The organism is Colwellia sp. KS18-150 (assembly GCF_057551365.1).
Map to the genome: position 1 here is coordinate 1 of NZ_BAAJMC010000015.1, position 94,286 is coordinate 94,286.

General features: G+C 37.7%; 83 protein-coding genes and 1 tRNA gene. 41 read left to right on the top strand and 43 right to left on the bottom strand.

Going from position 1 to position 94,286, the window contains the following annotated elements; all coding sequences use genetic code 11:
- The 9 genes from fdx to trmJ all read right to left on the bottom strand — a co-directional run.
- Window positions 1-329 (bottom strand): ISC system 2Fe-2S type ferredoxin (gene fdx, locus AC27IF_RS14995; RefSeq protein WP_487055150.1); only part of this gene is annotated, 329 nt, incomplete at its 3' end.
- A gap of 20 nt (window positions 330-349) precedes the next feature.
- Window positions 350-2,212 carry a Fe-S protein assembly chaperone HscA gene (gene hscA / locus AC27IF_RS15000; RefSeq protein ID WP_487055151.1) on the bottom strand — a complete coding sequence of 621 codons (1,863 nt, stop codon included), beginning with the start codon at window positions 2,210-2,212 and terminating at the stop codon, window positions 350-352.
- Window positions 2,213-2,270: 58 nt separating this feature from the next.
- On the bottom strand, window positions 2,271-2,813 hold the full coding sequence (gene hscB / locus AC27IF_RS15005; protein ID WP_487055152.1) for a co-chaperone HscB: 543 nt from the start codon (window positions 2,811-2,813) through the stop codon (window positions 2,271-2,273).
- Window positions 2,814-2,980: 167 nt separating this feature from the next.
- Complete coding sequence (gene iscA / locus AC27IF_RS15010) at window positions 2,981-3,304, bottom strand: iron-sulfur cluster assembly protein IscA (RefSeq protein ID WP_487055153.1); 324 nt, start codon at window positions 3,302-3,304, stop codon at window positions 2,981-2,983.
- Between the two features lie 36 nt (window positions 3,305-3,340).
- The gene (gene iscU, locus AC27IF_RS15015) at window positions 3,341-3,721 is read right to left on the bottom strand and encodes a Fe-S cluster assembly scaffold IscU (protein ID WP_487055154.1); all 381 of its coding nucleotides are present in this window, start codon (window positions 3,719-3,721) and stop codon (window positions 3,341-3,343) included.
- Between the two features lie 34 nt (window positions 3,722-3,755).
- A complete protein-coding gene (locus tag AC27IF_RS15020; RefSeq protein WP_487055155.1) occupies window positions 3,756-4,970 on the bottom strand; it encodes an IscS subfamily cysteine desulfurase in 1,215 nt (404 codons plus the stop codon).
- A 57-nt stretch (window positions 4,971-5,027) separates the two neighbouring features.
- Entirely contained in the window at window positions 5,028-5,519 is a 492-nt protein-coding gene (gene iscR, locus AC27IF_RS15025; protein ID WP_487055156.1) for a Fe-S cluster assembly transcriptional regulator IscR, read from the bottom strand.
- Between the two features lie 253 nt (window positions 5,520-5,772).
- Window positions 5,773-6,624, bottom strand: a complete 852-nt coding sequence (cysE, locus tag AC27IF_RS15030; RefSeq protein ID WP_487055157.1) for a serine O-acetyltransferase — start codon at window positions 6,622-6,624, stop codon at window positions 5,773-5,775.
- 38 nt (window positions 6,625-6,662) lie between these two features.
- Window positions 6,663-7,478: a tRNA (cytosine(32)/uridine(32)-2'-O)-methyltransferase TrmJ gene (trmJ, locus tag AC27IF_RS15035; RefSeq protein ID WP_487055158.1), complete on the bottom strand. Its 816-nt coding sequence runs from the start codon at window positions 7,476-7,478 to the stop codon at window positions 6,663-6,665.
- A 339-nt stretch (window positions 7,479-7,817) separates the two neighbouring features.
- Here trmJ and suhB point away from each other — a divergent pair, with 339 nt between their 5' ends.
- From suhB to AC27IF_RS15050, 3 genes are all read left to right on the top strand, one after another.
- Window positions 7,818-8,621, top strand: a complete 804-nt coding sequence (gene suhB, locus AC27IF_RS15040) for an inositol-1-monophosphatase (RefSeq protein ID WP_487055159.1) — start codon at window positions 7,818-7,820, stop codon at window positions 8,619-8,621.
- Window positions 8,622-8,739: 118 nt separating this feature from the next.
- Window positions 8,740-9,573 carry a uroporphyrinogen-III C-methyltransferase gene (cobA, locus tag AC27IF_RS15045; RefSeq protein ID WP_487055160.1) on the top strand — a complete coding sequence of 278 codons (834 nt, stop codon included), beginning with the start codon at window positions 8,740-8,742 and terminating at the stop codon, window positions 9,571-9,573.
- A gap of 220 nt (window positions 9,574-9,793) precedes the next feature.
- Entirely contained in the window at window positions 9,794-12,322 is a 2,529-nt protein-coding gene (locus AC27IF_RS15050) for a PilZ domain-containing protein (protein ID WP_487055161.1), read from the top strand.
- A gap of 32 nt (window positions 12,323-12,354) precedes the next feature.
- On the opposite strand, the gene AC27IF_RS15055 is transcribed toward AC27IF_RS15050, so the two are convergent.
- The 6 genes from AC27IF_RS15055 to queA form a co-directional block, all read right to left on the bottom strand.
- A complete protein-coding gene (locus AC27IF_RS15055) occupies window positions 12,355-13,722 on the bottom strand; it encodes a DEAD/DEAH box helicase (protein ID WP_487055162.1) in 1,368 nt (455 codons plus the stop codon).
- 233 nt (window positions 13,723-13,955) lie between these two features.
- Window positions 13,956-14,906 carry a protein translocase subunit SecF gene (gene secF, locus AC27IF_RS15060; RefSeq protein ID WP_487055163.1) on the bottom strand — a complete coding sequence of 317 codons (951 nt, stop codon included), beginning with the start codon at window positions 14,904-14,906 and terminating at the stop codon, window positions 13,956-13,958.
- A 22-nt stretch (window positions 14,907-14,928) separates the two neighbouring features.
- Window positions 14,929-16,776: a protein translocase subunit SecD gene (secD, locus tag AC27IF_RS15065; protein WP_487055164.1), complete on the bottom strand. Its 1,848-nt coding sequence runs from the start codon at window positions 16,774-16,776 to the stop codon at window positions 14,929-14,931.
- Between the two features lie 168 nt (window positions 16,777-16,944).
- Complete coding sequence (gene yajC, locus AC27IF_RS15070) at window positions 16,945-17,280, bottom strand: preprotein translocase subunit YajC (RefSeq protein WP_487055165.1); 336 nt, start codon at window positions 17,278-17,280, stop codon at window positions 16,945-16,947.
- Window positions 17,281-17,332: 52 nt separating this feature from the next.
- Window positions 17,333-18,466 carry a tRNA guanosine(34) transglycosylase Tgt gene (tgt, locus tag AC27IF_RS15075; protein WP_487055231.1) on the bottom strand — a complete coding sequence of 378 codons (1,134 nt, stop codon included), beginning with the start codon at window positions 18,464-18,466 and terminating at the stop codon, window positions 17,333-17,335.
- Window positions 18,467-18,546: 80 nt separating this feature from the next.
- The gene (gene queA, locus AC27IF_RS15080; protein WP_487055166.1) at window positions 18,547-19,605 is read right to left on the bottom strand and encodes a tRNA preQ1(34) S-adenosylmethionine ribosyltransferase-isomerase QueA; all 1,059 of its coding nucleotides are present in this window, start codon (window positions 19,603-19,605) and stop codon (window positions 18,547-18,549) included.
- A 272-nt stretch (window positions 19,606-19,877) separates the two neighbouring features.
- Between queA and aceK the strand changes: the two genes are divergently transcribed.
- The 4 genes from aceK to rimI all read left to right on the top strand — a co-directional run bounded on the left by aceK (window position 19,878) and on the right by rimI (window position 22,865).
- Window positions 19,878-21,623, top strand: coding sequence for a bifunctional isocitrate dehydrogenase kinase/phosphatase (gene aceK, locus AC27IF_RS15085; RefSeq protein ID WP_487055167.1), 1,746 nt, complete (start codon window positions 19,878-19,880; stop codon window positions 21,621-21,623).
- Between the two features lie 169 nt (window positions 21,624-21,792).
- Window positions 21,793-21,869 (top strand) — tRNA-Trp (locus AC27IF_RS15090).
- Between the two features lie 124 nt (window positions 21,870-21,993).
- Window positions 21,994-22,398: a DNA polymerase III subunit psi gene (locus AC27IF_RS15095; RefSeq protein ID WP_487055168.1), complete on the top strand. Its 405-nt coding sequence runs from the start codon at window positions 21,994-21,996 to the stop codon at window positions 22,396-22,398.
- Window positions 22,395-22,865, top strand: a complete 471-nt coding sequence (gene rimI / locus AC27IF_RS15100) for a ribosomal protein S18-alanine N-acetyltransferase (protein WP_487055169.1) — start codon at window positions 22,395-22,397, stop codon at window positions 22,863-22,865. Before AC27IF_RS15095 ends, rimI begins: the two co-directional genes overlap by 4 nt.
- Before the next feature lie 108 nt (window positions 22,866-22,973).
- Here rimI and AC27IF_RS15105 read toward each other — a convergent pair whose 3' ends face one another.
- From AC27IF_RS15105 to AC27IF_RS15115, 3 genes are all read right to left on the bottom strand, one after another.
- Complete coding sequence (locus AC27IF_RS15105) at window positions 22,974-23,099, bottom strand: hypothetical protein (RefSeq protein ID WP_487055170.1); 126 nt, start codon at window positions 23,097-23,099, stop codon at window positions 22,974-22,976.
- Window positions 23,100-23,123: 24 nt separating this feature from the next.
- Complete coding sequence (locus AC27IF_RS15110; protein ID WP_487055171.1) at window positions 23,124-23,639, bottom strand: hypothetical protein; 516 nt, start codon at window positions 23,637-23,639, stop codon at window positions 23,124-23,126.
- Window positions 23,640-23,775: 136 nt separating this feature from the next.
- A complete protein-coding gene (locus tag AC27IF_RS15115) occupies window positions 23,776-24,648 on the bottom strand; it encodes a LysR family transcriptional regulator (protein WP_487055232.1) in 873 nt (290 codons plus the stop codon).
- Between the two features lie 418 nt (window positions 24,649-25,066).
- Between AC27IF_RS15115 and AC27IF_RS15120 the strand changes: the two genes are divergently transcribed.
- The 4 genes from AC27IF_RS15120 (at window position 25,067) to AC27IF_RS15135 (ending at window position 30,011) form a co-directional block, all read left to right on the top strand.
- Entirely contained in the window at window positions 25,067-25,312 is a 246-nt protein-coding gene (locus AC27IF_RS15120) for a hypothetical protein (protein ID WP_487055172.1), read from the top strand.
- A 127-nt stretch (window positions 25,313-25,439) separates the two neighbouring features.
- A complete protein-coding gene (gene prfC, locus AC27IF_RS15125; RefSeq protein ID WP_487055173.1) occupies window positions 25,440-27,020 on the top strand; it encodes a peptide chain release factor 3 in 1,581 nt (526 codons plus the stop codon).
- A 332-nt stretch (window positions 27,021-27,352) separates the two neighbouring features.
- Entirely contained in the window at window positions 27,353-29,116 is a 1,764-nt protein-coding gene (gene argS, locus AC27IF_RS15130) for an arginine--tRNA ligase (protein WP_487055174.1), read from the top strand.
- A gap of 22 nt (window positions 29,117-29,138) precedes the next feature.
- The gene (locus AC27IF_RS15135) at window positions 29,139-30,011 is read left to right on the top strand and encodes a TatD family hydrolase (protein ID WP_487055175.1); all 873 of its coding nucleotides are present in this window, start codon (window positions 29,139-29,141) and stop codon (window positions 30,009-30,011) included.
- 151 nt (window positions 30,012-30,162) lie between these two features.
- On the opposite strand, the gene AC27IF_RS15140 is transcribed toward AC27IF_RS15135, so the two are convergent.
- Together AC27IF_RS15140 and AC27IF_RS15145 are read right to left on the bottom strand one after the other, a co-directional pair.
- Window positions 30,163-30,837, bottom strand: a complete 675-nt coding sequence (locus AC27IF_RS15140; protein WP_487055176.1) for a PEP-CTERM sorting domain-containing protein — start codon at window positions 30,835-30,837, stop codon at window positions 30,163-30,165.
- A gap of 424 nt (window positions 30,838-31,261) precedes the next feature.
- On the bottom strand, window positions 31,262-31,924 hold the full coding sequence (locus AC27IF_RS15145) for an AhpA/YtjB family protein (protein ID WP_487055177.1): 663 nt from the start codon (window positions 31,922-31,924) through the stop codon (window positions 31,262-31,264).
- Between the two features lie 44 nt (window positions 31,925-31,968).
- Between AC27IF_RS15145 and serB the strand changes: the two genes are divergently transcribed.
- Complete coding sequence (gene serB / locus AC27IF_RS15150; protein WP_487055178.1) at window positions 31,969-32,970, top strand: phosphoserine phosphatase SerB; 1,002 nt, start codon at window positions 31,969-31,971, stop codon at window positions 32,968-32,970.
- Window positions 32,971-33,079: 109 nt separating this feature from the next.
- Here the strand turns inward: serB and AC27IF_RS15155 are convergent, their stop codons facing one another.
- Window positions 33,080-35,524 carry a PilZ domain-containing protein gene (locus AC27IF_RS15155; RefSeq protein ID WP_487055179.1) on the bottom strand — a complete coding sequence of 815 codons (2,445 nt, stop codon included), beginning with the start codon at window positions 35,522-35,524 and terminating at the stop codon, window positions 33,080-33,082.
- Window positions 35,525-35,672: 148 nt separating this feature from the next.
- Between AC27IF_RS15155 and radA the strand changes: the two genes are divergently transcribed.
- Window positions 35,673-37,043, top strand: a complete 1,371-nt coding sequence (radA, locus tag AC27IF_RS15160) for a DNA repair protein RadA (RefSeq protein WP_487055180.1) — start codon at window positions 35,673-35,675, stop codon at window positions 37,041-37,043.
- Window positions 37,044-37,108: 65 nt separating this feature from the next.
- Complete coding sequence (locus AC27IF_RS15165; protein WP_487055181.1) at window positions 37,109-39,367, top strand: S9 family peptidase; 2,259 nt, start codon at window positions 37,109-37,111, stop codon at window positions 39,365-39,367.
- 111 nt (window positions 39,368-39,478) lie between these two features.
- Here AC27IF_RS15165 and metH read toward each other — a convergent pair whose 3' ends face one another.
- The 4 genes from metH to AC27IF_RS15185 all read right to left on the bottom strand — a co-directional run bounded on the left by metH (window position 39,479) and on the right by AC27IF_RS15185 (window position 47,093).
- Complete coding sequence (gene metH / locus AC27IF_RS15170; RefSeq protein ID WP_487055182.1) at window positions 39,479-43,171, bottom strand: methionine synthase; 3,693 nt, start codon at window positions 43,169-43,171, stop codon at window positions 39,479-39,481.
- A gap of 56 nt (window positions 43,172-43,227) precedes the next feature.
- Window positions 43,228-44,175, bottom strand: coding sequence for a homoserine O-succinyltransferase MetA (metA, locus tag AC27IF_RS15175; RefSeq protein WP_487055183.1), 948 nt, complete (start codon window positions 44,173-44,175; stop codon window positions 43,228-43,230).
- Window positions 44,176-44,334: 159 nt separating this feature from the next.
- Entirely contained in the window at window positions 44,335-45,549 is a 1,215-nt protein-coding gene (locus AC27IF_RS15180; RefSeq protein WP_487055184.1) for a carbohydrate porin, read from the bottom strand.
- A 188-nt stretch (window positions 45,550-45,737) separates the two neighbouring features.
- The gene (locus AC27IF_RS15185) at window positions 45,738-47,093 is read right to left on the bottom strand and encodes a metal-dependent hydrolase family protein (RefSeq protein ID WP_487055185.1); all 1,356 of its coding nucleotides are present in this window, start codon (window positions 47,091-47,093) and stop codon (window positions 45,738-45,740) included.
- A gap of 312 nt (window positions 47,094-47,405) precedes the next feature.
- On the opposite strand from AC27IF_RS15185, the gene AC27IF_RS15190 reads away from it, so the two are divergent.
- From AC27IF_RS15190 to AC27IF_RS15210, 5 genes are all read left to right on the top strand, one after another.
- Window positions 47,406-48,974 (top strand): phospholipase D family protein, encoded by a 1,569-nt coding sequence (locus AC27IF_RS15190; protein WP_487055186.1) that lies wholly within the window; start codon window positions 47,406-47,408, stop codon window positions 48,972-48,974.
- Between the two features lie 14 nt (window positions 48,975-48,988).
- Entirely contained in the window at window positions 48,989-50,503 is a 1,515-nt protein-coding gene (locus AC27IF_RS15195; protein ID WP_487055187.1) for a YiiX/YebB-like N1pC/P60 family cysteine hydrolase, read from the top strand.
- 32 nt (window positions 50,504-50,535) lie between these two features.
- A complete protein-coding gene (locus tag AC27IF_RS15200; protein ID WP_487055188.1) occupies window positions 50,536-51,387 on the top strand; it encodes a hypothetical protein in 852 nt (283 codons plus the stop codon).
- A gap of 46 nt (window positions 51,388-51,433) precedes the next feature.
- Window positions 51,434-51,733, top strand: a complete 300-nt coding sequence (locus AC27IF_RS15205) for a Kazal-type serine protease inhibitor family protein (RefSeq protein WP_487055189.1) — start codon at window positions 51,434-51,436, stop codon at window positions 51,731-51,733.
- A gap of 80 nt (window positions 51,734-51,813) precedes the next feature.
- Window positions 51,814-52,980, top strand: a complete 1,167-nt coding sequence (locus tag AC27IF_RS15210) for a dipeptidase (RefSeq protein ID WP_487055190.1) — start codon at window positions 51,814-51,816, stop codon at window positions 52,978-52,980.
- A gap of 68 nt (window positions 52,981-53,048) precedes the next feature.
- On the opposite strand, the gene recA is transcribed toward AC27IF_RS15210, so the two are convergent.
- Complete coding sequence (recA, locus tag AC27IF_RS15215; RefSeq protein WP_487055191.1) at window positions 53,049-54,077, bottom strand: recombinase RecA; 1,029 nt, start codon at window positions 54,075-54,077, stop codon at window positions 53,049-53,051.
- Window positions 54,078-54,657: 580 nt separating this feature from the next.
- Here recA and AC27IF_RS15220 point away from each other — a divergent pair.
- From AC27IF_RS15220 to AC27IF_RS15235, 4 genes are all read left to right on the top strand, one after another.
- Window positions 54,658-56,157, top strand: coding sequence for a hypothetical protein (locus tag AC27IF_RS15220; RefSeq protein WP_487055192.1), 1,500 nt, complete (start codon window positions 54,658-54,660; stop codon window positions 56,155-56,157).
- Between the two features lie 97 nt (window positions 56,158-56,254).
- A complete protein-coding gene (locus tag AC27IF_RS15225) occupies window positions 56,255-57,745 on the top strand; it encodes an ATP-binding protein (RefSeq protein ID WP_487055193.1) in 1,491 nt (496 codons plus the stop codon).
- A gap of 11 nt (window positions 57,746-57,756) precedes the next feature.
- The gene (locus AC27IF_RS15230; RefSeq protein ID WP_487055194.1) at window positions 57,757-58,452 is read left to right on the top strand and encodes a response regulator; all 696 of its coding nucleotides are present in this window, start codon (window positions 57,757-57,759) and stop codon (window positions 58,450-58,452) included.
- A 388-nt stretch (window positions 58,453-58,840) separates the two neighbouring features.
- A complete protein-coding gene (locus tag AC27IF_RS15235; protein ID WP_487055195.1) occupies window positions 58,841-59,518 on the top strand; it encodes an EF-hand domain-containing protein in 678 nt (225 codons plus the stop codon).
- A gap of 92 nt (window positions 59,519-59,610) precedes the next feature.
- On the opposite strand, the gene AC27IF_RS15240 is transcribed toward AC27IF_RS15235, so the two are convergent.
- The 7 genes from AC27IF_RS15240 to AC27IF_RS15270 all read right to left on the bottom strand — a co-directional run bounded on the left by AC27IF_RS15240 (window position 59,611) and on the right by AC27IF_RS15270 (window position 65,538).
- Window positions 59,611-60,390: a substrate-binding periplasmic protein gene (locus AC27IF_RS15240; protein ID WP_487055196.1), complete on the bottom strand. Its 780-nt coding sequence runs from the start codon at window positions 60,388-60,390 to the stop codon at window positions 59,611-59,613.
- A 121-nt stretch (window positions 60,391-60,511) separates the two neighbouring features.
- A complete protein-coding gene (locus tag AC27IF_RS15245; RefSeq protein WP_487055197.1) occupies window positions 60,512-61,267 on the bottom strand; it encodes a substrate-binding periplasmic protein in 756 nt (251 codons plus the stop codon).
- A gap of 373 nt (window positions 61,268-61,640) precedes the next feature.
- Entirely contained in the window at window positions 61,641-62,348 is a 708-nt protein-coding gene (locus AC27IF_RS15250; RefSeq protein ID WP_487055198.1) for a substrate-binding periplasmic protein, read from the bottom strand.
- On the bottom strand, window positions 62,345-63,367 hold the full coding sequence (locus AC27IF_RS15255) for an ABC transporter substrate-binding protein (RefSeq protein ID WP_487055199.1): 1,023 nt from the start codon (window positions 63,365-63,367) through the stop codon (window positions 62,345-62,347). Before AC27IF_RS15255 ends, AC27IF_RS15250 begins: the two co-directional genes overlap by 4 nt.
- A gap of 297 nt (window positions 63,368-63,664) precedes the next feature.
- On the bottom strand, window positions 63,665-64,264 hold the full coding sequence (gene ribA / locus AC27IF_RS15260; RefSeq protein WP_487055200.1) for a GTP cyclohydrolase II: 600 nt from the start codon (window positions 64,262-64,264) through the stop codon (window positions 63,665-63,667).
- Between the two features lie 120 nt (window positions 64,265-64,384).
- The gene (locus AC27IF_RS15265) at window positions 64,385-64,933 is read right to left on the bottom strand and encodes a redoxin domain-containing protein (RefSeq protein WP_487055201.1); all 549 of its coding nucleotides are present in this window, start codon (window positions 64,931-64,933) and stop codon (window positions 64,385-64,387) included.
- 8 nt (window positions 64,934-64,941) lie between these two features.
- Window positions 64,942-65,538 (bottom strand): NAD(P)H-dependent oxidoreductase, encoded by a 597-nt coding sequence (locus AC27IF_RS15270; RefSeq protein WP_487055202.1) that lies wholly within the window; start codon window positions 65,536-65,538, stop codon window positions 64,942-64,944.
- Window positions 65,539-65,693: 155 nt separating this feature from the next.
- Between AC27IF_RS15270 and AC27IF_RS15275 the strand changes: the two genes are divergently transcribed.
- The 4 genes from AC27IF_RS15275 (at window position 65,694) to AC27IF_RS15290 (ending at window position 69,273) form a co-directional block, all read left to right on the top strand.
- A complete protein-coding gene (locus AC27IF_RS15275; protein ID WP_487055203.1) occupies window positions 65,694-66,053 on the top strand; it encodes a winged helix-turn-helix transcriptional regulator in 360 nt (119 codons plus the stop codon).
- A gap of 73 nt (window positions 66,054-66,126) precedes the next feature.
- Window positions 66,127-66,762 carry an NAD(P)H-dependent oxidoreductase gene (locus AC27IF_RS15280; RefSeq protein ID WP_487055204.1) on the top strand — a complete coding sequence of 212 codons (636 nt, stop codon included), beginning with the start codon at window positions 66,127-66,129 and terminating at the stop codon, window positions 66,760-66,762.
- A complete protein-coding gene (locus AC27IF_RS15285; RefSeq protein ID WP_487055205.1) occupies window positions 66,762-68,672 on the top strand; it encodes a monovalent cation:proton antiporter-2 (CPA2) family protein in 1,911 nt (636 codons plus the stop codon). Before AC27IF_RS15280 ends, AC27IF_RS15285 begins: the two co-directional genes overlap by 1 nt.
- A gap of 16 nt (window positions 68,673-68,688) precedes the next feature.
- A complete protein-coding gene (locus AC27IF_RS15290; RefSeq protein WP_487055206.1) occupies window positions 68,689-69,273 on the top strand; it encodes an acyl carrier protein phosphodiesterase in 585 nt (194 codons plus the stop codon).
- 142 nt (window positions 69,274-69,415) lie between these two features.
- Here the strand turns inward: AC27IF_RS15290 and AC27IF_RS15295 are convergent, their stop codons facing one another.
- Window positions 69,416-70,318, bottom strand: coding sequence for a LysR family transcriptional regulator (locus AC27IF_RS15295; RefSeq protein WP_487055207.1), 903 nt, complete (start codon window positions 70,316-70,318; stop codon window positions 69,416-69,418).
- Window positions 70,319-70,585: 267 nt separating this feature from the next.
- Between AC27IF_RS15295 and AC27IF_RS15300 the strand changes: the two genes are divergently transcribed.
- Window positions 70,586-71,245 (top strand): hypothetical protein, encoded by a 660-nt coding sequence (locus tag AC27IF_RS15300; protein ID WP_487055208.1) that lies wholly within the window; start codon window positions 70,586-70,588, stop codon window positions 71,243-71,245.
- Between the two features lie 3 nt (window positions 71,246-71,248).
- Window positions 71,249-72,175: an MBL fold metallo-hydrolase gene (locus AC27IF_RS15305; protein ID WP_487055209.1), complete on the top strand. Its 927-nt coding sequence runs from the start codon at window positions 71,249-71,251 to the stop codon at window positions 72,173-72,175.
- An 85-nt stretch (window positions 72,176-72,260) separates the two neighbouring features.
- Here AC27IF_RS15305 and AC27IF_RS15310 read toward each other — a convergent pair whose 3' ends face one another.
- Window positions 72,261-73,418: an iron-containing alcohol dehydrogenase gene (locus AC27IF_RS15310; RefSeq protein WP_487055210.1), complete on the bottom strand. Its 1,158-nt coding sequence runs from the start codon at window positions 73,416-73,418 to the stop codon at window positions 72,261-72,263.
- Between the two features lie 186 nt (window positions 73,419-73,604).
- On the opposite strand from AC27IF_RS15310, the gene AC27IF_RS15315 reads away from it, so the two are divergent.
- Together AC27IF_RS15315 and AC27IF_RS15320 are read left to right on the top strand one after the other, a co-directional pair.
- The gene (locus AC27IF_RS15315) at window positions 73,605-74,486 is read left to right on the top strand and encodes an AraC family transcriptional regulator (RefSeq protein ID WP_487055211.1); all 882 of its coding nucleotides are present in this window, start codon (window positions 73,605-73,607) and stop codon (window positions 74,484-74,486) included.
- A 222-nt stretch (window positions 74,487-74,708) separates the two neighbouring features.
- Window positions 74,709-74,951 (top strand): HP1242/YdcH family protein, encoded by a 243-nt coding sequence (locus tag AC27IF_RS15320; RefSeq protein WP_487055212.1) that lies wholly within the window; start codon window positions 74,709-74,711, stop codon window positions 74,949-74,951.
- 14 nt (window positions 74,952-74,965) lie between these two features.
- On the opposite strand, the gene AC27IF_RS15325 is transcribed toward AC27IF_RS15320, so the two are convergent.
- On the bottom strand, window positions 74,966-75,556 hold the full coding sequence (locus AC27IF_RS15325) for a LysE family translocator (protein ID WP_487055213.1): 591 nt from the start codon (window positions 75,554-75,556) through the stop codon (window positions 74,966-74,968).
- A gap of 101 nt (window positions 75,557-75,657) precedes the next feature.
- Here AC27IF_RS15325 and AC27IF_RS15330 point away from each other — a divergent pair, with 101 nt between their 5' ends.
- The gene (locus AC27IF_RS15330) at window positions 75,658-76,110 is read left to right on the top strand and encodes an Lrp/AsnC family transcriptional regulator (protein ID WP_487055214.1); all 453 of its coding nucleotides are present in this window, start codon (window positions 75,658-75,660) and stop codon (window positions 76,108-76,110) included.
- A 133-nt stretch (window positions 76,111-76,243) separates the two neighbouring features.
- Window positions 76,244-76,909, top strand: a complete 666-nt coding sequence (locus tag AC27IF_RS15335) for a winged helix-turn-helix transcriptional regulator (RefSeq protein WP_487055215.1) — start codon at window positions 76,244-76,246, stop codon at window positions 76,907-76,909.
- A gap of 7 nt (window positions 76,910-76,916) precedes the next feature.
- Here AC27IF_RS15335 and AC27IF_RS15340 read toward each other — a convergent pair whose 3' ends face one another.
- A complete protein-coding gene (locus AC27IF_RS15340; RefSeq protein ID WP_487055216.1) occupies window positions 76,917-77,135 on the bottom strand; it encodes a tautomerase family protein in 219 nt (72 codons plus the stop codon).
- Window positions 77,136-77,367: 232 nt separating this feature from the next.
- On the opposite strand from AC27IF_RS15340, the gene AC27IF_RS15345 reads away from it, so the two are divergent.
- Window positions 77,368-78,438: a Kelch repeat-containing protein gene (locus AC27IF_RS15345; RefSeq protein ID WP_487055217.1), complete on the top strand. Its 1,071-nt coding sequence runs from the start codon at window positions 77,368-77,370 to the stop codon at window positions 78,436-78,438.
- A 10-nt stretch (window positions 78,439-78,448) separates the two neighbouring features.
- Here the strand turns inward: AC27IF_RS15345 and AC27IF_RS15350 are convergent, their stop codons facing one another.
- On the bottom strand, window positions 78,449-80,101 hold the full coding sequence (locus AC27IF_RS15350) for an alpha/beta hydrolase (protein ID WP_487055218.1): 1,653 nt from the start codon (window positions 80,099-80,101) through the stop codon (window positions 78,449-78,451).
- Window positions 80,102-80,669: 568 nt separating this feature from the next.
- On the opposite strand from AC27IF_RS15350, the gene AC27IF_RS15355 reads away from it, so the two are divergent.
- From AC27IF_RS15355 to AC27IF_RS15365, 3 genes are all read left to right on the top strand, one after another.
- Window positions 80,670-81,497, top strand: coding sequence for a peptidyl-prolyl cis-trans isomerase (locus tag AC27IF_RS15355; RefSeq protein WP_487055219.1), 828 nt, complete (start codon window positions 80,670-80,672; stop codon window positions 81,495-81,497).
- Between the two features lie 8 nt (window positions 81,498-81,505).
- Window positions 81,506-82,516, top strand: a complete 1,011-nt coding sequence (locus tag AC27IF_RS15360; RefSeq protein WP_487055220.1) for a HupE/UreJ family protein — start codon at window positions 81,506-81,508, stop codon at window positions 82,514-82,516.
- A gap of 138 nt (window positions 82,517-82,654) precedes the next feature.
- Entirely contained in the window at window positions 82,655-84,493 is a 1,839-nt protein-coding gene (locus AC27IF_RS15365; RefSeq protein WP_487055221.1) for a DUF3604 domain-containing protein, read from the top strand.
- Between the two features lie 383 nt (window positions 84,494-84,876).
- Here the strand turns inward: AC27IF_RS15365 and AC27IF_RS15370 are convergent, their stop codons facing one another.
- Window positions 84,877-86,565: an amidohydrolase family protein gene (locus tag AC27IF_RS15370; protein ID WP_487055222.1), complete on the bottom strand. Its 1,689-nt coding sequence runs from the start codon at window positions 86,563-86,565 to the stop codon at window positions 84,877-84,879.
- A gap of 154 nt (window positions 86,566-86,719) precedes the next feature.
- On the bottom strand, window positions 86,720-87,301 hold the full coding sequence (locus tag AC27IF_RS15375) for a TetR/AcrR family transcriptional regulator (protein WP_487055223.1): 582 nt from the start codon (window positions 87,299-87,301) through the stop codon (window positions 86,720-86,722).
- Window positions 87,302-87,426: 125 nt separating this feature from the next.
- Between AC27IF_RS15375 and AC27IF_RS15380 the strand changes: the two genes are divergently transcribed.
- A complete protein-coding gene (locus tag AC27IF_RS15380; protein ID WP_487055224.1) occupies window positions 87,427-88,470 on the top strand; it encodes an alkene reductase in 1,044 nt (347 codons plus the stop codon).
- A gap of 115 nt (window positions 88,471-88,585) precedes the next feature.
- On the opposite strand, the gene AC27IF_RS15385 is transcribed toward AC27IF_RS15380, so the two are convergent.
- On the bottom strand, window positions 88,586-89,692 hold the full coding sequence (locus AC27IF_RS15385; protein ID WP_487055225.1) for a serine hydrolase domain-containing protein: 1,107 nt from the start codon (window positions 89,690-89,692) through the stop codon (window positions 88,586-88,588).
- 137 nt (window positions 89,693-89,829) lie between these two features.
- Entirely contained in the window at window positions 89,830-90,495 is a 666-nt protein-coding gene (locus AC27IF_RS15390) for a Crp/Fnr family transcriptional regulator (protein ID WP_487055226.1), read from the bottom strand.
- Window positions 90,496-90,588: 93 nt separating this feature from the next.
- On the opposite strand from AC27IF_RS15390, the gene AC27IF_RS15395 reads away from it, so the two are divergent.
- The 3 genes from AC27IF_RS15395 to AC27IF_RS15405 all read left to right on the top strand — a co-directional run bounded on the left by AC27IF_RS15395 (window position 90,589) and on the right by AC27IF_RS15405 (window position 92,506).
- Window positions 90,589-91,368, top strand: coding sequence for a class II aldolase/adducin family protein (locus tag AC27IF_RS15395; protein ID WP_487055227.1), 780 nt, complete (start codon window positions 90,589-90,591; stop codon window positions 91,366-91,368).
- 13 nt (window positions 91,369-91,381) lie between these two features.
- A complete protein-coding gene (locus tag AC27IF_RS15400; RefSeq protein ID WP_487055228.1) occupies window positions 91,382-91,684 on the top strand; it encodes an Mpo1-like protein in 303 nt (100 codons plus the stop codon).
- 144 nt (window positions 91,685-91,828) lie between these two features.
- On the top strand, window positions 91,829-92,506 hold the full coding sequence (locus AC27IF_RS15405; protein ID WP_487055229.1) for an alpha/beta hydrolase: 678 nt from the start codon (window positions 91,829-91,831) through the stop codon (window positions 92,504-92,506).
- A gap of 99 nt (window positions 92,507-92,605) precedes the next feature.
- Here AC27IF_RS15405 and AC27IF_RS15410 read toward each other — a convergent pair whose 3' ends face one another.
- A complete protein-coding gene (locus AC27IF_RS15410; RefSeq protein WP_487055230.1) occupies window positions 92,606-93,970 on the bottom strand; it encodes a polysaccharide lyase family 7 protein in 1,365 nt (454 codons plus the stop codon).
- Window positions 93,971-94,286 lie beyond the last annotated feature (316 nt).

Consider the following 94,286-nt stretch of genomic DNA (forward strand, 5'->3'; position numbering starts at 1 on the left):
TCAGAGACCATATTAACCGTGTATTTCGGTATCTCAACAACCAAGTCTTCTTCTTCAACAATAGCTTGGCAACTTAGACGTGATTCAGGCTCTAACCCCCAAGCTTTATCTAGCATATCATCTTCTAATTCATCAGACTCTTCAATTGAATCAAATCCTTCACGGATGATGACATGACATGTGGTACATGCGCATACTTTTTCACAGGCATGCTCTAAGTCAATATCATTTTTTAGAATAGTATTTAAGACAGTATCGCCTTTATCCGCTTCTAACACTGCACCTTCTGGGCATAACTCTTCATGAGGTAATACAATAATTTTTGGCATTTTTAGTTCTCTGTTAACTTTTACAATTTTTCAACTGACTGGCCGCTTAAGGCCTTATTAATTGAGCTATCCATTCGACGCTCAGCAAAAACAGCACTAGCTTGATCTAATTTTTCTATTGTCGCTTCAATAGCATCAGCATCGTCACCTTGGCTAATATCTGCCAATAGCTTTATAACATCTTCAATAGCTGTAGTTTCGTCTACTGAAAGTAAATGGTTATCTTGTTTAATAGCCGCTTGAATCGATTCAATGACTCTTGCAGCTTCAACTTGCTGCTCTTTAAGCATACGCGCATCTATATCTGCTTTAGCATGACTCATAGAGTCTTTTAGCATTTGGGTGATCTTGCTATCGTCTAAACCAAATGAAGGTTTAACCTCGATACTCGACTCTACACCTGATGATTTTTCCATCGCTGTCACTGATAACAGACCATCGGCATCAACTTTAAAAGTAACACGAATATGTGCCGCTCCTGCGGTCATTGCAGGAATACCACGCAGCTCAAAGCGTGCTAAAGAACGACAATCATCTACTAATTCTCGCTCACCTTGCAACACATGAACCGCCATCGCCGTTTGTCCGTCTTTAAAGGTGGTGAACTCTTGTGCTTTCGCAACAGGGATTGTGGTATTACGAGGAATAACTTTCTCCACCAAACCACCCATGGTTTCTAAACCTAATGACAAAGGAATAACGTCAAGAAGTAACATGTCGCTATCAGGTTTATTGCCGGCAAGAATATCAGCTTGAATTGCAGCGCCAATGGCAACGACTTTATCTGGATCGATGGAAGTTAATGGCGTTTTATTAAAATACTTTTCTACTTCACTGCGCACTAGAGGAACACGAGTAGAGCCACCAACCATTACAACTTCAATTACTTCATCAACGCTAATACAGGCATCTTTTAGACTACGGCGACAAGCACGTAAGGTCTTTTTCACCAGTGATGAAATAATACCCTCAAACATTGATTTAGTCAGTGTATAAGTCCAAGTACTTTCACTTGAAACACTGACATTTATTTCTACGCTATCTTGTGTGGTTAACTGCTCTTTTGCCGAGCAAGCCTGTTGCATAAGCTGTCTTTCAAGCGAAGGGGAAAGTGGTCTTGTTAACCCCGACTGTTCAACAAAATAATCGGCTAATGCAACATCAAAATCATCACCACCTAAGGCCGAGTCGCCTCCTGTTGCAAGGACTTCAAACACACCTTTATTAAGGCGTAAAATTGAAATATCAAAAGTACCACCACCTAAATCATAGATAGCAATAACACCTTCTTGACCTGAATCCAAACCGTACGCTACAGCGGCAGCCGTTGGTTCATTTAATAAACGTAGTACATTAACACCAGCCAATTTAGCCGCATCTTTTGTACTTTGACGCTGAGCATCATCAAAGTGTGCCGGTACAGTAACCACGACACCTGTTAACTCACCACCGAGTGCTTGTTCAGCACGTTGACTCAAAGACTTTAAAATTTCTGCCGAAACTTGTACAGGGTTAATATTACCCTGGCGAGTGACAATTTCTGGATGGTTCTCATCGCCACAAAACTGGTAAGGTAAAGAAGGATATTTACTTTGTATATCACTTAACGAGCGACCAATTAAACGTTTTGCTGAAACAATGGTATTTTGTGCATCACTAACACTTAATGCTTTCGCATCATCACCCACTAATATGGAATTTTCTTGATATGTCACTATTGACGGGAGAATATCGCGACCTTGGTGATCAACAAGCGTTGTAGCTTCACCACTTTGCACACTAGCGATTAATGAATTTGTTGTACCTAAATCGATACCCGCAGCTAATCTATGCTCATGAGGTACTGTACTTTGACCGGGTTCTGCTATTTGTAATAAAGCCATGGGTTCTTAATTTTATAAGTTAGTTTGTTAGGCTAAGGCCTAACTTACACAATGAAAGTTACTCATCATCAAAGAGGCTATCTTCTAAACGCTCTACTTCGATATTAAGTTTTTGATAAAATTTTAATTTACGTAAATTATCACAGGCAAGTAAGTTAGCCGCATCCGTATTTTCATTCACTTGCGTTTGCAATAAAGCAAAATGCTGTTGGTATTCTTGCGCTAATTCTTGTTGAGCAGACTCTAGCGCAGAATCAATATCATCAGAAAATTTAACTTCCGCTAACATCTCTCTCAATTCCATTTGCCGCATCAAAAAGCTAGTATCGCCAAAAGTATGTTGCTCATTGGGCAACTCAACACCACGAAGCGTAAGAAGGTATTCAGCTCGCTTTAGCGGTTGTTTCAACGTTTGATAGGCATCATTAATTTCAGATGATTTTTGCACTGCGATTAACTGCTCTTGAGAAGAGGCATGAGCAAAGCGATCTGGATGAACGGCCTTTTGCAACGATTGATACGTTTGAGATAATTGTGCTAAATCGATATCAAAAGATATTTCGATATCAAATAATTGAAAGTAATTCAAAATAATACTCACGGATATTTATATAAACTGTGACTAGATAATTTTTAAATTATAACAAATTTAGCTTGAAGATAGTTTGTTCTGCTGCAAGGCAAAAGCACGGAGTTGACGTTAGTCAATGAGTACTTTCAACGATGCAACAGAGCAAAATAGCAATAAGATTAATTTGTTATTACTTGTTAGACGTTGAAAGACTCTCCACACCCACACTCACCTTTGGCGTTAGGGTTAGTGAATTTAAAACCTTCATTCAAGCCTTCTTTAACAAAATCTAGCTCAATGCCTTCAAGATAAACCAGACTTTTAGTATCGATGATAATTTTAACATCTTCGATATCAAAAACATTATCGTCTTCATTAAGGTCATCAACGAACTCAAGTACATAAGCCAAACCTGAACAGCCTGTTGTTTTAATACCTAAACGCAAACCAAGGCCTTTACCTCGATTTGTCATAAAAGATTTAACACGCTCTGTTGCCGCTGGCGTCATGATAACTGACATACTTCTTATCCTGTTTTCTTATTGACTAATGAGTCATTAACCATTTTTACTTTTATAGTCTTCAATAGCCGCTTTAATTGCATCTTCAGCTAAAATTGAACAGTGAATTTTTACTGGTGGTAACGCTAATTCTTCAGCGATAGCAGTATTTTTGATTTCACCAGCTTCATCAATTGATTTACCCTTCACCCATTCAGTCACTAATGAACTAGAAGCGATGGCAGAGCCACAACCGTAGGTTTTAAATTTAGCATCTTCAATAATGCCTTCATCTGAAATTTTTAACTGTAATTTCATAACGTCACCACAAGCGGGTGCGCCAACCATACCAGTTGCTACTGATGGATCACTTTTGTCCATAGAGCCCACGTTACGCGGATTTTCATAATGGTCGATTACTTTTTCACTATAAGCCATTTTTCTTTCTCCTCACTGTGACAATAGGCAGAGCCTAGTGTCCAGCCCATTCAATTGAGTCTAAGTCGATACCGTCTTTAAACATTTCCCAAAGCGGTGACATGTCACGTAAGTGACCGATAGATTTTTGTATGATATTGATTGCGTGATCTATTTCTTCAGTAGTCGTGAAACGACCGAAACTAAATCGAATAGAACTGTGCGCCATTTCATCATTTAATCCTAATGCACGAAGTACATAAGAAGGCTCTAAACTAGCAGAAGTACAAGCGCTGCCTGATGATACTGCTAAATCTTTCAATGCCATAATCAATGATTCACCTTCAACGAAGTTGAAGCTTACATTTAAATTACCTGAATAACGCTTATCAGCATCACCATTAATGAAGACTTGCTCCATGCTATTTAAACCTGCCCATAGGCGGTCGCGCATAGCTGTTACATGCTCAAGATCTTGTTGCATTTCTTCTTTAGCGATACGGCAAGCTTCACCCATACCAACAATTTGATGCGTTGCTAGTGTGCCAGAGCGCATACCACGTTCATGGCCACCACCGTGCATTTGTGCTTCTAAGCGAATACGTGGTTTACGACGTACGTATAGAGCACCAATCCCTTTAGGGCCATACATTTTATGTGCAGATATTGATAATAAATCTACTTTTAAATGCTGAAGATCAATGTTGATTTTACCGGCACTTTGCGCAGCATCAACATGGAATATAATTTTACGAGCACGACACATCTCGCCAATTTCGCTAATGTCTTGTATAACACCAATTTCGTTATTTACGTGCATGATACTTACTAAAATAGTGTCATCACGCATTGCTGCTTCAAGCTTATTAAGGTCAATCAAGCCATTTTCTTCAGGATCAAGGTAAGTAACTTCAAAACCTTGCCTTTCAAGTTCACGACACGTATCAAGAACCGCTTTATGCTCGGTTTTACAAGTAATGATATGCTTGCCTTTTTTGTCGTAAAAATTGGCAGCACCTTTAATAGCAAGGTTATCAGATTCAGTGGCACCAGAGGTGAACACAATTTCACGAGGGTCGGCATTAATCAATTCTGCGATTTGATTACGTGCTATATCTACAGCTTCTTCGGCTTGCCAGCCAAACTTATGCGAACGTGACGCAGGGTTACCAAAATGACCATCGGTGGTCATGTATTGCACCATTTTTTCTGCTACACGTTTATCAACAGGGGTAGTAGCTGAGTAATCAAAATAAATAGGTAGCTTCATTTGCTCTCTTTCTCCACTTGTACGGATTTTCTAAAATCGATCTAAAAAATTAATACATTACATATTAATAGGAATAATGGTTTCAAACGAAGGTTCTTTCTTCGTAGAAATATGTATCTCATCTTGTCGTTTAGAAACAGTTTTCACGTCACTTTTAGCCACTAATTCTGCTAGGGTAATATTTTGTAAAAACTCTTCTATTCGGTTGCTTAACCCTTCCCATAATGAATGAGTTAAACATTGTTCTCCGCCTTGGCAATTGCCTTTACCTTGGCATTTTGTTGCGTCAACGCTTTCATTTACAGCACTAATAACATCAGCAACAGCAATTTGAGCAGAGCATTTTCCTAAACGATAACCACCGCCAGGACCTCGAATGCTAATGACCAAACCATTTTTACGCAGTTTTGAAAATAACTGCTCTAAATACGAGAGTGATATTTCTTGTCGCTCTGAAATGTCAGCTAATGACACCGGACCATTGGCAGCGTGTATAGTTACATCTAACATTGCTGTAACAGCATAGCGACCTTTAGAGGTTAGTTTCATAATGTACTCTTTCGTGCATAGAAATTTTATACGTTGCCAAATAAAAACTTTCGGCTTAGCAAAACTACTTGTTCATAGCCTATTGGCGCGCAATTTTACATAACCTTAAAATTTAATCAAGTATATACCTGACTAATATACTCAAGTATTTTACACCAACTTCTTTGCAGCGAAAAGGAATAGTTGACTATTTTAGTCAACTATTATTTCAATTGTTCGATAAAGACATGAAAAACAATGATTTTTAGATAAATTAAATTTCAGGATCAAAGCTAGCAACTTTAAGCTCACGACGTTTAGCGGCAGCTTTTTCATCTTCAACAAATTCACCTACTCTTAATTCAGGTAAGCTTTCGGAGCAAACATCGCCTCCTAGGTTATTGACTTCTTTACACAGATTAGCGACTTTATCGTCCATTAAGTGCATATGATCTAACAATCGACCTATTGCTTTTGCGACCGGGTCAGGATTGTCGGTAGAAACGGCATAAGCATCAAAACCAAATTTCTTCGCGGCTTTATTTCGAGATTCTTTACCATCGTGACCATTTAACTTTTCTTCAGAATCTAGTAATGAATTACCATTACTATTCTTGCTGCTTACAATACGGGCAGGAATACCTACTGCGGTTGCATTTTCAGGCAGATCTTTTACCACAACGGAATTAGAGCCTACTTTACCACTCTTCCCTATAGTAATAGGACCCAGTACTTGAGCACCTGCACCGATAACAACATTATCTTCTAAAGTAGGATGACGCTTACCAGAGTTCCAACTTGTTCCCCCTAGTGTTACACCATGATATAAAGTGACATCATCACCAATTTCAGCCGTTTCACCAATAACAACGCCCATGCCATGATCGATAAAAAATCGGCGACCGAGTGTTGCACCGGGATGAATCTCTATACCTGTTAACCATCGAGAAAAGGTCGATAAACTTCGTGCTAACAATTTCCAATTTGCACGCCATAATCGGTGACTTAAACGGTGTAACCAAATAGCATGCAATCCTGGGTAATTCAGCAATACTTCAAAGGTAGTGCGTGCTGCGGGATCTCTGTCAAAAACACTGTTAATGTCTTCTTTCATGCGGGTGAACATACTTTTTCCTTACATACTTCTCTAGTTGAGATTTAGACTTACTTATTAGCGGCTCTTTCGATTGAAGCTAAGATACCACGCATCATTTTAATTTCTTTTACATCTGGACGAGCACGATTATATAAACGTCTTAATTTCGTCATTACCAAACCTGGGTGTTTATCACCAATAAAGCCAGTTGCTTTAAGTGCATCCTCAAAATGTTGATAAAAGCGTTCAGTTTCTTCCGATACTGGATATGCTTCATCATCTTCATTATTTGCGCTAGAAGAACCCTTGCCGACATAACTGCCGTTACCTGTACTTTGTTCCTCACTTGCATCCGCTAGTGATAATAAGTAGCTAGTACGAACTTCATAACTTAATGTTTGTACAGCCATCGCAAGGTTTAAAGAACTGTAGTCTGGGTTAGCTGGAATTTGCACATGAAAATGACAAAGCTGTAACTCTTCATTAGTTAAACCACTGCTCTCTCTACCAAAAACTAAAGCGACAGGATAATCGTTTGCTTCAGCCACCATCTTTTCACCACAGTTTCTAGGCTCAAGCATAGGCCATGGAAGTGTACGCGAGCGAGCACTTGTGCCAACGACTAAACCACAATCACTTATCGCTTCACTCAATGTACTAACCACTTTTGCATTAGCCAATACATCAGTAGCACCTGCTGCTAAAGCTTGTGCTTGCCCATTCGGCATTTCGATAGGATCAACTAATATAAGTTGGCTTAATCCCATTGTTTTCATCGCTCGGGCAGCGCTACCAATATTTCGACAGTCTGATGTGTTTACTAACACAATACGAACTTGCTCTAATAAATTACTTTTCTTTGCTGGTGAATTCGAATCTGACATTTTACTCTACGCTCATATTTAGCTTTTATTTAGGGATAAACTACCCTGCTTCATGCCTAAGATTCTACCATAGAAGATTACTGCTGTGCTTGTTAAAAAGCACGTATTATCAATAAACCAAGTTTGTTTAAGCTAGTTTATTTTTCTATATGAAATTATATTTAAACAATAATATTTTATTACTTAAAGTATCGCCGTCTATTTATTGAACGTTTTATGAATAACTTTATCGCCAAAGGTTTAAAATTTTGCTATACTTCGCGCGCTTGAATTTTGAGGATGTTTTTCTTCAATTCAGCATCGTTCTTTTAAAAGCCATTTACAAATAGGTACTCTATTATGCATCCCATGCTAAATATTGCCGTGCGCGCTGCGCGCAATGCAGGAAAAGTTATTATCCGCTCTTTTGAGCAACTAGATAAAGTTGAAGTTGAATCGAAAGGCACTAACGACTTTGTTACCAGTGTTGACACAGCAGCTGAACAAGCAATTATTGAAACTATTCGTAAATCATACCCAGAGCACACTATTGTTGGTGAAGAGTCTGGCGTATTAACAGGCTCTGATGATGACTATCAATGGATTATTGATCCTCTTGATGGCACCACAAACTTTATTAAAGGTATTCCTCATTTTGCCGTTTCAATCGCATTGAAAGTAAAAGGCAAACTTGATCAAGCTGTTGTGTTTGACCCTATTCGCGGTGAACTTTTTACTGCAAGTAGAGGTAAAGGAGCACAATTAAATGGCATGCGTATTCGTGTTAAAGCTCATAAAGACTTATCTGCAACAGTTTTAGCTACTGGCTTTCCTTTTAAACACAAGCAACATACTAATGCTTACATGGCAATGTTCGCTTCATTATTTCAAAAAACTTCAGATATGCGTAGAGCTGGCTCTGCGGCTCTTGATTTGGCATACGTTGCTTCTGGTCGAGTAGATGGTTATTTTGAAATAGGTTTAAAGCCTTGGGATACCGCGGCAGGTGAATTATTAGTTATTGAAGCTGGTGGTTTAGTGACAGATTTTACTGGCGGCCATAACCACGTGAAATCAGGTAATATTGTAGCTAGTAGTACTCGATTACAAAAAGAAATATTAAAAAGCATCCGCCCACATTTGGGGGAAGCACTAAGTAAGTGATATAACCAGAACTTACTTATGTGCTAAGTTGATATAATTTTTTTTTATTAAAAAGCGCCTTATGGCGCTTTTTTTGCTTTACTTACTTTATGAGCAAAGATTAATAGTAGTAACCACAATGATAATTCCACCTTCAAATAAACAAGCATTTCTTTCTGGCGAAGTCGCATTAGTCGGCGCAGGACCAGGCGATCCTGACTTATTAACTTTACAGGCCTATCGTTTTATTCAGCAGGCTGAAGTCGTCATTTACGACCGATTAGTTAGCGCCGAGATAATGGCCTTACTCCCTGAAAACTGTAAAAAAATTTATGTTGGTAAAAAGCAAGCAGACCATCGTGTCCCTCAGGAAGGTATTAATCAATTACTAGTCGATCATGCCAAGCTAAATAAAAGAGTTTTGCGATTAAAAGGTGGTGACCCCTTTGTTTTTGGTCGCGGTGGCGAAGAAGCCCAATTTATACTTGCTAACGATATTCCTTGTCATATTGTGCCAGGAATGACTGCTGCTTCAGCCTGCTCTAGCTATGCAGGTATCCCGCTAACTCATCGACAAGTTGCCCAATCTTGCACCTTAATAACCGGTAATGTGCAAGATAATGGTGCATTAGATTTACCATGGCAGACCTTAAGTGATACAAAACAAACTGTCGTCTTTTACATGGGTATAAAAAGTTTACCGATTATCACTGAACAATTAATTAATGCTGGACGTAATGAAAACACTCCTGCGGCATTAATTCGAAAAGGAACACATTCAGATCAACAAGTGGTAAAAGGCTCTTTAAAGAACTTAGCTGAATTAGTAACGCGTCATAATATTAAGCCACCGAGCTTAATCATTATTGGTGATGTTGTTAATACATTTGATGCCGGACAATTACAAAACTTAGGCTATTTATCGCCGAATTATAATAGTACAAACAAAAATGAAATCACTAGCAAATCGTAACAAAAATGTAACAATCCTTAATAAAAACTAGTAAAACTAGTCCGTTTTTCGTACAGTACATTATTCAATTAGACTTTAGTCTATAAAGTTCGCTAGATAGATGGATTTGTAACGCTTTCTTGCCATTGGTAAGCCTGCAAAATAACGACTTTAAAAGATCTAATTAAGTTGTAACAACTCTGCCAAAGAGCAGATAAATATAATAAATAAGACTATTACAATGGCTGCGCAATTAAGCGAAGATTTATCACAATTTAAAACAATTATATTAAGTCTGATTTCATACGCTGTTCATCCTAAATTAGACACCTTAATTGAAAAACTAACTCCTGAGCTTCCAGGCTCTAAGCGCTTCCTAATCAAAATGGAAATAAAGCGCTTATCCAAACCATGTAATTTAGTGATGGATTTTCGTCCATATTTTGATCATTGTCAGCCAGTACAACATGAAAACGTTTGTCATTATTTGGATGAAATATCTAAAACGCTTTTCGTTGACAGCGTCAAAAACAATCGAGGCTTGTTTAGTATTCATATTTACAATGAGCTAAATGAAAAAGCTAAATTACGTCATCGAGCTATGGTTAATGCTGAAAATGAAGCTAAAGCTCATAGCAAAATTGCCATTGAAGAAGTACAACAAGTCAGCCTAGTCAATGACGACTTTTTTGATGAACCACAAGTGAATGCGAAATCAAAATGTCGGTTGTTCAGTTATGATCCTCTCGGAATGTCAAAAAAAGGCAAACTGGAAGTGGGAATTGAAGTATCTCCCCTAGATGTAAATGCGAGTGGCTGCGTAATTAAAACCCCATTACAAGCAATAGTTGATACCAGTGAGGTCGTCTATTTATGGTTTTACGATCATGATAGTGTTTTAGACTTTCAAGATGAAATTGTCCTTGAGTACACAGTTGAAGATCATAAGAGACCACAATCAGGGAAATCTAGCCATTATTTACTTAAGTTAAGTCAAGTTTCTGATAATAAGATGCTTGGCGCACTTAATGACTTATTAACTAAGCGCGTTCAATTACTTAATAAATCCCAAAGTAAACAAATACAGCCATTAATCGCTTCTATCAATGCTAAATGTCATGAGCAATTCTTATTAAGTAATACACTAGATATCCCAATGCTGTGCGCACGGTATCAGACGGGTTGGCGACCGTCTATCAGTTTACAAACTCCGAGTAACCTCGGTTTGTGGAACTTCTTTGCTGAAGAAGATGGTTATGAACCCCTAACGCGCTTATTTGGTAATAAAGAAATTCAAGCAGCTTTAAATAGTCAACAAGAGTTCGATGATTACGCTTATATACTTAAGCATCAATACCTTGAAAATGATCAAAATAAACAGCAATTTGTTATTATTTGGCAAAGCCAGTTAGCAAACGACTATGCTGCAAGTAGCCTTTTAAGTAAGCAAATCCTTACGGGTGATTATCGTTACATTCGCTTAAGAGTGTTGAAAGTTAATGCCCAACAAGACGCTCATGTCCCTAGTGCATTACCTGATTATATTAGCCCTGCAATGGCGGTTTTAAATCGCCCTCATAATAAGCAAACGTCGACATTACTTAAAGCAAGTAGCCAACTCGCTATATTAACAGATGTTACTGAGCTTAATGATGTTTTAGCGCTACATGATGCACTTGCAGTTACAGATGTACAGCAGTCCAGTGAAACTGCACTTAAGTTTCCAGCAAAATTTTCACTGCCCAAATTAGCTAGAAAGTCCACTATGGAAGTGGTTGCTATAAATAATAATGACTTACGTACTGAAGATAGGTTTGAGTGCGAATTAGCATTAACCTTAAGTTATAGTGATAAGCTGCCAATCAATATTAAAGGTAAAACCAAAAATATATCTACCAAAGGTATGTTAATTGAACTAGAAAAACCTGTTAAGTTAAAGCCTGGCTCAGACCTTCGTCTTAAAATAGAAGTTCCGTATCGTGGTAAATTGTTAGCCATGCCAAACCAGTCATATCAATTGCTTAGTAGTCAAGATGATCGTCTGTTACGTGTCGTCATCAATGGTCATGACAATAAGCATGCTGCTTGCCAAGCATTTCGTGAATATATTTATCAAAACATGGATAATCTACCTCATTGCGGCTTCGAGCAAGATAGTATTTATGGCCTTCAAAAAGCAATGCGTAATATATACGCCAATAATCATTTATCTGTGCCCTTCTTCATACACCAAGATAAACGTCAGTGGCATATTAGCTCTGTTGCAATGAATCAACACACGCAAATTAAACCTTTTGATGACGAAGAAGCGTGTCCAAAAGCATTACTGCTAAAAATGGTTGAACAAGAAAAGTTTAGAAATTATTGTTTATCATTACTCAATAGAATAAATGCTGAAAAACCCATCGAAGTTTTTTATATTTTAACTATACCGAGGAAATCACAATCGAGTGAACAATTCACCTTTTGGTTTAGCGATATAAAACAACTACAAACTAGCGGCAAGCTTAACAATGTACTCGATAAAATACGCAGTATTAAAAAGCCTAGTATTCTTAGAGTACAACTGTCTAAACCGAGTAAAATAATCGATAAGTATTTTCGTGACGAGTTAAGTTATCTTGAACAAATTTCTGCATCACATGCGCATGATCTTACTAATGCGATGTCCTTGATGACTGGAATTGGTGAGATCACCGATCATACAGAGCAAGTGCTACAACTGTTTGACAATTTTATTGTCAAACAGGAATTAGCGAATGCAGGCTAGTCACTTCAATAAAATTAACTGTTAAGGCTACTTTATTTTGGTTGGTTAGCTTGTGATCTGGCACGGCGAGGTTTATGACGCTTACCAGCAGGCTTAGTATTAGCATTGTTGTTTTTAGACTGCGCCTGATGCCCCTTAGATAAATGCTGCCCATCTTTATGCTCAACTTTGGTCGTATTAGGCTTTTTAATTTTTTTTGGTTTTTTGGCTTTTAAAGGCCTTAGTTGACGAGACTCTCCTAGCTCATTCACTGGTGTGAATTTATCTAACGGTTTACGCTCGATATGCTGTTGAATAACATGCTCGATATCCCATAATAATTTTAATTCATCAGCGCAAACTAAAGACACAGCTTGACCTGTGTTACCTGCTCGGGCTGTTCGCCCAATACGGTGAACATAATCTTCTGGCACATTAGGTAAGTCAAAATTTACCACGTTAGGTAATAGATCTATATCGATTCCACGAGCCGCAATATCTGTTGCCACTAAAATTTGTACTCGGCCATCTTTAAAAGAAGCGAGCGCTTTTGTACGTGCTCCTTGGCTTTTATTACCATGGATAGCTGCTGCAGTTAATCCTTCAGCCTCTAGATGGCGAGTCAGCTTATTAGCGCCATGTTTAGTTTTAGTAAACACCAGAACTTGTCGCCAATTATTCTCTTTAATTAAATGGGTCAGTACAGCTGGTTTGCGCTTTTTATCTACCGCGGTTAACCATTGAGTCACTTTTTCTGCGGTAGAGTTTTCTGGATTCACCGAAATTTCTAATGGTTTATGTACTAAGCCTTTCGCCAAAGCACGAATATCAGGTGAAAACGTTGCCGAAAAGAGTAAGTTCTGTCTTTTAGCCGGCAGAACGGCAATTATTTTTTTGATGTCGCGAATAAAGCCCATATCCAACATGCGATCGGCTTCATCCAAGATAAGTACTTCAAGTTGTGAGAACTTCACTGCATTTTGATTATATAAATCAAGCAATCTACCTGGCGTCGCGACTAATACATCAACCCCTTGTCTTAAGCGCATCATTTGTGGGTTAATTTTAACGCCGCCAAATACAACGGTAGAGTGTAAATTTAAATACTTACCATAGCCGGTGATACTGTCACTCACCTGCGCAGCTAATTCACGCGTTGGTGTTAATACTAAAGCACGAACATTGTTTGCTGCTACCTTAACGCCTTTTTGACTACTTAAGCGTTGTAATAAAGGCAGGGTGAAACCAGCTGTTTTTCCGGTACCCGTTTGGGCAGCCGCCATAACATCTTTACCTAAGATAACCGCAGGAATCGCCTGTGCTTGGATAGGTGATGGAGTATCATAACCTTGATCACGTACCGCTTTTAACAGTGGCTCTGATAGGCCTAATTCGGTAAATTTTTGCACAGTTGAACTCATAAATAATCTCTTGATGTAAAGTTGCGATAGAAGGACAGCGAGTTATACCAAGTACATTAATTAATTGACCACTTAGCGAGAATTAAATTAGTGTAATTGGTATTAAAGGCGTGCAGCATACAGCAAGGGTCATTGAATTGGTACAAATATAGTTTAAACACTGCTCTCTAAAAACAATAAAGCCGAGCAACAGTGTTGCTCGGCCTTTTAAAACGGTTAACAGTGAATGCTTTTTAAGGCATCATCATTTCGTCTTGTTCTTCACCTTCTTTCTCAATAACTTCCGGGATTAAATCTTCTCTGGAAATACCTAAAGATAATGCCACTAACGATGCTACGTAAATTGAAGAGTAAGTACCTACAAAAACACCAAATAATAAAGCGGTGGCAAAACCGTGAATTAAGGCACCACCTTTAAAGAATAACGCCGCTAATACTAATAACGTTGTTATTGAAGTGATGAAAGTACGACTTAACGTTTGAGTTAAAGAAATATTAATAATATCTTCTGGCAGCGTATCACGTATTTTTCTAAAGTTTTCTCGAATACGATCTGAGACCACAATAGTATCATTGAGTGAATAACCAATTACGGCCAATATTGCTGCAAGTACCGTTAAATCAAACTCTAATCCTAAAATTGAAAACAAACCTAAAGTAAGTAGTACATCGTGAAATAAAGCCACAACAGAGCCAATAGCAAAACGCCATTCAAACCTGAAAGCAACGTAAACTAAAATACAGATCAGTGCTGTTAGCATAGCTAAACCACCCTGCTCTGCTAATTCATCACCAACACTTGCGCCAACAAATTCGATACGACGCATATCAATTTTTTGACCTGTACCGTTTTCAAGTATGGACAGTATTTCATTACCTAGCATTTCAGCTTTAACATCTTCGCGTAGGCCAAGACGAATAACGACATCACGACTACTGCCATAAAACTGAACTTTGGCATCATCATGACCATTTTCTTGCATTAGACTACGTAAGTTTTGTAAGTCTGCCGCTTGTTCAAAACCCACTTCGATAAGCGTTCCACCGGTAAAATCTAAACCAAAGTTTAATTTATTGGTAGCTAGAGAAGTTATCGCTACTATCATTAATACCGCACTGAAAACCATCGCGAATTTGCGATACTTCATAAAGGAGACGGTTTCTTTCAATCGTAAAATTTGCATAATATTTAAATTCCCGTCTTATCTATATTGGTAGCTTTTTAAGGCTTTTACCGCCCCAAATTGCATTAACTATGGTTCTTGAGCCTACCACTGAAGTGAACATTGATGTCAATATACCGATAGACAATGTTACCGCGAAGCCTTTCACAGGGCCTGTACCAACAGCAAATAAAATTAGCGCTGCAATTAAGGTGGTGATGTTGGCATCAATAATGGTTGAAAATGCTGCATCATAGCCTTGATGAATAGCTTGCTGGATAGTTTTACCTTCACGTATTTCTTCTCGAATACGCTCAAATATCAAAACGTTTGCATCTACTGCCATACCAACAGTTAAAACAATACCCGCCATACCAGGCAAGGTTAACGTGGCTCCGGGGATCATTGACATCACACCAACAATTAACACTAAGTTTGCACCTAATGCAAAGTTAGCAACAATACCAAAAGCTCGGTAATAGATAATCATAAAGATAAAGACTAGACCAAAGCCCATCATAATCGCTTGGAAGCCAAGTTGTACATTTTCAGCACCTAACGTTGGACCAACAGTACGCTCTTCAACAATCGTTATTGGTGCAATTAACGCACCTGCACGTAATAATAACGCTAAATTATGTGCTTCTGCTTGAGAGCCTGCACCAGTAATACGGAAGCTTTTTCCTAATCGAGCTTGAATAGTGGCAACCGAAATAACTTCTTGTACTTTTTCAAAGATAATGTTGCCTTCAGGGTCACGTCGCTCAGTAGGCTTATATTCAATAAATACCGTAGCCATTGGTTTACCAATATTACTCTTAGTGCCGTTTGACATTTTAGAGCCACCGGCACTATCAAGTGAAATATTAACTTGCGGACGAGAATATTCATCAAAACCTGATTTAGCATCTGTGATGTGATCACCCGTCAGCATAATACGTTTTTTCAGTAACGTTGGCTTACCATCTTTATCCGTTAATAGAATAGAATTAGCTGGTACGCGACCATTTAGTGCGGCTGATAAGTCACCTTCGGTATCAACTAATCTAAACTCGATAGTTGCCGTAGCATTAAGGATCTCTTTAGCTTTAGCTGTATCTTGAACACCCGGTAATTCAATAACAATATGTTTCTTACCTTGGCGCTGAACTAGCGGCTCGGCAACACCTAATTCGTTAACACGGTTACGAATAATGGTAATATTTTGTTGAAGGGCGTATTCACGAATCTCTTTGAGTTTCACCTCAGTCATTTTCGCCGTTAAGGTTAACGTATCTTCATCGGTATCAAGTAATAAATCGCGATAGCGTTTTTTCAATAACGATTGACCTGCGTCTAAGTCTTCAACTTTTCGAAATTTAACCACTATGGCATCATTATCTTCTTTTACGCTACGATAACGAATTTTTTCATTACGTAAATCACCACGAAAATCAGCAACCATGCCTACTTTGGCTTTATTAATGGCTTCTTTCATATTAACTTCCATTAAGAAGCTAACACCACCACTTAAATCCAAACCTAATTTCATTGGTGCACCACCAATGCTTGCTAGCCAATCAGGCGTATCAGGCGTTAGGTTTAGAGCAACTGAATACTGTTTACCTAAGTTATCATCAAGTACATCACGCGCTTTTAATTGCTCTTCGGTGTTTTTAAAACGTGTTAATATTTGACCATTTTCTAAAACGATACTGGCATAGTCAATTTCGTTTGCAGCCAAATGCCCTTTAATTGTGTCAAGGGTGGTAACATTTGCTTCAACACCACGTAATCCCGACACCTGTACAGCAGGATCTTCACCATACAAGTTAGGAGTGGCATAGAGCGCACCAAGTGCAACGATAAACGCCACCATCAGTGTTTTCCATAAAGGGTATCTATTTAACACAATCTGTCCTTTTTATTACTTAAATCTAATTCTATAACTACAAAACTATAACGGTAGTATTCAAGCTCGACGCTAGTTGTTGCTGTAGCAAAAGGAAACACGCAGTTGACGAACGTCAATGAGTATTTCCGATACTGCTACAGTGACAAATAGCTATGAGATTAAGTGCTACAAACTTTTCATTGTGCCTTTAGGTAATACTGCGTTTATTGCACCTTTTTGTACTGTCACTTCAGTACCTTCAGCGATGCTAACAACAATAAAGTCTTTTTCATCTGAAACTTTAACGATTTTACCAACAATACCACCTTGCGTTAATACTTCATCACCTTTTGATAAAGCTGACATTAAGCTTTTATGCTCTTTAACACGTTTAGCTTGTGGACGATAAATCATAAAGTAAAAAACTAAACCAAACACAGCTAGCATGATGATCATTTCCATACTGCCTCCTGCTGGGGCTGGAGCGGCTGCTGCGTGGGCTGTACTAATAAATAAACTCATAATATCCTCTTATACTTCTTTTAATAATAAATAAAATTGTGCTAAAAATAGCCTAAACTTGTTCACTACCTTCCGCTAACGGTGGTACGGGTTTATCCCTTAAGGCATAAAATTCTTCCACAAAGGCGTCTAATCTACCTTGCTCTATCGCATCACGCAAACCTTGCATAACTTTTTGATAAAAATGTAAGTTATGCAGTGTATTTAACTGTGATCCTAAAATCTCTTTACACTTATCCAAATGATGCAAATAAGCACGTGAATAATTTTTACAGGTATAGCAATCACATGTTGGATCTAAAGGTCCGGTATCAGTCTTATTACTGGCATTACGAATTTTAATCACACCCGTATTGACAAATAAATGACCGTTACGCGCATTTCGTGTTGGCATAACACAGTCAAACATATCGATACCGCGACGAACACCTTCAACTAAGTCTTCAGGTTTGCCTACTCCCATCAAGTATCGGGGCTTATTCTGGGGAATCAAGGGGGCGGTGTGATCTAATATGCGGATCATATCTTCTTTGGGCTCGCCTACTGATAAACCACCAATAGCATAACCATCAAAATCAATCGCTTTTAAGCCATTAACTGACACTTCGCGTAAATCTTCATACATGCCACCTTGTACTATACCAAAAAGCGCATTAGGACTATCGCCATGTGCATCTTTTGAACGTTGTGCCCAACGTAAAGATAACTCCATAGAGTCTTTAGATTCTTTATGTGTTGCTGGGTATGGCGTACATTCATCAAATATCATGACGATATCAGAATTTAAACTGCGCTGTACTTCCATAGAGCGCTCCGGCGTTAACATAATTTTCTCACCGTTTACTGGCGAGCTAAAGCGAACACCCTCTTCTGTAATCTTGCGCATTTTACCTAAGCTAAAGACTTGGAAGCCGCCTGAATCGGTTAAAATGGGTTTATCCCAATTCATATATTCATGTAAACCGCCATGTTGCTCAATTATATCTGTGCCTGGGCGCAACATTAAGTGAAAGGTATTACCTAAAATAATTTCAGCACCCGTTGCTGCAACTTCTTCTGTTTTCATACCTTTAACGGTGCCATAAGTACCGACAGGCATAAAAGCTGGGGTTTCGATTGTGCCACGGTCAAACGTTAAACGTCCTCGGCGCGCTTTACCATCGGTATTAAGCAGTGTGTATAGCATTTTTTTGTTCATAAATATTTCCTTTACCTACCAGCGAGACAGGCTGATGGTTGTTTACAATAGCGCGAATAAATTCCCGCTTACGATGTTTTCGTTAATTCTTGTTTAGTCAGAAACATGGCATCGCCATAACTAAAAAAGCGATATTTTTCACTGATTGCGTGTTGATACGCGTTAATAATATTGTCATAGCCAGCAAAAGCGCTAACTAACATTAATAACGTTGATTCAGATAAATGAAAATTAGTTAACAGTGCATCCACTAATTGGAATTCATAACCTGGGGTGATAAAGATATCTGTATCACCATAAAATGGCGTTAGCTCAGTACCTTTTTCTAGTGATGATTTAGCTGCACTTTCTAAAGAACGAACTGAAGTAGTGCCTACCGCAACGATTCGGCCGCCATTCGCTTTAGTGTTATTAATTTGTGCCACAACGTCTTCGCTAACTTCGACATATTCAGCATGCATAATGTGGTCAGCAATCTCATCCACTTTCACGGGCTGAAAAGTTCCCGCTCCCACATGCAGGGTAACAAAAGCTAATTCAACACCTTTAGCTTTTATTTGCTCTAATAATGCGTCATCAAAATGTAAGCCGGCTGTTGGCGCAGCGACTGCGCCTGGCTTTTCGTTATAAACCGTTTGATAACGTTCTCTATCGCTAGTTTCATCAGGTCTATCAATATAAGGTGGCAGTGGCATATGCCCTATTTCATCTAAAATGGAGAGTACAGATTGTTCTCCTTCAAACTTCAATTCAAATAATGCACCATGTCGAGCTACCATAGTGGCTTTAGCCTTACCTTCTAGCAGCAGCTCTGCGCCCACTTTTGGGGATTTGCTCGCGCGAATATGTGCCAACACCGTATTTTTATCGATTAAACGTTCAACCAATACTTCTATTTTACCGCCACTAGATTTTTGACCGAACATGCGAGCAGGAATAACCCGAGTATTATTAAAAACCAGCAAATCGCCTGCATTTAATTGCGATAAAATATCCGTAAAGCCTAAATCAGCAGTAGCGCCGGTATTGCCTTCTAGCACCATTAATCGACTCGCGGTTCGATCGGCTTTTGGAAATCGAGCGATTAGCTCGTTAGGTAAATCAAAGGAAAAATCTGAAACTCGCATGGTAATTAATTAAACTGCCTTTTTGCTTAAGCCGCCACAACGGAAGCCAAGCATATTGATGAAAACAAAACGCGTAATTTTAGTGCTCTACACTATGAATGGCAAGTGAAATAAGCAAAGTTAATTTGCCGACTCTGAATTGAAATTACCCTTGTTTGATACACAACAACATAATTGCTAATTATATTCAGTATTTATCTGAAATAACCTATCCAATCGCTATTTTTAAAGTATGCTCATAGATAATGAAAATTAAATAATAGACTGTCATTATGAATAACCTTGCTTTTTCTGTCGCTAAAACAATTATCAATGGCTTTGATCGCCATATACACCTTTTCATTGAAATCACTCAATCCGCCAAGCAACGATTTCAACAATGCCAATGGAGTGATGTTCAAAAAGCCGCAAAGGCAAGAACAACCTTTTATGAACAGCGAGTAAAAGAAACGTTTAATATAATTAAACAAGACTTTTTCATTGAAACCCTTGATGATGAATTATGGCTGCAAGTAAAAAAAGAGTTTATTGAATTACTTGCCTCTCATAATCAACCTGAATTAGCAGAGACTTTTTACAACTCTGTATTTTGCCGACTTTTTGAGCGAAAGTATTATCACAACGATTACATTTTCGTTGAAAGCACAGCACAACGTTTAGATGATAGACCTACTCCTAAAATTTATACTAGCTACAAACCCGCGGAGAAAGGTTTAAAGCAAACAATTTGCGAAATCATGAATTCACATAAAAGCACGGTGCCTTTCATTGATTTAGAAGCCGATGTGGACGTACTAATTAGTGCCTTTCGCCGCAAAGCCCACAAAACTCGCTTTAAGTTAGAAGATTTACAGTTTGATATTTTAAACTTTACTTTTTACCGTAATAAAGGTGCTTATCTTATTGGGCGAGTTATCTCCCCTGCGGGTGAAACGCCTTTTATTGTTTCGGTATTAAATAATGAACAGGGCAGCTTATATATAGATGCTTTGTTAACCGACAGTGAAGATATGGCGGTAGTTTTTGGTTTTGCGCGTGCTTACTTTTTTGTTGATTGCCAACACCCTTACGCTTTAGTTAACTTTTTACAAAGCTTAATGCCACATAAAACCAAAGCAGACCTATATTCATCCATCGGTTTTCATAAACAAGGTAAAACACAATTCTATCGAGATTTTTTAAACCACCTTGAGCAAAGTAATGATGAATTTGAGCTAGCCGCAGGGATAAAAGGTATGGTGATGTCGGTATTTACCCTGCCCTCATACCCCTATGTATTTAAAATAATTAAAGATAAATTTTCCCCTAGTAAAAACATGACTAAAAAAGATGTGAAAGGAAAATATCACTTAGTTAAGTTACACGACAGGGTTGGCCGTATGGCGGATACCATGGAGTATTCTGAAGTGGCTTTTCCCAAAAATAGATTCAACGATGAATTGCTAGCAGAGCTACAAAAAGTTGCCCCTTCTATTATTCGTTATGAAGGTGAAGGCGATGAAGAGTTACTTATTATTGAGCATTTATATATAGAACGTCGAATGGTACCGTTAAACTTGTATTTAGCTAAAGCGACAGATGATGAGATAAATAATGCTCTGTATGGGTACGGGCAAGCCATCAAGCAATTAATATCTGCTGATATTTTCCCTGGTGATATGTTACTAAAGAATTTTGGTGTTACACGTCACGGCAGAGTAATCTTCTACGATTATGATGAAATTACTTATATGAATGAGGTTAATTTCAGAGTTAAACCGATTGCCAGAACAGAAGAGCAAATTTACGCCGCAGAGCCTTGGTATTCAGTTGCTCCTGGTGATATGTTCCCGGAAGAGTTGGCTACTTTTGCTTTAGCTAACCCTAAGTATTTGAAGGCATTTAAACTCCATCACGAGGACTTATTAACGGCTGAGTACTGGCAGCAATGTCAGAAAAATGTTGCTGATGGTATTTATGAAGATGTTTACCCTTACCCTGACAAATTTAGGTTTTGTCGAATGAGAGAGAACAATTAATCAACAAAGTATACCTTGCGGAGCTTGTTAGCGGTTTAAGCCAATAACAAGCGCCGGTTAATAGCGAAGACATTTGTCTATTTAACAGACAAACAAACTAACATTTTAGAATAATTCGCGATTAAGGCTTTACCTTTGGCTACGCATCAGTATAATTCGAATCCGTTGCAGGGGTGTAGTTCCAATTGGTAGAACAGCGGTCTCCAAAACCGACGGTTGGGAGTTCGAATCTCTCCACCCCTGCCATTTTCCTTTCTAGTTCTATTTTCTTAAAGTAATCTCAAAATAACTGTCTGACATAAGCTTTCTTATCATCCTTAAGTCTGTCATTATTAGCCCAATATTAATAATCACTGTTCAACATTTCATTATGGCCATTACTCCTAGACAATTTGACCAACTCAGTGAAATGGGAATATCCCTTTGGCAAAGTCGCTCACAATCCTCAACAGAGCAAACGACTGCTGATACTTATTTAGCACAAAATCAACAAAGCTTAGCATTGCTCATTAAGCAACAACTATTCAGTGATATCTTGCTCTGTTTAAATTTAAGCGTTGGGGAAGTCGAAGCGAAAAATGATCATCTCGATGTTGGACTATTTAATTGGTACTTTAGTAATAACAATGTAGCTCAGCATGAATCAAGTACTCAAGAGCCGCCAATTTACTACATAGAAAATAAACTATTTAGTCCGAGCATTGATACTATATCCCAATCATCAACCTTAAAAAAACAGCTATGGCAAACACTAGCTAAGCATTTAGCATCATGACCGCATCTACTATTTTTTCCTCTATTACCTTAAATGATATCGATACTCTGATGCCGATAGAAGAGCAATGCCATTCACATCCATGGAGTAGAAAAACCTTTTCTACTTGTATTGGCGGTCGATATTTTGGTGAGAAACTAACTGAGACACTCACTGACAATCATCAGGTAATCAAAGGCTTTTATATTGGTGAACTTGTTATCGACGAAGCAACGCTAATGGATATTTGCGTTATACCGAGCGAGCAAGGTAAAGGCTATGGTAAAAAGCTGTTAAATCAATTTATTGAACAGGCTAAAGCTCAGGGCGCGCTAAAAATATGGCTTGAAGTTCGAGCGAAGAACATTAGCGCACAAATGTTATATATGAATGCAGGCTTTATTGAAACCGGTCGTCGCACTGGCTATTATCCAAGCGCCAGCGGTTTTGGCTATGAAGACGCGATAGTTATGTGCTTATCTTTATAGGTTAATAGTAAAAAACCTTCAAAACATCACACTAACCATTAAAACAATAAGTGATTATTTACAATATAAACAACCACTTATTAGTTATCAATTAGGTTTTTCATTTAATTACCTTTGCTGTCGATGATTATCCAAAGCATTCATTTCGGTATTCCATTGAGAAATATCTAAACGCTTTAACTGCCATATAAAATCACTGGTGTTACCCAACATAGTAACCAATTTATTTATCATACCAATCTCCTTTTAGTACTCACATTAATCACTGAATGTAGATGATTCTGAATCATCATAATCTACTTCTAGTTCTTTAAATGCTGCCATATTATTTTTAACAATATTATTGTTATTGGCTGACAAAGCGCGATTTAGATCAGCTAAGGCACCGGCATTATCATCAGATGCAAAACGAACAACACTACGATTACTGTATGCGATAGATTTGATAAACTTACTTCGGCTACTTCTCGCCTTTAAATTCGATAAAGCATCTATTGCTTGGCTACAAGCGGCGTTCGCTTTTTCATAATTATTCAGTTTGAAATTAGCGACACAAACCCCCGTTGCATGATCATAAGTCGATAATGCTTTTTCCCTTTCTGCGCTTAGCTTTTCCAAACCTGTCAAGTATTCGCCAGCAACAATTTCATTGCTGCCAACACTGCCTTTTATCACAGCTAGTTTTAAAGGCATAGAATTAACACTCGTTGTCACCAGTGAGCTAGCCGCCACTATCATAGCTATCAGTGAAGTAGATATTTTCAATATTTTCATTATTTTCTCCTTAAGTTAAGTAAAGTCTTTCGTTAAAGACAATGACACTTTAAAGAGATACGTTCGTAGCGACAAACGATAAAAAAACACCTAACGGATGAATAAATTTAACCTATCAGTGATAAATACAATCACCTTAACTTACAAAGTTTTCCTTAACCCAGCCAGCAAAAATAGTTAACTCAGGGGCTGATTCAATAAACTCATGCTGTAAAAGATAATATTTGTCATTAGTCACCAGCTCTTGTTCAAATAATCTAACTAATAGCTGCTCACTAAACCAAGCGCGGCTAATTGGCATGGGAATAAGTGCTATCCCCATGCCTTGCTGAGCCGCTCGAGCAACACCGAACATGCTATCCAATTGAATAATTTGTTTAGGATCAAAATTATCAAGGTCATTTTTATCAGCCCACTGATGCCAAGCCCATGGACGCGACAAATGTAGAATAAGAGGAACAGAGCTAAGTGCATCAAGCCCTTGGGCAGCATATTTGCTATAGAGTTTTTTATTACATGCAGGAACATATCGAACAGGAAATAATTCATGCACTACGCTGCTATTTGGTTTATCACGAGATAAAACAATAGAAAGATCAGTATTGGGCGTTACTTGGCTCGCCGTTTTGATAGTTTCTAACTGTAAGTTAATACTTGGATTTAATTCTGCCCATTGACTTAATTTAGGCACAAATATTTCGCTGGCAAAAAACTCAGGTAAACTAATAGATATAGTTTTATTTTGTTGGCTATTAGTAAAATCACTAATTGTTTGTTCTAAATTAGCAATAATTGGTTGAATAGAATTATAAAATTGTTTGCCTGCACTTGTTAGTTCAATTGATCGTGTCTGTCGTTTAAATAAGGTGATACCTAATTGCTCTTCTAAACTTTTAATTTGATGGCTAACAGCCGATGGGGTTAAATATAACTGTGAAGCGGCATGCTTAAAACTTAGACACTTTGCTGCAATACAAAAGGATCTTAATCCTCGAATAGGTGTTTGGATACTCATAATAGGTTCAAGTAAATAATAGACATATACCCTCAGCAATCATCACACCAAAAAAAATACCATAAAAAATCAAGGCATTAGAAAAAATTAAGTAAAACTATATATAATAGCTGAACTAATAACTTACTTCTGCTCAATAATGGTGCAAAAAAAAAGGGCACTCATGATGCCCTGACAAGAATAATGTTTGTCTAATTGCTAAGAAACCGGGGAAGACTTCTAAAACAAGATCAGGATATTCATTTTAGACAAAAGCAACAAACGATAAAAAATAACCTGATAGATTAAATAAATTCACCTGTCTCTTTAACACAAAAAAACATTTGGTAACTTGAACTGACTTATTTAGCAAAGCATATGTTTATACAATAAGTTAATCGCATTATTGGATAAGTTTTTACGGAGTTATGTTATGTCTTTTAAACACAGTCAATTGAAAAACCCAACAAGCAAATTTAATGAAGTTGCCGATGAAGTGATCGCCAATGCAATTAATGATATTTCATTACTGACCGGTTTAAGTACTTCTGATTGCTTATCATTATTAAAAGCTAAATACGATAGTAACAATACGGTTGATTACCACACTCACCACCAAGTTACACCGCCAATCATCGAGAGCGATGAGTCACAATTTATCGCAAAATTATTCCACTAAATTCAGTTTTTTTAAATTTTAATCGATATTCTGTATAAACCTTGCGCTTTTGAATGACTTCCACCTAGTAAATTCGCTATAATACGCCGTTTTTTATTTTTGTATCTTAGCCTAAAAGGTAGCTCGCATGTCAGTTCAGCAGGAACAAGTCGACCTTCGTCGCACGTTCGCCATTATCTCTCACCCCGATGCGGGTAAAACCACAATTACCGAAAAGGTATTATTGTTCGGTCAAGCTTTACAAAAAGCCGGTACAGTAAAAGGTAAAAAGTCAGGTCAGCACGCTAAATCTGACTGGATGGAAATGGAAAAAGACCGTGGTATTTCAATTACCACCTCGGTGATGCAATTCCCTTACAATGATTGTTTGGTCAACTTACTAGATACCCCAGGTCATGAAGATTTCTCAGAAGATACCTACCGAACATTAACCGCGGTCGACTCTTGTTTGATGGTTATCGATGTGGCTAAAGGTGTTGAAGCCCGTACGGTTAAACTGATGGAAGTGACTCGTTTACGTGACACCCCTATCATTACTTTTATGAACAAAATGGATCGTGATGTGCGCGACCCAATGGAAGTCATGGATGAAGTAGAAGATGTACTAAAAATAAAATGTGCGCCTATTACTTGGCCAATTGGTATGGGTAAAGAATTTAAAGGTGTCTATAACCTAGTGACCAATGAAACCTTTTTATATCAATCGGGCTTGGGTCATACAATTCAAGAAGTACGGGTAATTAAAGGCTTAGATAATCCTGAGCTTGATGAAGTTATCGGTAGTTACGCTGATGATTTACGTGAGGAATTAGAGCTTGTTCAAGGTGCTTCTCATGAATTTAATCTTGAAGAGTTTTTAAAAGGTGAATTAACGCCGGTATTTTTTGGTACGGCATTAGGTAACTTTGGTGTTGACCATATGCTTGATGGCTTAACACAATGGGCACCAAAGCCTTTACCACGTAAAACAGATTTACGCGAGGTTACCGCTCAAGAAGAAAAGTTCTCTGGCTTTGTATTTAAAATTCAAGCCAACATGGACCCTAAACATAGAGATAGAATCGCCTTTATGCGTATTTGTTCAGGCAAATATGAAAAAGGCATGAAAATGAAGCAAGTGCGCCTTGGCAAAGACGTTAAAATTGCCGATGCCGTAACCTTTATGGCCGGTGATAGATCTAACGTTGAAGAAGCTTATGCCGGTGACATTATTGGTTTACACAACCATGGTAGCATTCAAATAGGTGACACTTTCACTGCTGGTGAAATGATGAAGTTTAGTGGTATTCCAAACTTTGCTCCAGAAATGTTCCGTCGTATTCGTCTGCGTGACCCACTTAAAGCTAAGCAATTACAAAAAGGCCTTATTCAGCTTTCTGAAGAAGGTGCAGTACAAGTATTTAGACCACTGATTAACAACGATATGATTGTTGGTGCTGTTGGTGTGTTACAGTTTGAAGTGGTAGTACAACGATTAAAAACAGAATATAAAGTCGATGCCATCTATGAGCCAATAAGTGTCGCAACAGCGCGCTGGTGTACTTGTGATGATGAGCGTACTTTAGAGCAATTTAAAAAGAAAGCTGAAGATAACCTAGCTTTAGATGGTGGCAATAATTTAACGTATATCGCCCCGACTATGGTTAATTTGTCATTAGCGCAGGAGCGACATCCAGATATAGAGTTCCGCTCTACTCGTGAACACTAATTTGGTTTTGGTGTCCTAATTTGTCATTTTTCAGCGTTGCTTAAGTATTTTTATTCAGTCACTTAGCGGACTAAGCTCCTTTATAAAAACACTAAAGCGCCTTGAAAAATAAACAAACTAGATAGCCAAACCTGAATATAGTTAAACAAGAAAGTAATTAAAGATGTTTTGTTAATCAACAAAACTAGAGTAAAAACAAACTAACTGCGTAATAGCTTCTTTTTCGCAGTTAGTAGACTTAAGACAAAAGAAAACGCGCACAGTTGACGCATGTCAATAAGCACGATTGATGCCTGTATTGAGCCTAATAACAATGAAAAAGAGTCTATTAAATGAATATTAAACAAATACTTGCTGAAAAAGTTAGTGAAGCCATGGTGGCTGCAGGTTTACCGGCTGATACCAACCCTGCAATTAGTTTATCGAATCGTCCAAATTTCGGCGACTATCAAGCTAATGGTGTTATGGGGGCGGCTAAAAAATTAAAAACTAATCCTCGTGAGTTAGCCACCAAGGTGGTTGAAAACTTAAACCTTGACGGTATTGCCGATAAGGTTGAGCTTGCTGGCCCTGGCTTTATTAATATTCATTTAAGTCAAACTTGGTTAGCCAAGCAATTAAATAACATCGCAAGTGATGAGCACAGTGGCGTTAGCCAACGTAGTGATACCAGTGAAGATAAGCCACAAACAGTTGTGGTAGATTACAGTGCTCCAAATTTAGCCAAAGAAATGCATGTTGGCCACTTACGCTCAACCATTATTGGTGATGCCGTTGTACACGCATTAGAGTTTCGCGGCGATAAAGTCATTCGTCAAAATCACATGGGTGATTGGGGCACGCAGTTTGGTATGTTAATCGCGCACTTAAGCGATAAACTTGCCAGTAATGAAGTGGCTGAAACCGCACTTGCTGATTTAGAAAACTTTTACCGTGAAGCGAAAGTTCGCTTTGACGAAGAAGAAGGTTTTGCTGATAGAGCCCGCGCTGACGTTGTTAAGTTACAAAGTGGTGACGAACGTTGTGGAAAATTATGGCAGCAGTTTATTGATATTTCAGTTGCTCACAGTGAAGAAATTTATGACAAATTGAATGTCTCGCTACAACGCTCTGATATCATGGGCGAAAGTGCTTACAACGATGATTTGCCCGTTGTTATTAACGAATTAATGGCAAGTAAAATTGCTGAAGAAAATCAAGGAGCTAAAGTCGTTTTCATTCCTGAAATGGCCAATAAAGATGGTGAGCCATCAGTATTTATCGTGCAAAAATCGGGGGGCGGTTTCTTATATGCGACTACCGATTTATCCGCCTGTCGCTATCGTAGCGGCAAACTAAAAGCGGATCGAATCATTATATTCACCGATGCACGCCAAGCATTACACTTTAAACAAGTGGAAATTGTTGCCCGTAAAGCCGGTTTCTTGCCTGAACAAGTGGGTTATGATCATTGCCCTTTTGGTATGATGATGGGTAACGATGGTAAGCCGTTTAAAACTCGTACCGGTGGTACTATCAAGCTTGCTGAATTATTAGATGAAGCGGTCGTGCGAGCCAGTGAGTTGATTAAAGAGAAAAACCCAGAAATCACTGAGGAAAGCCTTGCTGAAATATCAACAAAAGTAGGTATTGGCGCCGTTAAGTTTGCTGATTTATCTAAAAATCGTACTAGTGATTATATCTTCAACTGGAAAACCATGTTGAGTTTTGAAGGAGCGACAGCGCCTTACTTACAATATGCTTATTCACGTATTCAAAGTATATTTATGAAAGCGGAGAGTACTAAGGGTAACGTTGCTGAGGCTGCACATGATATTCAAATTATTGAGCCGCAAGAAAAAGCACTCGCATTAAAGTTACTGCAACTTGAAGATGTTATTGACGCCGTGATCAGTGAGTGTACGCCTAACTTGCTGTGTAATTACCTCTATGAATTAGCAAGTTTGTACATGAGTTTTTATGAAGCATGCCCTATTCTAAAAGAAGGCACTAACGATGACGTAAAAGCATCACGCCTTGCACTGTGTAACTTAATTGCTAAAACCTTAAAACAAGGTTTAGATATATTAGGTATTGAAGTAATGGATAGAATGTAATCATTAGAAATAAGGGGGCAATATGCAATTTACTGATAGCCATTGCCACCTTGATTTCACTGAGCTCTCATCACAACGGCCAAAATTACTGCAAGATTGTCAGGACAAAAATATTCACCGTATTATTGTCCCTGCGGTAAATCCTGAACATTGGCAGAGAGTATTATCACTCTCAACTACCCATCACAAAGTTCAAACAAATCATTCACAAGAAATTGCTAACCAAGTCGACATTGCTTGCTGTTTGGGTATACATCCTTGGTTTCTCATTATTCAAGATAAGTTATCCCCCAAAAACCTTGACCTAGCGTTTCATCAGCAACAATTAACTAAGCTAGTTCACGAAAATAGAGAAAAAATCATCGCTGTTGGCGAATGTGGGATTGATGTTTTTAAAGCGAAAAAGAATACTGATAATGAGCAATCTTTAGCTGAAAACATTAAGCTGCAACAAGATTTCTTCGCAATGCAGCTCCAATTAGCTAAGGCGTCTGACTTACCTGTTGTTGTCCATCACTGTCAGTCTCATCAATACCTGCAGCCTATGTTAAAGCAGTACAATTTATCAAGGGCTGGTGTAATACATGCCTTTTCAGGTAGCTATCAACAAGCTAAGGCTTATGTCGATTTAGGCTTTAAACTCGGCATTGGTGGCACTATCACCTACCCAAGAGCAAAAAAGACCATCAACGCCATTAAGCGTTTACCATTAGATTGCCTTTTATTGGAAACTGACGCGCCTGCTATGCCACCTTCAGGGCAGCAAGGTTTGATAAATACCCCATTAAACATCCCAAGAATATTTCAGGCTTTAACAGAGATAAGATCTGAATCTGTAGAAACGATTGCCACACAATTAGAAAGGAATGTTGAGCAAGTCTTTTTTATTAATTAACCTGATGTAATAAGTATAAGGACATTACATCAATTTAGTTAGCTTTCTTGGTCAGCTATTAAAACCGCTGTAGTATAAGCCAGCAAAGCGATCATCAGAAACAAAAACATCAATCATTACAATTGATGTTTTTATATGACTTAGAACTAAATTAAGATTGCTTCTTAGCTCGACGTGATGCTAAACCAATCATTCCTAAAGCAAAAATAGCAAGGGTAGACGGCTCTGGTATTGAAGTGGTTGAGATAACGATATCATCCAATATTGGCGTTAAAAAGCCGTTATTGGATGGGCCAACACCAATCAATGTCATTGCTGTAAAAGCTGATGCGCCTCTAAACCCATAAAAGAAGTTCGTTGATTGCTGGCCAAACGTAAATAGTTCACCAGCGTCTGTAAGAATTGATAACATATTACCTTCATCAAACCCACCGATAAACCCAGTGTCATCACCCCAGGTAGAACCGAAGCCAGTTATTGCAGTTGTGAAATTTATTACCAGCGATGTTGTTCTGTCAGATGATGTAGTGTCCCATTGAAGAGATAATTCAGTCCCCGTTCCAAGAAAATTTGTTTCATTTCTTATATTTGCGGTTTCCGCTACTCCACCTGATGTTTGATATAAAACACTCATCATATCATTAAAACCAACGGCAGTTTCTACTCCCTCTGCAATGCTTAAATTTGATAGACCATCGAAATTCTCAAGTAAAAATGAACCATTAGATTCCCAAGCGTTTCGATCATTATATTCAATAACTGTTGCTAAAACATTTGTACTACAAAATAAAAACACTGCGGCAGCAAATAACTTCACTTTTTTCATTTAATATTCCTTTTTACGTATGATTAATTATTCTAATTCCAAAATCCAAAAGCAAAAAACACGCCAACAAACTAAACACTAATAATTTCAACACGATAGTTATTTGTAGAATTGCCCAACACTTAAAGCTGTAAAATATTTTGACATTACTTTAAACCCAACACACTGATTTTAGGTAATAAATTAGATTCTATTATGGTATTGTATTTCGAGTGGAATATGATAATGATATTTACTTACTAACGAAGTTTTATTCATTGTTAGTGAAATTTAATATTGGTAAGCGAATTTTGATTTATCATACTGTTAACGATAAATTGAGCCTCATCGTTAACATCTAGAATTGAACTCCATAGCCATCTTTGAACTTATTTATATCTATCAGGTAGAGTGAAACACGCGATTAAAACTTTAGAGAATAACGTTATATAGCTTTATTTTCTGAAGATGGAATTCTAAACCCTTGACGGCTAAAGCGATTTAAACCTCTGGTAAGTAAAAAACCAATAATACCAGCGAGGATCAACAGCACTCTAAAAAGCCCTTCTCTGTCATAACTATCTTGCTCTAACGCTGAGGTCAACAGCGATTTTTCAATTGTTATCCTTAAGTATCCTCTTAATGTTTCACTGCGGATCTCTGCAATAAAAGGGACGTATTGTGCACTTTTATCTAAGGTTTTACGTGCTTGCTCAATACCAAAAAGAGCCTTAATCGATGCAGGTGTATAATCTTCATGCATCGATGACAAAACTCGTTGGCCCGTTTCATCGTAGAAATGAATATCTCGTACAAAGTCTGCCTCAGCCATTTTGTTAAAATAATCTTGCAACAAAGCATTGCGCGATTTCTTGTTGGTTTTAACGATCTTTTGTTCAAGTAATGTCGATGTACCAGCGATGGCCTGTTGCAAAAACTGATTAGCCGTTTGCTCAAACTGTTGCGTTATTACTTGCTGATTCTTTTCAACACTCGACACCCAAATACTCATTAAAACAACGATAAGCAAAATAGCACTAACTAATTGCAGAATTTTATTATAAATTGACGATAATTTAGGGTATAAAGGCTGCTCTACTGGTTTCATAATAAATTTGCCTAGAATATTTATATTCATAATAGAGAGTTAATGTGTCTTCTTCTACTAATAAATTATCCTTATCGCTTGAATCTTTTTTTGATAAACAACAAGCTCATATTGATTTACCTGTAAATTGCTCGCTAAATGGCAATGAATTGACCCTTGCAGAACAAGTGAGCAGTGAACTTTCACCTCAAGAGCTAGTGGTATTTTCTGATTTATCAATCGAGCAGCTACTCGCGTTAACAACGACAAGTAATCTTCACCTTGTTGCGTTAACAGCAATAAATAATCGAAATAGCCAAACCAGTTACCGCTTTAATGTCCGCTGCGAGAATTTTATTGCTGCCCGTAAATCAATCGCAGATTATGCCTTAGCTAATGGTATCGAAGCAGCGTTAATTGAAAATGCTCCATTACTTAGTCAACCGGGTTTATTAGTGATGGACATGGACTCTACTACAATTGAAATAGAGTGTATTGATGAAATAGCTAAACTAGCTGGTGTAGGTGAAGAAGTTGCAGCAGTAACCGAACAAGCAATGCAAGGGGAGTTAGACTTTGCTCAAAGCTTACATCAACGTGTTGCTACGCTTAAAGACTCACCTGAAAGTATTTTAGCGGATGTCGCTAGAAACATTCCTTTAATGGCAGGTTTAGAAACCTTAATAATTGAGCTTAAAAAACACGATTGGCGCATCGCCATCGCTTCCGGTGGTTTCACCTACTTTGCTGATCATCTTAAAGATTTATTACAACTTGATGCGGCATTTGCGAATACATTAGAAATTGTTGACGGCACGTTAACTGGAAAAGTGCTTGGCTCGGTTGTTGATGCGCAAGTAAAAGCAGACTCATTATCTTTACTGGCTAAACAATATAGCATCCCAACGTCACAAACAGTTGCTATGGGTGATGGCGCCAATGATTTAGTGATGATGGCCGCAGCAAGCTTTGGGGTTGCTTTTCATGCTAAACCTATTGTACTTGCACAAGCTGATAGTGCTATCAATCAACAAGGATTAGATTGCTTACTGCACTGGCTTGCTTAGTTGCTTGCTTAAATGTTTACTCGTTATGTATATAAAAATTGTACATAACGAGTAAAACCGTAAATCAGCTACTTAACTGCGCGATTAAAATCCCGCCTACTGATTATGATTAATCTGTAGCTAAACGATAGCCCAGCATGGCTTCTTGAGTAACATTAAATACTTGTATTACCCCTACCACACTCCAAATATCTTGTTCTATTTGCTTACCTCGATGAATAGCATACGAGCTAACATAGCTTAATTCTGCATTTAAATATTCCATATCAGGCTCATTGGTACGAGATATCTTTAGCTGTAAACAATAAAACTGACCGCGTTTCAACGCCCTTTTAATAAAGAACTGTTTCAATTCAGGTGTATTAAGCTCACTATCAAGCGCAACATTAATTGCTTTATCAACCTTTGTTTCACTTTCGTTAACGGCTACATACATTAACTTGGTTACGGGATCTTCATTAGTTAGCAATGCCTTCAAGCTTTGCTCAAGCGAGTTATTGACCTGTAATTTAGTTAACAAGGGATATAAATTGTAAAATCGCTGACGGTCGCTAAATTGCTTCATCGTCTGCAATAATTCATTCTCTTCATCATTAGAAGTTAATACTTCAATTTTGTATCGACTGCCACTGGTTTGTACCGTTAAGGTCGGGATCCGCAAGTTCTTAGCATAGTTAGTTCGTAGCGCTGCTGACAAACCAGGAGTTAACATCGCATATTCATCTGGCGTTAATTTATTGCGATTTTTGTTAATAAGTAACTTAAAGAATGCCCGACCAATATGTTGATGTTCTTTAACATGTACGCGTAAATTAATAATCGTTTTCTTTTTATTTATTCGCACCACTTCATAGGGTAATTGCTTAAGATCGAACTCTTTAGTTATTTTTTGCAACTTTGGAAAAGTAAGGTAAACCACATCTCCAATTGATAACATAGCGCTGCTTTCTAATTTAATTTTTAATCCAGAAACAGAGAAATCTTGAGATTTTCCTCGCCATTTTACTTTTTCACATTCAACAACAGCATCAGTATTGTAAATAAAGCGTAGCTCTTGACGTTGATTTTTATAAGTAATGCCTAACTCATCAACCAACTGTGGTTTCTTCAGACGTTTATGGCCATAATTTTTAAGTTTGGTGGTATCAAGCTTATCTGAAGAAAGCCCTTGAAATTGTTCGATAATATCAGGGTGTGTAATATCAATAGCCACAACAATGTACGGCAATTTAGCTACACTCGCCTTCACTTCATCAGAAGGTGGTAAATTTATGTATTGACTTTTTATCGAACGTGTATTTGATAGGGTAAACGGTGCATAAATTTTATTATCATCGACTTCAAAGCAATTTAGCTCAGTAATAGCGAAAGAGGCTTTACTTGAAGCGAACGTCAAAAACTGAGCAAAAAAGTCATCATTTGGCGGTAACTGTTGATCGTCAAGCGTATAAAAAAAGCTTTTACCTTGATGTTGATGGGTAAAACTAAAGACTAACAATGATTTATCAGTATTGGCTAACTTTTGTATACGGGCTATACGCTCTTCACTTAACAAGCAATGTAGACTTGATTGTCCTTTCTCATCTTGCCAATATTGAAAAGTTGCTTGATTGTTATTCGTAGTTAACGCATAACGAGGGATGATGTAATTAGCTTCTTGCTCTAGAACAATAGGAAGTTCATTTAGTTTAGGTAAAATAAATTGCTCAAAACTACGCGCCTGCAGTGCATCAATAGTATTATCTAAATTGATTTTATAGCGGCGCTTATTCCCTTGAATATATGACATTAAAAATTGCTTGAATGGATCTTTTTCTGGTGCTTCAATACGCTGACAACCGAGTAGTTGCGTATCACCGTCTTGATAGGTATTTCTCACTTCAAAAGTAAAGATATCAGTGGTGCCAAATTGAAACTCTTGCTCTAATCCCGTGAACTTAATATTGACCTTGTCACCTACTGCTAGTGGTAGTTGCTCAGTAAAACGAAATTTACAACCATTAACGCTAAGATCAGAACTAGTCGCTGGCACTTGCAAATTATTTTCTAGCGTGATGATTAAATTAATAGCAAAATTCATTCGCTCTTCAATACGATCAAAATAATCACTAAACTGATACAGAGTTGCGGGGTACTGAAGTTTTTCTTGTAATTTTTTAACTGGTTCGCTTGAAGGTGCTAATTTACCTGCCTTTTCATTTTGATAAATAACTCTAAAGTTGTTTTCGGTATTCTTGACGGCTTCATAAACACCAAAAGTATAACTACCGTATAGGGCAATATTTTCTTCAAAGACTTGAATAGCTAATTCATCTAAAAAATGATTTTGTCCTTGATGCTCATATACTCTGCAATCACCATCCACTAAACCACGTAAATCAATAGAACGAGTGCAACTACTTGCTAAACGCTTCAATTCCATTTTCAATAAGAAGGATTCTGTTTTCGCTAGATTTTTTGTTTTTGCTGAAAAATTCGCATCAAAGTTACTATCACTTACTTTGCCGCGAAAGTTATTTAACAGAGATTGATGTTTAGAAAAGTCTTTACTCATGAATTATTAGTTCTAATTTTTGTGTAACCCAGTTTTAATTTGATAATGCTTAGACAAAAAACATAAAAACATTATAATTTGACACTATGAAATATAGCAATAATTATGCCTATAACCAAGAGTAAGGCATTTAAAATAAAGGGAAAGTATGGCAAAAAGTAACACAGCCTTTGTTTGCACTGACTGCGGCTCAGAGTATTCACGTTGGTTAGGGCAATGTACGGACTGCAAAGCTTGGAATACCATCTCAGAATTTAGACAAGCGAAACTGCCTGCACGGGGTGGAAACTTTGCCGGTTTTGCTGGAGCTGCGCTCAATGAAGAGGTAAAAGTTCAAACTCTTGACGCTATTGACCTAGCCGATTTACCACGATTTTCAGCTGGATTTGCTGAGTTTGATCGGGTATTAGGAGGCGGTATTGTTCCTGGTAGTGCAATTTTGATTGGTGGTGAACCCGGTGCAGGAAAAAGTACCCTGTTATTGCAAACCATGTGTTCATTAGCTACTTCAATGCCAGCACTATACATAACAGGTGAAGAATCATTACAACAAGTCGCTATGCGTGCTAAACGTTTAGGTTTACCTACAGATAAACTTAAAATGCTCTCAGAAACGAGTGTTGAAAATATCTGTCATATTGCCATGAAAGAACAGCCTAAAATCATTGTCATTGACTCGATACAAGTCATGCACATGAGTGACGTACAATCTGCGCCGGGTAGTGTTTCACAAGTAAGAGAAAGTGCCGCCTATTTAACTCGTTTTGCTAAACAGCATCATGTTGCGATTATTTTAGTAGGTCATGTCACTAAAGACGGCTCTTTAGCAGGTCCGAAAGTATTAGAGCACTGTATTGACTGTTCAATCATGCTTGAAGGTAGTACGGATTCAAGGTATCGCACATTACGAGGCAATAAAAATCGCTTTGGTGCAGTGAATGAATTAGGCGTTTTTGCGATGACGGGATCAGGCCTAAAAGAAGTAAAAAATCCATCAGCTATTTTTCTTAGTCGTAGTGAAGAACAAACACCAGGCAGTGTTGTTATGGTGTTATGGGAAGGTACACGCCCTTTATTGGTAGAGATTCAAGCGCTTGTTGATCATTCCGCCTTAGGTAATCCACGTCGAGTGGCTGTTGGCGCCGATCAAAATCGTTTATCAATGCTTTTGGCTATTTTACATCGCCATGGTGGTTTGCAATTAAACGATCAAGATGTTTTTGTTAACGTGGTAGGCGGGGTAAAAGTGACGGAAACCAGCATTGATTTAGCCTTGATCCTTGCATTGGTTTCCAGCTTTAAAGATAATGCTTTACCACAAGATTTGGTTATTTTTGGTGAAGTGGGCTTATCCGGTGAAATCCGCCCAGTTCCTAGTGGCCAAGAGCGCATCAATGAAGCCGCAAAGCATGGTTTTAAACGTGCTATTGTACCTTTTAATAATGTCCCCAAACAAGAGATACCAGGCATGGAAGTAATAGGGGTCAGAAAACTCAGTGATGCCCTAGAAGTTATTTAACACGAGTCCTTACCCATTGGTTTTGACGTTAATTTGATTACAATAAAGAGAACTCTCAATTTCCCATGAAAAATATTTTTAATAAAGCATTTGTTGCCATTAGCTGCTCTTTGTTGATGTTGAGTAACGCCAGTGCTGATACTGGTACTGAAAAGCTTACTATCGACCGTATTTATAGCTCTCCATCATTGAATGGGCAAACGCCAAAATCACTGAAACTATCGCCAGATGGTAGCCGAGTGACTTATTTACAGGGAAAAAGTAATGATTTAAATCGCTATGACCTATGGGAATACAACTTAGCCAGTAAAGAAAATAAATTACTAGTAGATTCACAAGCACTATTTAGTGGTGAAGAAGTACTTTCTAACGAAGAAAAAGCTCGCCGCGAACGCCAACGAATATACGGCTTTGGTATCATGGAGTATAAATTCTCCAGCGATGGTAGCGCATTACTATTCCCACTTAATGGCGATATTTATTACTATCACTTAGCAACTAAAACGGCCAAACGTCTTACCAACACAGAAGCATTTGAAACAGATGTGAAGTTTTCACCTAAAGGGAATTTTATTTCATTTATCCGCGGCGAAAATGTATTTGTGCTTAACATTGCCAGCGGTGAAGAAACTCAACTTACCGAAGATGGCGGCAAGAATAACGTTAAAAATGGCATGAGTGAATTTGTTGCTCAAGAAGAAATGGGCAGAATGACAGGCTATTGGTGGTCTCCGGATGAAAAGCACATTGCCTTTTTACGCGTTGATGAATCACCGGTAAATGTCGTTATTCGTAATGAAATTTACGCTGAAAAAATAGAGCTCATTGAACAAAGATATCCTGCAACGGGTACAAATAATGTCACCATTAAATTAGCAGTAACCGACATTAAGGGTAAAAAAATACGCTTTATTCCTTTTGAAGAAGAGTTAACTGGCGACAATAGCGATATTTATATTCCGCGCGTTAAGTGGCTGCCAGATAGCAAAAATTTATCTTATCAATGGCAAAGTCGCGATCAAAAAACTTTAAAGCTAAAAAGCTACAATATTAAGAAACGCCGACAAAAAACCTTGTTAACCGAGAAGTCAGATCATTGGCTTAACTTACATAATGATTTGGTATTTTTAAGTGATAATGAAACATTCATTTGGGCTTCTGAGCGAGATGGCTTTAAGCACTTATATCACTTTACTAACGAAGGTCAGCTCATCAATCAACTTACTAAAGGCCAATGGGTTGTTGATGCGATAAAGCATGTCGATGAAGAAAAACAAGTTATCTACTTCACTGGCCGAGCTGACACGCCATTAGAGCGTCATTTATATCGTGTACCACTAAATGGTAAATCGCCTGAGCATGTTGCACGTGTGAGTAAACGAAACGGCTTTCATAGCATCAACTTTAGTAAAGATAGCAAAAGCTATATAGACAGTTTTTCTGATATTGAAACCCCGAAACAAGTTAGCCTTCACAAAGCCAATGGCGAGCACATGACTTGGTTATCAGAGAACAAAGTAGATAAAGAGCACCCTATTGCCCCTTACTACGATGACTTGATTCAACCTAAGTTTGGTACGTTAACTTCAAGTGATGGTGAAGCTACGCTTTACTATAAACTTTATAAACCTAAAGATATGAAACCAGGTAAACAGTACCCTGTGATTGTTAATGTTTATGGTGGTCCTCACGCACAACGAGTTCGTAATATTTGGCAAGGTGCAGACTTTACTCAATACATGCTGCAACAAGGCTATATTGTGTTCCAACTGGATAACCGCGGCTCTAATTATCGCGGTACTGCCTTTGAATTCCCTATCTATGAAAAACTTGGCCAAGTTGAAGTAGACGATCAAATTACTGGGGTAAAATACCTTCATACCCTGTCATTTGTCGATAAAGAACGAATAGGCATCTATGGGCACTCATATGGTGGCTACATGGCATTGATGGCGATGTTTAAAGCGGGAGACTACTTTAAAGCAGGTGTCAGTGGTGCGCCGGTAACAGATTGGTTGCTATACGATACTCATTATACTGAGCGTTATTTAAATCACCCAAAAGCCAATGCTGATGGTTATGAACAATCTAGCGTTTTCCCATATATTGATGGCCTAACTGGACCATTATTTGTCTATCACGGCATGGCAGATGATAATGTACTCTTCACCAACACTACGAAGTTAATGAAAGCGCTACAAGATAAAAATAAGCAATTTGAATTAATGACCTACCCAGGTAGCAAACACAGCATGCGTGGTAAAAAAGTTAAAGTGCATTTGAATAATACTATTATGAGCTTCTTTGATAGGCACTTTAAGTAGGCTAAAGGTTAAATTGTAGATACAAAAAAGCGACAAGTATTTACCTTACTTGTCGCTTTTTATGCTTTATTTAGCCGTTTAATTCAGTCTAACTTAACTCAAATAGATAAATTACTCTGGCTCATAATCTAGATTCGCCGATAACCAACGCTCAGCTTGCTCTATTGTTTGGCCTTTACGAGCGGCATAATCAAGTACTTGATCTTTAGCCAATTTAGCCACAGCAAAATACTTAGAATCTGGATGAGCAAAGTACCAACCACTAACCGCAGCACCCGGCCACATGGCATAGCTTGATGTTAGCTCCATACCAATGTTTTCTTCAACATTGAGTAACTGCCACAATAAACCTTTTTCGGTATGCTCAGGACAAGCAGGGTAACCTGGCGCTGGACGAATACCTTGGTAGCTTTCACGAATTAAAGCATCGTTATCTAACGCTTCATCCGCCGCATAGCCCCAATATTCTTTACGTACTTTCTCATGAAGGTACTCAGCACTCGCTTCCGCTAATCTATCAGCAACCGCTTTGAGTAAAATACTATTATAAGCATCATGGTCAGCATCAAGCACTTTCACTAGTTCATCAACACCAAAACCGGCAGAAACAGCAAACGCACCCACATAGTCATCAACACCTGAATCTTTCTTGGCCACATAATCAGATAAACAACGGTTATACTGGCCACTGGGTTTCTTACTTTGCTGACGTAATTGATGCAACCTCATCAGCTGTTCACTGCGTGATTCATCGGTATACAGTAAAAGATCATCAACATCACTATTGGCTGGAAACAAACCGAATACAGCTTTCGCTTTAATTTTGTCATTATTAATAACATCATCTAACATGGCATTGGCATCGTTAAAGAGCTTAGTCGCCTCTTCACCGATGACTTCATGTTTTAAAATCAAGGGATACTTACCTGATAACTGCCACGTCATAAAAAATGGCGTCCAGTCGATGTATTTACGCACTTCATTCAAATCAAGTTCTTCGAGCACTGTTACACCGAGTTTATTAGGCTTTTTCGGGGTGTAGTTATCAAAGTTTATAGGCGTTGCATTTTCTCGTGCATCTTCTAAGCTAATTAAACTTGAGCGTGGGCCTTTTTTATAATGGCGAGCACGTACTTTTTCATATTCAGCTTTAGTATCAGCAAAAAAGCTATCTTTATGCTCGCTAGATAACAAGTTACTTACTACAGATACTGCACGTGAAGCGTTTGAGACATAAACAACGGGGTGTTCATATTGCGGCTCGATTTTAACAGCAGTATGAGCTTTTGATGTTGTTGCACCACCAATCAATAATGGCAACTCAAAGTTTTGTCGCTTCATCTCTTTAGCAACATGTACCATTTCATCTAAAGATGGGGTGATTAAACCAGACAAACCAATAATATCGACCTTTTCTTCTTTAGCTACCCGTAGAATATCTTCACAGGACACCATGACGCCCAAATCAATAATTTCATAGTTGTTACATTGCAGCACTACACCAACAATGTTTTTACCTATGTCATGCACATCCCCTTTTACGGTGGCTAATAGCACTTTACCATTTGAGCTCACCTCTTGTTTTTCAGCTTCAATAAAAGGGTTTAGGTAAGCAACGGCTTGCTTCATTACTCGCGCTGATTTCACCACTTGTGGTAGGAACATTTCGCCGGCACCAAATAAGTCACCCACGGTATTCATGCCGTCCATTAACGGCCCTTCAATCACATCAAGCGGACGCTCCGCTTCTAAACGTGACTCTTCAGTATCTTCGATAATGAATTCGTTAATCCCTTTGACTAAGGCATGAGCTAAACGATCATTGATAGGCAGTTCTCGCCAGCTTAAATCTGCTTTGGTTGCTTGCCCACCCGCTTGGCCCTGAAATTCTTGTGCGATATCAAGTAAGCGTTCGGTGGCACCATCATCTTTGTTCTGAATAACATCTTCTACTGCAGTTTTTAACTTTTCAGGAAGATCGGAATATATTGCCAGTTGTCCAGCGTTAACTATGCCCATGTCCATGCCATTTTTAATAGCATAATATAAGAATACCGCATGGATAGCTTCACGTACGGGGTTGTTACCACGGAATGAGAAAGAGACGTTTGAAACTCCGCCTGAGATCATGGCATATGGCAGGTTTTTCTTGATATCGTCTACCGCTTCAATGAAATCAACCGCATAGTTATTATGCTCATCAATGCCAGTAGCGACAGCAAAAATGTTAGGGTCAAAAATAATATCTTCCGGCGGGAAGCCGATTTCATCCACCAACATATGATAAGCACGATGACAAATTTCATATTTACGTGCGCGCGTATCGGCCTGGCCTTCTTCATCAAACGCCATTACTATCATTGCAGCGCCGTAACGACGTACTAATTCAGCTTGTTGACGGAAGTTCTCTTCCCCTTCTTTTAAGCTAATAGAGTTAACAATACCTTTACCTTGAATACACTGTAAGCCCGCTTCAATGATGTCCCATTTTGATGAGTCAATCATAATCGGCACTTTAGCAATATCAGGCTCACCGGCAATCAAGTTTAAGAAACGCACCATGGCTTCTTTTGATTCCAACATGCCTTCATCCATGTTGATATCGATAATTTGCGCGCCGTTTTCTACTTGTTGTAAAGCTACTGCAATCGCTTTATCGTAATCACCTTCTTTAATTAAGCGTTTAAACATAGCCGAGCCGGTAACATTAGTACGCTCACCTACGTTAACAAACAGGCTTTCTTTTTCAATGGTGAGTGCTTCAAGACCAGATAAACGACAGGCAATTTTACGTGCTTCAATTTTACGCGGAGCAATACTAGCAACCGACTCTGCCATACCTTTAATATGCGCAGGTGTTGTACCACAACAGCCACCAATAATATTTAAAAAGCCTGAGTTAGCCCACTCTTGCACATGAGTATTCATGTCCGTTACGGTAAAGTCATATTCACCAAAAGCGTTAGGTAAACCCGCGTTAGGGTGAGCAGTAACGGCAACATCACAAATTCGGCTGAGCTCTTCTACATATTGACGTAACTCCACTGGCCCTAAAGCACAATTCAAACCAAATGAAATTGGTTTTGCATGACGCAAAGAGTTATAAAATGCTTCGGTAGTTTGCCCTGACAATGTACGACCAGAGGCATCAGTAATGGTGCCTGAAATCATCACAGGTAAACGAACTTGTAATTGTTCAAATACTGTTTCTACTGCAAAAATTGCCGCTTTAGCATTTAAGGTATCAAAAATGGTTTCGATTAAAATGATATCTGAGCCACCTTTAATTAAGGCGGTGGTTGACTCAATATAAGCTTCTTTTAATTCATCGAAAGTAACGTTACGAAAGGCTGGATCGTTTACATCAGGAGAAATTGAACAAGTACGGTTAGTTGGCCCTAATACACCCGCCACAAAGCGAGGTCTGTCAGGTGTTTTTTTATTGTACTCATCAGCTGCCGCTCTTGCAATTTGTGCAGCAACTAAGTTTATTTCAGCACTATACTCTTCCATGTCGTAATCGGCCATGGCAATAGTCGTCGCATTAAAAGTATTGGTTTCTAAAATATCAGCGCCAGCTTCAAGGTATTCCATGTGAATAGCTTTAATAACATCAGGCTGAGTAAGCACTAACATATCGTTATTGCCTTTTACATCGCTGTGCCAGTCAGCAAAACGCTCACCACGAAAATCTTGCTCTTCAAACTTATAAGCTTGAATCATGGTGCCCATTGCACCATCTAAAATTAAAATATTGTTGGCTAATTGTTGCTCTAATAAAGCGAATGAAGCAGATTTTTTCATGGGGTTTCCGACTTTCTAAAGTATAGTTTTCAATTCAATAGTGTGTTTTACGCAACTTAAATCATGGTATCAGGGTGGATAGCTTTTATATTTGAAGCGTCCAACTTATACGGCGTAATTTGATAAACATAATAATTAAGCCAATTAGTAAATAATAGACTACCGTGACTACGCCATGAGCCCACGGGTGAATTATTGGCATTGTTATTTTGGTAGTAATTAGCTGGTATTTCTGCTGCCGAGTCACTTTGACTATCTCTGAGATACTCCTCATGTAAGGTACTGGTATCATATTCAGGATGGCCAGTTAAATAAACTTGCTGCTTATTTTTACTGGCAACCAAATAAACGCCAGCTTCATCAGATTCAGCCAATATATTCAATTGCTCAACACTTTGATAATCCGCTCTATCAATATAACCATAACGTGAATGAGGCACATTAAAGTTGTCATCAAAGCCACGGGTAAGTTGTTCTTTACTGTCTAGCGTTTTGTGTTGAAAAACCCCTGAAAGCTTGTTCTCTCGCAAGTGTCGATTAATACCATAGTGGTGGTATAAGGCTGCATGTGCTGCCCAACAAGAAAACATAGTTGAGGTGACATTTTTTTCAGCCCAATCAAATACTTCGCAAATTTTATCCCAAAATCTCACTTGTGAATAATCAAGTAATGCCAATGGTGCTCCGGTAATAATCAAGCCGTCGTATTGTTTATGTTTAATATCATCAAATAAACAGTAAAAATTATCTAAATGTTCGCTTGGGGTGTTTTTAGAAACATTTTTATGAATACGTACAAATTCAACATTGATTTGCAGAGGAGTATTAGCCAGCATACGTAAGATTTGCACTTCAGTTTCAATCTTATTCGGCATTAGATTTAAAATTGCAACCTGCATAGGACGAATTTCTTGACTGATAGCGCGGTGCTCAGACATAACAAAGATATTCTCATTACCTAATATAGATAATGCTGGCAATTGATCGGGAATTTTAATGGGCATAACACATAACCTAACAAGAATTAACGGTCTATCTCATAGGTTACATGTTACTTAGATTGCTAGCGTTGTCAACTTCTAAACGTATAGACGTCTAAACGGAAAGGTATAATTCGATACTTTTTGATATAACTCGTACATTGGCGATGACGACTCAAAGACTCAAATAGCCAGCCTCACTCTTAGGCCATAAATAACCGTATTACTGTCTTCGATATTTAATGCTGGGTTCGCGACATATTGTAGATCCACAGTGACTTCTAAGTAATCAAGCGGCTTCATAATATAGAATAATTCCGTGGTGTATTGATCGTCACTATCCTCTACTTGCCCCCAGTTCATTGCCAATCCTAAGTTATTAGATTCACCGCCTAAACCATAATAGCCAAAACCAGCGCTAACTGATTTCTCCATTAAAGTCCCTGCATCTTTTGAGTAACCAGCACGAAGAAAAGGCAGCCACTGACCATCAATTAAACGTGATGCAGAAAAATTAATGCCGTAACCTTTAGTAGAGCCTTGCTCAACACTTTCATCGGCGTGCCAAAGTGTTGCATGAATATTATCTACGTAAATTGAACTTTGAGAGCTAGTCCAGCCCAGCTCTACACTTTTAAAGTATTTGTTATCTTTAAAGAAAGTGTCAAAGCCATCAAGAATATTAGTTGGATCTGAGTTCATATCGGCGAAGCTCCCGACCATATAAACCTCGTCAGTAAGCATTATGCCGCCAGCAACGCCTAAAGTGGCATCACCCGGTAATGCCATTGTTGTGGTGCCGGTACTAAAGGCAAAGTTCATAAATCCCGTCCAAGGACTCGCCATGGCAAACACATCGACAAAGTCGGTAACGTCTAAAAAGCCAGCCACAATAGTGGCCTTGCCATCCATCAACCTTTGTTTGTAATAAAGGTTGGTAAAGCGCGTACCTTGATCGCTAAATGGCGGCGTCACTAAGCCTAAAGCGCCAGTACCAAACTCAAAATCTTTAACAGCCGTATCGGTATACGAATGCCTATGTTCAACTTTCCAAACAAGACCACCAACATCATTAGTGCCCTCACCTATGGGGTTCCAGCTACCGTAAAAACGTACCATACCACTGCCAGCATTATCGTTTGAGCCTGCTAAAACATTAGTAGCACCTAGATATACAGCAGAATAATCCAAGCCCATACTGACATTGTTTTTCTCAAGTTGGGCTTTAAAGTCAGGCTTTGACTTTTTATTATCAGCGGCAATTTGATTATCAACAGCATCAGGACTACCGAAATTCGCCCCTTTAGCTCCGTTAGTATTACCCTGAACTGAAAAAGCGTAAGGTATTGTTAGTAGACCTGAGATAATAAGACTAAGTAGAGATTTTTTAATATACATAAGTTAATTCCATTTTCTAAACGTTTGTAAACATAAAGCTTATTTTCTTTACAAGGTATTTTTATAAAACTCACCGCCTTTCATTACTTATTCATCGTGATTACTTATTGGAAAACAGCAATAAAAAAGGCATTTACCTTTCAGTAAATACCCTTTAATTATTGCTTATTGGTTTCTAGGCTAAACACTTAAAGTGTGTTTTTATGCACTTGACCATTTTTCATTATTAACTTGAACTTAGTTTTATACTCGTTCAGTACCTCGATTTCTTTTAGTGGGTTACCGTCCACTAAAATTAGATCGGCATAAGCGCCTTTTTTAATAACACCTAAATCACCGTATTTATATGGGTTCATACCGCCGGACCAACTTAGTACTTCAGCGGCATTTGATGTGCCCATTTTCATAATTTGATATGGTGTTGCACCCACTTTTTGCATCCAAATCATGTTGTCAGCTTGTTTGCCATTATAGGCAGGACCAAACATGTCACCCCCAGTGACAATTAATAAATCATGCTTTAGTGCCCATTTGAACATTTGCGTAGCGCCAGCATTGACTCTTTTGGCTTTGGCTTTCTGATCAGGATTAAAGAAGGTAATTGAGTCAGGGTCAGCAAAAGCTTGTAAAGACATTACTGCTTGTGCCGAAAGTGCTACCCCTTCTTTTTTCATACGTTTGATGGTTTTCTCTGAGACTAAAAAGTTATGCTCGATAGTACGAACACCAGCATCAATTGCGCGGTTAACACTGCGATCATGATAAGCATGCACGGTTACATATGAACCATAATCTTTAGCAACTTCTACTGCTGCTTCAAATTCTTCTACAGAAAATTGTGTGGCATGTACTGGATCAAACTCACTGGCAACACCGCCACCAGCCATTAGTTTAATCTGTGTCGCACCAGCACGAAAGTTTTGACGAGCTGCGCGGCGTACTTCTGTTTTACCATCAACAATATAACCAAAACCATGACGTTCTAAATCATCTACACGACCGGGAACATCATTAAAGCTCCCCGTATCTGCATGGCCACCCGTTTGGCTTAAAAAACCGCCTGAAGGGAATATACGCGGCCCAGGAACGAAGCCATTATTAACGGCTTTTGCAACACCTAAAATATTACAGCCAGTATCGCGTGCCGTAGTAAAACCTTGGTCTAAGTATTGTGCCATTGAAACAGCAGTACGAGCACCCATGGCCATTTGGTCGTAACCATCACGACCTACCAACATGCCCTCTTGAATACATAAATGTGAATGCATATCAATTAGCCCTGGGATCATGGTTTTCCCTTGACCATCAATAACTTCAACATCAGCAGCAACTTTTAATCCAGTACCAATTGATTTGATAAGTTCACCTTCAACGAGTACATCTTGTGTTTTGCTGAGTTTTTTGGAAGTGCCATCCCATACTTTAACGTTTTTAATCAACGTTTGCTCTGCCGAAAATGCGGTGGAAGTAAGTGAAATGGCTAATGTGGTAGTAATGATGACTTTGCTTATTGCTTTACTAATAACTGTGCTTGTTAATTTCATTGTTCATCCCTTTCTTGATTGGCCATAGCAGTGATAGCTACGACTTTAATAACGCAAACATACAGATTAAATATTACTCATAACCTGATGAATTTTTCAATACAATTGTTCAATTATTTATCTTTCAACAAACAAAAATAATCTATTAGGCAAAGGGAGTTAGCTTGTTAATTTTATAGGTGTTTCTAGGGATTTAATGCATTGTAGGTAATGTTTAACCGACTTAACTAATCTGTACTGACTTTCGATTGATTTAAAATATATCAAGGTTACAATTGCTTAGTGTAATTACGTAGATTTAAGGATAATTCGATGATATTCAAGCATGTGTTTCCGTTAGGATTATATGTCTTAGCAAGCATGTTACTCACTGCTTGCTCAACATTACCAACAAATTTTGAACGACTAGATAGCCATGCTTTTTCTGATACTTCACAAACTGTTCTAGGAAAGTCTGCCAGTAAAATTATACCCGCCAACCCTGAGCACTCCTCCATGTATTTAATCGGTGAAGGCACCGATGCTTTTTTAACTCGAATGGCACTACTTTCAACTGCGGAGCGCTCAGTCGATGTGCAATACTTTATTTGGAAAGCCGATATTATTGGCAAATTATTGATGCACAAAATGTTAGAGATAGCTGATGACGGTGTGCGAGTTCGTTTGTTGCTCGATGATCTTTCTTTAGACAGTAAAACTAAATCAATTTTGTTTGCCATGGATCATCACGAACTTATTGACGTGCGTATTTATAATCCTTTCTCGTCAAGTGGTTATAAAGCACCTGCGGCTTTAACCGATACGGCACGCATCAATCGTCGTATGCACAATAAATCTTTTACTGTCGATAGCCAATACACCATTGTCGGTGGCCGAAATATTGAGGAAAACTACTTTTCAGCAAATGAAAGAAGTAATTACGCTGATTTAGATATCATCGCCGCCGGACCTGTAGTGAGAGAAGTTAATGAGCAATTCGACATTTATTTTAATAGCCCTCTGGCCATTCCAGGCTTCGTCTTTGACGAACATAAATATCACCAAAAGCGGTTAGTAGAGGTTAAACAAGAGCTTGCTGATTATGTCTTATCTGTGCGAGATTCCGATTACGCTAAAGATTTAAAAAACTCTGCACTGTATCAACGTATTCTTAACGGATTATCCAACGCTGATGATGAATTACGCTATCAAGGTAAAGCACATGTTATTTATGATGATCCTGAAAAAACCTTAGGTAAGTCAGAAATTGAAACCACCTATATGATTTCAATGCTCAGACCACATGCTGAAAAAATTGCCCATACTCTTGAATTAATTTCTCCCTATTTCATCCCTGGGGATGAAGGTACAAAGCATTTAACCGCGCTTGTTGATAAAGGTATAAAGGTTAGAGTTATTACCAATTCCCTTGCTTCTACCGATGGCATTTTAGCGCAATCAGGTTATGCTCGGCACAGATACAACCTGCTTAAAGGCGGTGTTGAATTATACGAATTGAAACCTAAGGCTAAATCCAAAGCCAGTCGCTCATTAACACGTAGCGCTGAAGCAAAAAGTGCCTTACACGCTAAAACCTACATTTTTGATCGTAAGGAAGTATATATAGGATCATTTAACTTTGACCCTCGCTCTGCAAACATCAATACAGAGTTAGGAGTGGTTTGTGAAACGCCTAAAATGGCACAGCATATTGCCTATGAGTTATTTGATAAAAATATGAACGAAGTGCTTTATCAAGTGACTTTACGTGACGATAAGGTCGTTTGGTTAGATAAAAGTAACAACCAAGAAATAGTTCACCATGAGCAGCCTGAAACGAGCTTTTGGCGACGATTTAATTTAAGCCTTTATTCGCTACTACCTATTGAATCACAATTATAAATGAGCACTGTATTTTGTTAATCCAACAAACCCTACTATTTTCGATTGTTTTTATCTTAGTTTCCTTGCTAACCGCCTGCTCTACTGGTGTTAGCTTTAATCCTGCAAGTTTCTTTAAAGATAAGCCATTAACAAAGGTGTGCCATCAATATCGTACACTTTCCCCTGAGGAAGCCGATGCAAAGATGGATCAAGAAATTTATCAACTACAAGGTAATATAGAACGTAGTTTAGTCTTTCGTGAAAAAGTAGCCTCACATCTTCAGCAACTCAATGAATACACCCAACAAGACAAACCATTTTCACCCGCATTAATAGATACATTAAGCCTGACAATTCAAAAAGAAATTGACTTAATGCGCCCGATTCTAGCAACCGCCGCAGAGCATGGCTGCTGGTTAAAGTATAAAGAGTTTAATTTTGATAACAGCATAGTGCTTAAAGGACATATGATCATGCTAGCAACACTGGTTTCACTTTATGATGAATACGGTACTGTATTTGCGGTGATCAGTGAAAATGATCGTTTAAGACGATTTATCAATAAAGCTGATACTGGCTATGAAAGAGATGAGTATTTATTAGAGAGCCTTACCCATTTATATATCGACACCGACATGCTTTCCTATACCAGAGAGCTAGTCGAGAAATATAATGAGCGTAAAGGGTTGGTTCATGATTTAGCGAAAACAGATGAAAACTTAACGTACTTAGTACAGGTCGTTGAGCGCTCTAAAAGTTACCCGGTATTACTGAAAATGGATTTCATCGATGCGGCAAATTATCGCCGCAAAATTCGTCGTCGAGTCACCAGTGATACCTTAAATGAGATCTCTCGAGCAACAATGAATGGCTTAAGCGAAGGGTTTAGTAATGCCGTAGGGGATTATGAAGAGCGAAAAGGTTTATTATATCAAGACTCAGCGGTGGCGAGTCATATAGCAAGCAAGCTAAAAATTGGTGATATTCTTGTTGAAAAAACGCCTTTTAGATTAACTGATAGCATGATCCCAGGTCACTGGGGGCACGCCGCTATTTGGGTAGGTACAGAGCAAGAACTTACTGCGCTGGATTTATGGCAGCACCCACTCGTTAGAAAATATCATCAACAAATTCTACAGGGTGAATCCATTGCTGAATCCCTACGCACAGGTACTACCTTAAGTACTTTAGAACATTTTCTCAACGTCGATGATTTCGCCATCATCCGCAGTAAAACAGCACTCAGCAAAAAGCAATTACAACAAACCGTTTTACGGGCGCTTCGCCAACTGGGCAAAGCCTATGATTTTAATTTCGATGTTGAAACCACAGATAAAATAGTGTGTTCACAGCTGGTCTATTTATCCTATAGTCATATTGATTGGCCAACTGAATCAACCTTAGGGCGTTATACGATTAGCCCTGATAATATCGCTATTGAAACATTAGCGAATGGCCCACTACAGTTAGCATTGTTTTATCACGATGGTAAATTAATTGAAGACTCCCCCCTTAAATTAATGCAATTATTGATGGAAGAAGACTAGGGTCTGTTGACCACAAGAAATTTAAAAGGATTATGATGAATAGACTAAGGTTACTCGGTTTAATATCTCTCTCAATATCAGTATTGCTCTCATTTTCTGTGCCTGCATTGGCACAGAAAATTAGTGAGCGTGGCCCTGATACTTACCATAAGAATCCCCAATTTGATGATTGGAATTACCTTGTCGCTTTTCCCATGGTGTGGGCACCATCAATTAACGGTGAAATAACTACTGATGGTGAACGCTTAGAGTTAGAAATTCCTTTTAGTGATATTTTCGACAGTTTGAATTTTGGTTTAATTGGTGAGCTTTATGCTCAAAAAGGAAAGTGGCTTTACAGTCTTCGTTTTGACTATATGCGTGTCAGTAGTAAAACCGACACAGAAGGTTTAACAGGTCCTCTCACAGGAACTGTTATTGCCCCAGCTCATCGTATCAGAACCAAGTTACAAATGGCCGCAAATGATTTACTTGTCGGTTATGAAGTATACCCAGGTTTACGTTTATTAACGGGGGTAAGGCACATATACGCTAACGCCGATCTTGAAGTATCTCCTTTGAGTGATGAGGGCATTATTAAAATAGAGGATAGTTTTAACCTAACAACCACCAGTGATTTTGACTGGCTCGTTGGCGCAACTTATCGTTATTGGTTCACGGATGATTGGGGCGTAGCGGCGGCATTCGACACCAAAATCGTGGGTGATAACGACAGAGACATCGGCTTTAACGCCCAAGCTATTTACCGTTTTGGCGGGTTACATAATGTCTGGATTGGTTATCGTTATTTACAGATAGGAAATGATAGTATTGAGAATAATATTAAAACAAAAGTAGATTTTATCCAGCATGGGCCACAAATAGGCTGGGCATTTACTTTCTAAGCAAACACTACAAATGTTTATAATCACTTACCTAAGAGAGGTATTTATGTTTACTAAAGTTTCAATCTTTATCACAGCTTGTCTATTATCGGTATTGGTAATGGCTCATGATAGCCATGAAATTAAACAAGTTATAACTTACTGTTCAGATCCTAGACCTCAAATCTGCACCATGGATTACACACCTGTTTGCGGCTTAGTCGATAAAAAGGAAGTGAAAACTTATGGCAATGCCTGCGGTGCTTGTGGTGATGTTAAAGTGACGGCTCATGTGCCTAAAGAATGTCAAACTGACTCATATAAACAGTTCAACTTATCTAAACCACAAGGTAAAAACAATAATTAAAGATCATTGAAAATACAGATAATTACTATTACATTAAATCGCTAGAAATAGGTTAATACAATTAGAAACAAGGACTGATCATGCAATTGAATTATAAAAAAACTTTACTCGCGCTAACATTCTCATTAGCAGCAAGCTCAGCAATGGCTAGTGACAACTCTAAAACTTGGCCAGCTTCAAATAAAGCAAAAAACTTCATAAAAGAGAATATAGTTCTAGATTTTTTTGCATCACCTTATGGTGTTGGTTGGACTAAACCTGAACAATTACACGAATACTTAGACAAAGCTCACGCTGCTGGTATTACTGGCACATCTGCAACATTATCCCCCACCTATTACACTTTCGATCAATTTCAAAAAGAGCATTCCGTTTGGCGTACAACCATGTTGCAACGAGAGAACCGCTACATCTTTGTTAAGAGTGTTGAAGATATAGAGCGAGCCCATAAAGAAGGTAAATATGCTGTTGTTTGGAATAGTCAAACCCCAACAATTATTGATGGTGACCTATCTAAATTAGCACTTCTTAGAGAAATGGGCTTAGCGAGTATGCAAATTACTTATAACGGTACTTACCGGTATGGAGATGGCGTCATTGAGGCTTATCATGGTCGTGATCGTGGCTTAACTAACGAAGGTAAAAAATTAGTCGATGCCATTATTGAACAAGGTATTATTGTTGATTTAAGTCATGTAGGTGAAAAAACGGCCCTAGATACCTTACATTACATGTTAAAAAATCATCCAGGGGTACCTGCAATTTTTAGTCACTCATTGCCCGCTGGTGCTTTTAAAAATGAGAAAAATGCCACTGAACGTGGTTGTTATAGAAATATTACCGATGAAATGGCTATGTTATCAGCCAAAACAGGTGGCTATGTTTCTCCTACCTTTACTGAATGGATGTTTGACGGGATTTGGCCTGAAGATATAACACCACAACAAGGGGCTGATGTTATTGATTATTATGTGAAACTTGTTGGTATTGATCATGTCGGCTTAGCCACAGATGATATGTTTTCTGAAGAGTTAATTGTTAAATTTTCTAAAGCAAATGCTGATTCCTATGAAGACGATGGCTATATGGTAAAAGCGATGGATAAAGGTGCTACCGGTGCAGGTGAGCTTTCTAAATATATTGCAGCTGTCACTGACGAACTATGGAAACGCGGCTATTCTGATGATGATTTACGAAAAATATACGGTAAAAATGTCATGAGAACATGGAAAACAGCTTGGAAGTAATATTTAATTCTTGCCATAAAAAAGCCAGCTATCGCTGGCTTTAAAATAAATAACTCGTGTATTAATCTTTACTCGGCAGTTTCTACTTCTTGTTCAGTAGGTGCTGCTGATTTATTTAAAAACATGGCACGTAATTTACCATCTACATCTTCAGCCATTTCGGTATGCTCTTCTAAATATTTAACCGCATTCGCTTTACCTTGACCGATACGCTCACCATTACAACTATACCAAGCACCCGCTTTTTCAACAAAGCCATTCTTAACGCCTAGGTCAATTAATTCGCCTAAGTTATTAATACCTTGGCCATATAGAATTTGAAATTCAGTTTGTTTAAATGGTGGCGCAATTTTGTTTTTAACCACTTTAACTCGGGTTTCATTACCAACAATTTCATCACCATTTTTCACAGCACCAATACGGCGGATATCTAAACGTACCGAAGCATAGAATTTTAAAGCATTACCACCGGTTGTTGTTTCTGGGTTACCAAACATAACACCAATTTTCATACGGATTTGGTTAATGAAAATCAGCATAGTATTTGATTTTTTCAAGTTACCCGTTAATTTACGCATCGCTTGTGACAACATACGAGCTTGAAGGCCCATGTGAGAGTCCCCCATATCACCTTCAATTTCTGCTTTCGGCGTTAAAGCAGCAACAGAGTCAACCACAATGACATCAATGGCGCCTGAGCGAGTTAGCATATCAACGATTTCTAATGCTTGCTCACCGGTATCTGGTTGAGAAACCAATAATTCATTAATGTTAACCCCTAGCTTTTCAGCATAAATTGGGTCAAGCGCATGCTCGGCATCAACGAAGGCACAAACTTTACCTTCTTTTTGTGCTTGGGCGATAACTTCTAACGTTAGTGTTGTTTTACCACTTGATTCAGGGCCATAAATTTCAACTACACGTCCTAATGGTAAGCCACCCGCACCTAGGGCAATATCAAGACCTAAAGAGCCAGTAGAAATAGTTTCTACGTCCATAGTGTTGTTGTCGCCTAATTTCATAATTGAACCTTTACCGAATTGGCGTTCAATTTGTCCTAGGGCGGCTGCTAGTGCTTTTTCTTTATCGTCTTTCATAGTTTGCTCCACGGAACTTAATGGGTTATTTCGTTTTGATGAAGCAAGTATACTGTATAGTCGTACAGTATCAAGTTTTTTTATAACTTTTTTTATTTCAGATTAAAAACCTAACAAAGCACACTTTTAACAGACTGTTTTAAATGGATTATTTGACTCTTTATAACTTTTACATATTTTTAGTAAAAAAGTTATTAAACAGTGTTTTTCAAATACACTCAGTAATAATTACAATGTTTATTGATTTTAATACAGTACTTTCTCTCGCCTATAAAACACATAAATCAATTTTCTGTTTAATCATCTAAAACTCGCTAAAAACAACTTTGTTAAAATGTGTTTTCTTTATGTGCTTTGTGTAATCGACTTACTAATAGCATTTCATTTTAATATCATACTTTTCGTATTAATTGTTTTAGTAATAGCCTGTCTTTGTACTCCTATGCCAATGCAAGATATCAACATTGAATATCATTAATACATCAATAATCGCCAGTTTTAGCGCGTATCAGAGCAATATTTTTTTGATTCGCTTCACATGCTAACTGCTGATTACACTTATGTTTTAAAGGAAAAAGTAATGAATTTTAAAGATCACTTATCTAAATTATTTAATATGCCATTGGTTTTCACTTCAATGACACTGTTGGCACTAACAGGCTGTGATTCAAGTGATGATGATGATGGTAGTACTGGCTACTTTCAACTATACAATATCTCTTCTACAGCACCAGCTATCTACTTAACAGTAGATCAAGAAGATGATGATGACTATGACGAAAACACACATACAGGCGTTTCTTATACAGGTATTAGCAGCCGATTAACTTATGATAAAGATACTTACGATATCGAGCTGGCTTGGAAAGACGAAGATTATGACTTAGAAGTTATTTACGAAAGCCAGTTACAGATCACTAAAAACTCTATCAAGTTTATTGTCGTTTCTGAAGAAATCACAGCACCAAATATTCATATATTTGATATTGATGTGAGAGATGACGATGAAATTGAAGATGATAATGATGATGACTTATTTAATATACGCTTCTTAAATATGCACCCAGATTCTGCCGGTGTTGACATCTATATGTCTGAAGAAGATGAGAGCTTTAATGAAGCACAGTTAATGGGTCAACCAAGTTACGGAGCGCTAACTGAAAGCCAAAAAATGGATGAAGACAGCTACATCTTTTATATAACAGAAGCAGGTAGTGACGAGGTTGTTTTTACTTCAACAGATATCTCATTTCCTTATTCTTCAGAATATATAATTTCTGTTCGTGAGAATAAAGGCGCAGGCTCTTCTCCGTATGTGATGGATTTAATCACCACCTCGTCAGTGAGTGAATATGCAGATGTAGATTCTGAAGCAGCTTTTAGAGTTTATAACGGTATTATTGAACATGAATTACTACCCGGCTATGAAGGTGTTATTGATTTACATGTTGATGGCGTAGATGATACTGCTGAAATTGCTGACCTTGGTTTTAGTGAATTCAGTGACAAAATTCAAACTGATTTTGGTGATTACAGTATCAACTTAGTGTCTTCAGCTGATGGTAGTGCCGTAATAGAAAACCACCTACTGACACTTAATGAGAATAGCGACAAAACTATTTTCTTTTACCTAACTGAAGATGATGTCGATCATGATGGTGATGGTGATGTTGATGAAGACGGTGATGGTCAAGTTGATGAAGTGGAAATATTTGTTAATTCACTTGTGGTCAATAACAGCCAAAGTGAAAGCATCTACACTCATATTTATAATGTCATAAACTTAATTGATAACGATGATTTTAGCTCTGTAGACGTATATTTTGTGCGTAGTAATGAAATCATTTCTACTGCTGAATATGCTGTGTCAGCATCTTATATAGTGCCAAACTCAATCAGTTTAACAAACAATACTTACAGTGTATTTGTTGTTGCAACAGTTGATAGCTCTTCGCTAATTATCAGTACAACAGAGTTAGTGCTAGATGAAGACAGCAACGATCAATTTATGATCATTGAAACTGATGAAAATGAAGCCACTGGTTTTAAAGCAACATTTACCGACCAAATGGTAGATTAAACACATTACGTCATAAGGAGTGACGATGTGTTAATTATTCAGGGTATATAATACTATGACATTATCAATATTATATACCTTGAAATAAAGACGACGAATGCGAATTAAAATAGCTTACAAATTACTCCTTGCTAACCTCAGTATTATTTTACTGTTAGTGTTAGCAATGCAAGTAATGAGTTACTTTTCAAACAAGGAAGTTCTCATTGATTTTATTAGTGATATCGAAGGGCAAGTGCTCGACGATATCATTGATAAAGTTGCTTCAGAATATGCAATTAAACATTCTTGGGATGACTTCATTGCCGATCCAAAACTGTGGCGTAGAATGATTGTTAGGCAGATCAAAGATAGCAGCCCTATTTCAAAAATGGGCCATAGATTACCCGGTTTTGGCGATAGGCCTCCTCGACATGGAAAGCCTCCTTTTCGAGATGAGAATAAACGCCGCGGTCCCCCAAAACATTTTGATAAAAATATATCCGAAATGATCGCTTTAGACTTTTTAAGTCGCTTGAGTCTGCTAGATGCCGATCATCAAGAAGTTATCGCCGCTAGAACAACCGATGAAGTATTATCCATTAAAGAAATAGTCCTCAATAACGAAACTATTGGCTGGCTAAAACTCAATAAAAAGCACATCGGAGATGATCCCTTCGCTGACTTTTATTTAAAAAAACGACTAAAAGTAATTTACCTCGTCGGTGTCATCGGGGTCATTATTGCTACCTTTATCAGTTATTTTTTATCGAGACATATTACCGCGCCAATCACTTTACTAACAGATACAGCTAAGAATATTGCTAAACGTGATTTTACTACGCGAATAAAAGTCAAAACCAATGATGAATTTAGAGATTTAGCGAGTAGTGTTAATAATATCTCCAAAGAATTAGCAAAGTATGACGATCAACAAAAACAATGGTTAATGGATATATCCCATGAGCTTAGAACACCATTAACCATTTTAGATGGCGAGATTGAAGCCTTACTAGATGGTATAACACCATTAGATGAGCAGGCTGTCACCTCATTACAAGAAGAAGTCACATTGATCATGCGCTTAGTAAATGATCTACATGATTTAACGGTTATAGATAAAACCTCATTTGAATGTCAGCAAGAGAATATAAATTTCACTCAGCTACTAAATTTACAGTTAAATAAGTTTTCAAATAAATTTCACGATAGCAACATTGTGCTTAATAACCAGCTACTCGCTGCAGATATTTTTGTGCTAGGTGACCAAGCAAGGTTGTGCCAAGTGGTTAAAAATATCTTTGAAAATGGACTACGCTATATAGATTCACCAGGGTCTTTAACCGTGACAACCAGTATTACTAAACAAAAAGTACAATTAACATTTCAGGACTCTGGTCCAGGCGTCTCTCAAGAGGCATTACCTCAATTATTCAATCGCTTATATCGCACCGATGAATCAAGAAATAGAAAAACGGGTGGTGCAGGTTTGGGACTCGCTATTTGTAAAAATATTATCGAAGCACATCGCGGTGATATATCCGCAGAGAAAAATATCGAAGGTGGACTTTCTATACACATCCATCTGCCAATTAATGATGAAATATAGAAAATAAAGCCATGACTAAAAACCATATCTTAATCGTAGAAGACGAAATAAAAATAGCCACCTTGATTGGAAAATATTTAGCACTAGAGGGCTATGACTCTACTCATGTCATTGATGGCAAAGATGCGCTTAGCACCTACCAAAGTTGCCAAGCGGATCTCGTTGTCTTAGATGTAATGCTGCCAAGTATAAATGGCGTAGATATTTGTCGTGCAATACGAGAAATAAGTAATGTACCTATTATTATGCTGACAGCACGCGTCGAAGAAATTGATAAGTTAATCGGCTTTGATGTAGGTGCCGATGATTATGTATGCAAACCTTTTAAACCAAAAGAATTAATGGCAAGAATCAAAGCTATTTTGCACCGCTGTAATCTCAATGCAAATACTCAAACATCAACGCTAAGCTCAGGCGGCATAAAAATAGACATCACAACCCATAAAGTTTTTGTTAAAGACAATGAAGTCACATTAACATTCAATGAATTTAATTTATTAAAAATCTTTCTAGAGTTTCCTGACAAGGTTTATTCGCGTCAAGAGCTATTAAAAATTACCCAAGGCAAATACTTTGAGAGTTATGAACGTACTATTGACTCACACATTAAAAACTTACGTAAAAAGCTAACTAAAGCCGACCCGGATACACAGCACATAAAATCTATATACGGTGTTGGATATCAATACATCAGTGATGAAAGCTAATTACCTAAACGAATACCAATTTATCCAGATTTACACGGCAACACATTGCCGTTGATTACCTATTTTCAATTAACAAAACCAGTTTGAGTGAATTTACTAGTCGTTCATTTACTCAAACTGCTTTTGGTATGCCCAAAATTCAGCTAAATATCGATAAAACGACAACAGTTTGTTAGGTAAAACAGTAACAAGCTTCACAATATGTATAAATTATGGGGACAAAGTGTAACAAGTATGTTTTTTATATTTATAACAGTTACTTAGCTAACTTTCGGGCACGTTATTGCATAAAAGAATGATTCAGTAATGCTGATATGGTTACTGAATACACACGAGTAAAACTAGTTTACTCGGTACATTAATACTCAATAAATTTGGAGTAAATACAATGATTAGTAACGTTAGTAGTGGCGGGTATTCCCCCATGATGCAAGGCATGCAAGGAAAGATGCCACCCAGTGCTGAAGAAATGGCAGAAAAACTCATGTCAGCCGCTGATACAGATAGCGACGGCGCCATCAGCAAAGCTGAATTTAGTGCTATGTTCGAAAGTTCAGAAAGCGCAGATACGAGTAAAGTTAGTAGTGTGTTTGCAGATATGGACGCTGATGGTGATGAGTCTATATCATCATCAGAAGCCAGTGATGCTGTTAGTAATTTATTACAACAACTACAAGAGCAGCGTATGGCTGGCAATATGCCACCGCCTCCACCGCCTCCTAATATTCCTAGTGCGGAAGATTTGCTCACCTCAGCCGATACTGATGAAAGTGGTAGCTTAAGCTTGGATGAATTTACCAGCGCTTTAAAGTTATCGGAAGATGAAGACGAGTCTATCTTGTCGCAATTATTTGATAAAACCGATGTTGATGGCGATGGTATTGTTACGCAAGAAGAGCTTTCCACTGCAATGGAAAAAGAGCGACAAAGTAACGCAAGCGCCAGAGGTGAAACTGGGCAGACAGCAGCTAATAAAGCTTCATTTGTGATGGATTCTTTATTACAGCAATATCAACAAAACTCAATGAGCATAACCAGTGATAGCGCATTAAACATTGTAGCTTAACTGATAAGAGCAAAAACTAAGTAAGCGCTTATCCGTTTAGTAAGTGCTTACTTCTTCATTAGTTCTATATTCGCTGTATTTTAACTTAATAATCAAAAAACAATAATATTGTTAATCACTTCTGTCTCAATACCTAGCTCTTGGTTAATTTTTAATTGCCATTTTTTTGCTATAACTTCAAGCGTGCCATTTTCATTTATCAGTTTATATGCATTTTGCCATTGTCTAAGTACTTCTTCAGAAGTGCCAAGTTTAGACATAGCGATATATACATTAGATTGGTTTAGTTCGAAAACTTTTTTAAATTTATTGGTATCAATATTTAATGACTTACATAAATAGACTAACCCTTGATTTTCATAGGCTATTGCTGGAATTTGACCAAAAAGTAAACGTTCAACATTTTGTTTATGCTGAGTGACGGAGTCTAAATTATTAAAACCTCTATTTTTTAACCACTCCTCTCGAACGTCTCCTCTAACCACCCCGATACGTGTTAATAGTTTTAATTCAGCCAAGTTGTTAAAGGTTAACAGTGAATCATGAGAAGTAAAAATACTCCACTTCTTCTTCATTACTAAGCCTAACCAATGAAATTTATCTTCTCTAAACTCCGTTCGTGAAAAGCTAAAAAAGACGATGTTGGGTTTAAGTTCCGCTATATTTAGGGCACGCACTTCTGGCACTATCTCAATAGTGATATTGCTATTTAATTCTTTTTTAATCGCTTCGATAATATCAACAACATAGCCTTCAGTATGGCCATCAGAATTTATATAACTCGCAGGAGGTTCATTTACAGCTAATATCCGCACTTCTTGTGCGCCAAGAGAAAAGCAAACTACCAATAATAAGGAAAAGTATTTAATCATTAATTGTATATTTAAAGAAACAACTGAATTTTATATATTTAATCAGTTTAGCAGATGAATACTAAAGGTAAGTATCTATATTGAAAATATATGAATATAGACTATTGGATACGATTGCCATCTATTGGTTTAATTTGTGCCATTTCGGCCCGTAATATTTATCCATTATTTGATCAAAGCGGCCATTTTTCTGCAGCTTTTCTACAGCACGCTTAAGAGTAGGAATTTTAGCTACTTGCTTCGATTTCTTTGATAGCTGTAGCCATTGCTCTTTTTCTCCCAAAATGAATTTATTATTTATATTCACTTTCTCAAGTGCGTCATATTTATTTAGCTGATAACTTAACACTAGGGCACTTCCTGCGATGGCATCAAGACGACCACGCTTAATCATTTGCGCAGCTTGATCATAATTATTCAGCTCTACAATAGTCAGTGATTGATCATTATCAAACTGCTCACTTAAGTGAGTACCACGGGTTTTACCAATAGTATAATGTTTAAGATCTTCATAACGGTTGATTTCCACACCATTAACCGGAATAACGACAGTTTTTACTGTCCGAATTAATGCCGCATATTCAACCAAATTTGAACGAGAATTAGATTTAAAAACAATACCGCCATCATGCTGACCATGAGAGATACTATGCCAAATTCGTTGGTATGGTGTTAACTGTTTATTAATACAAAGGCCACTGACTTGCTCAATCGCAGTCAAATAATCCCAGTGAACACCAAGGGCTTTACCGGTTGAGTTTTTAAAACCAATAGGAGCATTATGGATCACATGAAAATCTAAACAATCACTGCTCTGCTCGGCCTGAGCAGCAACGGTAAGCATTATATTGGTAATTAAAAATAAAAAGAGTTTCAATACAAGTTCCTTAAAGACTACCTCTGCATTATAAAACTTAGTTTTAAAGATAGTCAAAACTTACAATGATTAAAATAAACGCCTTTGATATACCACTAAGCACATTATTTTGTGTTTAACCGATATTAAAAAAACCTCTATTTTAATTACTTGAGAGGACCAATAAATACAAATTGATATTTTTGTTCAATAGAGGCTTTAAGTCGGTAAGGTATAGTAACGTTTAGTTAGCCACTAAAGATTACTCTTTTTATCAAACTATCAAATTCGCATAAACTAATTCGCAAGAAGTATTTTGTTCTTTGGTTTGAACAACTAATTCTATAGCTAAGGTTATAACACTTGAACTCGGCTGAGCACATTTTTCTAACGGTTATTGTTTAAGCTCTGTTGCTATTAAATAATGGTATTTAGTATATTTAGATAAAGCTAACAAATAAATTTCTTTACTAAAAATTGGCTCTGAAGAAACACTAATGTATTCTGATAGACCTAATTGTTCAATAAGATATGTCGCATTTTTTTCTTCTGCAATAACAAAATCAACTCGCCCTTTCGACAGCTTTAACAAGTTTTGTGATGACTTTGTTACTTTTTCATTATCAATATGATTATTTAAAATTAAATCATCAAAATACTCATTATACGAATCTCCAATGACTACTCCCATAGTTAGCAGGAATAACGCTTCAGGTTTTTTCGTATTAATACCTTGAGGGAATGCTTCTTTATTACTGTAAATGCGATAATTAAACTTTGTTGTCATGGTAAAGTAATCTAAATACAGCTGCTCAAGAGGACTTTTACTTGAAGCAACAACACCTGAAACCTTATTGTTTATTAAAGCATAAGTCGCTCTTTTCTTTGGGTATTCTGATATTTCAAAGGTTAAATCTGGCCATTGAGAAAATAACTGTTCCAGTTGTACATAAAAAATACCTGCATTAAATTTATCTGAGTTATTTTTCATTAGGTAAGGAGGATTTTCCACCGCGACTAATTGTATAACCTCTTTTGCAGATAAGAAGTGAGTATTTAGAAAAGTAAAAATAATGAAACAACACATGGAATAATATTTCATTGATAAGCTTTCCCTGTGAATACAAAAATGCTCGCTACTTCAGGCGATAATTCATAACCTAAAGTCTGTAAGCGACTAACATTAATGGTGGGAACCCCCGCAGGAGGTGTAATAATAGGTAAATCGCCAGCAGATTTACCTTGCAAAATTTGATAGGCGTATTCAGCACTTTTCCAACCTTGTTGACTCCCTGCATCAGCAGCACTCACTAAAGATCCTTGCGCTACTGTATAATCCCAAAAGGTAGCAACAGGCAGCTTAGAGTGATTATTTATCCATTGTAATACTTCAGCACTGCCTATTTTTTCACCTTGCTCATTTTTGAGTTGATTGGCAGCAATGACCACTACACTATCAACATTTTTATTCCATTTTTTTATACTTTGTTGCCACTGCGAGAAGTCATTTGAAACTAGCGTGTCTTGTAGTGATAATGCAATATTCTTTTGCTGCCTAAACTGAGATAAGAGTTCCAATCCAGTTGTTGAAGAGTCAGTGATTAGTGCAAAAGTTTGACTTGTCGGAATAACTTTTTTTAATAAAGAAACAGTTTGTCCAATATAAGTCGTTTGATAAATACCTGTTAAATTGTGATTAGGACTTGCGATAGAGTCAATTTTATTATCAACCAGATAATAACTTAGCGGTTTATTGATGCCACAAAATACAACTGGGATAGTACTGATGTTTAAACCTACATAAATAAGCGCGTCATCATCAGTGGTGATCACAAGATCAGGCTGCTCTTGCTTAATCCTATTAGCAATATGTTGCGCTTTCTTTTTCAACGCTTCAACAGAATTATTTTTAAACGCATCTAGGGTTTCTTCTACTAATATATAATCATGATTACGCTGAAAATTATTTTTGTTAAACCCTTGTACTAATCCTTTAGTTATCGACTTTGTCCATGCAAAACTCTTATGATCGTAACTATGTACAATCAATATTTTTTTCGGCGTTTTAGCAAGAGCAGAACTTGCTAATAGCAACAGAACAATAACAACGTAGACCTTCATATTTTCCACCGATTAACTAAGTTATTTAAACAATATGTCATCCCTATCAGTTATTGATATAAATTACAGTCTCGCTCATAAAACCACGATATACCATTGATTAGGTTTACATTTCACTTTAAATCGAAATAATTCACCTTACCTTGTATTAGTATAGTAGGGTTTTTCTCCTCTGGTCAAAGTTACTAAATTTTTACTGATACAAAAGCTGAGAGTTTAAAAATTTTGATAACTAATAGAAACAAGTCAACTCTCTTTTAAAACTATTACTTATCAGGGAGATTATGACGATATAGTTTAATCAAACCTGAGTTTATGGCCTGCGTTTGACACTTTCGCTTTAAGGTAATCTTCATTACCTTCTTTGATATGGGTAGAAGTATTCACTTCTTTCTCAATGGTTAAGCCATAATCCGTTAACGCTTTTATCTTTTTAGGATTATTAGTCATTAACTTTAAGCGTGAGATATTCAACGCTTCAAGCATTTGCCCTGCTTCGGTAAAATCTCTTAAATCATCACCGAAACCCAAATGATTATTTGCTTGGTAGGTATTCATTCCTTCAGACTGAAGTTTGTAAGCATCAATTTTGTTATATAACCCAATACCGCGACCTTCTTGACGAAGATAAAGAATTACACCACCTTCAATGGCCATTTGATTAATGGCCTCATCTAATTGCTCACCACAATCACAGCGAGATGAGTGAAAGACATCTCCCGTTAAACATTCTGAATGAATTCTTACTAATGGTACTGGCACAGTTGTGTCTGCCTGCGCAAAAATTAAAGCTACATGCTCTTTATCAGAAACGAGACCTGTAAATGACACCATTTCTGCAGGAATGTGGCTATTTGAGCCAACTTTTAAAGAAATTCTTGTACGTACTTCAGCCATAACTATTTATTCTACTAACCTAAAATGAAATGTTGATACTAGAAGCAATCCTATGAGCTGCTTCTCTTCAAGTATAGCAATTATACCCTATTTCTTTTTACTGGTCTGATGATTATTTACTTATTTATGCATTCCACGAATAGGATAATTATTATCAGGGTTTCTAATCCAACCTAAGCCATTAACCAATGCTTGTAACTCAGGCCTCACAAATGGATTATTCGAAATATCAGTTACTTGTATTTTACCTTCATTATTAACAACAAAGATCCCAGGCTCGGCAAAAGGATGATCGGTTTCTTGCTCAGAGCGAGGATCTGAAATATATAAACCTAATGTTTTCATTTGCGCTAAATTTAATCCATACGCTAATGGAAAACTGACATCTAGCTGCTCACGATGACTTTCAAGCTGTGCCTTGCTATCACCTGAAACAGCAATTAGATCAACACCTATCGCTAAAAGATCATCTTTATATTGTTCAAGTTGATTTAAGTATTTGGTGCAAAGTGGACAATGACGGCCTCGATATATCACAACTAGCTGCCAATCAGCACCATTTTTAGGCTTGCCAAGTTCAATTTGCTCACCAGAGCTAAGTGTCGCTGTTAGCGCTGGAAACTGACTACCAGCGTGTAATTTATTTGTATAAGTTAACTCAGTACTCATTTATTCACCTAAAAATTTTCATTAATATGAGCTTCAAAACGTTTGAAGTCATTATCAATATCGGCATTTTTCATCACATCAAAACAAGCAACGGTTTTCATTGCTGCTAAACCAAAAAACTTAAAGTTCATGTGCATAGGAAACATCAAGTCATCAACACTTTTGCCTTCAAAAAATTCATTATCATCATTAAAAGCTTCTGCTGGCGCATTGAATGTTAATGACATCATGTACCGCTTACCTGCAAGTGTACCGCCTGTGCCGTAGTTCTTTTTCGGCTGCTCTTCATTGCGACCGTCACCAACACAAAGCGCTCCCCCCATGCCTGCAGTATAGACATCATCCATGTATTTTTTGAATGACCAAGGTACTCCCATCCAGTTACTGGGTGATTGTAAAAAGATAATATCCGCCCATTGGTGATGTGCTAACTGCTCTGCAACATCATATTCATCAGCCATAGTGACCACACGAGTGTTATAGCCCTTAGTTGTTAATATAGTTGATGCTTTATCAACTAATGCTGCATTTAACTTACCCTCTGAAAAAGGGTAGTACTGGTGAGCATTAATAATTAATACGTTTTTTGCCTTTGTAGTGTTCATAAAGTAACTCCAACAATGTCATCACATTGACGACTGAATAAATTTAATTAAAGAAAATATCTCTAATTCCTCAAACATGTGGTATATTTTAGTTACCTAATAAACAATATCAATTAGTATACTTTTAGTAACCTAGTTGTTTTTGGAGAGATTTTATGGAAAGTCCAATAAAAACAGACAGTAAAGGTAGAAAAAAAGTTTTGAATGCTTGTACTGAGCCTTGCGCCATTGAAAAAGGCATGCGTTTAATTGGCGGAAAGTGGAAAGGATCTATTATTTATCATCTAAAAGATGAGCCTGTTCGCTTTAATGATTTAACACGCATGTTAGGCGGCGCCAGTAAAAAAATGGTTGATCAACGTTTAAAAGAACTTGAGAGCGAAGGCATGGTATTAAGAAAAGTGATCAGTGATAGACCGGTCGCCGTCACTTATCAATTAACTGAATTTGGACAATCAGCCTTAACTATTTTAGAGCAGTTAAGAATTTGGTCTGAATCACACCAAATCAACTAAGCTATAGATACATCAGCTGTACAACTTGTCGCAAAGACAGCTAATAAAAATCAGTAACGATTTAAGGTTTAACATGAAAAAGCAGAAGATTTTATTATTATTCGCTCACCCATCACAACACAGATCAGAAGTGAACGCTGCTTTATTTAAAGCTGCCAAAGCTTTAGATTTTGTTACCACTGTAGACTTATATGAAGAATATCCACGCTTTAATATCAATATAGATAAAGAGCAGCAACGATTAGTAGACCATGATGTGGTAATTTTTCAGTTTCCTTTATATTGGTATTCTACTCCTGCGATACTAAAGGAGTGGCAAGACTTAGTGCTAGAGTATGGATTTGCTTACGGCACTGACGGTACCGCTTTAGCTGACAAAACCTTCCTTTGTGCAATTAGCGCCGGCGGCAAAGAAGTTGCCTATCATGCTGATGGTTATAATCACTTTACGGTGAGAGAGCTACTGCAACCATTAGAGCAAACCGCGACTTTAACAGGAATGAATTTTCTTCCTCCTTTTGCTTTATTTAGTAGCCGAAGTGCTACCACTGAAAATCGATTAAACAATCACCTTAATCAATGGCAGAACTTGTTACAGGCTTTGCACAACAATAAAATTCCTACCGATGAAGTGAAAGCACTCAATACCCTTAACTATGGTTTAAAAGAGCTGCTTAATACTCCCCATGCAACTAAGGAGCACAGCTAATGACTATATATTTTGTACAAGCGTTTATTTACCTAGTCGCTGCCGTTATTGCTGTACCTTTAGCTAAAAAATTAGGATTAGGCTCAGTACTAGGTTATTTAATTGCTGGCGTAGTGATTGGCCCCATTACTGGTTTGGTCGGTCAAGAAACCATAACTATACAACACTTTGCCGAATTTGGTGTGGTGATGATGCTCTTTCTAGTAGGCTTAGAGCTTGAGCCTAAAATGCTCTGGCAAATGCGCAACCGCCTACTTGGCTTAGGTGGACTTCAAGTCGTTATCACCACCAGTTTAATTGGCTTAATTGCCTTAGCGTTAAATCAGCCATGGACTGTTGCCTTGGCCATTGGCCTAATATTTTCACTATCCTCAACCGCTATCGTTTTACAAACCTTTAATGAAAAAGGGTTAAGTAAAACTGAAGGGGGTCAAAACGCTTTCTCGGTATTACTGATGCAAGATATTGCCGTTATTCCCATGCTGGCGTTTATTCCTATGTTGGCTTTACCTGAGCTTGTTGAAGCTGCACAACATGCAAAATCTGCCGCTGAGCATCATGAAGAATTAAGCTTGGTGGCTGACTTACCCACTTGGGCTTACGCCAGTGCAATTTTAGGCAGTATTTCTGGGGTTATTGTTTTGGGGCACTTTTTAAGTAGGCCATTATTTCAGTATGTTGCTAGCTCTGGCCTTAGAGAAATATTTGTTGCCACCGCCCTTTTACTGGTTATTGGTATTGCCGCCTTAATGAGTTTAGTGGGTTTATCACCGGCTTTGGGTACTTTCCTTGCCGGTGTTGTTTTGGCAAACAGTGAGTTTAGGCATGAGTTAGAGTCAAATATAGAGCCTTTTAAAGGTTTATTATTAGGGCTGTTTTTTATCACCGTTGGTGCGGGGATAAACTTTGCAGTACTCAACGAAAATCTCATTTTAATACTGGTACTTACGTTAGCGGTTATGTTTATCAAGGGACTAGTGCTTTGGGGTCTCGCCGTCATCTTTAAAATAAAAGACAGTAATCGCTGGTTATTTGCATTGAGCTTGGCGCAAGCCGGTGAATTTGGCTTTGTGTTACTAAGCTTTACCCTTCAAAACAATGTTTTACCTAGTGGCATAGCAAGTATATTACAGCTAGTTGTTGCTTTATCGATGTTTTTAACACCAGTATTATTTATCGTGTTTGAAAAAATTATCCTACCTAGATATCAAGCCAGCAGTAATGAAAAAGAGTTTGACGAAATTGATGAGCAAGGTAGTGTAATTATTGCGGGGATTGGCCGTTTTGGACAAATAGTAAACCGTTTATTAGTGTCTAATGGTGTCAATACTGTAGTGCTAGATCACGAAGCTTCACAAGTAGAAAACCTAAGAAAAATTAATGTAAAAAGCTACTTTGGTGATGCCACGCGTCCTGAGCTATTGCATACCGCAGGGATTGAATCGGCAAAATTACTGGTGATTGCTATTGATAACAAAGAAGAGGCCAAAGGGCTAACGCATTATGTGAAGCAGAATTACCCTCAGGTTAAAATTCTTGCTCGCGCGTTTGATAAAGGTCACAGTTATGAATTAAAGCTCGCTGGCGCCGATTATACCATTAACGAAACTTATCACTCTGCATTAGAGCTTGGGGGTAAAGCCTTAGTTGATTTAGGCTTCCATCCATTTACTACAGAGCATAAAAAGTCAGCCTTTGTGCAAACGGAGTTAGATGCTTCAGAAGATCTATTCAATCAATGGCAACATGGCTCTGAAGGTGAACGATTTGACCCCGATTACCGCAAGCTGTTTATACAAATAGAAGAGAATATGAGAAAAGCCATGGGCTTGGATCGTGTTGATAAACATAGCATTGATGAACGTGGTTGGACGCCGCCGCCAAAAGGCTATGAGAATAAATTTGATTAGTCGATAAATTAACTAAATGAATTACTTAGCCCATTTATATTTAGCCCAGCCCAATGCAGATTCCTACTATGGTAATCTGCTTGGGGATTTTGGTGGTAAAACTCACGCTGTTCATTTAGCCGAGCCTGTAAAGCAAGGCTTGGCAAATCATTATTTAGTGGATAAATATACCGATAATCACGAATTAGTTAAGCAAGCTAAACTATTATTTTCGGCCAATAAAAGACGCTTCTCTGGTATTGCTTTAGACGTATTGTTTGATCACTTTCTAATACGCCATTGGCAGCGTTTTCATGCGCTGCCCTTTACGCAATTTAAAGTTGAAAGCTATGGTTTACTAGCTGATAACTTACCTGCTATGCCCACAAGAATGCAGCAGGTGGTATCACGAATAACGCGGGACGACTGGTTTAAATCTTACGAAACGTGTGCAGGAGTTGGCTTTGCTCTTGATAATATTGCCAAGCGTATTCGCTTTACTAATCAGTTTACCAACAGTATTGAAGATATTAATCACCATTATCTAGAATTAGAGGCTGTGTTCTTAGACTTCTTTCCACAATTAATTACCCATGTCGCCAAGCATCGCCTTGAAAGCTAGCTTGCTGATATTAACTCGCTGACACTAGCTCGCTGACATTAACAAAGAATCCACTGCTTCGTGAAATGTAGGGTAATCAACATAACCTTTTTCTCCGCCGCCATAAAAAGTGCATTTAAACGCTTATGGTCAAATGGTTTATCTATCTAGAAACCAATGACTTTTCTACACTCGCGATCAGTTTATTTAACCAACCTGAGGCTAAACTAGGTTGATAGTATAGCGCTATTTCCTCTTTATTTACTTCATGATAATCAACTAGGTCTATCGTTTTTAATTGATATTGCTCAGCAATAAAATCAGGAACATATGCCAGAGCCTGTCCTTGCTTTACCAGTGATATCAAAACACTAAAATCATTACATCGATAACCTATTGTTCGCGGTGCAAGCTCATCTTGCCAACCATCAGAGCCAACGCCTCTGGTGATCCCACAAAAAGGGGACACGCTTGGGCAAGCAAAAACAAATTCAGGCAATTGTTCAGTGTTTATCCTGCCATCAGGAAAGCGTTCGAAAAGACTATGCTCTGGGCTAGCAACAATTGTAAAGCGTGTTTCTCCCAGAGTTATGCTCACCAACTGATTGAGTGAGCTGCGCTCGGAAGCCGCAAATTTAGTGGCTAACGCTAAGTGCATTGCCCCTTTTTCAACTTGGCTAAGTGCCTGCCCCTCCCAATCAATATCTAGGTTTAATTCATAGTACTCGCTAGAGAGCTGTGTTATCAGTTTTGGTAACCAATACTGAACTAATACCGATGGGCCAGTAATATTCACTTTATGCTTAGTGGTTTGGTGCCCAAACTCACTGAGCATTTGATCCGACTCATGCACAATATGCTGTGCATATTGACGAAATCGCTCACCTTGCTGATTGAGGATAATATTACGACCGACCCGATCAAATAACTGAGTATCGAGTTTCGCCTCAAGTCGCTTAACCACTTTCGATAAAGCGCCAGCTGTTTTAGACAGCTTAATTGAGGCTTTTTGTAAATTACTACACTGAGCAATCACTAAAAAATGTCGTAGATCTTCGATATCCATAAATCACAATAAAGAAATAAATAAGCAACAATTATATCCAATTAGGAATCAGTTAGTCACTTTAATTCGTTATTTTTCATATTCGATGTTTCTTATACTTGCACTAAATAAATTCACTTATCAAATCATATGAAACCACTCGCTCTACTCCCTAACCACCAGTTAATCATCATTTTTATTTGCCTTATTACACTCACTTTTACTTCAACAATTAGTCATGCCGCTCCCCTTGTTGCGAGTCATGCGCGAATAGGAACGTTTTTTTCAATGCATAGTGATGTGACTTCCTCCTCACCTCACCACGCAAGAATGGGAAGTCATGGCATGGTGCTTTTTACTGATGGTACTACCCTTTATGCTAGTCATATGCCTTTGTATAGCAAACCTCATGATTACCAACTCATTTATCAAATTAGTACTGATCGCAACAAACAAATCATCTCGGCGCTAACTAAAGGTAAAGCAGAAACTCCTACCCGTTACGCAACTAGCATGCTGACATTACTGCCTAAGCCTTTTGATTTGAATACGCTAGTTAAGAAGCAAGCTCTGACAATTTCAGCGACGGTATTTCAAGGTCATTTTGAGCGTGGAGGAACGCCATGGCTCACTGAAATAGAAGTAAAATTTACTAAGGTAATACTGAATGAACAATTAATTATTTCGCCCCAAAAGCACAGCTTGAATAAAGATATCCACCAATGGAGAGTTATACCACTGCACTCAAGTTCAGATAAGTTAATCGTTCATTTGATTGACGACAAACCCTCATTTGATGCTATTGTTTTAGGTAAAAACTGTCCGAATACAGCAAGTGAGACTATAAATAACGCTAAACTCAAAAGAGAAGACGCACATTTACATCTTGAAACTCACTGTCAACAACAAACCATTCTTTATTATGAAAAACAAGATTTTGCGGAGTAACAGATGAAATATTTACTTGTGATTATACTAAGCTATTTTTACACCTCACCTTTAGCTGCCCAAGTACAATCAAGCCAAAAATTAGCTTTGCTAAAACAATACTCATGGAATAGCGGCGCAAGTTTTTGTTTTTTTAATGATGACCCAGCCATTGAGGTGTATCAATACAATAAAGACAGCTACATCCTTAGACAAAGTAAATGCTTACACTATGAAGCACCCTTTATTTATGTACTCTTTGGTGAGCACAGTGTTTTTATTCAAGATACTGGAGCCACTGAAAACCCAGATAAATTTCCCTTATATAAACTTGTGATGGAGCTCGTTAATATGCACGCGATCGCCAATAATAAATTAGCAGAGCAATATAAAATAATTGTCAGTCATTCTCACAGTCATGGCGATCATACCGCCGCTGATAAACAATTTTCAGGCAAAGCTAATGTAACACTTATCGAGCCGACTCAATCTAGTGTTAGACAGTATTTTGGCTTTGGGAAAAACAAACTCAACTGGCCGACAGACATGGCTCAACTCGACTTAGGAAATAGAAAGTTATCCATTGTTCCCATTCCTGGTCATCAAGGTGAGTCAATTGCTGTTTATGATGAAGCTACCCAATGGTTATTAACTGGAGATACCCTATATCCTGGTAGGCTATATGTTAAAAATTGGCAAAGTTTTCAAGCTAGTATTAAACGTTTAGTCGATTTCTCTACTACTCAGCCAATATCTGCCGTGATGGGTACTCATATAGAAATGTCAAAAGTTGCAGGTATTGACTATGCAATGGGCAGTACCAATCAAGAAAATGAAGTGGCTTTACCCTTACCGCTAACTGACTTATTACTGCTTAATTCACTGTTACAAACCCATAACGAGCCAAAGAAAATAACCACACAACGTTTCATCATTTATCCAGTGAATTAATAACGTTAGTATTTAACTGGCAAAAAAAATGTCAGTACAAACCGAGCTTGTACTGACATTATGTTATCCATAGACTTCGGAAAAATTATTTAGCCGAGGTTAAAATCTTACGCACTATATCTAAGGTTAAATCACCGGTTTCAGATAATTGCGTTAAGCCCATTTTTTCCATATTCGCCACCAGTGTCTCTATTTCAGCATCACCAATGCCGTAATGCGACAACTTAGTCACTATGCCTAGTGAATTGAAGAAGCTCTCGGTATTATCAATAGCAGCAGCAATTTTCTCTTCATCTGTGCCTTCAGTGATATCCCACACACACTCTGCAAATTGTAAAAGTTTAGCGTGTTTGTGCTCGCTACGCTCTCTAAGTAGGCTAGGTAAAATAATTGCCAGTGTACGGCCGTGAGCAATATCAAACATAGCAGTCATTTCGTGACCTATCATATGTGTTGACCAATCTTGCATCACACCTACGCCAATTAGACCATTTAGTGCTGATGTAGCCGACCACATAAAGTTTTTACGCGCTTCTACATTGCTATTATCTTTATAAGTCACAGGACCTTCTTCAATCAAGGTTTTTAATAACCCTTCTGAAAATCTATCCTGAACTTTAGCGTTTTCAGGCTTAGTTAGGTATTGCTCAATAACGTGAATAAAGGCATCAGCAACACCATTGGCAATTTGCTCTTTAGGCAGTGTCATCGTTAAGTCTGGGTCTAAGAATGAAAATTTAGGAAACACTAACGGTGAGCTAAATGGATATTTTTGCTGTTGGTAAGTAATAACACCAAAAGTATTCATCTCAGATCCGGTTGCAGGCAATGTCACCACACAGCCTAAAGGTATAGCCTTATCTACTGGCACAGGTTCAAAGCCACTGAATAATAATTTTTCATGGTCTGATGCTTGTTGTGCCGCTAATGCAACGAACTTAGTACCATCCATTACTGAACCACCACCAACGGCCAATAAGAAATCAACTTTTTGTTCACGTACTAACTCAACAGCTTTAACCAAGGTATCAAATTGAGGGTTTGGCTCTATACCACCAAACTCAAGTACTTCACGCTCTCCAAGACTCGCTTTAATTTTATCTAAAGTGCCAAACTTTTTAACACTGCCGCCACCAAAAAGTACCAATACCTTGGCGTTTTCAGGAACCAATTTATCTAATTCATTTAATCTGTCTTGCCCAAAAACAATATGTGTTGGGTTGTAATAATCAAAGTTTTGCATGTGATATTCCTCTCTCTTTTAGATGAGTGTATTTTAGGCAACCAACATCGCTGACAGAATGGGCTAAAATCTCTAAATCATGCCTAAAGCTATCATTGTTGATATTTAATACCAAATTTACATTTTGATTCGTTATACTTTACGGCAAGTAATACAGTAAAAATCTATCCAATTTATTAGGCATACATGATGAATGACTTAGTTAACAATTTAAACGCTATCGCTATTAATGAAGGCTATAACCAAACACACCTTGATGGCGTTGGAGTATTCAAGGCTACCGAGTCTACGGGGCGTGTACCTCTTTGTTATAGCCAAGGTATTATTATTATCGCCCAAGGTCAAAAGCGCGTATTCTTTGACCAAAAAAGCTACGACTACAACCCTGACAATTACCTTGTGTTAACACTTCCTCTACCCGCAGAATGTGAAACCATAGTAGAAGAAGGGAAACCATTACTGTCACTGATAATCGATTTAGACATGCCGACTTTAACTGAGTTAGTTCGAGTTCTGGATGAACATGGAGAGATTCAGATAGCGGATAATGTTTCAGAAAACAAAGGTCTATTTATAAGTCAATGCACAGATACTTTAAATTGCGCTATTACTCGCTTATCTGATTGTTTAGGCTCATCACTACAATGTGACATTATTGGCAAAAGCCTAATTCGTGAGGTATTGTTTCATACCCTTCGAGGCCCACAAGCTGCACCTTTGTTTGCACTTGTTTCCCATAATACTCATTTATCAAGAATGGAAAGAGTACTTAAACATTTGCACAATAACTTTCAAGGAAAGTTAGACGTTGAACAGCTCGCCAATATGGCCAACATGAGTACTTCAACATTTCACCGTAACTTTAAGCAAGTGACCGCCTCTTCCCCAATTCAATACGTGAAAAAAATACGATTAAGTCGAGCACGAGAACTTTTACAGGATCAAGGATTAAAAGTGAAACAAGCGGCAGCACAAGTTGGTTATGAAAGTCCGACACAGTTTAGCCGTGAATTTAGCCGCTACTTTGGTCAAAGCCCTAGTGCTTTATCCCGCTTTGAGACGGCATAATCTAAAGATAAATAGCCTAGCCTTAAGATAATAATTATCAAAATTTTATATAAAGTCATTCCATGAAATTGAAGATTATCAATAAAAAATCTCTTTGCTATGCTATTTAACTCCTACAATTAAATAATATTCCATTGCAGGAAACTTGCATATTTAGCTGTTTGAGCTATTTATGTATTGTCACTATTTATATTTAATCTTAAATTAATTTAAGGAGTTACCATGTTAGGTGAAGATCATTCTTTGGTGAACGAATTTCCAACATATAAAGATAGTATTGTTGCACTTAATAAAACTGACAGAGTATTCTCTGCCAATGCTCAGCGTTACCATGCTCTCGATACAGAGATAAGAAAGCTTGAGTTAAATAACTCGCCTATTGATGATGAAGCATTTCATCAATTAAAAAATGAAAGAGCAGCGCTTAAAGACTCACTATACCAACTTATATTAGCCAGTAATTAAGCGCCACTTTGTCGTTACAATGCTGGATATATAGACAAAACGAGCAAGGATGCCATAGTGATATTAAAGATTTTCAGCTGAGTATTACCTTTTAAAAACAACTGAATTTTTTGCCCTAAAGCTATCCATGAGCATATGCAGGGCAAGTTAATTAATCCAAAAATTAATGCCACAAACAACACTGAGCCAAAACTTTTATTAGGCGCATATAAACTAATGGCCGTTAGCGCCATAGTCCAAGCTTTTGGGTTCACCCATTGAAATAATGCCGCTTGCATAAAGGTAAAAGGCTTCGCTTTTAAAATTTTATCGTCTGCTGAGCTAGATGAAAATGCTATTTTTATGGCTAAATAAAGCAAATAGACAATACTAAGCACTTTTAAGATATCGTAACTCATTGGAAACTTATCAAAGATCTGCATAACCCCTAAGCCAACTAGGGCAATCATTAAGGTAAAGCCGATAGATACACCAAGCAAATGAGGAACGGTTAGCTTAAAACCAAAATTTACCCCTGAATTCATCAACATTATATTATTTGGCCCAGGAGTGATTGAAGAAACAAAGGCAAAAGCAGTTAAGGCGGTGAGTATTTCAATGTTCATGGTATAAACTTTCTTTCGTCATAATCAAAATATAATTCTAACCTATCTGTGTTACAATTTTTGCGCGAATACCTTACCAATTAGCCGAATTACAACAACAAATGATTAAAAATGACAAATATAACGACATAATATTGCGCGAGCTAAAAGTTAATGGCCGTATCGCTAACTCTGAGCTAGCCGATAAAGTCGGTCTTTCTCCTTCAGCATGTTTACGCCGGGTTCAAGAACTTGAAAAAAGTGGCCTAATAAAAGGCTATCGGGCTGTGCTAGATAATAAACTATTGGGGAACAATTTTATTGCCTATGTTGGTATTGGCCTTAAAGAGCATTCAACCAATTCACAACTTGCTTTTGAAGACGCGGTAAAATTAGCACAGGAAGTCAAAGAGTGTCATAACGTTACGGGCAGTTTTGAATACATACTGCGAGTAGAAACAGCAGATATTCAATCATTTAAGAGATTTCATGCTGACGTGTTAGGTTCCATCCCACAGGTGATTAGTATTACTACCCATGTTGTGATGGACTCCCCTAAAGATGAGCGACTATAAAAATAACCTAGTAATTATCCACTATAATATCTTGTAATAACTTTAATTATTCACATACCTTAGTGTTAACTTAATATTGCTCAGGTTTTAACTTTAATAATTTGCCTCTTTATGTAGGCTCAAAGGAATATTGATGAATAAAATTGGGAGCTTATGCCCTACGTTAAAGGCAACAAATATACTGGGTGATAAATGGACCTTGCTAATATTACGTGAGCTATTTATGGGTAGCCATCGCTACAATACCTTTCAATCGGCACTGCCACGAATATCTCCTACAGTATTAAGTAATCGATTAAAAAGTATGGAAAAAAATGGCTTAATTATTCATAAAAAAGAGCTAGGAAAAAATAGAGGTAGTTATTACCTGACGCAAAGTGGTAAAGAATTAGCCCCAATAATGGATTTAGTTGCTCGTTGGGGCTTACGTTGGGCTCGTGATCAACTCTGTGATGTAGACATTGATGTCGGTAGCTTCATGTGGGATCTTCATCGAACCTTAAAAATCAATAAGCTACCTGATGGAGAACATGTTTTTTGTTTTATATTAACAGATCAAGTAGATGCTAATAAATGGTGGATAATCGTTAACAATGGCTCAGTTGATTTATGCAACGAAGATCCCGGTTATGATGTATCAATCTATATTAGTAGCTCTCTACATCATATAGCAGAGGTATGGATGGGGGACGTAAGTCTCGACTCCCACATTAATACCAATAAAATAAAAGTCACCGGGGCACGTTATTTATCCACTCAGCCAAACAGCTGGTTCCCACTTTCAAGATATGCTCAGTGAAAAACAATTAGTTACCTTGTTGTATTTTGTGCACATCTTTCGCTGTTAATACTTGCCCGCCAATACCAAAATCGCCCTCTTTAACATCTTCAATGTAAACCCAAGTAACACCTCGCATATTTTCTCCTTCAATTTCCACCATGGTATCGGTAAGTCTAGAAATAATTTCACTTTTTTGTTCTTTAGTGAATACATTTTCAATAAGTTTCACGTTAATGATTGGCATGATAATTCTCCAAAAGTTAGTCATAAAGTTAAGTACCATGAAAATGATACAACAACAAAGCAAGCTAATATGCTGCGAAATATGTAGTAACTCACTACGTATTATGTAGTAACTTCCGTTCTGACTTTGTCATAATGACATTTATTTAAACTAAGAAATGAGCCAATATTTTTCTTAAAGGGTACAATGGATGCACTTACTGACAACTTCATGATATTTAATAGGTTCAACTTTGTTTACTCATAAACGTTTAAAATTGTTATCACTGTTATTGGCTGCCGCTTTATTACCACTTTCCTACGCGGAGTCAGTGACAAAGCTATCATCTGCCGTTAGCAATAATGCTGTAGCTGCTGTTAATACGGCTAGTGGCTGGCAATTATTATCCTTTAATGGATTAACTAAAAACAAAGATTGGCGCGCAGTAACTAATATTGCCATGGGTATTGATTTAGCTACTAATACTGCCTATCACATCGATAATGTACCGTTTAAAGAAGGGCGTTTAGCTAGTATCGCCGCAACGGTTAAAGATAAAGTTTATCTTTTTGGTGGCTATACCGTTGGTGAAGATCATGCAGAGAAGTCTATGCCTGATGTTTATCAATATGATGCAAGCACTAAACAGTTTTCTTTGTTTACTCAGATGCTTATCCCGGTAGATGATAGTGTCGCTCTCGTTTATCAGGATAGGTACATCTATTTAATTTCAGGTTGGCATGATGTCGGTAATATTGCCGATGTACAAATTTTAGATACTGAAACTAAACGTTGGTACTTCGGTACTCCCTACCCTGGACAGCCCGTTTTTGGTCACGCAGCAGGTATAGTAAACAATAGTTTAGTGGTGATTGATGGTGTTAAAGTAGCAGGCATTAGCCAAGGAAAACGTCAATATAAGATGTCTAATGAATCTTACCTAGGCAAAATAGACTCAGTTGATTTCACCAAAATACATTGGCAAAAACTTCCTAAGCATCCTGGTAATGCTAAGTATCGAGCAGCCAGCAGTGGCAGCCAAAATCTCAACAGCATATTATTCGCTGGTGGCAGTGATAACCCTTATAATTTTAATGGCATTGGTTATAACGGTGTGCCAAGTCAACCAAGTGATGAAGTGTGTAGTTGGAATTTACAAACAATGCAATGGCAAAAGCTCTCTCCGTTAAACGAAGCGAGCATGGATCATCGTGGTTTATTAGCGATTGAAGATGGTTTTTATCTATTAGGTGGAATGGTAGAAGCGCAAAAGGTAACAAACAAAGTCATTCGTTATCAGCCTAATGTAAACAAAGAACATTAATATCAGCTCATTAAAGCCCTGCAAAGTGTTGCTGAATACTAAGCAGCTCTTGCTCTGTTAAATTTTCAGGTTGCGTGACTTCGACCCAGCCATCTATATAACTGCTAGCGGAGTAATTGTGGGAGTTACCTCTGGGGACTCTGTCAGCCATTGGCAAATCAAATAATACCTGTAAAAAAGTAATAATTGGATACCAAGTAAAATCAGGAGAGACGTCATGTCCTCGCTCTCCTTTCATCCAGTCCGGCTCTTTTCTAAAAAGATCTAAAGAGAAAAATACAATAGGATCACTTGCATATTGCACGTATACAAAGCGCATTGGTCCCCAGTGCCAGTTATCGTTATGTAACTGGTTTTCTTGAGCGGTAAAACGGAACAAGGAACTGTCCTCAATAGTAGGCAACCATTGAGGTGAGTTTGGGTTACGGTGAGTAGTTAATTGTGGTGCGATAGTACTTGGAAACGGTGGTCCAACAAAAAGTCCACCTTGAATGGGGTTTTGAATAATGGTGGTTAAATTAATGGAGGTCTCCGCCCCTAAAGCCCCTAAACTTAAGCCGAATACATACAAATCGGGACGAGTGTCTTCGGGCAAGCTTGACCAATATTGGTGGATGGTGTTGTACAAAGCTAATGCAGACTGCCGAGCTCCCGTTGGGTCAATCAGCAAGGTTAACCAACTGGGTAAATAGGAATATTGCATAGACACAATGGCAGTATCACCTTTATGCAAATACTCTAGTGTATCCATGGCAGAGGGATCTAACCATCCTGTCCCTGTAGGCGTAGCAATAATAAGTTTTGAGCGACTAAAACCATCGATACGTATTAATTCTTCTAGTGCTAACTGCGCCCGTTGTTGAGCAGTTTCTTTTGAACGCAAGCCCACATAAACTCGTAAAGGAGCGTGTGCTGCTTGTGAGAAAAACTCGCTTAAGTCAGTTTTCTTCGGCCCTGCTGCAATAAAATTTTGTCCTGTACGACCAATGCTGTTCCAATCAATAAACGAGTTAAGACTACCAGTTGCATAGTCTTCAGCAGGCTTTAAAATCCCCTTATCCGTTATTTCGTCTGCAAGAGAATAAATATCATCAAAAGTGGCAACAATTTTACTAACAATCAATTTATTAGTAAAAGTGAATACGATAAAAGCAATTAACGCCATTCCTAACACATTGGAAATTCGCTTGGGGATCACCCGATTAATGTTAAACCTTAATTGATCAAACCCTTTTCGACAAAGTCGACTCAAAAACAAAAAACTAACGGCAATGACCAACGCAATGGCGGGCATTTGAATATAAGAAAATTCTTCTGAGGGAGCTAGTCCCATCAAATGGCGAACATCATTTTGCCACTGCAACGAGTGAATAATTGAATAAGAAAATAGTAAAATGCTCAATATGGTAACCGCATATTGAACAATAGTTTTCACTCTATATTTTAACTCGGGTAATTCAAGATAAAACCATAAATATTTAAGCCCCACTCCTAGTCCATAGCCTAAAATTAAGGCAAAACCAGATAGAGCTCCTTGTAACATATAAGGACGTGGTAACAGTGAAGGTGATAACGATACGGAAAAAAAGACGACGGAGAATATTAATCCCGTATAAGAAAGAGAGTCGTTATAATTACTCAACCAGTGTTTTAAATAATTCATCTGTAAAATGCTCAACCTAAAATTAATTATCACGTTTTAACATTATGAAAATAGAATGTTAACACAATAACTTAAGCACCTTGTATCGATGTTTTTAAGTGCATGGTTAAAGTTTAAACAGGCACTTTCAAATATCAGAATATTACAAAACCAAACTAATAGTTAGAAACTCATTATAGTTTTCAATCCTGAATAAACCATATTCAACTATTTAGATCGTACCTCACAAAAACCACATGACGATTTATAGCTATACCTTAGTAGTACTCACTGTTAAACAAGATTAGATGTAAGTATATTACATTTAACACTTCGGTCTCAATTACGGTTTCAAAATTACCCTATGTAAGGTTATTTTCAGATAAAGTAAACACAATTTAGTTTACATAATATTAAAATTTTATTGATATTGCTCGACAATTAAATTATCAAATTGAAAACTAAACAAAATGGATTGCCCACACACTTTCTAAATGTTTAAATTACTCAATAAAATTGCATCTTGTTTACAGAGCAAATACAACCATCAATATTACGATTACGGATATCAAATTTGGAGTAAAAACAGTTGAAGTATTTTTACAAAGAGCCGCTAGTCATTTTTTTTATACTCGGCTTAGCCATTTTTATTCTGTTTAACAGTGTATCTAAAGATTCACCTGAAGAGCAATCTACAATTGTTGTAACAAATGGAACAATCAAAGCTTTATCAGGTAAATTCGAAAAATCTTGGCAACGTCTACCTTCAAAAATGGAAATAGAAAACCTTATAACAAAATATATAAGAGAAGAAGTACTATATCGCGAAGCACTAGCTATGCAGCTAGATCACAATGACCCCATAATAAAACGACGACTACGCCAGAAAATTGAGTTTTTAACAGAAGATATTGTCAATATCGAGACACCTGATGAGAAAGAGTTATTAGCATTTTTACATGCTAATAAAGAAGACTATCAAGAGCCTAGCCGCTATAGTTTTCGTCAAATATATTTTGACTTGAGCAATAAAAGTAATGACTCACTTTTTGAAAGTATCCATTTACTAAAAAGTGAGCTAACGCCTAATTCAGACATATCAGAATTAGGCGATTCTTTGATGGTCCCTCAAGAACTTAACAATCAAACAGAATTAGGTGTTAGCAGTGTTTTTGGTGCTAAATTTACTAAAACTCTTAGTCAATTACCAACCAATGAGTGGCAAGGACCTGTGAAGTCAGGGCTTGGTATTCATTTGGTTTATGTCTCTAAACAACACAAAGGCGAGGTTTTCAAGCTTCATCAAGTACGAGACATCGTATTACGTGACTGGATGTCAAATAAGCGTTCGCAACTAAACGAGGATTTCTATCAAACATTGCTTGTAAAGTATGATGTTAAGATAGACAAATACTAAAGGTTAAGATGATCCGTTTATTTTTTTCAATATTCTTATTGAGCATTATCTCCTCCTATTCAAGTGCAGATGAGTATAGGCCCGCTTACCTAGAAATAAAGCAGACCAATTTAGATACTTATGATGTTTTGTGGAAAATTCCAGCCCGTGCAGAAAGTCAACGCCTTAAACTTTATCCTGAGTTTCCTGAGGATGTTAAAGCACTCACTCCTATCCACGGTTCATATATTAATGGAGCCTATATTGAGCGTTCAAGTGTGACTCGAGCAGGTGGGCTTATAGGTGCTTATATAACAATTAAAGGGTTAGAGTTAGTCTCAACAGATGTTTTAGTACGTATCCATTATCAAAATGGTTTTTCAATGACAACTAAACTAGATGCACAATCGACATCATTATTGGTTGAAGGTGCAGCTAGTTTTTTTCAAGTATTGAAAACTTATTTAACTTTCGGCTTTGAGCATATTCTTAGCGGTTTTGACCATCTATTATTTGTTGCTTGCCTTCTTTTCATTGCAGGTACTTGGCAAAGAATATTAATAACCATCACAGGTTTTACCATTGCTCACTCAGTGACTTTAACATTATCGGCGTTGGAGTTAGTGCAATTACCTGTTCCCCCTGTAGAAGCAATCATTGCTTTATCTATTGCTTTTTTAGCCAGAGAAATTGTACTTAAACAAAAAGACTCTCTTACATGGCGTTTTCCAGTTACTGTATCCGCTGGATTTGGCTTATTACATGGCTTTGGTTTTGCTTCCGCATTAAAAGATATAGGTTTACCGCAAACGGAGATTCCAACGGCATTGTTAGCATTTAATGTTGGGGTAGAGTTAGGGCAATTAGCATTTGTAGCTGTATTATTGTGTGTTTCTTGGTTTTTCAAACAAGCTGTGCACCAAATTAAAGTTAAAACAAATGCCCTTTCTAAAGTAATTGAAAAAACGGCTGCTTTCTCTATTGGCGGTATCACAGCCTTTTGGACTATAGAGCGTATTTCAAATTTTTGGTCTATTTAAATTAATTAGATTTATTAAACTAATAGAATGGAATTGAAGAATAGCTACCTTAGACAACTCTCAGTTATTTGAGATCATATTATTTTAAAACTTTTTATTTTATAGTATTAACTCTTTATACAAGTTAAGGATATTACTGTGCGCTCACTTTTGATAATAACCACTTCATTTTTTCTTATATCACTAGATGTTAAAGCTAAAGAAACCGATCCCTCTGATATTAGTTGGTATCCCAATAAAAATGCTTTTTATGGGAATTTACATATTCATACAGGCTACAGTTTTGATGGTTATGCTAACGGTAGTAAAACTAAACCTGAAGATGCCTATCGATGGGCTATCGGAAAAACGGTAAAAGCAGGCGCACCTGAAATTGAAATGACATTGAAAAGGCCACTTGACTGGTTCTCTGTTTCAGATCATGCCGAGTGGATGGGAGTGTTCATGGAAATGGAAGATCCCGCAAGCCCTTTAAGTAAGCACCCCATGGCACCAACAATTACGTCCGATGATGTAGCGGTATCTTTTAGCGCATTTACTAGTTTCTTAAGTGACCAAAATCAAGGGAAAGTTGATCAAACCCTTGAAAATGACGAACAGAAACAAGGCGTTTGGTCTCGGGTGGTTGAGGCCGCTGATAAATATAACCAACCAGGTAAATTTACCACTTTTCCATCCTTTGAGTGGACTCCTAACGTAGGAGGAAGAAATAATCATAGAGTTGTTTTGTTTAAAGATAGTAATAACCTTCCTTCTCATGCATATTCATCAAATGACTCACCTAACCCTGAAGACTTATGGCGCTGGATGGATAATGCAAGAAAGCATGGCGCAACGTTATTAGCAATTCCCCATAACGGCAATGCTAGTGATGGCATAATGTTCCCGTTAACAGATAGCTACGGTCAGTCATTAACTCAAGAATATGCACAAACCCGTATGCGAAATGAGCCTCTTTATGAAATAAGCCAAATTAAAGGTACCTCTGAGACTCATCCCGATTTATCCCCGAATGATGAATTTTCAAGGTTTGAGCTTTGGGACTATACCCTATCACCCAATGTAACCAAGCCAACGAAGAGAATTGGTAGTTATTACCGCGAAGCACTACTGAGAGGTATGCAGCAAGAAGAAACTGGAGCAGGAAACCCATTTAAATACGGACTTATTGGTGATTCTGATGGGCATAATGTTGCAGGAGCTTTTAGAGAAGATACCTACACCGGAAAATATGGTTTAGAGTCATCAGCCGATCATCGATTAAACGGTCCTCCTGGGATGTCTTCAGGTCAGATAATTCAAGTTAGAGAATTTAGCTCAGGTGGTTTAGCTGGTGTATGGGCATCAGCAAATACACGAGAAGAAGTTTACGACGCACTTCGTAGAAAAGAGAGCTTTGGTACATCAGGTACACGCTTAAAATTGAGGTTCTTTGGTGGTTTCAATTACCAATCAGATATAATTAAAAATAGAGATTGGGTTACGCAAGCTTATGCTAAAGGAGTTCCTATGGGAGGAGACCTTAGCCAACAAACTATAAGTGTTGCTCCTACTTTTATACTGCATGCTTTGAAAGATCCGGAAGGAGCTAACCTTGATAGAATTCAAATTGTTAAGGGTTGGATTGAAAAAGGAGAAAAGCAAGAGCAAGTTATTAACATTGCGTTGAGTGATCACCGGAAAATTCAAAAAAATGGTAAAATAGTTCCTGTAGGCAATACGGTAAATATTGCAAATGCTAGTTACAGTAATGACATAGGTGATCCTGAGCTTATCGCAACATGGACAGATAAAGAATTCAACCCTGAACAGCATGCATTTTATTATGCGCGTGTTATTGAAATTCCTACTCCTAGATGGAGTACCTATGATGCTAAACGCCTTGGTATTAAGCCACTCGATAACTTACCTACCTCTATTCAACAACGAGGTTGGTCTAGCCCTATTTGGTATACACCTGAAATAACAAAGAAATAGGTATATTGTCATTATTAGAAGTAGAGTTTGATGTATCCCCTTAGACTTTACTTCGAGCAACTAAAATGTTTCATAACTAATTTTAAAATTTGACCAGTATGACTGGCTTTAGGATTAGATACTGCCTTAGAGTAACGATTACTGTATGTTTCGTTTATACACAGAAAAATTCAATTTAAGGTTAAAATCCAATCTCACTTTGCTCCCTTTTAAATCCTTATAGATACCTTTAATATCGATAACCTAATCTTAACTAGATAGTATTAGTATATGAGTGACCGGCATTATTGAGCCGCAATATAAGGTAGAACTTTGCTGCATCAGTTAGGAAAATATATAAATATAGTTTGAAAATCACTCTTTTCGTGTAACTTTTTATATTGTTAATCCCACTGCGCAGCTAACAATATATTTTCACCCTGTAATTTCCGTTTGATGAAGTAATCATAGGCGAACCTAACAAGGTGCCATTTCTTCTTTCTGAGGTAATAAAGCATACCTAAAGAATCGGCAATATCTCGATGTGTTCCTTCACTGTGAGCAAATATAAAATGGGTCTTTTTAAACAACTCGATATGACCACTGTACATAAGCTCACCCATAAATTGAGTGGCAACCATTTTCTGTTCATTCAAAACAATAGCGCCTCTTGAGTCTTGGGGGTGGATCATTATCGGTAACTGGGCTTTAGCAAGTGCAACAACAACTTTATCATCGGGTAATACGGCACTATTGATAGACGGATAAATACATAAACCGGTTATGTTTTCTGAATTGGAACAGTAGGCTATTTGAGCTAATGCGGCTTCTGTATCGTTAACGTTTATTGCACCAAATGCAGAAAACTTATCAGTGTGTTTGCTCGCAATTTTTGCTAACTCCTGATTGTATCGAGCAATAAAGTGATTAATATCTTTTTTCGATTGTTGCCATAAATCAGGAAGATCTAAACTAACGGGCATGGGTTGAGTGATGCTATCACCAGCCTTAGCTATTATTTCTTTTTCAAAGTTCTCTTTTGCAAACCATTGAGCATCATTGATATCGATGCCAAGCGCTAAGAGATCCTCAGTCAAGGCTTGGGGCATTGTATGGCTATGAACTGCAATATGTTTAGCGTTTTCTCTAGTATCACCAAGCTTAGGTAGACTAGAGTCTCGATTAAACATTGCTTTAGCATTATTAAGATATATCGCAGACATTACTTTGGGATCTGTAAACTGAGACTCAAGATTACTCGTCCAATACGGCATTTTACTTCGTTCAGCCCAAGGAAAATCCGAAGAAAAAAGTACTCGATTCACACTGGTAAAGCTCAATAAGCTGTTTATAGCTTCAGTGTTGACAAATTTGGCGGTATCAAAAAAGAGTTGAGTACGCCAAAGCTTGAGCTCCTCAGCCATTTTAGGGTCTGATAATTCAAGGTCAGCTGCTAGCCTTGAGACAAACCCTCCCCCATGTGCAAAGACATAACGTATGTTTGGGTAATCTTGGTGAAACCCTGCCGTTAATAAACTCACCAGCGCTTTAGTCGTATCGATAAACCAAGTATAAAATGGATTTATTAGCCCATTACCTGTTGAGTGAGCCGGCGTATTAGGGTGAATAAAGACAATCGCCTTATCAGCATTCATCTTTTCAAATAATGGTCTGTATTGTTCATTCCCTGGGTAAATACCATTGACATTACTCATTAGAATAACACCATCCAAACCGTCAGTATTCACCACTCTTTTATACTCGGCCAAAGCTCCTTTCACATCAGGTAAAGGGAGGCTAGCAAATCCTCCAATGTGACTACCGTACCGTTTTTTATGAGTTAAAATCTCGTCATTGACTTTGGTTGCTAGTCGACAGGCGGCAATATCATCACCAAAATGTACACCGGGCAAAGATAGCGAAAGGAAAACCCGTTCTATATTCCATGCTCTCATCAACTTTAATGTTGACTGCATAGACCAACGTGGATATCGGACTCCTTCAACCTCACTGATACCCATTTTTTTTAATTCTTGAACGTAGAAGTCCGGCAAAATATGATGTTGCACATCCCATTTAGGTAAATTGGACATATTAGTTACCGCTTCCTTTATAATCCCTGAAAATATCAATAAATATTTATACTGCAAATTATCAATAACATGAAGCCGTTAATTGACTAAAATTTTGTCGCTAAGCAAAAGTGCGTAATTGTATTAAGTGGTAAGAGTATTAATTGTGCTTTAACTAACGGCAAACATCTTCAAATAATTGCTGTGCTAATTCTTTGATTGTCTCGGTAGACGGATGACTGTGCGCATAAGTTCTTAAGCCATAAATCCCCATAATCAAGCTTTGCGTGCGTTGCATGGGCGTACGAGTATTATCAATTTCCTTAGCTTTCAATGCTTGTTCAAATACCTCAACAAACCCACTTTTCCAATCACTTAAATTATTTGCAATCACAGCCTCTACTTCAGGTGCTTCCTGAGAAAGATCACTTAATACTTGCTGAGATAAACACGCCTTTTCATGTCCTAGTAATGAACATTCATGAACCGTATTATCTAAATACTTCTTCAACCCCGCTAAAACAGTTTTGTTACCTGAAAAAAACTGCTGAGATTTTGTCGCGCAATCAAGGTTGTATTGTTGTAGAGCAGCTACCAACAAGCCTTGCTTATTTTCAAACGCGCAATAGATAGAGCCTGGGTGTAAACCAGTAGCTTGTTTAAGATCCTGCATGCTGGTCTTGTTATACCCTTTACAAACAAAGGCTTTAATAGCTGATCTTAATACTTGCTCTTTGTCGAATTCTGCACTGCGCATAACTACCTCGATACCTTAATTAAGTGGCTATTATAAATTAATTTGAATGCTTGTTCAAAATAATACTTGAATGATCGTTCAAACACCTTTATCTTGAACGTACATTCAAGTAAGAGAACATTGCTATGACCGATAATTTATTTCAACCTTTTGCCTTAAACGACAGTATTGAACTTAACAACCGCATCATAATGGCACCGTTAACACGCTGTATGGCTGATGATAACCTAGTACCAACACAAGCCATGGCTGATTATTATGCCAAGCGTGCCGACAGTGGCTTAATCATTAGTGAAGCAACAATTATTAGACCTGATGGCCAAGGTTACCCTAATACCCCTGGGCTTTTTACCACTGAGCAAGTTGAGGGTTGGAAAACTGTCACTAGTGCAGTTCATCAAAAAGGCGGAAAAATTTTCGCTCAACTTTGGCATACAGGACGTGTAGCGCACCCTCATTTTTATAACGGTGAACACGTTCTTGCACCGTCAGCTGAAAAGGTTGAAGGAACAGTGCCACGTATGCGTGATTTAATTTACCTAACGCCAAAACCAGCTACTATTGATGAAATTAAACAGCTAGTAGAAGATTATGCACAAGCTGCTGTTAATGCGATTGAAGCTGGTTTTGACGGTGTAGAAGTACATGGCGCAAATGGTTATTTAATTGATCAATTTTTACATCACGACTCAAATAAACGCAGTGATGAATACGGTGAAACGCCAGAAAATATGTCTCGCTTTGCTTTGGATATTATTGATGAAATTTCAGCAAGAATTGGTTGGGAAAAAACAGCTTTACGTATTTCTCCTGGCGCTTATTTTAACATGGCAGGCGATGATCGTGATCGCGGCGTATTTGAGTATTTATTAACACAGCTAGAGCAACGAGATCTAGCCTATTTACACATGGGCTTGTTTGACGACACCATGGAGTTTGATTATTTAAACGGTAGTGCTACAGATTTTGTTCGTAAAAATTACACTAAAACCTTAATGGGTGTTGGTGGATATACGGCTCAAACTGGCAGTGAAGCCATTAGCGCTGATCGTTTTGATCTATTAGCTATTGGCCGTCCATTCATCGCTAACCCTGATTACGTCAGTAAGCTAAAATCTGGTGAAACACTTACCGATTACAGTGATGAAATGCTGGCTGAGTTAGTGTAAAGAATACGCTAATATTTTGAAGTTTTAAGCTACCTATACTGGTATCAAGAGTCTAGGTAGCTTCTTACGTTTACATTAAATAATTTGCTATCTAATTGTTGTTTGTTAATGCACTCTACTCAAATACGTCCCGGTTTCGCGCACCAATCTCCATACCAAGCGCTATTTCTTTAAGCTTAAAAGTTAAGTCTCTAATTGGAAAAGAGCGTATATTGGCGAGAACAATAACGGTTAACTTATCATCGGTATAACGATGTAAGTTAGATAGAAAGCCATTCATAGAGCCTCCGTGTCGGGTTAATGTTCCTTTATCTTCAGATGTTGCTCGTTGATATTGTTGGATTCTAAATCCGTAGCCATAATTTCCAAATGCTTTGCTTTCACCATCAAACAACTTGTTCTGACTTGTCTTGGATAGAAATGTTGAATGATTTAGTGCTTGCTCCCAAGCGAGCAAATCGTCAGCCGTGGAGTAGATATCTCCTGAGCCTAAGGCATAAGAAACAATATTTTCATCTCTATTTAAGCCAAAAAAGCCTTTACGGTAACCATTAGCTCTATTCGTTGGTACATTGGTGATACGCTCTACTCCTGAGTTTTTCATCTTTAAAGGCGAAAATACTTTCTCTTGAAGTACTTGAGCGTATGTTTTGCCCATAACATTTTCAATAGCAATGGCGGCTAAGTGATAATTCAAGTTTGAATATTGATATGCACTGCCTGGAGTAAAAGCTAAACTAGCCGAATTTATGATGGCTAATATTTCATCGGAAGCAATATCCTTGTTTTCAAAACTGACAAGGTGCTCTAGATGCTGCGGTAAGCCGGATTGATGTTTAAGTAATAAGTGCAGAGTTAAATTTTTACTTAATGTGTTATTTAATTTAGGGATGTACGTTGAAATGGGAGCATGTAAGTTTAACTTACCTTCATCCACCAATTTCATCACAGTGACCGCAGTAAAAGACTTAGTTAATGAGCCAATCATAAACTTTTTGTCGACTGTATTAGCGATATTATTTTTATCATCAGCATTACCATAGGCTGATTTAAAGATTACCTTCCCTTCTTTAGCAATTAAGACAACGCCTCTAAAGTCCTCTTCTTCGACATACAATTGAAGGTGCTTATCAATGTTATCAACCAATTCCTTTTTTGATTCAGCAAAGCAAGCCTGACTACCCCCTAATAATATTAATAATGTGATAAACGCTCTAAACATAAACTTTCCTTATATCTATTTAAGTGTGGCAAGGAGTATTGAAAAGCTAACCACGATAATAAGCAAAAGGTAGCGTTTAATAGACGCAATTCATATGCATTTTATGTTTCAGGATATTTTAAACTTATCGATGCAGGCTATTTACAAATGCCTTGTAAACTTTTCAGATCAATAATTTCTACGCCGCCATAAACACGCTTTATTAACCCTTTAAGCTGCCACGATTTTAAAATTTTATTAATGCTTTGTCTGGATATACCAATATACAATCCTAGCTCTTCTTGGCTAATATTCACCACAGCATTTTGCTCTTGGTAACTTCTATTGATGATAATGTTTGCCAATCTTTGCTCATTGGAATAAATCAGTAGCTCATCAATCGCATGAAAAGCCATGCGACAATGAGAGCACAACATAGCAACCAGTGCGCGATACACTTCCATATTCGTATTACAAAGTGTTTGGATGGTACTTTTTGGAATGATGACTAATTCAGTATCCGTTACTGAAAAACCATCATGAGTTCTCCCGCCATTATCCAAAATGCCGATTTCACCATACCAATTGCCAGCTTGGATTCGAGTGAAAATAATTTCATTACCTACATGACTAGTGGCACTTATTCTGACCTCACCCGTTAAGACACAATAAAGCCCGTCCGCTTCATCATTTTTATTGTGAATTCGTTGGTTTTCAGTAAAGGTTTTTATTTTGGCGACACGGATTAATTCATTTTTACTATCAACGGGTAATGAATTAAGCCAGACATTTTTTTCAAGAAGTTCTAAGCTAGCTTCATTCATGACATTGCTCATTAAAATAATATCAAATGTAAACTAATTGACAGTCTCTTTCAATTTTCATGTACATAATGAAATGAACAATAGGAGAGAGCGATGACAGTATCAACAAACACACAGGCAAATGACGAAACAGTAAAAAGCCAAGTAAGTGAGGCAGAATGGCAGGTTCGTGTAGATTTAGCAGCAGCCTATCGATTAGTAGCACTTTATGGCTGGTCTGATTTAATATTTACCCATATTTCAGCACGAGTTCCTGGTCCAGAGCACCACTTTTTGATTAATCCTTATGGCTTAATGTTCGAAGAGGTCACTGCCAGTAATTTAGTAAAAATAGATTTGGCAGGTAACAAAGTCCTTGAATCACCCTACTCAGTAAACCCAGCAGGTTTTACAATTCATAGTGCAATACATCAAGCACGTGAAGATGCACAATGCGTTATGCACACGCATACCGTTAACGGTGTAGCGGTTTCAGCACAAACCTCAGGCTTATTACCATTATCACAACAGTCTTTATTTGCACTTTCAGGGTTAAGTTATCATGACTATGAAGGGGTCGCTTTAAGAGAAGATGAAAAACCAAGGTTAGTGGCAGATTTAGGCACCAATAACTTTATGATCCTGAGAAATCATGGCTTATTAACCTGCGCACCTTCTATAGCGGATACATTTTTAGCTATGTATATACTCGAATCTTCTTGTGCTATTCAGCTCAAAGCACAGGCAAGTGAACAACTCACTTATGTGCCAAATGAAGTTATCAGCACCATGAAAGAGCAAGCTAGCCAAGTCACGAATAATATGGGCGGCGCACTTGCTTGGCCGGGTTTATTGCGTAAACTTGATCGCATCGACCCATCATATAAAGATTAAGAAATAAGCAATTATGAAAAAATTTAATACCTTTAAAGAATTTTATCCTTATTACCTTAAAGAGCACACTAATCAAACCTGTAGACGTTTGCATTTCATCGGCTCTATTTTGGTGTTGATATTTTTGTGTCTGGCATTATGGACCCATAATAATTGGTACTTTCTAGGCATGCCCATTGCTGGTTATAGTTTTGCTTGGGTTGGGCACTTTTTCTTTGAGCATAATAAGCCTGCAACGTTCAACTTCCCTCTCTATAGCCTAATAGGTGATTGGAAAATGTTCGCTCAAATACTCACGGGTAAAATAAAGTTTTAAATGGTTATATTGCCATTAAAATAATGAGCTGAAATACTGATATAGAGTGCCAGCAATCACTATCCACTTGTTATCTAACTATGATTTAATAACATAGCTTGGTATGATCACTGGCACTTTTAAGCAGTAGAATATTTATTAACTATGTCAGTTTCACCACTAGAATACATTCTTGTTGAACCGAAAACTCCTGCCACTTCCTGCGTGATTTGGTTACATGGATTAGGAGATTCAGGTGAAGGGTTTGCTCCCATTGTCCCTGTGCTTGATTTACCTGTAGATCACAGTATCCGTTTTGTTTTCCCTCATGCGCCAGAGCAGGCAGTTACCATTAATCAGGGTTATGTTATGCGCTCTTGGTATGACATTAAAAGTATGGACTTACATAACAGAGCAGATATGGATGGCGTGTTAGCCTCAGAAGCCTTAGTAAAATCATTAATTCAACAGCAATTAGATAAAGGTATTGATGCCAATAAAATCGTCTTAGCGGGATTTAGCCAAGGTGGTGTTTTAAGTTTATTTACCGCGTTACGTTATCCAAAAAAGCTTGCCGGTATTTTAGCTTTATCTTGCTATTTACCTACAGCTGACAGCTTGCCTCAAAATTGTCACCCGGCCAATAAAGACACTGAAATTTTGCAACACCACGGTGAACAAGATGAAGTAGTACCTTTCTCTGCGGGTAAAATGGCACATCAATTACTTCTTGATAGTGGCTACAACACTAACTGGAAAAGTTACACCATGGGACATAATGTTTTGCCTGAACAAATAGCCGATATTTCCGCTTGGTTACAGGCTCAGCTTATCAACAGATAAAGTAAATTTCTCACTCAACAACTCAACTAGTTGACTAGTTGACTAAAAAATAAAGAGGTAGATATGATTTGCCACCTCTTTATTCAATTCACTGTTTAGTTAGTCAACATTACGAATGTAACTTAAGTTTTTGAAAGTAACCTCGCTGATAGTGATACCGGCTTGCTGATAAAAGTCAGCCCAATCAGCTGAATCTTCCACATCTATACGTGTTTGTGCATCTTGTGCCTGCAAGTAATTACCGAACTTCAAATATGATGACGAGCTATCTTCAATAGTTAGACTAAAGGATTCTCCCATTGCGCTAACCGTAACATAACCGTGATCATTAATTACCTGAAAATCAAAATTATCGCCGCTCACGATGGTACCTAATGCTTTTTTCTCTTCTCCAGAGCCATCTTCTTTTGCTAGACGTACGTAAACATCAAAAACACCATTGTTAGCGATACTGTCATTAAACCCTGATTCACTGCTATCAGAAACGTATAGCTTCATTATGGTACCAGTATCACCCGCATGATGTTGGGCAACTATAGTTTTTGAGCCATCAGATAAATCCAAGGTAATATTCGCTTGAAAGTCTTCGTAAACTTCTGTCATAGCCACACGTTCACTGGATTTAATTTTCAGCTCATGACGCCAACCACTACCATTAGGTGTAACATGTTGTGCTGTTAGAGCATTAAAAACCATAGTTTCACCGACAACAGGATCAAGCTCTTCATCACCACCTTCAAGATCCCAAATAGACCAATCCCAGTCATCTAAAGTTGACTCTGAACCTGTACCAGAGCCTGAATCGGCAATATAGTCATCACTAGTATCAATATCATTACAACGTAAAATTTGTGTTTCAATGATACTATTCCAAGTATTTGTAGAGTTACCTAAACCAGTTATGCGTACATATCGAGCTTCTGAATCAATAACGTCAATATCTTCAAACGCTGTATCTTCACCACTAGATGAGCCTCCAGTTAACACTGAAGTCCAGCTAATATTGTCCGTCGATGTATCGACTTCAAAATATGAACTTCGTGTATTGCCTTGATACCAATGTATGGATAATGCCTTCACCGAAGTCACTTCTCCTAAATCATAATGAATAGTTTTACCACTTCCATCAGATGACCAGCGTGAAGCTTCATTATTGTCGCCATCAATAGTATTCTCAGGTAAATGTCCATCGTTTGTCCCATCATCACTAGCATTTTCAATAATGGTATAGGCATCATCAGGGCACACAACAATGATACTGCTTGTATCCGTATCGCTTGTATCCGTGTCACTTGTACCAGTATCGCTTGTATCTGTGTCACTTGTATCTGTATCGTTTGTACCTGTATCGCTTGTATCTACTTCATTTATTTGCTCATCTATTGTTGGTTCAGCTGAGCCACTGCCACAGGCAGTTAAAAATAACGAGAGGGAAATGAATACTAATTGTGATTTAAATTTCATGATACAGCCTTAATTTAGAAGTTTATAAACAATCTATTTGTTATTTTTCACCTACTCAAACTCAATACAAGCATTGCCTTTCTATGAAATAAGACAATACTTTGAGCCTATTTTCTGGCTAAGTTCTTTATTAGCGGAATTGCTTTACGCATAGTTATTTTTACCTCCAAGACAAAAATAACACACTCAAAAGAAATATTACCAAAATACAAATCAAGCCATTACCAATAACAATAAAATTGTAAGTCAAATTATTCTAATCACGGTAGAAAATCAAGTGGTTATTTAGTTGGGTTTTGATTTTATGGCTCAGAAG

Coding starts and splice junctions, on each gene's coding strand:
- AC27IF_RS15250 (WP_487055198.1), bottom strand. CDS start 62,348: ATGAAATATTATTCCATGTGTTGTTTCATTATTTTTACTTTTCTAAAT.
- AC27IF_RS15405 (WP_487055229.1), top strand. CDS start 91,829: ATGTCAGTTTCACCACTAGAATACATTCTTGTTGAACCGAAAACTCCT.
- AC27IF_RS15240 (WP_487055196.1), bottom strand. CDS start 60,390: ATGATTAAATACTTTTCCTTATTATTGGTAGTTTGCTTTTCTCTTGGC.
- AC27IF_RS15140 (WP_487055176.1), bottom strand. CDS start 30,837: ATGAAAAAAGTGAAGTTATTTGCTGCCGCAGTGTTTTTATTTTGTAGT.
- AC27IF_RS15315 (WP_487055211.1), top strand. CDS start 73,605: ATGATGAATGACTTAGTTAACAATTTAAACGCTATCGCTATTAATGAA.
- AC27IF_RS15145 (WP_487055177.1), bottom strand. CDS start 31,924: ATGAAACCAGTAGAGCAGCCTTTATACCCTAAATTATCGTCAATTTAT.
- iscU (WP_487055154.1), bottom strand. CDS start 3,721: ATGGCTTATAGTGAAAAAGTAATCGACCATTATGAAAATCCGCGTAAC.
- AC27IF_RS15225 (WP_487055193.1), top strand. CDS start 56,255: ATGCGAATTAAAATAGCTTACAAATTACTCCTTGCTAACCTCAGTATT.
- AC27IF_RS15380 (WP_487055224.1), top strand. CDS start 87,427: ATGACCGATAATTTATTTCAACCTTTTGCCTTAAACGACAGTATTGAA.
- AC27IF_RS15285 (WP_487055205.1), top strand. CDS start 66,762: ATGACTATATATTTTGTACAAGCGTTTATTTACCTAGTCGCTGCCGTT.
- AC27IF_RS15375 (WP_487055223.1), bottom strand. CDS start 87,301: ATGCGCAGTGCAGAATTCGACAAAGAGCAAGTATTAAGATCAGCTATT.
- tgt (WP_487055231.1), bottom strand. CDS start 18,466: ATGCTATACACACTGCTTAATACCGATGGTAAAGCGCGCCGAGGACGT.
- AC27IF_RS15340 (WP_487055216.1), bottom strand. CDS start 77,135: ATGCCAATCATTAACGTGAAACTTATTGAAAATGTATTCACTAAAGAA.
- hscA (WP_487055151.1), bottom strand. CDS start 2,212: ATGGCTTTATTACAAATAGCAGAACCCGGTCAAAGTACAGTACCTCAT.
- AC27IF_RS15050 (WP_487055161.1), top strand. CDS start 9,794: ATGGCTGCGCAATTAAGCGAAGATTTATCACAATTTAAAACAATTATA.
- AC27IF_RS15335 (WP_487055215.1), top strand. CDS start 76,244: ATGAATAAAATTGGGAGCTTATGCCCTACGTTAAAGGCAACAAATATA.
- AC27IF_RS15185 (WP_487055185.1), bottom strand. CDS start 47,093: ATGAAATTAACAAGCACAGTTATTAGTAAAGCAATAAGCAAAGTCATC.
- AC27IF_RS15305 (WP_487055209.1), top strand. CDS start 71,249: ATGAAATATTTACTTGTGATTATACTAAGCTATTTTTACACCTCACCT.
- yajC (WP_487055165.1), bottom strand. CDS start 17,280: ATGAGTTTATTTATTAGTACAGCCCACGCAGCAGCCGCTCCAGCCCCA.
- AC27IF_RS15235 (WP_487055195.1), top strand. CDS start 58,841: ATGATTAGTAACGTTAGTAGTGGCGGGTATTCCCCCATGATGCAAGGC.
- queA (WP_487055166.1), bottom strand. CDS start 19,605: ATGCGAGTTTCAGATTTTTCCTTTGATTTACCTAACGAGCTAATCGCT.
- AC27IF_RS15055 (WP_487055162.1), bottom strand. CDS start 13,722: ATGAGTTCAACTGTGCAAAAATTTACCGAATTAGGCCTATCAGAGCCA.
- AC27IF_RS15020 (WP_487055155.1), bottom strand. CDS start 4,970: ATGAAGCTACCTATTTATTTTGATTACTCAGCTACTACCCCTGTTGAT.
- AC27IF_RS15290 (WP_487055206.1), top strand. CDS start 68,689: ATGAATTACTTAGCCCATTTATATTTAGCCCAGCCCAATGCAGATTCC.
- cobA (WP_487055160.1), top strand. CDS start 8,740: ATGATAATTCCACCTTCAAATAAACAAGCATTTCTTTCTGGCGAAGTC.
- iscA (WP_487055153.1), bottom strand. CDS start 3,304: ATGTCAGTTATCATGACGCCAGCGGCAACAGAGCGTGTTAAATCTTTT.
- AC27IF_RS15190 (WP_487055186.1), top strand. CDS start 47,406: ATGATATTCAAGCATGTGTTTCCGTTAGGATTATATGTCTTAGCAAGC.
- AC27IF_RS15110 (WP_487055171.1), bottom strand. CDS start 23,639: ATGAAAATATTGAAAATATCTACTTCACTGATAGCTATGATAGTGGCG.
- AC27IF_RS15310 (WP_487055210.1), bottom strand. CDS start 73,418: ATGCAAAACTTTGATTATTACAACCCAACACATATTGTTTTTGGGCAA.
- recA (WP_487055191.1), bottom strand. CDS start 54,077: ATGAAAGACGATAAAGAAAAAGCACTAGCAGCCGCCCTAGGACAAATT.
- AC27IF_RS15255 (WP_487055199.1), bottom strand. CDS start 63,367: ATGAAGGTCTACGTTGTTATTGTTCTGTTGCTATTAGCAAGTTCTGCT.
- AC27IF_RS15155 (WP_487055179.1), bottom strand. CDS start 35,524: ATGAGTAAAGACTTTTCTAAACATCAATCTCTGTTAAATAACTTTCGC.
- AC27IF_RS15360 (WP_487055220.1), top strand. CDS start 81,506: ATGATCCGTTTATTTTTTTCAATATTCTTATTGAGCATTATCTCCTCC.
- metH (WP_487055182.1), bottom strand. CDS start 43,171: ATGAAAAAATCTGCTTCATTCGCTTTATTAGAGCAACAATTAGCCAAC.
- rimI (WP_487055169.1), top strand. CDS start 22,395: ATGACCGCATCTACTATTTTTTCCTCTATTACCTTAAATGATATCGAT.
- AC27IF_RS15120 (WP_487055172.1), top strand. CDS start 25,067: ATGTCTTTTAAACACAGTCAATTGAAAAACCCAACAAGCAAATTTAAT.
- cysE (WP_487055157.1), bottom strand. CDS start 6,624: ATGTTCACCCGCATGAAAGAAGACATTAACAGTGTTTTTGACAGAGAT.
- prfC (WP_487055173.1), top strand. CDS start 25,440: ATGTCAGTTCAGCAGGAACAAGTCGACCTTCGTCGCACGTTCGCCATT.
- aceK (WP_487055167.1), top strand. CDS start 19,878: ATGAATAACCTTGCTTTTTCTGTCGCTAAAACAATTATCAATGGCTTT.
- AC27IF_RS15220 (WP_487055192.1), top strand. CDS start 54,658: ATGAATTTTAAAGATCACTTATCTAAATTATTTAATATGCCATTGGTT.
- AC27IF_RS15095 (WP_487055168.1), top strand. CDS start 21,994: ATGGCCATTACTCCTAGACAATTTGACCAACTCAGTGAAATGGGAATA.
- AC27IF_RS15265 (WP_487055201.1), bottom strand. CDS start 64,933: ATGAGTACTGAGTTAACTTATACAAATAAATTACACGCTGGTAGTCAG.
- argS (WP_487055174.1), top strand. CDS start 27,353: ATGAATATTAAACAAATACTTGCTGAAAAAGTTAGTGAAGCCATGGTG.
- radA (WP_487055180.1), top strand. CDS start 35,673: ATGGCAAAAAGTAACACAGCCTTTGTTTGCACTGACTGCGGCTCAGAG.
- AC27IF_RS15270 (WP_487055202.1), bottom strand. CDS start 65,538: ATGAACACTACAAAGGCAAAAAACGTATTAATTATTAATGCTCACCAG.
- ribA (WP_487055200.1), bottom strand. CDS start 64,264: ATGGCTGAAGTACGTACAAGAATTTCTTTAAAAGTTGGCTCAAATAGC.
- AC27IF_RS15295 (WP_487055207.1), bottom strand. CDS start 70,318: ATGGATATCGAAGATCTACGACATTTTTTAGTGATTGCTCAGTGTAGT.
- trmJ (WP_487055158.1), bottom strand. CDS start 7,478: ATGTCAGATTCGAATTCACCAGCAAAGAAAAGTAATTTATTAGAGCAA.
- AC27IF_RS15280 (WP_487055204.1), top strand. CDS start 66,127: ATGAAAAAGCAGAAGATTTTATTATTATTCGCTCACCCATCACAACAC.
- AC27IF_RS15135 (WP_487055175.1), top strand. CDS start 29,139: ATGCAATTTACTGATAGCCATTGCCACCTTGATTTCACTGAGCTCTCA.
- suhB (WP_487055159.1), top strand. CDS start 7,818: ATGCATCCCATGCTAAATATTGCCGTGCGCGCTGCGCGCAATGCAGGA.
- AC27IF_RS15205 (WP_487055189.1), top strand. CDS start 51,434: ATGTTTACTAAAGTTTCAATCTTTATCACAGCTTGTCTATTATCGGTA.
- AC27IF_RS15210 (WP_487055190.1), top strand. CDS start 51,814: ATGCAATTGAATTATAAAAAAACTTTACTCGCGCTAACATTCTCATTA.
- AC27IF_RS15330 (WP_487055214.1), top strand. CDS start 75,658: ATGATTAAAAATGACAAATATAACGACATAATATTGCGCGAGCTAAAA.
- AC27IF_RS15180 (WP_487055184.1), bottom strand. CDS start 45,549: ATGTATATTAAAAAATCTCTACTTAGTCTTATTATCTCAGGTCTACTA.
- AC27IF_RS15400 (WP_487055228.1), top strand. CDS start 91,382: ATGAAAAAATTTAATACCTTTAAAGAATTTTATCCTTATTACCTTAAA.
- AC27IF_RS15275 (WP_487055203.1), top strand. CDS start 65,694: ATGGAAAGTCCAATAAAAACAGACAGTAAAGGTAGAAAAAAAGTTTTG.
- AC27IF_RS15370 (WP_487055222.1), bottom strand. CDS start 86,565: ATGTCCAATTTACCTAAATGGGATGTGCAACATCATATTTTGCCGGAC.
- AC27IF_RS15300 (WP_487055208.1), top strand. CDS start 70,586: ATGCATAGTGATGTGACTTCCTCCTCACCTCACCACGCAAGAATGGGA.
- AC27IF_RS15350 (WP_487055218.1), bottom strand. CDS start 80,101: ATGAATTATTTAAAACACTGGTTGAGTAATTATAACGACTCTCTTTCT.
- AC27IF_RS15395 (WP_487055227.1), top strand. CDS start 90,589: ATGACAGTATCAACAAACACACAGGCAAATGACGAAACAGTAAAAAGC.
- metA (WP_487055183.1), bottom strand. CDS start 44,175: ATGCCCATTAAAATTCCCGATCAATTGCCAGCATTATCTATATTAGGT.
- AC27IF_RS15390 (WP_487055226.1), bottom strand. CDS start 90,495: ATGAATGAAGCTAGCTTAGAACTTCTTGAAAAAAATGTCTGGCTTAAT.
- AC27IF_RS15325 (WP_487055213.1), bottom strand. CDS start 75,556: ATGAACATTGAAATACTCACCGCCTTAACTGCTTTTGCCTTTGTTTCT.
- AC27IF_RS15105 (WP_487055170.1), bottom strand. CDS start 23,099: ATGATAAATAAATTGGTTACTATGTTGGGTAACACCAGTGATTTTATA.
- AC27IF_RS15165 (WP_487055181.1), top strand. CDS start 37,109: ATGAAAAATATTTTTAATAAAGCATTTGTTGCCATTAGCTGCTCTTTG.
- AC27IF_RS15385 (WP_487055225.1), bottom strand. CDS start 89,692: ATGTTTAGAGCGTTTATCACATTATTAATATTATTAGGGGGTAGTCAG.
- AC27IF_RS15410 (WP_487055230.1), bottom strand. CDS start 93,970: ATGAAATTTAAATCACAATTAGTATTCATTTCCCTCTCGTTATTTTTA.
- secF (WP_487055163.1), bottom strand. CDS start 14,906: ATGCAAATTTTACGATTGAAAGAAACCGTCTCCTTTATGAAGTATCGC.
- AC27IF_RS15320 (WP_487055212.1), top strand. CDS start 74,709: ATGTTAGGTGAAGATCATTCTTTGGTGAACGAATTTCCAACATATAAA.
- iscR (WP_487055156.1), bottom strand. CDS start 5,519: ATGAAACTAACCTCTAAAGGTCGCTATGCTGTTACAGCAATGTTAGAT.
- AC27IF_RS15200 (WP_487055188.1), top strand. CDS start 50,536: ATGATGAATAGACTAAGGTTACTCGGTTTAATATCTCTCTCAATATCA.
- AC27IF_RS15230 (WP_487055194.1), top strand. CDS start 57,757: ATGACTAAAAACCATATCTTAATCGTAGAAGACGAAATAAAAATAGCC.